87 protein-coding genes (1 of these 87 running past the window's edge) are annotated in these 115343 nt (G+C 72.4%); 52 read left to right on the top strand and 35 right to left on the bottom strand.

Features of this window, described 5'->3' with window-relative positions:
* Both AC3AGO_RS05680 and AC3AGO_RS05675 read left to right on the top strand, forming a co-directional pair.
* On the top strand, positions 1–814 hold the 3' portion of the coding sequence (locus AC3AGO_RS05680) for a DUF6986 family protein (RefSeq protein ID WP_487819009.1). Its footprint begins 467 nt before the window's first position; the window shows 814 of its 1281 coding nt (coding positions 468–1281); its start codon lies off the left edge, out of view; the stop codon is at positions 812–814.
* 215 nt (positions 815–1029) lie between these two features.
* Positions 1030–2589 (top strand): serine/threonine-protein kinase, encoded by a 1560-nt coding sequence (locus AC3AGO_RS05675; protein ID WP_487819008.1) that lies wholly within the window; start codon positions 1030–1032, stop codon positions 2587–2589.
* A gap of 117 nt (positions 2590–2706) precedes the next feature.
* On the opposite strand, the gene AC3AGO_RS05670 is transcribed toward AC3AGO_RS05675, so the two are convergent.
* Both AC3AGO_RS05670 and AC3AGO_RS05665 read right to left on the bottom strand, forming a co-directional pair.
* Positions 2707–3360, bottom strand: coding sequence for a hypothetical protein (locus AC3AGO_RS05670; protein ID WP_487819007.1), 654 nt, complete (start codon positions 3358–3360; stop codon positions 2707–2709).
* 304 nt (positions 3361–3664) lie between these two features.
* Positions 3665–4651: a LacI family DNA-binding transcriptional regulator gene (locus AC3AGO_RS05665; RefSeq protein ID WP_487824546.1), complete on the bottom strand. Its 987-nt coding sequence runs from the start codon at positions 4649–4651 to the stop codon at positions 3665–3667.
* A gap of 247 nt (positions 4652–4898) precedes the next feature.
* Between AC3AGO_RS05665 and AC3AGO_RS05660 the strand changes: the two genes are divergently transcribed.
* Both AC3AGO_RS05660 and AC3AGO_RS05655 read left to right on the top strand, forming a co-directional pair.
* The gene (locus tag AC3AGO_RS05660) at positions 4899–5828 is read left to right on the top strand and encodes an ROK family protein (protein ID WP_487819006.1); all 930 of its coding nucleotides are present in this window, start codon (positions 4899–4901) and stop codon (positions 5826–5828) included.
* 347 nt (positions 5829–6175) lie between these two features.
* Complete coding sequence (locus AC3AGO_RS05655; protein ID WP_487819005.1) at positions 6176–7195, top strand: NUDIX hydrolase; 1020 nt, start codon at positions 6176–6178, stop codon at positions 7193–7195.
* 61 nt (positions 7196–7256) lie between these two features.
* Here AC3AGO_RS05655 and AC3AGO_RS05650 read toward each other — a convergent pair whose 3' ends face one another.
* Positions 7257–8615, bottom strand: coding sequence for a M20/M25/M40 family metallo-hydrolase (locus AC3AGO_RS05650; RefSeq protein ID WP_487819004.1), 1359 nt, complete (start codon positions 8613–8615; stop codon positions 7257–7259).
* Between the two features lie 179 nt (positions 8616–8794).
* Here AC3AGO_RS05650 and AC3AGO_RS05645 point away from each other — a divergent pair, with 179 nt between their 5' ends.
* Positions 8795–10060 (top strand): geranylgeranyl reductase family protein, encoded by a 1266-nt coding sequence (locus tag AC3AGO_RS05645; protein WP_487819003.1) that lies wholly within the window; start codon positions 8795–8797, stop codon positions 10058–10060.
* 91 nt (positions 10061–10151) lie between these two features.
* Here AC3AGO_RS05645 and AC3AGO_RS05640 read toward each other — a convergent pair whose 3' ends face one another.
* Positions 10152–10619, bottom strand: coding sequence for a nitroreductase family deazaflavin-dependent oxidoreductase (locus AC3AGO_RS05640; RefSeq protein WP_487819002.1), 468 nt, complete (start codon positions 10617–10619; stop codon positions 10152–10154).
* A gap of 183 nt (positions 10620–10802) precedes the next feature.
* Here AC3AGO_RS05640 and AC3AGO_RS05635 point away from each other — a divergent pair, with 183 nt between their 5' ends.
* The 3 genes from AC3AGO_RS05635 to AC3AGO_RS05625 all read left to right on the top strand — a co-directional run bounded on the left by AC3AGO_RS05635 (position 10803) and on the right by AC3AGO_RS05625 (position 13661).
* Positions 10803–11543, top strand: a complete 741-nt coding sequence (locus AC3AGO_RS05635; protein ID WP_487819001.1) for a TetR/AcrR family transcriptional regulator — start codon at positions 10803–10805, stop codon at positions 11541–11543.
* A gap of 130 nt (positions 11544–11673) precedes the next feature.
* Entirely contained in the window at positions 11674–12999 is a 1326-nt protein-coding gene (locus AC3AGO_RS05630; RefSeq protein ID WP_487819000.1) for a sensor histidine kinase, read from the top strand.
* Positions 12996–13661 carry a response regulator gene (locus AC3AGO_RS05625; protein ID WP_487818999.1) on the top strand — a complete coding sequence of 222 codons (666 nt, stop codon included), beginning with the start codon at positions 12996–12998 and terminating at the stop codon, positions 13659–13661. The genes AC3AGO_RS05630 and AC3AGO_RS05625 overlap by 4 nt, the downstream gene beginning before the upstream one ends.
* Here AC3AGO_RS05625 and AC3AGO_RS05620 read toward each other — a convergent pair.
* Positions 13622–13891 carry a DUF6332 family protein gene (locus AC3AGO_RS05620; protein WP_487818998.1) on the bottom strand — a complete coding sequence of 90 codons (270 nt, stop codon included), beginning with the start codon at positions 13889–13891 and terminating at the stop codon, positions 13622–13624. The genes AC3AGO_RS05625 and AC3AGO_RS05620 overlap by 40 nt on opposite strands.
* Positions 13892–14340: 449 nt before the next feature.
* On the opposite strand from AC3AGO_RS05620, the gene bglX reads away from it, so the two are divergent.
* Positions 14341–16464 (top strand): beta-glucosidase BglX, encoded by a 2124-nt coding sequence (bglX, locus tag AC3AGO_RS05615; RefSeq protein WP_487824545.1) that lies wholly within the window; start codon positions 14341–14343, stop codon positions 16462–16464.
* Positions 16465–16575: 111 nt separating this feature from the next.
* Here the strand turns inward: bglX and AC3AGO_RS05610 are convergent, their stop codons facing one another.
* Both AC3AGO_RS05610 and AC3AGO_RS05605 read right to left on the bottom strand, forming a co-directional pair.
* Complete coding sequence (locus AC3AGO_RS05610; RefSeq protein ID WP_487818997.1) at positions 16576–17325, bottom strand: maleylpyruvate isomerase family mycothiol-dependent enzyme; 750 nt, start codon at positions 17323–17325, stop codon at positions 16576–16578.
* 100 nt (positions 17326–17425) lie between these two features.
* Positions 17426–18685 (bottom strand): MFS transporter, encoded by a 1260-nt coding sequence (locus AC3AGO_RS05605; RefSeq protein WP_487818996.1) that lies wholly within the window; start codon positions 18683–18685, stop codon positions 17426–17428.
* A 17-nt stretch (positions 18686–18702) separates the two neighbouring features.
* On the opposite strand from AC3AGO_RS05605, the gene AC3AGO_RS05600 reads away from it, so the two are divergent.
* From AC3AGO_RS05600 to AC3AGO_RS05575, 6 genes are all read left to right on the top strand, one after another.
* A complete protein-coding gene (locus AC3AGO_RS05600; protein WP_487818995.1) occupies positions 18703–19935 on the top strand; it encodes an ROK family protein in 1233 nt (410 codons plus the stop codon).
* A 5-nt stretch (positions 19936–19940) separates the two neighbouring features.
* The gene (locus AC3AGO_RS05595) at positions 19941–20507 is read left to right on the top strand and encodes a GNAT family N-acetyltransferase (RefSeq protein ID WP_487818994.1); all 567 of its coding nucleotides are present in this window, start codon (positions 19941–19943) and stop codon (positions 20505–20507) included.
* Between the two features lie 242 nt (positions 20508–20749).
* The gene (locus AC3AGO_RS05590) at positions 20750–21079 is read left to right on the top strand and encodes an SHOCT domain-containing protein (RefSeq protein ID WP_487818993.1); all 330 of its coding nucleotides are present in this window, start codon (positions 20750–20752) and stop codon (positions 21077–21079) included.
* A complete protein-coding gene (locus AC3AGO_RS05585; RefSeq protein WP_487818992.1) occupies positions 21076–21897 on the top strand; it encodes an ABC transporter ATP-binding protein in 822 nt (273 codons plus the stop codon). The genes AC3AGO_RS05590 and AC3AGO_RS05585 overlap by 4 nt, the downstream gene beginning before the upstream one ends.
* Complete coding sequence (locus AC3AGO_RS05580; RefSeq protein WP_487818991.1) at positions 21894–24458, top strand: ABC transporter permease; 2565 nt, start codon at positions 21894–21896, stop codon at positions 24456–24458. The genes AC3AGO_RS05585 and AC3AGO_RS05580 overlap by 4 nt, the downstream gene beginning before the upstream one ends.
* A 47-nt stretch (positions 24459–24505) precedes the next feature.
* Positions 24506–24883: a PPOX class F420-dependent oxidoreductase gene (locus AC3AGO_RS05575; protein WP_487818990.1), complete on the top strand. Its 378-nt coding sequence runs from the start codon at positions 24506–24508 to the stop codon at positions 24881–24883.
* A gap of 17 nt (positions 24884–24900) precedes the next feature.
* Here AC3AGO_RS05575 and AC3AGO_RS05570 read toward each other — a convergent pair whose 3' ends face one another.
* Together AC3AGO_RS05570 and AC3AGO_RS05565 are read right to left on the bottom strand one after the other, a co-directional pair.
* Positions 24901–25440, bottom strand: a complete 540-nt coding sequence (locus tag AC3AGO_RS05570; protein WP_487818989.1) for an ATP-binding protein — start codon at positions 25438–25440, stop codon at positions 24901–24903.
* 148 nt (positions 25441–25588) lie between these two features.
* Positions 25589–25900, bottom strand: coding sequence for a hypothetical protein (locus AC3AGO_RS05565; protein ID WP_487818988.1), 312 nt, complete (start codon positions 25898–25900; stop codon positions 25589–25591).
* 191 nt (positions 25901–26091) lie between these two features.
* Here AC3AGO_RS05565 and AC3AGO_RS05560 point away from each other — a divergent pair, with 191 nt between their 5' ends.
* Positions 26092–27222, top strand: a complete 1131-nt coding sequence (locus tag AC3AGO_RS05560) for a PLP-dependent cysteine synthase family protein (RefSeq protein WP_487824544.1) — start codon at positions 26092–26094, stop codon at positions 27220–27222.
* Between the two features lie 54 nt (positions 27223–27276).
* On the opposite strand, the gene AC3AGO_RS05555 is transcribed toward AC3AGO_RS05560, so the two are convergent.
* Positions 27277–27765: an SRPBCC family protein gene (locus AC3AGO_RS05555; RefSeq protein WP_487818987.1), complete on the bottom strand. Its 489-nt coding sequence runs from the start codon at positions 27763–27765 to the stop codon at positions 27277–27279.
* A gap of 70 nt (positions 27766–27835) precedes the next feature.
* Positions 27836–28687, bottom strand: a complete 852-nt coding sequence (locus tag AC3AGO_RS05550) for a DeoR/GlpR family DNA-binding transcription regulator (protein ID WP_487818986.1) — start codon at positions 28685–28687, stop codon at positions 27836–27838.
* Between the two features lie 172 nt (positions 28688–28859).
* Here AC3AGO_RS05550 and AC3AGO_RS05545 point away from each other — a divergent pair, with 172 nt between their 5' ends.
* On the top strand, positions 28860–31481 hold the full coding sequence (locus AC3AGO_RS05545) for a hypothetical protein (RefSeq protein ID WP_487818985.1): 2622 nt from the start codon (positions 28860–28862) through the stop codon (positions 31479–31481).
* Here AC3AGO_RS05545 and AC3AGO_RS05540 read toward each other — a convergent pair.
* Together AC3AGO_RS05540 and AC3AGO_RS05535 are read right to left on the bottom strand one after the other, a co-directional pair.
* Positions 31451–33916 (bottom strand): right-handed parallel beta-helix repeat-containing protein, encoded by a 2466-nt coding sequence (locus AC3AGO_RS05540; RefSeq protein ID WP_487818984.1) that lies wholly within the window; start codon positions 33914–33916, stop codon positions 31451–31453. The genes AC3AGO_RS05545 and AC3AGO_RS05540 overlap by 31 nt on opposite strands.
* 148 nt (positions 33917–34064) lie before the next feature.
* Positions 34065–34667, bottom strand: a complete 603-nt coding sequence (locus AC3AGO_RS05535) for an Rv1733c family protein (protein ID WP_487818983.1) — start codon at positions 34665–34667, stop codon at positions 34065–34067.
* A gap of 490 nt (positions 34668–35157) precedes the next feature.
* Between AC3AGO_RS05535 and AC3AGO_RS05530 the strand changes: the two genes are divergently transcribed.
* Together AC3AGO_RS05530 and AC3AGO_RS05525 are read left to right on the top strand one after the other, a co-directional pair.
* Positions 35158–36573, top strand: a complete 1416-nt coding sequence (locus AC3AGO_RS05530) for a family 2B encapsulin nanocompartment shell protein (RefSeq protein ID WP_487818982.1) — start codon at positions 35158–35160, stop codon at positions 36571–36573.
* 90 nt (positions 36574–36663) lie between these two features.
* Positions 36664–38058: a family 2B encapsulin nanocompartment shell protein gene (locus AC3AGO_RS05525; protein WP_487818981.1), complete on the top strand. Its 1395-nt coding sequence runs from the start codon at positions 36664–36666 to the stop codon at positions 38056–38058.
* Positions 38059–38100: 42 nt separating this feature from the next.
* On the opposite strand, the gene AC3AGO_RS05520 is transcribed toward AC3AGO_RS05525, so the two are convergent.
* The gene (locus AC3AGO_RS05520) at positions 38101–40488 is read right to left on the bottom strand and encodes a phosphoketolase family protein (protein WP_487818980.1); all 2388 of its coding nucleotides are present in this window, start codon (positions 40486–40488) and stop codon (positions 38101–38103) included.
* Positions 40489–40573: 85 nt separating this feature from the next.
* On the opposite strand from AC3AGO_RS05520, the gene AC3AGO_RS05515 reads away from it, so the two are divergent.
* From AC3AGO_RS05515 to AC3AGO_RS05505, 3 genes are all read left to right on the top strand, one after another.
* Complete coding sequence (locus AC3AGO_RS05515) at positions 40574–41917, top strand: helix-turn-helix domain-containing protein (RefSeq protein ID WP_487818979.1); 1344 nt, start codon at positions 40574–40576, stop codon at positions 41915–41917.
* A gap of 68 nt (positions 41918–41985) precedes the next feature.
* Positions 41986–43509 carry an acetaldehyde dehydrogenase ExaC gene (exaC, locus tag AC3AGO_RS05510; protein ID WP_487818978.1) on the top strand — a complete coding sequence of 508 codons (1524 nt, stop codon included), beginning with the start codon at positions 41986–41988 and terminating at the stop codon, positions 43507–43509.
* Positions 43509–43910 carry a DUF779 domain-containing protein gene (locus AC3AGO_RS05505; RefSeq protein ID WP_487818977.1) on the top strand — a complete coding sequence of 134 codons (402 nt, stop codon included), beginning with the start codon at positions 43509–43511 and terminating at the stop codon, positions 43908–43910. Before exaC ends, AC3AGO_RS05505 begins: the two co-directional genes overlap by 1 nt.
* A 55-nt stretch (positions 43911–43965) precedes the next feature.
* Here AC3AGO_RS05505 and AC3AGO_RS05500 read toward each other — a convergent pair whose 3' ends face one another.
* From AC3AGO_RS05500 to AC3AGO_RS05490, 3 genes are all read right to left on the bottom strand, one after another.
* Entirely contained in the window at positions 43966–44793 is an 828-nt protein-coding gene (locus AC3AGO_RS05500; protein ID WP_487818976.1) for an MOSC domain-containing protein, read from the bottom strand.
* Between the two features lie 80 nt (positions 44794–44873).
* A complete protein-coding gene (locus tag AC3AGO_RS05495; protein WP_487818975.1) occupies positions 44874–45371 on the bottom strand; it encodes a DUF6643 family protein in 498 nt (165 codons plus the stop codon).
* A 278-nt stretch (positions 45372–45649) separates the two neighbouring features.
* Positions 45650–46786: a glycosyltransferase gene (locus tag AC3AGO_RS05490; protein WP_487818974.1), complete on the bottom strand. Its 1137-nt coding sequence runs from the start codon at positions 46784–46786 to the stop codon at positions 45650–45652.
* 127 nt (positions 46787–46913) lie between these two features.
* Here AC3AGO_RS05490 and AC3AGO_RS05485 point away from each other — a divergent pair, with 127 nt between their 5' ends.
* From AC3AGO_RS05485 to AC3AGO_RS05475, 3 genes are read left to right on the top strand one after another with little or no spacing between them, the layout of a single operon-like run.
* On the top strand, positions 46914–47705 hold the full coding sequence (locus AC3AGO_RS05485) for a glutamate racemase (protein ID WP_487818973.1): 792 nt from the start codon (positions 46914–46916) through the stop codon (positions 47703–47705).
* A 45-nt stretch (positions 47706–47750) separates the two neighbouring features.
* Entirely contained in the window at positions 47751–48236 is a 486-nt protein-coding gene (locus AC3AGO_RS05480) for an NUDIX hydrolase (protein WP_487818972.1), read from the top strand.
* Between the two features lie 9 nt (positions 48237–48245).
* The gene (locus tag AC3AGO_RS05475; RefSeq protein ID WP_487818971.1) at positions 48246–49571 is read left to right on the top strand and encodes a deoxyguanosinetriphosphate triphosphohydrolase family protein; all 1326 of its coding nucleotides are present in this window, start codon (positions 48246–48248) and stop codon (positions 49569–49571) included.
* 107 nt (positions 49572–49678) lie between these two features.
* On the opposite strand, the gene AC3AGO_RS05470 is transcribed toward AC3AGO_RS05475, so the two are convergent.
* From AC3AGO_RS05470 to dhaK, 3 genes are read right to left on the bottom strand one after another with little or no spacing between them, the layout of a single operon-like run.
* A complete protein-coding gene (locus AC3AGO_RS05470; protein ID WP_487818970.1) occupies positions 49679–50116 on the bottom strand; it encodes a PTS-dependent dihydroxyacetone kinase phosphotransferase subunit DhaM in 438 nt (145 codons plus the stop codon).
* Positions 50109–50753 (bottom strand): dihydroxyacetone kinase subunit DhaL, encoded by a 645-nt coding sequence (gene dhaL / locus AC3AGO_RS05465; RefSeq protein WP_487818969.1) that lies wholly within the window; start codon positions 50751–50753, stop codon positions 50109–50111. The genes AC3AGO_RS05470 and dhaL overlap by 8 nt, the downstream gene beginning before the upstream one ends.
* Before the next feature lie 31 nt (positions 50754–50784).
* Positions 50785–51777 carry a dihydroxyacetone kinase subunit DhaK gene (dhaK, locus tag AC3AGO_RS05460; RefSeq protein ID WP_487818968.1) on the bottom strand — a complete coding sequence of 331 codons (993 nt, stop codon included), beginning with the start codon at positions 51775–51777 and terminating at the stop codon, positions 50785–50787.
* A 196-nt stretch (positions 51778–51973) separates the two neighbouring features.
* Here dhaK and AC3AGO_RS05455 point away from each other — a divergent pair, with 196 nt between their 5' ends.
* The 7 genes from AC3AGO_RS05455 to AC3AGO_RS05425 all read left to right on the top strand — a co-directional run bounded on the left by AC3AGO_RS05455 (position 51974) and on the right by AC3AGO_RS05425 (position 61615).
* Positions 51974–53164, top strand: a complete 1191-nt coding sequence (locus AC3AGO_RS05455; protein WP_487818967.1) for an acyl-CoA dehydrogenase family protein — start codon at positions 51974–51976, stop codon at positions 53162–53164.
* A gap of 218 nt (positions 53165–53382) precedes the next feature.
* Positions 53383–55764: a serine/threonine-protein kinase gene (locus tag AC3AGO_RS05450; protein ID WP_487818966.1), complete on the top strand. Its 2382-nt coding sequence runs from the start codon at positions 53383–53385 to the stop codon at positions 55762–55764.
* Between the two features lie 106 nt (positions 55765–55870).
* On the top strand, positions 55871–57010 hold the full coding sequence (locus tag AC3AGO_RS05445) for an NAD(P)H-dependent flavin oxidoreductase (RefSeq protein ID WP_487818965.1): 1140 nt from the start codon (positions 55871–55873) through the stop codon (positions 57008–57010).
* A gap of 14 nt (positions 57011–57024) precedes the next feature.
* Positions 57025–58575: an acyl-CoA synthetase gene (locus AC3AGO_RS05440; protein WP_487818964.1), complete on the top strand. Its 1551-nt coding sequence runs from the start codon at positions 57025–57027 to the stop codon at positions 58573–58575.
* Positions 58576–58721: 146 nt separating this feature from the next.
* Positions 58722–60164, top strand: a complete 1443-nt coding sequence (locus tag AC3AGO_RS05435) for an amino acid permease (protein WP_487818963.1) — start codon at positions 58722–58724, stop codon at positions 60162–60164.
* A gap of 63 nt (positions 60165–60227) precedes the next feature.
* Positions 60228–60935, top strand: coding sequence for an alpha/beta fold hydrolase (locus AC3AGO_RS05430; protein ID WP_487818962.1), 708 nt, complete (start codon positions 60228–60230; stop codon positions 60933–60935).
* A gap of 164 nt (positions 60936–61099) precedes the next feature.
* Positions 61100–61615, top strand: a complete 516-nt coding sequence (locus AC3AGO_RS05425) for a VOC family protein (protein ID WP_487818961.1) — start codon at positions 61100–61102, stop codon at positions 61613–61615.
* A 95-nt stretch (positions 61616–61710) separates the two neighbouring features.
* Here the strand turns inward: AC3AGO_RS05425 and AC3AGO_RS05420 are convergent, their stop codons facing one another.
* Entirely contained in the window at positions 61711–62529 is an 819-nt protein-coding gene (locus AC3AGO_RS05420; protein ID WP_487818960.1) for an SDR family oxidoreductase, read from the bottom strand.
* Between the two features lie 113 nt (positions 62530–62642).
* A complete protein-coding gene (locus AC3AGO_RS05415; RefSeq protein WP_487818959.1) occupies positions 62643–64274 on the bottom strand; it encodes an acyl-CoA synthetase in 1632 nt (543 codons plus the stop codon).
* A 233-nt stretch (positions 64275–64507) separates the two neighbouring features.
* On the opposite strand from AC3AGO_RS05415, the gene AC3AGO_RS05410 reads away from it, so the two are divergent.
* The 5 genes from AC3AGO_RS05410 to AC3AGO_RS05390 all read left to right on the top strand — a co-directional run bounded on the left by AC3AGO_RS05410 (position 64508) and on the right by AC3AGO_RS05390 (position 68934).
* A complete protein-coding gene (locus AC3AGO_RS05410; protein WP_487818958.1) occupies positions 64508–65317 on the top strand; it encodes a crotonase/enoyl-CoA hydratase family protein in 810 nt (269 codons plus the stop codon).
* A gap of 26 nt (positions 65318–65343) precedes the next feature.
* Positions 65344–66315, top strand: coding sequence for a Zn-ribbon domain-containing OB-fold protein (locus AC3AGO_RS05405; RefSeq protein ID WP_487818957.1), 972 nt, complete (start codon positions 65344–65346; stop codon positions 66313–66315).
* Positions 66315–67385 carry a thiolase domain-containing protein gene (locus AC3AGO_RS05400; protein ID WP_487818956.1) on the top strand — a complete coding sequence of 357 codons (1071 nt, stop codon included), beginning with the start codon at positions 66315–66317 and terminating at the stop codon, positions 67383–67385. The genes AC3AGO_RS05405 and AC3AGO_RS05400 overlap by 1 nt, the downstream gene beginning before the upstream one ends.
* Positions 67382–68569, top strand: coding sequence for a thiolase domain-containing protein (locus AC3AGO_RS05395; RefSeq protein ID WP_487818955.1), 1188 nt, complete (start codon positions 67382–67384; stop codon positions 68567–68569). Before AC3AGO_RS05400 ends, AC3AGO_RS05395 begins: the two co-directional genes overlap by 4 nt.
* A 149-nt stretch (positions 68570–68718) precedes the next feature.
* Positions 68719–68934 carry a DUF397 domain-containing protein gene (locus tag AC3AGO_RS05390; protein WP_487818954.1) on the top strand — a complete coding sequence of 72 codons (216 nt, stop codon included), beginning with the start codon at positions 68719–68721 and terminating at the stop codon, positions 68932–68934.
* Positions 68935–69009: 75 nt separating this feature from the next.
* On the opposite strand, the gene AC3AGO_RS05385 is transcribed toward AC3AGO_RS05390, so the two are convergent.
* Complete coding sequence (locus tag AC3AGO_RS05385; protein WP_487818953.1) at positions 69010–70119, bottom strand: terpene synthase family protein; 1110 nt, start codon at positions 70117–70119, stop codon at positions 69010–69012.
* A 211-nt stretch (positions 70120–70330) separates the two neighbouring features.
* Between AC3AGO_RS05385 and AC3AGO_RS05380 the strand changes: the two genes are divergently transcribed.
* Together AC3AGO_RS05380 and AC3AGO_RS05375 are read left to right on the top strand one after the other, a co-directional pair.
* Positions 70331–73264: an ATP-binding protein gene (locus AC3AGO_RS05380; RefSeq protein ID WP_487818952.1), complete on the top strand. Its 2934-nt coding sequence runs from the start codon at positions 70331–70333 to the stop codon at positions 73262–73264.
* Positions 73265–73293: 29 nt separating this feature from the next.
* Positions 73294–73791 (top strand): hypothetical protein, encoded by a 498-nt coding sequence (locus AC3AGO_RS05375; protein ID WP_487818951.1) that lies wholly within the window; start codon positions 73294–73296, stop codon positions 73789–73791.
* 99 nt (positions 73792–73890) lie between these two features.
* Here the strand turns inward: AC3AGO_RS05375 and AC3AGO_RS05370 are convergent, their stop codons facing one another.
* Together AC3AGO_RS05370 and AC3AGO_RS05365 are read right to left on the bottom strand one after the other, a co-directional pair.
* Positions 73891–75882: an N-acetylmuramoyl-L-alanine amidase gene (locus tag AC3AGO_RS05370; protein WP_487818950.1), complete on the bottom strand. Its 1992-nt coding sequence runs from the start codon at positions 75880–75882 to the stop codon at positions 73891–73893.
* Positions 75883–76255: 373 nt separating this feature from the next.
* Positions 76256–77425 (bottom strand): aminoglycoside phosphotransferase family protein, encoded by a 1170-nt coding sequence (locus AC3AGO_RS05365; protein ID WP_487818949.1) that lies wholly within the window; start codon positions 77423–77425, stop codon positions 76256–76258.
* 311 nt (positions 77426–77736) lie between these two features.
* Between AC3AGO_RS05365 and AC3AGO_RS05360 the strand changes: the two genes are divergently transcribed.
* Positions 77737–79236: a DNA-binding protein NsdB gene (locus AC3AGO_RS05360; RefSeq protein ID WP_487818948.1), complete on the top strand. Its 1500-nt coding sequence runs from the start codon at positions 77737–77739 to the stop codon at positions 79234–79236.
* An 82-nt stretch (positions 79237–79318) separates the two neighbouring features.
* Here the strand turns inward: AC3AGO_RS05360 and AC3AGO_RS05355 are convergent, their stop codons facing one another.
* On the bottom strand, positions 79319–80803 hold the full coding sequence (locus AC3AGO_RS05355) for a PP2C family protein-serine/threonine phosphatase (RefSeq protein ID WP_487818947.1): 1485 nt from the start codon (positions 80801–80803) through the stop codon (positions 79319–79321).
* 302 nt (positions 80804–81105) lie between these two features.
* Here AC3AGO_RS05355 and AC3AGO_RS05350 point away from each other — a divergent pair, with 302 nt between their 5' ends.
* The 10 genes from AC3AGO_RS05350 (at position 81106) to AC3AGO_RS05305 (ending at position 100159) form a co-directional block, all read left to right on the top strand.
* Positions 81106–82563, top strand: coding sequence for a HEAT repeat domain-containing protein (locus tag AC3AGO_RS05350; protein ID WP_487818946.1), 1458 nt, complete (start codon positions 81106–81108; stop codon positions 82561–82563).
* Between the two features lie 276 nt (positions 82564–82839).
* Positions 82840–84255, top strand: a complete 1416-nt coding sequence (locus AC3AGO_RS05345; RefSeq protein ID WP_487818945.1) for a GntP family permease — start codon at positions 82840–82842, stop codon at positions 84253–84255.
* A 52-nt stretch (positions 84256–84307) separates the two neighbouring features.
* Entirely contained in the window at positions 84308–87892 is a 3585-nt protein-coding gene (locus AC3AGO_RS05340; RefSeq protein WP_487818944.1) for a hydantoinase B/oxoprolinase family protein, read from the top strand.
* Positions 87893–88030: 138 nt separating this feature from the next.
* A complete protein-coding gene (locus tag AC3AGO_RS05335; protein WP_487818943.1) occupies positions 88031–89509 on the top strand; it encodes a hypothetical protein in 1479 nt (492 codons plus the stop codon).
* 79 nt (positions 89510–89588) lie between these two features.
* Positions 89589–90485, top strand: a complete 897-nt coding sequence (locus AC3AGO_RS05330; RefSeq protein WP_487824543.1) for a hypothetical protein — start codon at positions 89589–89591, stop codon at positions 90483–90485.
* A 51-nt stretch (positions 90486–90536) separates the two neighbouring features.
* Positions 90537–95357 carry a coiled-coil domain-containing protein gene (locus AC3AGO_RS05325; RefSeq protein ID WP_487818942.1) on the top strand — a complete coding sequence of 1607 codons (4821 nt, stop codon included), beginning with the start codon at positions 90537–90539 and terminating at the stop codon, positions 95355–95357.
* A 558-nt stretch (positions 95358–95915) separates the two neighbouring features.
* Positions 95916–98678, top strand: coding sequence for a sensor histidine kinase (locus AC3AGO_RS05320; protein WP_487818941.1), 2763 nt, complete (start codon positions 95916–95918; stop codon positions 98676–98678).
* On the top strand, positions 98675–99112 hold the full coding sequence (locus tag AC3AGO_RS05315; protein ID WP_487818940.1) for a roadblock/LC7 domain-containing protein: 438 nt from the start codon (positions 98675–98677) through the stop codon (positions 99110–99112). The genes AC3AGO_RS05320 and AC3AGO_RS05315 overlap by 4 nt, the downstream gene beginning before the upstream one ends.
* The gene (locus AC3AGO_RS05310) at positions 99109–99552 is read left to right on the top strand and encodes a DUF742 domain-containing protein (RefSeq protein ID WP_487818939.1); all 444 of its coding nucleotides are present in this window, start codon (positions 99109–99111) and stop codon (positions 99550–99552) included. Before AC3AGO_RS05315 ends, AC3AGO_RS05310 begins: the two co-directional genes overlap by 4 nt.
* Positions 99533–100159 (top strand): GTP-binding protein, encoded by a 627-nt coding sequence (locus tag AC3AGO_RS05305; RefSeq protein ID WP_487818938.1) that lies wholly within the window; start codon positions 99533–99535, stop codon positions 100157–100159. Before AC3AGO_RS05310 ends, AC3AGO_RS05305 begins: the two co-directional genes overlap by 20 nt.
* Positions 100160–100178: 19 nt before the next feature.
* Here AC3AGO_RS05305 and glpK read toward each other — a convergent pair whose 3' ends face one another.
* The 7 genes from glpK to AC3AGO_RS05270 form a co-directional block, all read right to left on the bottom strand.
* On the bottom strand, positions 100179–101690 hold the full coding sequence (gene glpK, locus AC3AGO_RS05300) for a glycerol kinase GlpK (protein ID WP_487818937.1): 1512 nt from the start codon (positions 101688–101690) through the stop codon (positions 100179–100181).
* A 118-nt stretch (positions 101691–101808) separates the two neighbouring features.
* Positions 101809–102543: an MIP/aquaporin family protein gene (locus AC3AGO_RS05295; protein ID WP_487818936.1), complete on the bottom strand. Its 735-nt coding sequence runs from the start codon at positions 102541–102543 to the stop codon at positions 101809–101811.
* Between the two features lie 151 nt (positions 102544–102694).
* Entirely contained in the window at positions 102695–104389 is a 1695-nt protein-coding gene (locus AC3AGO_RS05290; protein ID WP_487818935.1) for a bifunctional diguanylate cyclase/phosphodiesterase, read from the bottom strand.
* Positions 104390–104491: 102 nt separating this feature from the next.
* On the bottom strand, positions 104492–105691 hold the full coding sequence (locus AC3AGO_RS05285) for a lipid-transfer protein (RefSeq protein ID WP_487818934.1): 1200 nt from the start codon (positions 105689–105691) through the stop codon (positions 104492–104494).
* Complete coding sequence (locus AC3AGO_RS05280) at positions 105688–106173, bottom strand: Zn-ribbon domain-containing OB-fold protein (protein WP_487818933.1); 486 nt, start codon at positions 106171–106173, stop codon at positions 105688–105690. Before AC3AGO_RS05280 ends, AC3AGO_RS05285 begins: the two co-directional genes overlap by 4 nt.
* A gap of 226 nt (positions 106174–106399) precedes the next feature.
* Positions 106400–107218 (bottom strand): M15 family metallopeptidase, encoded by an 819-nt coding sequence (locus tag AC3AGO_RS05275; RefSeq protein WP_487818932.1) that lies wholly within the window; start codon positions 107216–107218, stop codon positions 106400–106402.
* A 14-nt stretch (positions 107219–107232) separates the two neighbouring features.
* Complete coding sequence (locus tag AC3AGO_RS05270) at positions 107233–109587, bottom strand: glycoside hydrolase family 31 protein (protein WP_487818931.1); 2355 nt, start codon at positions 109585–109587, stop codon at positions 107233–107235.
* Positions 109588–109911: 324 nt separating this feature from the next.
* Here AC3AGO_RS05270 and AC3AGO_RS05265 point away from each other — a divergent pair, with 324 nt between their 5' ends.
* Positions 109912–111936, top strand: coding sequence for an acetoacetate--CoA ligase (locus tag AC3AGO_RS05265; protein WP_487818930.1), 2025 nt, complete (start codon positions 109912–109914; stop codon positions 111934–111936).
* 130 nt (positions 111937–112066) lie between these two features.
* A complete protein-coding gene (locus tag AC3AGO_RS05260; protein ID WP_487818929.1) occupies positions 112067–112966 on the top strand; it encodes a hypothetical protein in 900 nt (299 codons plus the stop codon).
* A gap of 94 nt (positions 112967–113060) precedes the next feature.
* Here the strand turns inward: AC3AGO_RS05260 and ptsP are convergent, their stop codons facing one another.
* Both ptsP and AC3AGO_RS05250 read right to left on the bottom strand, forming a co-directional pair.
* Complete coding sequence (gene ptsP / locus AC3AGO_RS05255) at positions 113061–114731, bottom strand: phosphoenolpyruvate--protein phosphotransferase (RefSeq protein WP_487818928.1); 1671 nt, start codon at positions 114729–114731, stop codon at positions 113061–113063.
* A gap of 123 nt (positions 114732–114854) precedes the next feature.
* Positions 114855–115304: a PTS sugar transporter subunit IIA gene (locus AC3AGO_RS05250; RefSeq protein WP_487818927.1), complete on the bottom strand. Its 450-nt coding sequence runs from the start codon at positions 115302–115304 to the stop codon at positions 114855–114857.
* Between the last annotated feature and the right edge of the window lie 39 nt (positions 115305–115343).

Here is a 115343-nt window from a genome sequence, read left to right as displayed (position 1 = left end):
CATGGAGGCCGCCGTCCGCGAGCGTGGCATCCGCACCCTCGACATCTTCCTCACCGGCCTGATGGAGGCCGGCGGACTGCCCGACGGGCTCACCCTGACCCTGCCCAAGGTGACCTATCCCGAGCAGGTCTCCGCGATGGTGCGGCTGTGCGAGGAGTTCGAGAAGGCGCGCGGCCTGGAGCCCGGCCGGATCGGCTTCGAGATCCAGGTCGAGACCACCCAGTCCATCCTCGGCTCCGACGGGCGCGCCACCGTCGCGCCGATGATCGAGGCCGCCGAGGGCCGCGCCACCTCGCTGCACTACGGCACCTTCGACTACAGCGCCTCCTGCGGCGTCAGCGCCGCCTACCAGGCGATGGACCACCCGGCGGCCGACTACGCGAAGGCCGTCATGCAGGTCGCCGCGGCCGGCACCGGCGTACGGCTCTCCGACGGCTCGACCAACGTGCTGCCCGTCGGCTCCCGCGAGAACGTCCACCGCGCCTGGAAGCTGCACCACGACCTCGTACGCCGCTCCCTGCGCCGCGCCTACTACCAGGGCTGGGACATGCACCCGGGCCACCTGCCCACCCGCTATGCCGCCGTGTACGCCTTCTACCGCGAGGGCTTCGAGAAGGCCGCGGCGCGGCTGGCCGCGTACGTGAACGCCTCCGGCGGCGACGTCATGGACGAGCCCGCCACCGCCAAGGCGCTCAGCAACTACCTGCTGCGCGGCATCGACTGCGGCGCGCTCACCGTCGGCGAGGTCGCCAAGCTCGCCGGTATGACCCGCGCCGACCTCGACAAGCTGGCGGGCCGCCCGGCCGCAGCCTGACGCCGTGACGGCCGCCCGGCGCCGCGCGTGCACGTGCGCAACGGCGCCGGACGGTCCGTACGTTCGGGGTGTGCGTGGGCCTGCGCGGCGGCGCCGGGCGTCCGTGAAGATGCCGCGCAGAACAGTGCCACCCCGCCTCCCTGTGGTCCCGCACGCCACTCCGGCGCCGTAGGCTGTGCCCCCTCGACAGGCACCGGCGACACAGGGAAGGCGCAGTGCAGACACCCGGGGAGCAGGAGCGGCAGGAGCCGTCCGACGGCGGTCCGGGCCGGGTGCTGGCCGGCCGCTACCGTGTGACCGCCCGGCTCGGGCGCGGCGGCATGGGCGTCGTCTGGCGGGCCGTCGACGAAGTGCTGGGCCGCGAGGTCGCGTTGAAGGAACTGCGCGCCTACGCGGACGCCGCCACGGCCGAACTGGCCGACCTGCGCACCAGAATGCAGCGCGAGGCGCGCGCCGCGGCCCGCGTCCGGCACTCCGGCGTGATCGCCGTACACGACGTGACACAGCACGAGGGCCGGCCCGTCATCGTGATGGAACTGGTCGACGGCACCTCCCTCGAGGACGTACTGCACAGCAACGGGCCCCTCGACCCGGTGTACGCCGCGTCCGTCGGCGCCCGTGTCCTGAACGCGCTCGCCGCGGCGCACGAGGCCGGAGTGCTGCACCGGGACGTGAAGCCCGGCAACATCCTGCTGGAACGGACCGGCCGGGTCGTCCTCACCGACTTCGGCATCGCCGCCATGGAGGACCCCGGCGACGGCTCCGCCACCCGGCTCACCGGCAGCGGCGAACTCGTCGGCTCCCTCGACTACTTGGCGCCCGAACGGGCCCGCGGCGAACAGCCGGGACCGGCCTCCGACGTGTGGTCCCTGGGCGCGACGCTGTACGCGGCGGTGGAGGGCGCCTCCCCGTTCCGGCGCACCTCGACGTGGTCGACGCTCGCCGCGATCGTCACGGACCCGCTGCCGGAGCCGCGCCGCGCCGGAGCGCTGGGCCCCGCCCTGGCCGAACTCCTGCACAAGGACCCGGCTCTGCGCGCCGACGCCCGGCGTGCCGCGGCCCTCCTCGACGCCGTGGCGGCCGGCGACCCCCTCCCGCCGCCCCCGCCCGGCACGGGCACCATGCGCCTCGGCCCGACGGCCGCCGCGCCTGCGCCGGGGGTCGGCGCCCCCACACCCCTCACCGGGAACGGGTCGGTTCCGCCCGGGAGTTCGGCCCCTGCACCGGCCGGCGGCGCGCCCGCGGGCGGCGGCGACAGTACGGTCAACACCCCCGGCCCCGGCGGCCGGCGCGGGCCGTCCGTGGTGCTCGCCGCCGTCGCGGCGCTCGTGCTGCTGGGCTCCGGGGTCGTGGCGTACTCCTTCCTCACCCCGGAGAGCCCGGAGAGCGCCGGCACGAAGCGGCCCTCCGACACCGCGCGGCAGGAAGGCTCCGGCGCCGGCCAGGACGACGCGGCGAAGCCGGGCCCCTCGCGGAGCGCCTCCGCGGCGCCGCAGGCCTGCAGCCCGGCCGGAGCCGGCAAGCACAACTGCGAGGTGTGGCAGTCCGTCACCACCTACGACGCCGCGCACAAGCCCGCCGGCACCCTCGAGAAGGGCGCCAACTACTTCTACTGCCAGCAGAAGACGCCCCACCGTGAGACCAGCGGAAACTGGACCAACATCTGGTGGGCGAAGACGGACGACGACAGCGGCAACAAGAACGTCTTCGTCAGCGACGTCTACCTCAAGGGCGGCGAGAACGACCAGCCCGTCCCCGGCCTCCCCCTCTGCTGACGCCCTCCGGGCCGGCGGGCAGCAGCACGCGAGGGCCGTCCGCGTACGGTCCGCGCCGCGAACCGGGGCCGGATCAGGGCCGGTTCGGCCGGACGCGCACCCTCGGCGAGCACCGGATCAGCCTGCCGCTCCGTCCAGCAGCCGGCTGTGCTTCAGCCGCAGTGCCCGCTCCGTGCTGGCCGCCGCGGTACCGAGCCCGATCATGGTGTTGAGCCATGCCGGCAGGTCGATGGGCGCGGTGAAGGCCCCGGTGTACCGGGAGATCTCGTCCGGCCGGGTGGCCTGTTCGATGACCTGCGGGATGACGAGAGCCAGAGCGATGACGAGCACGGTCACCGAGAGGGAAGCGAGCCGACGGCTCAGCGCGGGGTGCGCGCGGTCGAGGTGCGCGCGGCGTCCCTCGGCGGAGTCGCGGTCCGGGACGAGTTGGTGCTCGGCCCCCTCGTCGGTGACGTAGTGGCAGCGTTTGAGACCGAAACCGCTCTTCCTCACCTCCACGATGCCGCCCTGGACGGGGAAGGCGGCGGGGAGTCCGGACCGGGCGTGCTTCCTGCCATCGAGGTACAGCTGGGCCTCGACCTTGCCGGACGACGGATTCCCGCCATGCCTGACGTCGACGGAGTAGACCGCCTCACGGCCGTCGTCGTTCGTCAGCCGAAGATGGAACAGCGAGCGGGAAAACAGCTGCCACCAGCGGAAACGCTTCAACGGGCGCCCGTCTCCCGGCTTGACCCGCTGCGCAGCCCGACGCCGCTGCCACTCCTCGAACATGTCTCCACTCCCCGCTGCTTGCCCTGCGCCGCGGCGCCGACGCGGTCCGTGCCGGGCGCTGCCCGGTGTCAGGAACCGGATCGCCGCGTCGTTCGCGCACGCCGGAAACGCTTCGCGTACAGGGGAAAGACACAGCGCCCCGTACCGCCGTACGTCCGCAGGCACTCGGCCCCGGCTGTCGCATCAAGCGCACCATGCGCGCCAGGACCGGGACATCGGCGCGACGGACGACATGCAGGCCGGAGCAGTCCGCCGAACGATGCAGCGGCTCTCGTGCTCCGCCCGGTGGCCCGGACGGAACTGCCTATTCGTACGGGGGGAGTTCGCCCGACCCGCGGGCGATGAGACGTGCGGGGAGGGCCAGTCGGCGCGGGGCGTCGTCCGCGCCGTCGAGGCGGCGGAAGAGCAGGTCCGCCGCGCTGCGGCCGAGCCCGGCGGAGTCCTGCGCCACGACGGTGACCGGCGGCGACAGCAGGTCGGCGAGCTCGAAGTCGTCGAACCCGACGAGCGCGACGGGCTGTTCGCGGTCCGCGAGGACCCGTACGAGCGTGACCGTCACCCGGTTGTTGCCCGCGAAGAACGCGGTGACCGGCTCGGGCCCGGACAGCAGCCGCGCCGCGTCGGCACGTACGCGCTCCGGCTCCGTGGTCCCCTGCGCCACCCAGGAGGGGTGCACGGGCAGTCCCGCCTGCTCCATCGCGGCGCGGTAGCCGCGCAGCCGCTCGTTCGCGGTGTGGATGCCGCCGCGGTCGCCGATGAACCCGATCCTGCGGTGCCCGTGCGCGATCAGATGGGCCACGCCGTCGCGGGCGCCGGCGAAGCTGTCGGACAGTACGAGGTCCGCCTCGATCCGCTCCGGCGGCCGGTCGACGAAGACCGTGGCGACCCCGGCGGCGATCTCCGGCTCCAGATAGCGGTGGTCGTCGCCCGCGGGCACGACGATCAGCCCGTCGACCCGGCGCGCGCACAGGGCGAGCACCAACTCCCGCTCCCGCTCCGGGTCCTCCGCGCTGGAACCATTGATGAGCAGTGCGCCGTGCGCCCGCGCGACCTCCTCGACGGCGCGGCTGAGCGGCGCGTAGAACGGGTCGGCCAGGTCCTCCAGGACGAGCCCGATGCTCGCGGTGCGGCCCTTCCGCAGCACCCGCGCGCTGTCGTTGCGGCGGAACCCGAGCGCGGTGATGGCCTCCTGCACCCGCCGCTCCGTGTCCGGGGACACGCCCGCCTCGCCGTTGACGACACGGGAGACGGTCTTGAGACCGACACCGGCGCGTGCGGCGACGTCCTTCATGGTCGGCCGGGTACCGTAACGGTGCTCGGAGGTACGGGCGGTGACGGCGCGTGCGGTTTCGGCCACGGAGTCCAGTCCTTGTCGTACGTACGAGCGGGATGCGCGGCAACGGCCGGGCAGTTGTACGGGCCCCAGCAGCATAACGGGGACAGCCGGTGGCTGGACAACGTTGTCAGAAACGACCACACTGTCCTCGCGCCGTTCCCGCAGGGGGAGCGGCCGGCCCGTCACCAGGAGAGCCACGCCCATGCCTACCGACCTCGTCGCCGCCCTCGACATCGGCGGCACCAAGATCGCGGGTGCCCTGGTGGACGGCAGCGGCGAGCTGCTCGTACGGTCCCGGCGGCCCACCCCGCCGAAGGGTGACGGCGAGAGCGTGATGGCCGCGGCCGGCGAGGTGCTGGACGAGCTCACGGCGGCCGCCGAGTGGCCGCGCGTCCGGGCCGTCGGCATCGGCAGCGCCGGCCCCGTGGACGCCAAGGCCGGCACGGTGAACCCGGTCAACATCCCCGGCTGGGTGGACTATCCCCTCGTCGCGCGCGTCCGCGAGCACACCGGCGCGCTGCCGGTGACCCTCGTCGGCGACGGCGTCGCCATGACCGCGGCCGAGCACTGGCACGGCGCGGCGCGCGGCCGTACGGGAGCGCTGTGCATGGTCGTCTCCACCGGCGTCGGCGGCGGTCTGGTGCTGGCCGGCAAGCCGTACGCGGGCCCCACCGGCAACGCCGGGCACATCGGCCACATCAGCGTCGAGATGGACGGCGACCTCTGCCCCTGCGGCGGCCGCGGCTGCGTGGAGCGCATCGCCAGCGGCCCCAACATCGCCCGCCGGGCGCTGGACCACGGCTGGCGTCCCGGCCCGGACGGCGACACCAGCGCCGCGGCGGTGGCGGCAGCGGCGCGGGAGGGCGACCCCGTGGCGGTGGCCTCCTTCGAGCGGGCCGCGCGGGCGCTGGCCGCGGGGATCGCCGCGACCGCCACCCTCGTCGAGATCGAGATCGCCGTGATCGGCGGCGGTGTCGGGAACGCGGGCGAGGTGCTGTTCGCGCCGCTGCGGCGCGCGCTGGACGAGTACGCCACGCTCTCGTTCGTCCGCGGCCTCGAACTCGCCCCGGCCCAGACCGGCACCGACGCCGGCCTGGTCGGCGCGGCGGCGATCTGCCTCAGCGAACACTGACCGCCCCGGCGAAAGCCGCCCCCTCCGCGTCCCGTCTCTGCGGGAACCCGAGCCCCGCGCCCCGGCTGACGGACGAGCGCCCCCCGGCGGCCCGCTCAACGGGCGTCCGCGTGGCGGGGGATGAGGGCGTGGCGGATGGGGCTCTGGTGCGGTCGCGGACCGGAATCTGTGGGTCCGGGCCTCGGCGGTCTGCCCCTCGTCCCTTCTCCCTCCCGCCTTCTGCCGCCCCGTCACATCTGTGCGCTGCGCACCCTGTCGGATTGCGACGGAGCGGCCCCGGTGCGTTTCCGTGGCAGGGTGGAGCGGGCACGTGAACGGAGGCGACGGCGGAAGAGGGGGAACGGACCGTGATCGTGTGGCTCAACGGCGCCTTCGGGGCGGGCAAGACCACGGCGGCGAACGAACTCCTGGACCTGCTTCCGGGAAGCACACTCTTCGACCCGGAACTCATCGGCGTGGGCCTGCGGGCCATGCTGCCCAAGGAACGGCTCGCCCAGGTCGACGACTTCCAGGACCTGCCGTCCTGGCGGCGGCTGGTGGCCGACACGGCGGCCGCCCTGCTGACCGAGGTGCCGGGGCCGCTCGTGGCCCCGATGACGCTGCTCCGGCAGGACTACCGCGACGAGATCTTCGGCGCGCTCGCGGCCCGCAGGATCGAGGTCCGGCACCTCCTGCTGCACACAGATGAAACGATCCTGCGCGCACGCATAGAAGAATGCGCGGCCACTGACGGCGAGGCGGCCCGCACCTGGTGCCTGGGCCAACTGCCCGCGTACGAGGCGGCGCTCGGCTGGATCACCGCCGAGGCGCACACCGTGGACGCCTCGGACCTCACCCCGCGTCAGACCGCCGAGCGGCTGGCCGAGGCGGTGCGCGACGGGGCCGGAACGCTCGACATCGTGCAGACCCCGGAACCGACGTCCGAGACCGTCGCCTCCGGTGTCCTGCTCTTCGACGAACGCGACCGTGTGCTGCTCGTGGACCCCACGTACAAACCCGGCTGGGAGTTCCCCGGCGGCGTCGTCGAACCCGGCGAGGCCCCGGCGCGCGCCGGCGTACGGGAGGTCGCCGAGGAACTCGGCCTGCGCCTGGAGACCGAACCCCGGCTGCTGGTCACCGACTGGGAACCGCCCCAGCCGCCCGGCTACGGCGGCCTGCGGCTGCTGTTCGACGGCGGGCACCTCGGCTCCGCCGAGGCGGGTGAACTGCTGCTGCCCGGCGCGGAGTTGCGCGGCTGGCGGTTCGTCACCGAGGAGGAGGCGGCGCAACTGCTGCCGCCCGTACGGATGGAACGGCTGCGCCGCGCCCTGCACGCCCGCGGCGAGGGACGCCCGCGCTATCTGGAGGCAGGCGTCCCGGTGGGCTGACCCGCACCGGCGCCCACGCGGGGCGGTACGGGCCGCGGCTGTCGCCCGTACCGGCCGGCGCTCAGCCCATGCGGGCGTAGCCGCGGAGGAAGAGCGCCTCCGCGACGGACATCCGCTCCAGCTCCTGCGGGGACACGCTCTCGTTCACCGCGTGGATCTGCGCCTCCGGCTCGCTCAGCCCGGTCAGCAGGATCTCCGCGTGCGGGTACAGCGACGCCAGGGTGTTGCACAGCGGGATCGAGCCGCCCTGGCCCGCGATCTGCATCTCCTCGCCGTCGTACGCCTCGCGCAGCGCCTCGGCCATCGCCGCGTACGCGGGGCTGCTGGTGTCCGCGCGGAACGGCTGGCCCTGGCCGACCTTCTCCACCGAGATCCGCGCACCCCACGGCACGTGCGACTCCAGGTGCGAGGCCAGCAGTTCCGCGGCCTTCGCCGCCTCCACGCCCGGCGGCACCCGCAGGCTCACCAGCGCCCGCGCGCCCGCCTGCACGGAGGGGGTGGCGCCCACGACGGGCGGGCAGTCGATGCCGAGGACGGTGACGGAGGGCCGCGCCCAGATGCGGTCCGCGACGGTGCCGGAGCCGGTCAGCTCCACCCCGTCCAGGACCTTCGCGTCCCGGCGGAAGTCCTCCTCCGTGTACTGGAGGCCCTCCCAGCGCGCGCTTGTCTCCAGGCCGTCGATCACGGTGCCGCCGTCCGGGCCGCGGACCGAGTCGAGCGTACGGATCAGCGCGGCCAGCGCGTCCGGTGCCGCACCGCCGAACTGGCCCGAGTGCAGGTTCCCTTCGAGGGTGTCCACGCTGACGCGGAGCATCGCCATGCCGCGCAGCGTCGCCGTCACCGTCGGCAGGCCGACCCGGAAGTTGCCCGCGTCGCCGATCACGATCGTGTCCGCGTCGAGCAGCTCCGGGTGCTCCTCCGCGTACTGCTCCAGACCGCTGGTGCCCTGCTCCTCGGAGCCCTCCGCGATGACCTTGACGCTCACCGGGATCCCGCCGCCGTCCGCCTTCAGCGCGCGCAGCGCCAGCAGATGCAGGATGAGGCCGCCCTTGCAGTCGGCGGCGCCGCGCCCGTACCAGCGGCCGTCCTCCCGCTCGGTCAGCGTGAACGGCGGGGTGGCCCAGGCGCTCTCGTCGAGCGGCGGCTGCACGTCGTAGTGCGCGTACAGCAGCACCGTCGGGGCGCCCTCGGGGCCGGGCAGATGACCGTAGACGGACTGTGTGCCGTCCGGGGTGTCGAGCAGCGCGACGTCCTCGAAGCCCTCCGCGCGCAGCGCGTCCGCGACCCACTCCGCCGCGGCCTCGCACTCGCTGCGCGGGAACTGCGCCTCGTCGGCCACGGACCGGAAGGCGACCAGTTCGGCCAGCTCCTCCCGGGCGCGGGGCATCAGCGCGGAGACGGCCTCGGCGACGGTCGGCATGGGAACGCTCCTGGAAGACGTGTCGTTGGAATTGTCGTGCCACGTACGTTCTGCGCAGGGCAGACAGACACGTACGAAGGGCGCCGTCGATCCTCCCACAGCAGGTCGGCGCGCAAGCGCGCCGTAGGATGCGGACGGCTTATTCATCAGCAGCGGGATTGCGGGAGCGGAACCACATCGTGAGCAGCGAACACGCAGCCGGGGGAGAGGACCGCGGCACGGAGCGGAACGCGGCGGAGGCGTCCTCCGGCAGCGGCGGAGAGCCGGCGGTCTGGGACGTGGTCGTGGTCGGCGCCGGTCCCGCCGGCGCCTCCGCGGCGCACGCAGCGGCCGCCGCCGGGCGCCGTGTCCTGCTGCTGGAGAAGGCGGAGCTGCCCCGGTACAAGACCTGCGGCGGCGGCATCATCGGGCCCTCCCGCGACGCGCTGCCGCCCGGCTTCGACCTGCCGCTGCGCGACCGCGTGCACGCCGTCACCTTCTCGCTGAACGGGCGCTTCACGCGCACCCGCAAGTCCCGCCGGATGCTCTTCGGGCTCATCAACCGGCCGGAGTTCGACCAGCAGCTGGTCGAGTCGGCCGAGAAGGCCGGCGCGGAGGTCCGTACGGGCGTCACCGTCTCCCGCGTCGAACAGCACGGCCCCTCCGTGCCCGACCGGCGTACGGCGGCCGTCGTGCTCATTGGCGGGGAGACCGTGCTCGCCCGCGCCGTGATCGGCGCCGACGGCAGCGCCAGCCGCATCGGCGCACACGTCGGGGTGAAACTCGACCAGGTCGACCTCGGCCTCGAAGCCGAGATCCCGGTGCCGCAGAGCGTCGCCGACGACTGGGCGGGCCGCGTCCTCATCGACTGGGGCCCGCTGCCCGGCAGTTACGGCTGGGTCTTCCCGAAGGGCGACACCCTGACCGTCGGCGTCATATCGGCCAAGGGCGACGGCGCCGCCACCAAGCGGTATCTGGAGGACTTCATCGGCCGGCTCGGCCTGGCCGGCTTCGAACCGAGCGTCTCCTCCGGGCACTTGACGCGCTGCCGCACCGAGGACTCCCCGCTCTCCCGCGGCCGCGTGCTGGTCTGCGGCGACGCGGCCGGCCTTCTGGAGCCGTGGACCCGCGAGGGCATCTCCTTCGCGCTGCGCTCGGGACGGCTGGCCGGCGAGTGGGCGGTGCGCGTCGCCGAGGCCAACGACGCGGTGGACGCCCGCCGGCAGGCGCTCAACTACGCCTTCGCCATCAAGGCGGGACTCGGCGTGGAGATGGGCGTCGGACGGCGGCTGCTGCGGGTCTTCTCGCGGCGGCCCGGCATGATGCACGCCGCGGTCAGCGGCCTCCGCCCCGCGTGGAACGCCTTCGCGGACTTCACCCGGGGCGCCACGTCCATGGCGGACCTCGTCCGCACCAGCCCGATGGCACGCCGCGCCCTGGACACCCTGGACCGTACGGGGAGTTGAGGCGCGGGCGGCCTGCTTGTGCGGCGCTGCTCCGTTGTTCCGCTGCTCGGCGGGGCGGTTGCTCGGCCGCGCGGCTGCGCGGCCGGGGCGGTCAGCCGGCCGGGCTGTCGTCGGGGGTGATCCGGAAGACGGGGTGCCGGGGCGCGGCGGCCGCCAGCTCCTCGCGGGAGGACTTGGCGCTCACCCCCTCGAAGAAGGCGCCCACCTCCCAGCCCCACTTGGCGAGATAGGCCCGCAGGATGTCGGCCTTCTCCTCGTCCGGCACCTCCACGGCGGTGAAGGGCTTCCCGCGCTTCCCGCGGTGCAGTTCGCCGCCGCCCGCCGCGCGCATGTTGTGCGTCCACTGCACGTGGCCGCGGGCGGAGACCAGATACTGCGCGCCGTCGTGCGGCAGCGGATTGACGGGCGTACGGCGCCACTCGCCGCTCTTGCGGCCGCGCACCCACAGCTCGCGGGAACCGGCGAGTGAGACGCCGCGCCGGGAGAGCCAACTGACCGTCCGGTTGAGGACGTTGTGCGTGAACCAGCCGGGCTTCATGACGTGCTGTTCGGTGGCCATGAGTAGTTCCTTCCGGGAGCGTGGGATCTGGGCGTGAGGGATCCGTATGGGGCGTGGGCGAGCGGTGATCCATTGCGAGAGCACTGCTCTCACTGGTGAGCATCGTTCCAGGAGCGGGCGTCAAAAACAAGAGCAGTGCTCTCGGTATTGGTCGCTGCTCTGAAAACTGGCAGACTGCTCTGCATGAGCAAGATCGAGCAGCCCCGGCTCCAGGGAGCCAGGGAACGCGCCAGGGGCGAGGTCACCGCAGCCATCAAGGACGAGGCGCGGCGCCGGCTCGCCGAGGGCGGCGCCTCCAAACTGTCCCTGCGCGCGGTCGCCCGTGAGCTCGGCATGGTGTCCTCCGCGCTCTACCGCTACTTCCCCAGCCGCGACGAGCTGCTCACCGCCCTGATCATCGACGCGTACGACGCGGTGGGCGCCGCGGCGGAGAAGGCCCTCGCGCGCGCCGAGTCCGAGGGCGACTCGCATCTCGCCCGCTGGCAGGCCGTCTGTCACGCCGTCCGCGGCTGGGCGCTGAAGCACCCGCACGAGTACGCGCTGATCTACGGCTCGCCCGTGCCCGGCTACTCGGCACCGCAGTCGACGACCGGTCCCGCCGCGCGGGTGGGGCTCGCGCTGTTCGCCGTGGCCCGGGACGCGCACGCCGCGGGGGCGCTGCGTCCGCCCGGGGACGGGGCGCACGCTCCCGCGCCGGAGTCCGTGCTCGCCGACGCCCGCCGTCTTCTGGACCGGCTCGACGTGGAGCTGCCCGAGCCGGCCGCCGCCGAGCTGATCGCCGCGTGGGCGCAGCTGTTCGGGCTGGTGAGCTTCGAGCTCTTCGGACAGTTCGCGAATGTCACCGAGGCCCGGGACGCGTTCTTCGAGCACGCCGTGACCCGTCTCGCCGACGGGGTCGGTCTCGTGCCGGCCGCGCCCCGCTGAGCCCGCGGCCGGGCGTCCGCCGACGGCACCGTGGCCGGTTGCCGGCCGCTGCCGTACTCCCGGGGGAGTACGTGTGATCGCAGCGCTCGGCTGACGCCGGATGCCCCGGTCCGGGGCTAGCGTGACGGGTATGAACTCCGGCCCCACGCCCCGCCGTCGCGGCGGTCCCCCCTGGCGCCGTGGCCTGGCCGCCACGGGGGCCGCCTCGAAGAGCGGGCCGCCGTTCCCGTACGGGCCGCCGTGGCGGCGCTGGCTGCAGGATCCGCGCCCCGCGCGCAGGCTGCCGTTGCTCTCCTCGCTGGTGGTGCTGGTCTTCCAGCAGGTGGGCAGCAACGCGGCCGCCGGGGGACAGGTCGGGGAGCGCCTACCGCTCGACACGTTCGCGCGGGTGCTGCTGGCCCTGGGCCCGCTGCTGCTGGTGCTGCGGCACCGCTGTCCGCGAACTGTCGCCTTCGGTACCGCAGTTGTCGCCACGGTGTATTTGGGCGCCGGTTACCCGTACGGGCCGGTGCTCGTGAGTGTCGCCGTCGCCTGTTTCGCCGCGCTCGTCGCCGGCTACCGGTACGCGGCGTGGGCGGCGGTGGTTCTGCTGTGGGCGGGACACATGGCGGCGGGGCACTGGCTGTACCGGTGGCTGCCGCCGTCCGGTGACGGACCGCAGGGCTGGGGGTCCGAACTGTTCGTCGCCGCCTGGGTGGTGGCCATCGTCGCCGCTGCCGAACTCGTCAGGACGCGCCGTCAGGAGTGGGCGCGCCGTCTGGCGGAGGAGGAGGCGGAGGAGCGCCGCCGGGCGGATGAGGAGCGGCTGCGCATCGCCCGCGAGCTGCACGACGTGCTGGCGCACAGCATCTCCGTCATCAATGTGCAGGCCGGTGTCGGGCTCGCCCTCCTCGACTCCGACCCGGACCAGGCCCGTACGGCGCTCACCACCATCAAGGCCGCCAGCAAGGAAGTCCTCGGCGAGGTACGGCAGGTGCTCGACTCGCTGCGGGCGCCCGGCGACGCGCCGCGCGCGCCGGCGCCCGGGCTCGACAGCCTCCCCGAACTCACCGCGCAGGCCGCCGACGCGGGACTGCGGGTGACGACCGGGACCGAGGGGACTCCCGCCGCGCTGCCGCCGGGTGCGGATCTCGCCGCGTTCCGGATCGTCCAGGAGGCGCTGACCAACGTCGTACGCCACTCGGCCGCGCGCACCGCGCGGGTGCGGCTGCGGTACGGTCCCGCCGTACTGGAGCTCGTCGTGGACGACGACGGTCCCGCACACGGCAGCGGCCTGACGACGGGCGGCAACGGGCTGGTCGGCATGCGCGAGCGTGCCACGGCGCTCGGCGGTTCCGTCGAGGCGGGGCCGCGCGGCGACGGCGGGTTCCGCGTACGGGCCCGGATCCCGGTCGCCCCGCCCGGCACAGGACAGGACCCGGCCACCCCGCAGCCCCCGGAAAGGGAGTCATCGTGATCCGAGTTCTGCTCGCCGACGACCAGTTGCTGGTCCGTGCCGGATTCCGGGCGCTGCTGGACGCGCAGCCCGACATCGAGGTGGCCGGCGAGGCGGCGGACGGCGAGGAGACCCTCGCCCTGGTCCGTGAACTGGCCCCCGATCTGGTGCTGATGGACATCCGGATGCCGCTGCTCGACGGGCTGGAGGCCACCCGCAGGATCACCGGGGACGCGGCGCTGGACGCGGTGAAGGTCGTCATGCTGACCACGTTCGAGCTGGACGAGTACGTCTTCGAGGCGCTGCGGTCCGGCGCCTCGGGTTTCCTCGTCAAGGACACGGAACCCGATGAACTGGTGCGCGCCGTACGGGCGGTGGTCGGCGGGGACGCGCTGCTGTCGCCCGGGGTCACGCGCCGGCTCATCGCCGAGTTCGCGGCCCGTTCCAAGGAGCCGGCGTCAGTGCGGGGGCTGGACCAGCTGACGGAGCGGGAGCGGGAGGTGATGGCGCTGGCCGGCATCGGCCTGTCCAACGAGGAGATCGCCCGGCGGCTGGTGGTCTCCCCGCTCACGGCCAAGACGCACGTGAGCCGCACCATGGTGAAGCTGGGTGCCCGCGACCGCGCCCAACTGGTCGTCCTCGCCTACGAGTCGGGCCTGGTCCGGCCCGGCTGGCTGGGCTGACGCTCCCCGGGGTGCCGGCGCCAGCGGAGCAGGACGTAGGCGACACGGGCCACGAACACCGCGCCCACCGCGTACTTGGCGATGAGCATCCGCGTTCCCGCGTCCAGCGGCAGCGCGAGGACGGCGAGGAAGACGAGACCCGCCAGGGCGAGCCCGGTGACGACGGCGAACCCCGTCTCCACGGTGGTGGCGTCCCGTTCGGCCTGCGTCCTCGGACCCGCACGGGTCATGACGCTCTCCCTCCGCCCGCGGGCGCGCCGGGGCGGCCCGCACCCCCTGTCTCCCCGGCGCGGGGGCGGCGCACACCTGCGCCGAGGTACGACTCCCGCGGTTCACGAGGTGAACTCGTGACACCTCGTCAACGTCCTGAGAGCGATTGCATGTTCACCTCTTGACCCCACTTGCGCCTCAGGTTTGACTGCGAGCACTCAAGGTGCCTCAGGCACCGTTCGGTGCGCGTCAGTCAAAGGAGACTTCAGTGGCCGGGAACGTCAGCCGTCGCAGCGTGTTCAAGGCATCGGCGGGGGCGGCCGTACTCGCCTCGTCCGCCACCGCCCTGCCCCTGGCGGGCACCGCGGCCGCGGCCCCCGTACGGCCGGCGCAGGGTCTGCACGCCGCGGCCCGCGCGGCCCGGCGCGACCCGAAGACCGAGCGCAAGGTGCGGAGTCTGCTGGGCCGGATGACGGTGGCGGAGAAGTTCGGGCAGCTGCAGCAGATGACCTGGAATCCCGACACCGGTCCCGGCGAGGGCCAGAACGCGGCGGCCAGGAAGGCGGCGAAGGAGGGCAGACTCGGCTCCGTCCTCAACATCGCGGGCGCCAAGGCCTGCAACGACCTCCAGCGCATCGCCGTGGAGGAGTCCCGGCTCGGCGTTCCGCTGATCTTCGGGCTCGACGTCATCCACGGGTTCCTCACCAACTTCCCCGTGCCGCTGGCCCAGGGCGCGAGTTTCGACCCGGGCGTGGTGACGGCGGACGCCGAGGTGAGCGCGCGCGAGGCGCGCTCCTGGGGCGTGCACTGGACGTTCGCGCCGATGGCCGACGTCAGCAGGGAGCCGCGCTGGGGCCGGGTCGCCGAGGGCAACGGCGAGGACCCGTATCTGACGGCCAGGCTCGCGGCCGCCAAGGTCCGTGGCTACCAGGGCGGGGACTACAGCGCGAAGGACCGGATAGCCGCCTGCGCCAAGCACTTCGTCGGCTACGGCTTCCCCGAGGGCGGCCGCGACTACAACACCGTCGACATCTCGGAGCGGCGGCTGCGCGATGTGGCGCTGCCGCCGTTCAAGGCCGCCGTGGACGCCGGCGTCGCGACTGTGATGGCGTCCTTCAACACGGTCAACGGCGTTCCCGCGCACGCCAACAAGCACACCCTGACGGAGATCCTGCAGGGCGAGCTGGGCTTCGACGGCTTCGTGGTCGGCGACTACAACGGCGTGCAGGAGCTCATCCCGCACGGCGTCGCAGCGGACGGCGCGGACGCGGCGCGGCTCGCGCTGGGCGCGGGTGTCGACATGGAGATGGTCAGCACCACCTACGCCGAGCACGGTGAAAAGCTGCTGAAGCAGGGGAAGATCGACCGCGAGCGGCTCGACGACGCCGTGTCCCGGATCCTGCGGATCAAGGTACGGCTGGGCCTGTTCGAGGAGCCGTACGCGGAGGAGAAGGAGCAGATCGCCGAGCCGACGGCGGCCGCGCGCAAGAGTGCGCGGGAGGCGGCGGCGCGTACGGCGGTGCTGCTCAAGAACGACAAGGGCGTGCTGCCGCTGAGTTCCGGGGTGCGTTCCGTCGCGGTGGTCGGCCCGCTCGGCGACGACACCCAGGAGCTGCACGGCACCTGGTCGTTGCCGATGGCGAAGAAGATCCCGGCGGTCTCCGTCGTCGACGGTGTGAAGAAGGCGGCGCCGGACGCGAAGGTGACCTTCGCACGCGGCTGTGAGGTCACAGGCGAGGACACCTCCGGCATCGACAAGGCGGTCGCGGCGGCGAAGAGCGCCGAGGTGACGGTCGTCGTGGTGGGCGAGAAGGCGGAGCAGAGCGGTGAGGCCGCGGCCCGCAGCGACATCACGCTGCCCGGCGTACAGGCCGAGCTGATCCGGCGCATCGCGCAGACCGGCAAGCCGTTCGTGGTGGTCGTGCTCGCCGGGCGGCCGCTGGTGCTGTCGAACGTGGTCGAGCACGCCCCGGCCCTGCTGAACGGCTGGCACCCCGGCCTGGAGGGCGGAAACGCCCTGGCCGACGTGCTGTTCGGCAAGGTGAACCCGGGCGGGAAACTGCCGTCGACGTTCCCGCGCGCGGTGGGACAGCTGCCGCTCTACTACGCGCACGAGAACACCGGCCGTCCGTACAAGAAGGACGAGAAGTACACGTCCAAGTACCTGGACCTGCCGCACGGTCCGCTCTTCCCGTTCGGCTACGGGCTGAGCTACACCACCTTCGGGATCTCGGACCTGAAGCTCAGCCGCGAGAGCGCCCCGGCGGACGGCGTACGGGAAGGAAAGGTGCGCGTCACGGCGTCCGTTCAGGTGGAGAACACCGGACGCAGGGCGGGCGACGAAGTGGTCCAGCTGTACGTGCGCGACAAGGTAGCCAGCATCGCGCAGCCGGTGCGCACTCTGCGGGGCTTCGAGCGGGTCACGCTGAAGCCGGGCGAGAAGCGCACGCTGCGCTTCGTCCTGGGCCGGGACGACTTCGGGTTCCACACCGCCGACACCAAGGGTGAACTGCTGGTTGAGCCGGGCGAGTTCGAGATCTTCGCGGGGAACAGCGCGGAGGCCGAACTGTCCAGGGGGCTCACGCTCACCTGAAGGTGAACGCCCCCACGGAGAGGGACCGCGCGACCGCCGGCCGGCCGCGCGGTCCCTCTTCTTGCGTACGTCGAGCAGCTCGGCTTGCGTACGTGGAGCAGCTCCGCGCGGTCAGCCGATGCCCGCCGTCTCCTCCCACAGCCGGGCCAGGGAGGTGTCGCCCTCGGTGGGCAGGCTGCTCAGCTCCCGGCGGTTCCACAGGGCGAGGTAGAGCTGTTCGGCCGTGCCGCTGACCTCGCAGTCGTACGGGCCCGTCGCGTCCCGTACGGCCCGCAGCGGTTCCTCGGTGATCCGCAGCGTCCACACGGTGTCCGGCAGATCAGTGACCCGCAGCCGCAGTGTGCGCGGCACGGTACTGTGTACGCGGCTGCGCGAGCGCGCGTGGAAGCCCGTCACCAGTTCGTCCACGCCGTCCGCCGCCGTCTGTGCCGCGATCGGCGTGAGCCCAGACGGGCCCTTGCCCGCGGCGAGTTCGGCGTCGGCGCGGTGCACCGTCGTCTCGTGCGTCTGGCGCCGCGCCCAGAACGCCCGTGCCGACAGCGACCCTGGGAGGAACGTGAAGCACTCCAGGTCCTCGGGTGCCTCGCGGAGCGTGCTGAGCAGCTTCCGGTGTCCCTCGCGCAGCCAGCCGGACAGCTCCTCGTCCGGTACGGGCTCCGTGCCCATGGCAACGCGCTCCCGGACCGGCCCGGCGAGGAACCCTGTCGCCCAGCGGTGCACGTGCCCCTGATGCGTCACCAGGTCCCGTACGCGCCAGCCGGGGCAGGAGAGCACCTCCGCGTCGGGGCCGGCCTGTTCGGCCGCGGCGATGAACAGTTCGCCCTCCGTGGCGAGGGCGCTGAGGAAGTCCGAGGTCTGCATGCGCCCGATCCTCGCCGCGGAACGCCTCCGTGACCACCCTGTTTTCCGGGGGCGGACGTACGGGGAGCCGCGTCAGGTCCGCGCCTCTGGCAGACGTATCTCATGTCCGCGCATCCGGCAGGATCGCCCGCCGGGTGGCGGCGGCGACCAGCGACGCGACCGCGGCGAGCAGCGCGACGGTGGTCAGGGCCACGGTGAGGGAGAACCACTCGGCGAGGAAGCCGATCGCGACGGGCCCGAGCAGCATGCCGCCGTAGCCGAGGGTGGAGGCCGCGGCGACGCCGCTCGGCCCGGCGAGGACGCCCGCGCGGGCGATGGCGACGGGGAAGATGTTGGCGAGTCCCAGGCCCGTGATGACGAATCCGGTGAGCACCAGCCACACCTGGGACCCGAGCGCGCCGAGCAGCATGCCCACCGTGGCCGTCGCCCCGCCCGCGATCAACGCGCGGGACTGGCCGAGGCGTTCGAGGAGCGCGGTCCCCGAGAGCCGGCCGACGGTCATGGCGAAGGCGAACACGGAGTAGCCCGCCGCCGCGACCCCGGCGCTCGCGCCGAGGTCGTCCGTGAGATGCAGGGCGCTCCAGTCCGCGAGCGCACCCTCGCCGTACGCCGTGCACAGCGCGATCAGCCCGAGGACCACCACCAGCGTGCGGGCGCGCCCGGTGAGGGTGCGGTCGCTCGGAGCCTCCTTCGTGCGCCGTTCCGCCTCCGGTACGCCGGCGGGCGGAGTGCGGTGCCGGAGCAGGGTCGGCGTCGCGAGCGCCGTGAGCAGCAGCCCGAACGCGGCCAGCAGTACGAGGTGCTGAGTGGGCGTCAGCGGCCCGGCCAGGAGCCCGCCGAGGCCGGCGCCCAGCATCCCGCCGAGGCTGAACGCGGCGTGGAAGCCCGGCATCACGGGCCGGCGCAGCGCGGCGACGACGTCGACGGCGGCCGCGTTCATGGCCACGTTGAGGGAGCCGTACGCGGCGCCGAAGACGAGCAGCACCAGGCCGAGCGCGAGTGCCGAGTGGGTCAGCGGGGGCAGCACGATGCCGAGCGACATGAGGATGCCGGAGACGACGGTCACGGGATGGTTGCCGAAGCGGTGACAGAGCCGTCCGGTGAGCATCATGGTGACGAGCCCGCCCGCGGACACGCCGAGCAGTGCGAGCCCGAGCGCGGCGGGGGAGGCCCCGGTCTGCGCCTTGATGGCCGGGATGCGGACCACCCAGCCGGCGAAGAGGAAGCCGTCGAGAGCGAAGAATGCGGTGAGCGCGATGCGGAGACGGCGCAGTACCGGGTCGGGAGAGGGCAGTTGAGTGTGCTCGCCGCGCCTCATCGCACCGGCCAGCGCCGACCGTATTTTGTTCAGTGTCGGCACAAAGCGATAGTAGAGGGGTGACCCACACGCGTACAACAAGGCTGGAGAGAGGCCGAACCGCTCTCGGTCCGGCACTCGAACTCATTCACACCGGAAGGGCGCCGACCCGGGCCGTGCTCACCGCCGAGCTCGGCGTGACCCGGGCGACGGCCGGCGCCGTCGCGGCCGAGCTGGAGACGCTCGGGCTGATCACCGTGGACTCCCGGCCCACGGCGGCGCTCGGCGCGCAGGGCCGCCCCTCGCACGGGCTCGCCATACGGGAGGACGGGCCCGTGGTGCTGGCCGCGCAGGTGCACGCCGACGGGTTCCGTGCCGCGCTGGTCGGGCTCGGCGGGAAGATCGTCGCGACAGCGCCCGGCTGCGGCACCGTGCCCCCCGACCCGGCCGGTGTACTGGGCGAACTCGTCGAGGAGGGCGCGGGACTGCTGCGCGAGACGGGCCGCCGGTGTGTGGGCGCCGGGCTCGCCGTGCCCTCCGCGGTCGCCGAGCCGGAGGGCACCGCGCTCAAGCCGATCCACCTCGCGTGGCAGGAGGGCGAGCCCGTACGGGACATCTTCACGCGCTGCCTGGCCGAGGCCCGCATCCCGGGCCCCGACGGGGAGACCCCGGCCATCGGCTACACCGCCAACGACTTCAACCTCGCCGCGCTCGCCGAGCACCGGCACGGCGCCGGCCGCGGAGCCCGGCACCTGCTCGTCGTCGGTACCGGACACCGGGGCGTGGGCGGCGCGTTGGTGCTCGACGGGCGGCTGCACACCGGCAGTTCGGGTCTCGCCCTGGAGGTCGGCCACCTCACCGTCGACCCGGCGGGACGGGCCTGCCACTGCGGCAGCAGCGGCTGCCTGGACGTGGAGACCGACCCGTACGCCTTCCTGGAGGCGGTGGGGGAGAAGCCGGGTCCCGAGGGCTCGCTCCTCGACCAGGCGTGCGGCCTCATCCGGTCCGGCTATCCGCACGACCCCGCCGTACGCGCCGCCGTCGAGACCCTCATCGGCAAACTCGGCCAGGGGCTCGCCGGACTCGTCAACATCCTCAACCCCGACCGGATCGTGCTCGGCGGACTGCACCGCGCCCTCGTGGAGGCCGACGGTGAACTGCTGCGCTCCGTCGTCGGCGACCGCAGCCTGTGGGGACGCAGCGGCAGCGTGCCGGTGATGGGCGCGGAACTCGACCACAACGGACTGGTCGGCGCGGCCGAACTGGCCTGGCAGCCCGTGCTCGACGACCCGCTCGGGGCGCTGGGAGGATAGCCGCCATGCACATCAGACGGGGGACGGCAGCGGACTTCGGCGTACTGCGCGAGACCGAGCGGGCGGCGGGCGAGCTCTTCCGTCCCCTCGGCATGGACGCCGTCGCGGACGACGACCCGCCGCCTCCCGAATTCCTGCGCGCCTACGAGGAGTCGGACGGCCTGTGGGTGCTCGCGGAGGACGGTGCGCCGGGCGTACGGGAGTACGCGGAGGGCGCACCGGCCGGCGTGAGCGCAGGCCGTCCGGTCGCCTACGCCCTGCTCGAACCGCTCGACGGAGCAGTGCACATCGAGCAGATCACCGTTCACCCGGAGTACGCCCGCCGCCGTCTCGGACGTGCCCTCATCGAGCACGCCGCGGCCCGCGCCGTGCAGGACAGTGCGAGGGCGCTCACGCTGACCACCTTCGCCGATGTCCCCTGGAACGCGCCCTACTATCTGCGCTGCGGCTTCCGCGTACTGGAAGAGCACGAACTCACCGCCGGACTGCGGAAGATCCGCGCACACGAGGCGGAGGCCGGACTCGACCGCTGGCCGCGCGTCTGCATGCGGCGCGAACTGCCGGGGTCCTGAGAGCAGTCCGGCGAGACGGTGCTCCACGACGTCTCCCCGGCGCTCCGATGACAGTCTGACGCCGTCCCGACGGCGGCCGTTCCGCGCGGGCGGCACTCCCGCGGCCGCAGCCGCACAGGCCCGCCGTACTCCCGGGGAAGCAGCCGGGGAGCCGCTGGCCGTACGACGACGCGGACCCCCTCCCGCGGCGACTCTCGGTAGCACAAGGCACCACCGGCCTCCTACCGAGGAGCTGAACTCCCATGAACACCCTGGCGCACTGGAACGACGGCGGCGGGCCCGGCCCCTGGATCCTCTTCTTCCCGCTCATCTGGGTGCTGGTCATCGGCGGCGCGGTCTACGTGCTGCGCCGCACCGTGTGGCGCGGCGGGCGCGGCGGGCGGGGCGGACGCGGCGCACCCTTCGGCCCCGCCGGATGGCAGGGCGGCCCGCGCACCGCACCGCGCGAGGACACGGCGCTCGGTCTGCTCGACCGCCGGTTCGCCTCCGGCGAGATCGACGAGGACGAGTACTGGCGCCGGTTCTCCGTACTGAACGAGAGCGGCAACGACCGCAAGGACGGCGGGTCATGACCACCGCGTCCGGCGCACCCGCCGGCAGCGGCACGGGCGGCGGCGACGCCGCCCGCGTCGTGGACGCGGTCAAGGTGTACGGCAGCGGCGAGGCCGAAGTGCGGGCGCTGGACGGTGTGACGCTGAGCTTCGCCGCGGGCCGGTTCACCGCCATCATGGGGCCCTCGGGCTCCGGCAAGTCCACCCTGATGCACTGCGCGGCAGGGCTGGACACGCTCACCTCGGGCGAGGCGCACATCGGCGGGACCGAACTGGGCGCGCTGAGCGACAAACGGCTCACCCTGCTGCGCCGTGAGCGGGTCGGTTTCGTCTTCCAGGCGTTCAACCTGCTGCCGATGCTGACCGTCGGCGAGAACATCACACTGCCGCAGGACCTGTCGGGCACACGGCCCGACCGCGAGTGGACCGACGCACTCGTCGACGTGGTCGGACTGCGCGACCGGCTGCACCACAGGCCGGCCGAACTGTCCGGCGGACAGCAGCAACGCGTCGCCGTGGCACGTGCCTTCGCCGGCCGCCCCGACGTGGTCTTCGCCGACGAGCCGACCGGCAATCTGGACTCCCGTTCCGGCGAGGAGGTGCTGCGGCTGCTCGGCCGCGCCGTACGACAGACAGCCCGCACCGTCGTGATGGTCACCCACGACCCGGTGGCCGCCGCACACGCCGACGACGTGGTGTTCCTCGCGGACGGCCGGCTGGTCGACCGGATGTCCGCGCCGACCGCCGAACGCGTCCTCGACCGGCTCAAGTCCCTCGACGGCGCCGGCCGTCCCGCCGCGCACGCGGCCCCGAACGGCGGGGCGGGGGTGGCCACATGAGCACCGCACGCGCGTCGCTGCGGATCAGCCTCGCCTCCCTCCGTACGCACAAACGGCGCTTCGTGGGGACGTTCAGCGCCGTCCTGCTGGGCGTCGCCTTCCTCGCCGGCACGCTGGTGATGGGCGACACGCTGCGCAACAGCTTCGACTCGATGTTCGGCAACGCGACCAGCGGCACGGACGCCGTCGTCCGCAGCGACAGCGTCATCACCACCTCCGACAACGCCATGGGCACCCGCGAACCCATCGGTACGGACGTGGTGAAGACCGTGGCGAAGGTTCCGGGCGTCGCCGCCGCCGAGGCCGACATCCAGGGCGCCGGGCAGCTCATCGGCTCCGACGGCAAGCCGCTGGGCGGCGAGGGACCGCCCACCGTCGCGGGGAACTGGATGTCCGACACGCGGCTCAACCCGTACGAACTCGCCCAGGGGCGCGCCCCGGTGAAGTCCGGCGAGGCCGTCATCAACAAGGGCGCCGCGAAGGACGGCGGGCTGCGGATCGGCGACACCACCACCCTGCGCACACCCGACCCGGTGCAGATCCGGATCGTCGGGCTCGCCACCTTCGGCGGCGAGGACGGCATGGCCCAGGTGACGTACACCGGGCTGACCCGCGCCGACGCCGAGAAGCATCTGATGCCCGCACCCGGCAAGGCCACGAACATCATGGTGCGCGCGGGACCCGGCACCTCCCAGGAGCAGCTCGCCGGCGCGCTGCGCGCCGAACTGCCGCAGGGCGCCGAGGCGGTGACGGGACAGCAGGCCGCCGAGGAGAACCTCGACAACCTCTCCGGGCAGTTCCTGACCCTGTTCACCAGCCTGCTGCTGGTCTTCTCCGGCATCGCGCTGCTCGTCGCGATCTTCTCGATCAACAACACGTTCGCCATCGTCGTCGCCCAACGCACCCGCGAGAACGCCCTGTTGCGCGCCCTGGGCGCCTCCCGCCGTCAGGTGCTGGGCTCCACCCTCACCGAAGCGGCCGTCGTCGGCACCGTCGCCTCCGCGGCGGGACTGGCCGGGGGCATCGGCATCGCCGCCGGACTGCGGGCACTGTTCCCCGCGATCGGCTTCCCCTTCCCCGACGGCGGTCTTGTCGTCGGCGGACTGTCCATGCTGCTGCCGCTCGCCGTCGGCATCGTGGTCTGCCTGTGCTCCGCACTGCTGCCCGCCGTACGGGCCGGACGGACCGCACCCCTGGCCGCACTGCGCGAAACGGAGGCGGAGAACACCCACATCTCCCGCACGCGAGCCGTGTCCGGCGCGCTGGTGGGCGTCGTGGGGATCGCGCTCACCGCGTTCGGGGCCGCGGCCGGACCCTCTATCATGCTGACCGCGACCGGAGCGGTGCTCGTGCTGGCCGCCTTCATCGTGCTCGGTCCCGTCGCCGCCTCGGTGGCCGTCCGTGTGCTGGGCGGGCCACTGGCCCGGACGCGCGGACTGACCGGGGCACTGGCCCAGCGGAACGCGCTGCGCAGCCCGAAGCGCACAGCGACCACCGCGAGCGCGCTGATGATCGGCGTCGCCGTGGTCGCGCTGTTCACGGTCTTCGCGTCGTCGCTGAAGGCCACCATGGACGCGACGGTCGACCGCTCCTTCGCGGGCGATCTCGCCGTCAGCACCCCGGGGTTCGGCGGGGGCGGCAGCGGGCTCAGCCCCCGGCTCGGCCCGGCCGTCGAGCGGCTGCCCGAGGTGGACACGGCACTCGGCCTCGGCCAGGGCGTCGCGAAGGTCGACGGCACGGGGAGCGAACTGACCGTCACCGACCCGGGGAAACTCGGCCGCGTCCTCGACCTGGGCACCGTGCGCGGCTCCCTGGCCGGGCTCGGCACCGGCGGCATCGCCGTCTCCGAGAGGGAGGCCGACAAGCACGGCTGGCAGCCGGGATCCCGCACGCAGCTCACCTTCACCGACGGCCAGAAACAGAGCTTCACCGTCCGCGCCGTGTACGAACAGGCCGAACTGCCCGGCAACTACCTCGTCACCCGCGAGGCATGGGCACCGCACCGGACGCAGGACACCGACAGGCTCATCGCCGTCACGCTGGCCGACGGTGTGTCACCCGGCGCGGGCAAGGCGGCCGTTGAGAAGGAGGCCGACGCGTACGGCGGACCGGACGTCCAGACCCGTGAGGAGTATGCGCAGTCCGCGGCCGGCGGCATCGACATGATGCTGACCCTGGTCTACGCCCTTCTCGCACTCGCCGTCCTCATCGCGCTGCTCGGCATCGCCAACACGCTGACCCTCGCACTGCACGAACGCACCCGTGAACTCGGGCTGTTGCGTGCGGTCGGTCAGACGCGGGCCCAACTGCGCGCCATGGTGCGCTGGGAGTCCCTCGTCGTCGCCGCCTTCGGCACAGCGGGCGGACTGGGCCTCGGCGCGTTCCTGGGCTGGGCTCTGGTCAAGGCCTCGGACAGTCTGGGCACCAGCGTGCTGGACCTGCCGCCGCTGCGCCTGGGCGCCGTCGCCCTGGTGGGCCTGGCCGCCGGCCTCGTCGCCGGCTGGCGCCCGGCACGCAGGGCGGCCCGGCTGGACGTACTGCGGGCCATCGCCACGGAATGACCGGTCAGAACGCATGTACCGGCTGCCGGCGGACGTAGTCTCTGGGCATGGTTCCCCAGGACATCGCCGGCAGCCGTTACGTCAGCCTCGCCACGTTCCGGAAGAGCGGCACACCCGTCGCCACCCCGGTCTGGGCGGTGGAGGAGGACGGCAAGCTCCTCGTGTGGACACGGGCCGACAGCGGCAAGGTCAAACGGCTGCGGAACGACGGCCACGTCACCGTCACCCCGTGCGACGCCCGCGGCCGTACCGAGGACGGCGCCGAGGCGGCCGAGGGCAGGGCCCGCCTGGCGGACGGCGAACTCGCGCGCGTACGGCGGGCGATGGCCCGCAAGTACGGCTGGCAGTTCCGCCTCGTCGACTCCGGCGGCGCGCTCCTGCGGGCAGGCAAGCGCCCGCACATCGGCGTGGAGATCACCTTCTGACGGCCGGGCGCCGGCCGTCAGAGAGAAGCAGCACGTGGCTGCCGCCCCGAGGGGGCGGCAGCCACGGCGTCCCCGGACCCGTTCGCGTTCTGCGGGGCCGTCTGCGCGGCCGCGGGGGAGGGTGCCGGGTGGTGGCGGAGCGCGGCCACCGGGATCGCGGGAAGGGTGAACCAGACGACCTTGCCCGAACCGTCGTGGTGCGCGTGCATCCCCCAGCTGGCACTGACAGCGGCGACCAGGGCGAGTCCCCGTCCGCTGCTCGACAGCGTGCCGGCCGACCGTACGCGGGGCAGCCGCGGATCGTGGTCCCGCACCGAGATCGTCAGCCGCTCCCACAGATAGACCAGCTCGACGGTGCAGTGCTTGTCGGGCCCGGTGTGCCGGTGCACGTTCGCGAGCAGCTCACCCAGGCCGAGCACGGCGGGGTCGATGAGCGGGTCGAGCCGCCAGTAGCGCAACTGCGCAGTGACGATCCTTCTGACCTGTCCGATACGGGACGGCAGTGCCTCGAACTCCACGGCACAGTGCCGGGTCGGGTGAAACGAACGACCGGTCACGTCGGCTCCCTGAGCAAGGCCCGGAGGCGGGAAACGCACAGCTTGTGACATGGGTCACGGATCCCAGAATGGGGTGGACCCCATGGCCGTGCAAACGGGAGGACGGCAGACGAACGCCCGCGGCCCCGGCCCGCTCCCGGCCGGGAGCTCAGTGTCCGAGAGCCCCGCGGTCGGCCGCCGACTTGGCACGAGCCGTACGCACCGCGCTCAGCAGACCCTCGCGGCGGCCGAGCCCGAACTGCAGCAGATAGCGCGTCCCGCCGAGCCGTGCCATGGCCGTGTCGCGCGCGCCGTAGCCGCTGATCCGCACCTGGTCCAGAGGGGCACTGTCGATCTCGCTGCCATAGCTGGTCATCAGGACCAGCCGGCCGTCCCGGACCAGCACGTGTCCGCCTCGCGTGAGCGAGCGGAGCATCCGTCGTATCCGTACCCCGGCCGCGTCGAAATCCGCTTCCGCCACGGTTGACCTCCCGCCTGCACATCGCAGCCGAAGTACCCCCGTGCGGCTGCCCTACTCCCTGATGGCAGTGTGCCTGGACGGCGCGCCGTCCACCAGAGGGCCTCACGTGCGGAACCCGCGCTTCCGCGGCTGTCTATGATCGCTGCGTGAGCACCCCGCACGGCACCTCAGACAGCACTGCCCAGCCCGAGATCAGCCAGGCGGTCACCTCTCCCGCCTCGGCAGTCCCCACACTCGACGTGGACCGCAGCGACCCCGCCTACCGCGCGTGGCTGAAGGACGCGGTCCGCAAGGTCCAGGCCGACAGCAACCGCAGCGCCGACACCCATCTGCTCAACTTCCCGCTGCCCGAACAGTGGGGAATCGACCTGTATCTGAAGGACGAGTCCACCCATCCGACCGGCAGCCTCAAGCACAGGCTGGCCCGCTCGTTGTTCCTGTACGGCCTGTGCAACGGCTGGATCCGGCCGGGCAAGCCGGTCATCGAGGCGTCCTCCGGGTCGACGGCCGTCAGCGAGGCGTACTTCGCGAAACTGGTCGGCGTGCCGTTCATCGCGGTGATGCCGCGGACCACCAGCCACGAGAAGACCCGGCTGATCGAGTTCCACGGCGGGCGCTGCCATCTCGTGGACGATCCGCGGACGGTGTACGCGGTGGCGGCGGCCCTGGCCGCCGAGTCCGGCGGCCACTACATGGACCAGTTCACCTACGCGGAGCGGGCGACGGACTGGCGCGGCAACAACAACATCGCCGAGTCCGTATATGACCAATTGCGCCTCGAACGCTTCCCGGAGCCCGCGTGGATCGTCGCCACCGCGGGCACCGGCGGCACCTCCGCCACCCTCGCCCGCTACACGCACTACATGCAGTACGACACCCTGATCTGCGTCGCCGATCCGGAGAACTCCTGCTTCTTCGACGGCTGGGTGCACGGCGATCCCGACGCGAGCAGCGACTGCGGCTCCCGCATCGAGGGCATCGGCCGGCCCCGCATGGAGCCGAGCTTCATCCCCGGCGCCGTCGACCGGATGATGAAGGTGCCGGACGCGGCGAGCATCGCGGCCGTCCGGGCGCTGGAACAGGCCATCGGACGGAAGGCGGGAGGCTCCACCGGTACGGGGCTGTGGAGCGCGCTGAAGATCGTCGGCGAGATGGTCGAGCGGGGAGAGACCGGCAGCGTCGTCACCCTGATCTGCGACCCCGGCGACCGCTACCTCGACAAGTACTACTCCGACGACTGGGTGGCCGCCCAGGGCCTCGACATCGGACCGTATGCGCACGCCATCGAGACGTTCCTCGCGACCGGACGGTGGCCCGGCTGACGGGTCCTCAGCCGCGGTGCACGCAGGGGCCGTCAGGCTGCGTGCACTGTCCTTTCAGCTGTGCTTCGCGCCGGCCGTCAGCCGGCGGTCGAGCGCGAGCATGGCGTCCCGGAACGCGCGGCCCACGCCCGGTTTCGCCAGCCGCAGCAGAGCCCGTACGGGAAATCCGCCGTCCACCGCCATCGTCCAGCGCACCCGTGTGCCGCCTGCGTTGTCCGGCGTCAGCCGCCAGTCCTCCAGCATCGCGGTGACGCCGGGCGCGGTGGACGTGTCGATGCGGTACGCGTACCGCTCCGCCGCATCGGCAGCCATGACCGTCTCGGTGAACCGGATGCCACCCCGCAGACGCACCTCGCGGCCCCGGCCGCCGTCGGTCGACTTCACCGACGTGATGGCGGAGAACCACTGCGGCATCTCCCCGACGTCCTCCGCCAGCGCCGCGTACACCGCCTCGGGATGCGCGCGCAGATCCGCCGAGAACGTCAGCCGTACCGGCGCACTGTCACTGAACTCCAGCTCAACGGGACGCAGTCGGCGTGCCATCGGACCTCCACCCCAGGGACGCGGTCATACCGGCGCGAACTGTAGCCGCTGCGCCCGCAGATGTCTGTGCTCAGGCGTCCGGCTCCGCTCCCGCGGCCTCCGGCTCGCCCGCCACCACCAGGCCCGGCAGCACATCCTCGATCTCCGCGCGGGCCCCGTCCGGCAGGCCGCCGTCCGTCACCAGCGTGTCCACGTCCTCCAGCGTCGCGAACGAACTGAGGCCCACCGTGCCCCACTTCGTGTGGTCCGCGACCACCACGACCCGGCGGGCGGAGCCGACGAAGTGTCTGTTCGTCTCCGCCTCCGCCAGGTTGGGTGTCGACAGGCCGGCCTCCGCCGAGATGCCGTGCACGCCGAGGAACAGCACATCGAAGTGCAGTGAGCGGATCGCCGCGTCCGCGACGGGCCCCACCAGTGAGTCGGACGGCGTCCGCACCCCGCCCGTCAGCACCACCGTCGCCGCGCCCTGGCGCGGCGAGCGGGAGCCGCCGCCGGCGCGCTGCGCCGCGTGGAACACGTCCGCCACCCGCACCGAGTTGGTGACCACCGTCAGGTCCGGCACGTCGGTCAGGTGCTGCGCCAGCGCATACGTCGTCGTACCGCCCGACAGCGCGATCGCACTGCCCGGCTGGGCCATCGCGGCGGCAGCGCGCGCGATGTCCTCCTTCGCCGTCAGCTCCAGCGAGGACTTCGCCTCGAAACCCGGCTCGTGCGTGCTCGCCTCGGCGACCGGAACCGCCCCGCCGTGCACCTTCTCCAGGGCGCCCTGCCGGGCCAGCGCGTCCAGGTCCCGGCGCACCGTCATGTCCGAGACCTTCAGCTTGCGGGTCAGCTCATTGACCCGGGCGCCGCCGCGCCGTCGCACCTCGTCCAGGATGAGGGCGCGCCGCTGCTCCGCGAGGAGATTCTGGTTGTCGCCCACCGCGGTGTCGTCCTTTCTCGCGGCCCGTGCAGGTCGTGTTCATCCTCGCATGCGCCACGGACAGTGCCGTCCGTCACGATCCGCAGCGCATCGGGGGCCGCGGGATGCGTCGGGGCCGCCCCAACGGGGATGCTGGGAACGATCGCTGGACCGGCACCGGGGGAGCAGCAGCATGCCGCAAGAACACGTACACACAGCACCGCACGCGCAGGAATCGGACTCCGGAGCCGGACTCCCGCCGGGGCTCAACCTCGAACTCCTCGTGCACGGCGTCGGGGGCACCACACCCGCCGAGATGCTCGACGACCCGTTCCCGCAGCGCGTCACCGGTGACGACACCGCCGCCGTGTACCGGCGCACCGAGGACGTGGACGCGGAGGAACGGCCGCAGGACTACCGGGACAAGCCCATCCCCGAGGCGTACTCCTGGTGCAACCTCACCTCCGGCAACGGCTCGCGCGCGTTGTGGCTGATCCTGCTGCCGTTCATGGTCGCCAACCTGGCGCACTGGATGCGTCCCGCCGCCGACGGGCGTCAACTCCTCGTGCGGGCGCACGGGGTGGCCGTACGGCTGGTCGCGCTCAGTCTGACCGTGCTGCTGGTGGCCGCCTGCTGCGAGGTCGCCCTGGACCTGGTCGCCTGGCAGTGCGCGGGGAACACCGGATGCGTCGCCGAGCACAGCTGGCTCGGCTTCATGGGCGCCGACTCCGCGGGGCACGGCGGCTGGTGGAGCCAGCCGGGCCGCCGGCTCACCCTCGCCGCGGTGCTGCCCGCCGCGCTGACCGTGCTGCTGTGGTGGCTCTCGCACCGCACGTGGAGCGCGTACGAGTCGCAGCCGCCGCTGCAGCGGCCGGTCGACGAGGACGACGCCGCGGCAGCCCGCAGGCCCGCCCTGTCGCTGCCCGGATTCTGGTACGGCAAGCGGCTGGTGGCCCGGCTGCGGGCCGCGCACACCGCCGCCGGATTCCTCACCGTCGCCGCCGCGCTGGCGGCCGCCACTACCCGCAACGACCGCAAGCCGGGCGGCAGTACGGCCCTCGACGTGTTCGGCTGGGGCGTGGAGATCCTGACCGTCGCCGGCGCCTGCTGTGTGCTGTACGTGGTGTGCCGGCGGGGCCGCAAGGAGAGCGAATCGGACGACGCCGTCGACAAGTTGGCCGTCCGCGCCCTGCCCGGGGCTGCCGCCGGTGTGCTGGTGCTCGCCGCGCTGCACGCCCTGTGGGACCGGCCCGGGTGGGCCTCGCACGGCGGTGAACTGCCCGGCGACGAGACCTTCGGCGTGCTCGCCACGGGGCAGGGCGTGCTGGTCGCCGTGCTCGCCGTGCTGGGCGTCGTGCTGTACCGCCAACGGCCCGTGCCCCGCACCGCGTTGCACGGGCTGGGCTCCGCCGCGGTGGCGATGCTCGCCTGCGCGCTGGGCGGCGTCATGTCGGGCGGTGTGGCGCAGCGTGTCGGCGACTGGCTGGACGGGCCCGGCACACCAGGAGCGGACGGCGCGCTCCTCGACGGACCGCCCACCATTCTGACGTGGCAGGCCAGCATCATCCCCGTGCTGCTGGGCGTGCTCCTCGTGCTGCTGTGCGCCTTCGCCTGGCACCTGATGCGCCGCAGCCGGGAGTTGGCCGACGACGTCGAGCGCGGCTACCCCGGTACGCTGCCGGACCCCAGCCGTACCCGCCGGATCGCGTCCACCATCGCGCGCGCGGGGTTCACCGACTCGGCACCCTGGCTGGCGGGTGTCATCGCCCTGACCACCCTGCTGCTGGGCGGTGTCGCTGTGCTCGGCACCTGGCTGACGGGAGAGGTGCCCGGCAGGGCCGCCGACGGCCTGCCGGCGCTGATCGACGGGTTCGCCGAGACCGTACAGGCGCTGGGTTCCTGGCTGATCGGGGTCGGCTTCGTGCTGATGCTCGCCTCGGGCCGCCGCGCCTACAAGGACCCCTCCGCCCGCCGCACCATCGGCATCCTGTGGGACGTGGGCACCTTCTGGCCGCGCGCGGCGCACCCGTTCTCGCCGCCCTGCTACGCCGAGCGTGCCGTGCCCGACCTGGCCTGGCGGATCGCCACCTGGACCGAACAGACCGGCGGGCGCCTCGTGTTGTCCGGGCACTCGCAGGGCAGCGTGCTCTCGGCCGCCGCCATCTGGCAGCTCGACCCGCAGACACGCCAGCAGGTCGCCCTGCTCACCTACGGATCGCCCCTGGAGCGGCTGTACGGACGCTGGTTCCCCGCCTACTTCGGCCCGGAACAACTGCACGATCTGCACGGCGAACTGGAATGCTGGCGCAACCTGTGGCGGCTCACCGACCCCATCGGCGGCCCCGTACGGCTCGCGGGAGACGCCCTCGACGGTGCGCAGAGTATGGAGGGTGCGTCCGGCACGGCCGACGAGAAGGGGCCCGGCGTCGACAGGGGTCCGCTGCTCGACCCGCTCGCCTACGGCCGCACGCTCGAACACCCGCTGCCCGCCCCGATCCTGGGGCACAGCGACTACCAGGCCGACCCCGCGTTCTGCGAGGAACGCGACCGGCTGCTGGACCGGCTGCGCGCCCTGCCGCCGCGCAGCCCCGGCCCGGTCGGCACGCGGGGCCTCGGCGGCGTACCGCGGCAGTCCAGTACGCAGGCACAGTCCGGCACGCACGACGGTGACACACGGACCGGCACGCAGGACTGCGACGCACTGTCCGGCACGCAGTCCGGCGCACAGGACGGTGCTGCGCAGAACAGCGCACAGTCCGGCGCGAACGGCCAACAGGCCGGCACTCAGACCGACTCGGGGAGGTCCTCCGGGTAGAGCAGCGTCAGCGCGTCGGTGTCCGGGTCGGGCAATTGCGCGACCCGGCCCGCGTGCCGTTCCACCATGGCCTCGAACGTCTGCCGTGCGGCACGGCCGTTGCCGAACGAGGGGCCCTTGGGCAGCGCGGTGAAGAACTTCAGCAGCGCTTCGGACGCCCCCTCGCCGATGCGGTACTCGTGCTCCTCCGCCTGCTGACCGACGATCTCCAGCAGTTCCTCCGGGGTGTAGTCGCCGAAGGTGATGGTGCGTGAGAAGCGGGACGCGACACCGGGGTTGACCGCCAGGAAGCGCTCCATCTCGGCCGTGTAGCCGGCGGCGATGACGACCACTTCGTCGCGGTGGTCCTCCATCAGCTTCACCAGCGTGTCGATGGCCTCCCGGCCGAAGTCCCGCCCGGAGTCCTCCGGGGAGAGCGCGTACGCCTCGTCGATGAACAGCAGCCCGCCGCGCGCCTTGTCGAAGGCCTCCTGGGTGCGGATGGCCGTGGAGCCGATGTGCTCGCCGACCAGATCGACACGGGAGACCTCCACCAAGTGGCCGCGCTGCAGCACCCCGAGGGAGTGCAGGACCTCTCCGTACAGCCGCGCCACCGTCGTCTTTCCGGTGCCGGGGGAGCCGGTGAAGACCAGATGGCGGCGTGCCGACGCGGCCTTGAGGCCCGCCTGCTGGCGCCTGCGGCCCACCTCGATCATGTCGGTGAGCGCCCGGACCTCCTTCTTGACGCTCTCCAGGCCGACCAGGGTGTCGAGTTCACTCAGGACCTGGTGTGCGGGCCGGGCCTCTTCGGCGGCGGACGCCGCGGGTGCGAGCGCGGCCTGTTCGGGCCGGCCCGCGAGAGCGGGCCGCTGCGGTACGGGTACGGACGCCTGCGCGGTGAGCAGACCGGCCGTCCCCGGAGCGGGGCTGCTCCCCGCGGCGGGCGCGGCCGGAGCGGGGGAGGGGGCCGCGGGCTGCGGTACGGCGGCGCTCTGGTCGCTGGTGCAGTCCTCCACGAGCGGACCGTCCTCCGCGAACTCGAATCCGCCCCGTGCGCAGCGCTCCGTACGGCAGCGCCGGAGCGTCGTACGGCAGCCGTCGATGACATGGAAGCCGTATCCGCGGGAGCCGGTCACCCGGCAGCCGTGGAACGTGCCCCGGCCCTCCGCCGACACGTAGAAGCCCGCCTCCTCCGGGGAGCTGACGGTGCACCGTTCGATGGTGGGGTCGGCGCCCTTGGTGACGATGAAGCCCGTCGCGGCGCCGTCCACCGTGCAGTTGGCGAGAGTGCCGCCCGTTCCGTGGTCGCGGAACCACGCGCCGGTGGCCACTTCCCTGATGCGGCAGTCGTCCAGCTGGACGGTCGCGCCGTCGCTGACCGAGACGGCGGTGCCGCGCACCTGTGACAGGTCGGTGTCGACCACGTCGGCGCGGGAGCCGCGGTCGAGGACGAACAGTGCGTCGGGAACGCTGTGCACGCGGCAGGACTCCAGCACGGCTGTCGCACCGTCGCTCACCCAGACCGCAGGATAGTCGCCCGTACTCTCCTGGATCTCACAGCCGTTGGCGTCCACGCGGGTGCCCGGGTCCCACACCGACAGCCCGTTGCGCCCGAACTTGCGCACAGTCGAGCGGGTCAGCGTGAGCACGGCGCGCGAGCGCAGATCGACCGCGTTCTCCGGGATGCTGTGGATGTCGCAGTCGGCGAGCGTGAGCACCGCGTCGGTGTCGAGGGTGATGCCGTCGGCCGAGGTCCTGTGCACCTGACAGCCGGTCAACTGGCCGCCGGCGCGGGCCGTGACACGTACGCCGCTGCCGCGGATCTCGTACACCTCACAGCCCAGCGCCTCCACCGCGCTGCCCTCCCCGTGCACGGACAGCCCCGCGTCGGAGGCGTGGTGCACCCGGCAGCGCTCCAGGCGGGGGTGCGCGCCGTCGCGTATGGCGATGCCCGACTGGCCGGCCGACACGACCTCGCACTCCTCGTAGACGCCGCCCGCGGCGCCGGTCACGCTGATGCCGATGCCCGCCGGATTGTCGACCACGCAGCGGCGCACCGTGGGGCGCGCGCCCCCGCGCACCTCGATGCCGGCGGCCGAACGGGTCATCACCCGCAGCCCGTTGAGCTCCGGAGCGCAGTCCTCGACCAGGACGGCGGGGGAGGCCGCGTCCTGGCCCTCCAGTTGCAGATCCTCCACCAGCACGGAGGCGCGCACGGTCAGTGCGACGCCGTCGGCGGGCGCGATGCGCACCGAACCCGCGGCCGCGCGCTCGGGGCCGCGCACGGTGACCGTACGGTCGATGACCACGTTCTCGCGGTAGGTGCCGGGCGCGACGGTGAGGACGTCGCCGTCCGTCGCGGCGGCCAGGGCGGCAGTGAGGGTGGCGTACTCACCTGAGCGCCGCCGCCACCGCGACGTGCCGGCGTGCGTCACCTGGACCGAGCCCTGTGCCATGGAGTGTCGTGCCCCAACCTCGTACGTACGAAAAGGCGCGTCGCCGCGCGGACTGGATGCACCACCGTAGCGTGCGCGAGCGGTCCGTCTGACGCGGACTTCCGGTGTACCGGGCCGGTACGGGACCCGTACCGGCGTACGGGCACGGCTAGTTGCTGGTGCCGGTGCGTCCCCAGTCCGGGCCGATGCGCTGCCATTCCGCGTCCCAGCGCGCGTACCGGCGGCGCAACGTCCGCTGCACCGCGATCCGGCGTCCGGCCTCCAGCAGTCCGACCGCGCCGGCGCCGAAGGCCAGTCCCGCGAGCAGCGCGTGCGAGGACGCCGCCTGCTCCGTCATGGGACGTGTGGTGACCTCTCCGCGGCTGTCGGTCCACAGCCGGAAATGGTCGCCCGGCTGCACACTGCGGACGGCTTCGACGGGTCCCGAATGGCTGCTGCCGTCCGGTCCCGTCCACTGCGCGACGATCTGGCGGCGTCCTTCGGGATGTGCTGCCGACTCGGGATCCCTGTCCACCGGCGGACGGTTGACGACTCCTTGAGCGCTGGCCCACACCTGCACCCGGTCCTGCTGCTGACGGGCCGCGGTCCGCTGCAGCGTTTCGTACGCCGCGGTACCGCCGAACCAGCCGGCGAGCGGAGCGCCCACGGCTATCAGCAGCGCGACGCACAGTGCGAGCCATGCTTCGCTGCGATCGGTGCGGCGGCAGAGCGGGTTGTCGCGCCAGCGCCACAATCCGACGATCGAACGCACGGGTACTCACCCCCTTCTCCCCGTCCGTCAGTACCTCGATCATCGCGGTACATGCGCGCGCGGGGCGCCAAGAGAGCAAAATCACCCGGCCGTGACCAACATGACCAACACGGTCAACTTGGCCAACAGCCGCTGTTCCGCCCGTGGTTCCCCCCGCGTGACACGTCGACTTTACGCGCCGTCCACCCGCGCTACGGCGCCGGGGGTACGTGCTCCAGCCGTGCGCCCGTGCTTCCTGTGCGCTCCCCCCGCGCACTGCACGAGGTGGGCCTCACACAGGGTGAGAGGAGCGGGCCCGTGATCACCGTGTGTGGTGGATTCCGGGTGAAAGCAGCGCCGATGGCGCGGGTTACCCGGCAGTGCGCCGCGCAATCCCCCGACCGGGGACTCTTTTGTGTGATTGCCGTTGATCGTAACGGCCGGATAACTTCGGTCGCGGTGTCCGCGAATTCCCCGCGGCTGCACGGAGATTGAATGATGGGCGGTATCCATGACGACTGCGACGGATCCGAATTCCGGTGACGGGGCCCAGGAGGAACAGGCGCTCCTGAGCCTCGGCACCGCCGCCGCGCGGAATCTGACGACCACGACCAAGACGCCGCCGCAGATGCAGGGGATCACCTCCCGCTGGCTGCTGCGCGTCCTGCCGTGGGTGGAGGTGCCGGGGGGCACCTTCCGCGTGAACCGGCGGCTGTCGTACCAACTCGGCGACGGCCGGGTGGAGTTCGTGACCACAGGATCCGACGTGCGGGTGATCCCTCTGGAGCTGACGGAGGTTCAGCCGCTGAAGGGCTATCGCGACCAGGAGGTGCTGCAGGAGCTCGCGGACCGGTGCGAGCAGCGCGACTTCGGCCCCGGCGAGACCGTGGTCGAGGCCGGCGCCCCGGCCGACCGGCTGGTGCTCGTCGCGCACGGCAAACTGCGCAAGACCGGCCCGGGGCGGTACGACGAGGAGGCCGACCTCGGTGTGCTCGCCGACGGCGAGCACGTGGGTGCCGACCGGCTGACCGGCGACGCGTCGGTCTGGGACTTCACCCTCACCTCGCTCACCAGCGGCACCGTACTGACCCTGTCCCGGCAGGACCTGGAAGCGGTCTCGGCGCGTTCGGAGAGCCTGCGCGGCCACCTGGAGTCGCCGCCGAGCGGGACGGCGCAGCACACCACGGACGGCGAGCGCGAGATCGGCCTCACCTCGGGACACGCGGGCGAGCCGACCCTGCAGAGCACATTTGTCGACTATGAACTCGCACCGCGCGAATACGAGTTGAGCGTGGCGCAGACCGTGCTGCGGATTCATTCGCGCGTGGCCGATCTGTACAACCAGCCGATGAACCAGACCGAGGAGCAGCTGCGGCTGACCGTCGAGGCCCTGCGGGAGCGGCAGGAGCACGAGATGGTCAACAACCGCGAATTCGGCCTGCTGCACAATGCCGTGCCGAAACAGCGCGTGCACAGCAGGACGGGCCCGCCCACCCCCGACGACCTGGATGAACTCCTCGCCACCGTATGGAAGGAGCCGAGCGTCATCCTCGCCCATCCGCGGGCGATCGCCGCCATCGGCCGGGCCTCCACGGCCCGCGGGCTCTACCCGCAGAGCACCGACATCGAGGGGCACTCGGTCCCGGCGTGGCGCGGGGTGCCGATCCTGCCCTGCGACAAGATCCCGGTGCGGCCCGACGGCACCAGTTCGGTGCTCGCGATGCGGACGGGGGAGAAGGACAGGGGCGTGGTCGGGCTGCACCAGACGGGAATTCCCGACGAAATCCAGCCCGGTGTCTCCGTGCGCTTCATGGGAATCAACGAACAGGCCATCATCTCTTATCTGGTGAGCGCCTATTACTCAACGGCCGTCCTCGTTCCGGATGCCCTCGGAATTCTCGAGGACGTCGAGACCGGTCAGCGCTGAATGACTGCTCGGCAGTGAACTTCCACCCAGTAGCGAAATCTGCTCAGCGGCGAAAATCTGCTCAGTAGCGAAAGGAAAGGCCAACTTCCGATGACCACCGAACCGATGGCCGGTCCGCAGGACGACGCGGAGCCCCTGAGCCTGACCACGGGCGCCGCACGGCAGCTCACCACGACCACCAAGACGCCGCCGCAGATGCAGGGCATCTCCACGCGGTGGCTGCTGCGCGTCCTGCCCTGGACGGAGACCACCGGCGGCACCTTCCGCGTCAACCGGCGGCTCACCCACACCCTCGGCGACGGCCGGATCGAATTCGTCTCCACCGGCGCCGACGTCAGCGTCATCCCCGCCGAGCTGCGCGAAATCCCGCTGCTGCGCGGCCTGGAGGACCAGGCGGCCCTCTCGGAGCTCGCCGGGCGCTTCGAGCAGCGCGAGTACGCGGCGGGGGAGTCCGTCGTCTCGCGCGGCGCGCCCGCCGACGAACTCCTGCTGGTCGCGCACGGCAAGCTCAGCAAGACGGGTCCCGGGCGGTACGACGAGGAGGCCGACTTCGGCGTCCTCGCCGACGGCGACCACGCCGGCAGCCAGGCCCTCACGCCGGAGCCCGGCGAGTGGGAGGTGACCCTCCGGGCCGTGACCCGGTGCACCCTGCTGGCCCTGCCGGCCTCCGCGTTCCGGGAGGTCGCGGACCGCTCGGCGCCCCTGCGCGAACATCTGGAGAGCTTCCTCTCCCGCTCCGTCCCCTCGCAGAACAAGCGCGGCGAGGCCGACATCGCCCTCGCCTCGGGACACAGCGGCGAGCCGATGCTCCAGGGCACCTTCGTCGACTACGAACTCTCCCCGCGGGAGTACGAGCTGAGTGTCGCTCAGACGGTGCTGCGGGTGCACTCGCGTGTGGCCGACCTCTACAACGACCCGATGAACCAGACCGAGGAGCAGCTGCGGCTGACCGTCGAGGCCCTGCGGGAGCGGCAGGAGCACGAGATCGTCAACAACCGCGAGTTCGGCCTGCTGCACAACGCCGACCTCAAACAGCGCTTCCACACCAGGACCGGCCCGCCCACGCCCGACGACCTGGACGAGCTGATCTCCCGGCGGCGCAAGACCCGTTACCTGCTGGCGCATCCGCGCACGATCGCCGCCATCGGGCGGGAGTGCAACGCGCGAGGCATCTACCCCCCCGAGGGGGAGCTGGAAGGCAGCCGGGTGCGCACCTGGCGCGGTATCCCGCTGCTGCCCTGCAACAAGATCCCGATCACTGAGAACAACACCAGCAGCATCCTGGCCATGCGGACCGGCATGGAGGACCAGGGCGTCATCGGGCTGCGCCAGACCGGCATCCCGGACGAGCTCGAACCGGGCCTGAACGTCCGCTTCATGGGCATCGACGAGAAGGCGCTGATCTCCTACCTGGTCAGCACCTACTTCTCCGCCGCCGTGCTGGTGCCGGACGCGCTCGGCATCTTGGAGGACGTGGAGATCTAGGTCTGGAGGACGTGGAGATCCGGCCCTCGAAGGGCTGGGCGCTCAGCGTTCCTCCCACCGCCAGCCGGCGACCTCCGGCAGGTCTGTGCCGTGCTCCCGGATCCACGAGTGGTGCCGGGTGCGCACATCGGCCATGGCCTGCCGGAGGCCGGCCGCCCGTTCGGCCAGTCCCGGCGTGCGGTCGATGACGTCCATGACGAGCCGGTAGCGGTCCATGTCGTTGCGCACCACCATGTCGAACGGCGTGGTGGTGGAGCCCATTTCGCGGTAGCCGCGCACGTGGAGCGTGTCGTGCACCGCCCGCCGGTACGCGAGCCGGTGGATCAGCCACGGATAGCCGTGGTAGGCGAAGACGACGGGCCGGTCACGGGTGAAGACCGCGTCGAACTCCGCGTCCGGCAGCCCGTGCGGATGCGCGGACGGTGACATCAGCCGGGTCATGTCGACCACGTTGACCACGCGTACCGCCAGCTCCGGCAGGTGCTCGCGCAGCAGTTGCGCCGCGGCCATCGTCTCCTGGGTGGGCACGTCGCCCGCGCAGGCCAGCACGGCGTCAGGGCCCTGGCCGCGCTCCTCGGTGCCCGCCCACTCCCACACGCCGAGCCCCCGGGCGCAGTGCTCGCGTGCCTCCTGGAGGCTCAGCCAGTCCGGGCACGGGTGCTTTCCGCCGACCACGACGTTGACGTGGTCCCGGGTGCGCAGCACGTGATCGGCCGCGCACAGCAGGGTGTTGGTGTCCGGCGGCAGGTAGACCCGTACGACTTCGGGGCTCTTGTTGAGCACATGGTCGATGAATCCGGGGTCCTGGTGCGAGAAGCCGTTGTGGTCCTGCCGCCAGGCATGCGACGTGAGCAGGTAGTTGAGCGAGGCGACGGGGCGCCGCCACGGCACCTCGCGGGCGCTGTCCAGCCATTTGATGTGCTGGGCCGCCATGCTGTCCACGAGCTGCGCGAACGCCTCGTACGTACCGAACACGCCGTGCCGCCCGGTGAGTACGTAGCCCTCCAGCCAGCCCTGGCACAGGTGTTCCGAGAGCACCTCCAGTACGCGGCCGTGCCGGCCGAGGTTCTCGTCGGTGGGCAGCAGTTCGTCCTGCCAGCCGCGGGGCGATCCGCCGTAGGCGTCCTGGAGATGGTTGGAGTCCGTCTCGTCGGGGCCGAACAGCCGGAAGTCACGCCGGTCTTCGGTGCCGGTCAGCAGCTCGCCCAGCAGTCCGCCGAGGGCGCGCGTCGGCTCGTGGGAGTCCTGTCCGTGCCGCTCCACCGGGACGGCGTGCGGCTCCAGCGCGGGCAGCGGCAGTTCGCGCACCAGGCGCCCGGCGTTCGCGTGCGGGTTCGCGCCGAGCCGGCGCTCGCCCTCCGGTACGCACGCCAGCACCTCTTCCAGGGGCCGGCCGCCGTCGTCGAACAGTTCCTTCGGCGCGTACGACCGCAGCCAGTGCTCCAGTTCGCGCAGCCGGTCCGGATCCTCACGTACGCCGGAGAGCGGGATCTGATGGGCGCGCCAGGTGTTCTCGACCGGCTTGCCGTCCCACTCGGACGGGCCCGTCCAGCCCTTGGGCGTACGCAGCACGATCATCGGCCATGCGGGCCGCCCGGTGCGCGACTGTGTGCGGGCCTCGTCCTGGTGGAGCTCGATCCGGTCGGCCGCCGTGTCGACGGCCGCCGCCATCGCCCTGTGCACGTCCGCCGGGTCGCTGTCCGGCGTCGCGGTGACGTACAGGGGGTCGTGGCCGTACCCCCGCAGCAGGGCGTCCAGTTCGTCCTCCGGCAGCCGGGACAGCACCGTCGGGTTGGCGATCTTGTAGCCGTTCAGCTGCAGTACGGGCAGCACCGCGCCGTCGTGCACGGGGTCGAGGAACTTGTCGGAGTGCCAGGAGGCCGCGAGCGGTCCGGTCTCCGCCTCGCCGTCGCCGACCACCGCGCACACCAGCAGGTCCGGGTTGTCGAAGGCGGCACCGTAGGCGTGCGCGAGGGAGTAGCCCAGTTCGCCGCCCTCCTGGATGGACCCCGGCACCTCGGGCGCCGTGTGGCTGGGCAGCCCTCCCGGCTGGGAGAAGTCGCGGAACAGCCGCAGCATGCCGTCGGTGTCCCGCGGCGCGTCCGGGTTGAGCTCCCCGTAGGTGCCCTCCAGCCAGGCGCCGGCCAGCACGGCCGGCGCGCCGTGCCCCGGCCCCCATACGCACAGCGCGTCCCGGTCGCGGTTCCGGATGAGCCGGTTCAGATGTGTGTACACCAGGGCGAGTCCCGGGCAGGTGCCCCAGTGGCCGAGCAGCCGGGGTTTGATGTGCTCCGGCCGCAGCGGCTCGCTCAGCAGCGGGTTGTCCTGGAGATACAGCTGGCAGGCTGCCAGGTAGTTCAGCGCCCGCCAGTGGGCGTCGAGCTGCTGTGTCTCGTCGTCGGTGAGAGTGGTGCGCGTCGGGTTCCGCATGCGGCGACGGGTACCAGGCCGACCGGGAGCCGACACCCGTGCGCCGAGCGTTGTCCCCCGGCGACGTGAGGGGCACGATGACGGTGTGCTGAATCCATGGCTCGCCCTCGAAGCGGGCGCCGACCCGGGTGTGCGGGCCGGCGAACTGCGCCGCGCGCACGAGGAGTTCCTCGCTGGGCAGCCCATCGGGTCGCCCGTACGGAACGTGGTCGCCGACTCCTGGCGGCGTTCCGCGGGCGCCGCCGTCCAGCCGGACTGGTGCGCCAGTGTGGATCTCGCCGACGCCGACCTCGCCGACTGGCGCGACGGTCATCCGCTGGCCCGGGTGATGCCGCTGGTCCGCGACCTGCTGGGCACCATCGCGGAGGACGGCGCCCACCTGCTGTCCGTGTGCGACGAGCACGGCCGGCTGCTGTGGGTCGAGGGGCACCCCCAAGTCCTGCGCCGCGCCGAGGGGATGAACTTCGTGCCCGGCGCCCGGTGGGCCGAATGGCAGGCGGGCACCAACGCGCCCGGCACCGCCCTCGCCGTCGACCACGCGGTGCAGATCTTCGCCGCAGAGCACTACAGCCGTACCGTCCAGTCCTGGACGTGCGCCGCCGCGCCGCTGCACGACCCGCGCACCCACCGCGTCATCGGCGCCGTCGACATCACCGGCGGTGACCACCTAGCCGCACCGCAGAGCCTCGCGCTCGTGCAGGCCACGGCGCGGGCAGCGGAGGGACAGCTCGCCGAGCTGCTCACCGGACAGCGGGACGACAGCGCGTACGTCCTGGAGGTGCTCGGCAGGGACGAGGCCGTGCTGCACACCGGCGACGGGCCGCCGCTGCGTCTCGGCCGCCGGCACAGCGAGATCCTGCTGCTGCTCGCCGCCCACCCGGAGGGCTTCACCGGTGAGCGGCTCAGCTGTGAACTGTACGGCGAACGGGACGTCACACCGGTCACCCTGCGGGCCGAACTGTCCCGGCTGCGGCAGCTGTTGGGCCCCGCGCTGGAATCCCGCCCGTACCGGCTGCGGCAGCGGATGGCCAGCGACGCCGACACCGTCAACGAGGCCCTCGCCGCCTCCGACCTGGACACCGCCGTCGCCGCCTACCGGGGGCCGCTGCTGCCCTGCTCGGAGGCGCCGGGCGTGATCCGGCTGCGCAGGCTGCTGGAGGACCGGATGCGCCGCAGGCTGCTGGCGCGCCGCGACCCGGCGCTGCTGGAGCGCTGGGTGCGCACCCCGTGGGGAGAGGACGACCTGGAAGTCTGGGAGGCGCTGCTCGAGGCGCGCCCGGGCAACGATCCGCTGCGCGGCACGCTGGTGGCCCGCGTCGACCGGCTGCGCCGCGCCTACGGGCTGCCGGTGCACCATGGGAGGCCGCACGCGGGAGACGGCGGGGCGGCAACACGCTCCGCAACGTATCCGCAACGTTCCCGCGTCTAGCGTCCCTTTCGCAGTCCTGGCCCGCCTTACGGGCAGGCGGGCACCTGAGTCAGGGGAGGCCACACAAGATGAGCCGCTACGCCGCACCCGGAACCTCCGGCGCTGTCATGAACTACCAGTCGCGCTACGACCACTGGATCGGCGGCACCTATGTCGCCCCCAAGCAGGGCGGCTACTTCGAGAACCCCAGTCCGGTGAACGGGCAGACCTTCACCGAGATCGCCCGCGGCACCGCCGAGGACGTGGAACGCGCCATCGACGCGGCGCACGAGGCCGCCCCCGCCTGGGGCCGTACGTCCGCCGCCGAACGCGCCCAGGTGCTCAACCGCATCGCGGACCGGATGGAGGAGAACCTCGAGAAGCTCGCGGTCGCCGAGAGCTGGGAGAACGGCAAGCCGGTACGTGAGGCGCTCGCCGCCGACATCCCCCTCGCGATCGACCACTTCCGGTACTTCGCCGGTGCCATCCGCTCGCAGGAGGGCTCGCTCTCCGAGATCGACGAGGACACCGTCGCGTACCACTTCCACGAGCCGCTGGGCGTCGTCGCCCAGATCATCCCGTGGAACTTCCCCATCCTGATGGCCACTTGGAAGCTCGCGCCCGCGCTGGCCGGCGGCAACGCGGTGGTGCTGAAGCCGGCCGAGCAGACCCCGGCCTCCGTCCACTACTGGATGAGCCTGATCGCGGACCTGCTGCCGCCCGGCGTCGTGAACATCGTCAACGGCTTCGGCGCGGAGGCGGGCAAGCCGCTCGCCAGCAGCGCCCGTGTCGCGAAGGTCGCCTTCACCGGGGAGACCACCACCGGCCGGCTGATCATGCAGTACGCCTCGGAGAACCTGAAGCCCGTCACGCTGGAACTCGGCGGGAAGAGCCCCAACATCTTCTTCGACGACGTCTCCGCCGGGAACGACGACTTCTTCGACAAGGCCCTGGAGGGCTTCACCATGTTCGCCCTCAACCAGGGCGAAGTGTGCACCTGCCCCTCGCGGGCCCTCATCCAGCAGGGGCACTACCGCGACTTCCTGGACGCCGGGATCGAGCGGACCAGGCAGATCGTGCAGGGGCACCCGCTGGACACCGACACGATGCTCGGCGCGCAGGCCTCCAACGACCAGCTGGAGAAGATCCTTTCGTACCTGGACATCGGCCGGCAGGAGGGCGCCAAGGCGCTCACCGGCGGTGCCCGCGCCGAGCTCGGCGGCGAGCTGGAGGGCGGCTACTACGTGCAGCCCACCATCCTCGAGGGCGGCAACCAGATGCGGGTCTTCCAGGAGGAGATCTTCGGCCCGGTCGTCTCGGTGACCTCCTTCACCGACTTCGACGACGCCATCACCACCGCCAACGACACGCTGTACGGGCTGGGTGCCGGCGTGTGGACGCGGGACAGCGGCACCGCCTACCGCGCGGGCCGCGCGATCCAGGCCGGCCGGGTGTGGACGAACTGCTACCACGCCTACCCGGCGCACGCGGCGTTCGGCGGCTACAAGCAGTCGGGCATCGGCAGGGAGAACCACAAGATGATGCTCGACCACTACCAGCAGACCAAGAACCTGCTGGTGAGCTACTCGCCGAAGAAGCTGGGGCTGTTCTGATGGACGGCGCGGACAGCGGCGGGACAGCCGGCGGCACGGCCGCGGGCGGCACGACGGAACGCGTCGCGCTGACCGAGGCCGCGGCGGAGCTGCTGCGCGAACTGACCGCCAAGCACGGGCCGCTGATGTTCCATCAGTCCGGCGGTTGCTGCGACGGCAGCTCCCCGATGTGCTACGGGCTGGGCGAGTTCCGCACCGGCGCCTCCGACATCCTGCTCGGCGAGCTGGCCGTCGAAGGAGTCGCGGACCCCGTGCCGTTCTGGATGTCGTCGAGCCAGTTCGGCTACTGGAGCCACACCCATCTGACGGTGGACGTGGTGCCGGGCCGCGGCAGCGGCTTCTCGCTGGAGGCGCCGGAGGGCGTGCGCTTCCTGATCCGGTCGAGGCTGATGGAGAACTAGCCGGGGCAGGCGCGGCACCGGCCCCGCGGCCGGTGCCCGCAGGCCGGGCTGCCGGCTAGTCCAGCACCTCGAAAGAGTCTCCGCTGCGCACCCTGCCCGTATGCTCCGGGATCAGATTCTGGCCGAACACCAGCTGATCCCCGAAGCGACGGTGGCGGGCGAGGGTGCGCAGCGGTTCCTTGCCCCGCTCGGCCGAGATCTGGTCGGTGGTGGTCACCACGCACCGGCCGCACGGCTTGGCCACCCGGAAGGTCACCTCGCCGATCCGCACCCGCCGCCAGTCGTCCTCCGCCCACGGCGCCGTGCCCTCGATGACGACGCTGGGCCGGAAGCGGTTCATCGGCAGCGGACCCTCGTCGGCGTGATCGCCCTGCTCGATCAGGGAGTTGAGCGCGTTCAGCGAGGCGACCGTGGTCAGCAGCAGCGGAAAGCCGTCCGCGAAGGACACCGTCTCGCCGGGCCGGGCGTACTCCGCGCTGATGCCGCGCCGGTGCTCCGGGGCGTCCATGTGGACCAGCCGCACATCGGTGCCGAGATACTCCGAGAACCAGGCGCTCGCCGCGTCCGCAGCGGGCACCGCCTCCACCTTGTCGCGCCACACTCCGACGGTGACCGTGCCCCGGTCCGCACCGGGGACGGTGACCTCCAGCGGCTCCCTGCCGGGCGCCGCCACCCGGATCCCCCCGCCGGGCAGCGGCTCGGCCGAGGCCGGCGCGAGCTTCGGCTGCTCGCGCTGTGTCAGCTGCGCGCCGTCCGGATCCGCCAGCAGCCAGCGCCGGTCCGCTGCCAGTCCCCATGGCTCGACCCCGGCCTCGGCAGGGGCGGTGCCGCCCAGTGCCTTCACCGGATAGACGTGCAGGGCTGCCAGCTTCGGAGTCGTCATACGGTCATCCTGTCACCCCGTACCGACAGTTGGCGCTGCCGTTCCCCCTGCACGCTCCGCCCCCGTTCGCCTCCGGTGCTTCAGTACCCCCTGCCGGGGTACTGGTGGCCGCCGTACGGATCCTCGTACCCCGGACCGGGGCGCAGAGGTGCGGGCCGCGGGGCGGCGGGCCGGGGCGCGACCGGCTGCATCTGCGGCTGCTGCTGGGGCTGTTGCTGCTGCGGGTACTGCCGCGGATCCGGATAGCGCTGCGGTGCCGCCTGCTGCGGGATGTACGGCTGCGGCGCCTGCTGGAGCGGTGCCGGCTGCGGGGCCTGCGGCGCGGGCATGTACCCGCCGGGTCCCGCGTTCGGCGCCGCGTAACCGTGCGGAGGCCCCTGGTTCTGCTGGCCGTTGCCCGACGGAAGGGCGGGCAGCGCGGGCAAGTTGGACCCGGTCGGCTGGTATTCGGCCGGGACCCGGATGGGAGCGATCTGCGGCGTGCCCCGCTCGGCGACGAGCATGTCGTAGATCGGTGTGTCGGGGTAGTGCGGTGCTGTGTAGTAGCCGCCGCCGTAGCTACTGCGGGGGGAGGTCATGTCCATAAGTTAAGCCCAAAATGTGGCCGTTGGGGAGCCCGGTAAGTGGCTCAGTTCACGTGCTGGGAGTGACGGGGAGTCACCAATTCGGGTGAACGTAGGGAAATGGGTCGTGAACGTGCAGGGTGATCGTGTATGGATCGCCCCTTCAGCGGGTGACAGAGGGGGCCGGACCCGTCCTGTGTACGGGACACTTAGCCGCTGTGTCGACACGTGGGCGCAAGGTCCTGCACGGGTACACGAGCCAGCGTACGAAAAGGTTCCGCGCGCCCCTGACGCTACCCGTACGTGCGACCCTTCCACGCCGCCCCGTGTCCCCGGTGGTGCCGCCGCCCCGAGTCGAGGGTCATCAGCGCGTAGAGCGCGGCGGTGACCGGCAGGGTGGGGGCGAGCCACAGGGGCTGCCGGTAATAGCGCAGCATCGGCACGTATGTCAGCGCCATCACCAACCAGGCCGCGATGCCCGGCAGTTCACCGCACAACGCGGTCACCGGGGGTGCCAGGTAGACCAGTGCGAGACCCAGCACCGTGCCCGCCAGCAGCAGCGGACTGTGCCGCAGTTGCGCGTAGGCACTGCGGGTCACCATCCGCCACAGATCGGGCAGCCCGTCGTACGGACGCACACTGTGCACAGCGTCAGCAAGACCCAACCAGATCCGGCCATTTGCGCCGTGCTTGACGGCGTGCGCGAGTGTCACATCGTCGATCACCGCGCCCCGGATGCACGCCGGTACGCCGGCCCGCGCCGCCGTCTCCGTGCGCAGCAGCACACAGCCCCCGGCTGCGGCCGCGGTACGGGAGCCCGGACGGTTCACCCAGCGGAACGGGTACAGCTGGGCGAAGAAGTAGACGAAGGCCGGCACGATGATCCGTTCCCAGAAGCTCTCGACGCGCAGCCGTGCCATCAGGGACACCATGTCCAGCTGCGCGTCGTGCGCCGCGCTCACCAACTGCCGCAGTGAATCCGGCTCGTGGGCGATGTCCGCGTCCGTGAGCAGCAGATACTCGGCGTCCGTGCGCTCCCGCGCGCGGGTGATGCCGTGCTGTACGGCCCACAGTTTTCCCGTCCAGCCGGGCTCCGGCTCACCCGGCGACAGGACGGTCAGCGGGAGACCGCCGGGCCGTTCGCCCGCCAGCTGTCCGGCGAGTGCGCCGGTGCCGTCCTGGGAGCCGTCGTCCACGAGGAACACCTCGGCGCGCCCCGGGTACTCCTGCGCCAGCAGCGACGGCAGGCTCTCCGGCAGCACGGCCGCCTCGTCCCGGGCCGGCACCACGACCGCCACCGACGGCCAGTGCGCGGGCCCGTCGCCGTGCGGCGGCAGCCGGACGTCCGTACGCCAGAAGAAGCCCTGTCCCAGCAGCAGCCACAGCCAGCAGCACAGGGACGCGACGGCGATCCAGAAGAGCGCGCTCATCGCCGCAGTCTGCCGCACACACGTCCGTACTCCGCCGTACGCGCGCCGGTACGGAGCGGCGTCGGCGCACCCGCGCGCGGGCGGACACACGCGGGTCCGGACGCCCGATCGATTAGAGTGGCTCCCCGTGAAGATCGCGTGCGTGGACTCCGGAATCGGCCTTCTGGCAGCGGCGGCGGCAGTGCGGCGGGCGCGGCCCGACGCGGGGCTGGTGCTCTCCTCCAACCCCGACTCCATGCCCTGGGGGCCACGGACCGCCGACGACATCTCCGCACTCGCGCTGGACTGTGCCCGCGCCGCGGCCGAGCACCGGCCCGACGCGCTGATCGTCGCCTGCAACACGGCCACCGTGCACGCGCTGCCCGCGCTGCGGGCCGAGCTGGAGCCCGAACTGCCCGTGATCGGCACCGTTCCCGCGGTCAAACCGGCCGCCGCGACCGGCGGGCCCGTCGCCGTGTGGGCCACCCCGGCGACGACCGGCAGCCCCTATCAGCGGGCTCTCATCGAGGACTTCGGCAACGGCGCCGAGTTCACCGAGGTGCCCTGTCACGGACTCGCCGACGCCATCGAGCAGGCCGACGAGGACGCCGTGGACGCGGCGATCAGTGCTGCCGCAGCGCTCACCCCGCCCGGCGTCCGCACCGTCGTCCTCGGCTGCACCCACTACGAACTCGTCGGCGAACGCATCCGGGACGCCGTCGCGGCGCCCGGCACGCCCCGCCCCGTCCTGTTCGGCTCCGCCTCCGCCGTCGCCGCCCAGGCGCTGCGCCGCATCGGCGTGCCCGCCGACCCCGCGGCGCAGCCCGCCGGCCCGCTGACGGTGCTGCTCGCGGGCCGTCCCGGCGAGCTGCCCGCCGCCGCGCGCACCTACGCGGAGGGCCGGCTGCTGACCGCCGAGTCCGCCGTGCCGGGGATCTAGCCGGGACGCCGTACCCGGGGTCCGGCCGGCACGTAGGGTCGGTGCATGGCTACGCCCGACTTCATCCGCGATATCCGCGCCACCGCAGGCCACCAGCTGCTCTTCCTTCCCGGAGTGAGCGCTGTCGTCTTCGACGACGAGGGCAGGGTGCTGCTCGGCAGACGCGCGGACACCGGCCACTGGTCGATCGTCGGCGGCATCCCCGAGCCCGGTGAGCAGCCCGCCGACGCCGTGGTGCGCGAGGTGCTGGAGGAGACCGCCGTGCACTGCGAGGCGGAGCGGGTCGTGCTGACGCAGACGCTGGTGCCGCCGGTGACCTATCCCAACGGCGACATCTGCCAGTTCATGGACATCTGCTTCCGCTGCCGGGCCACCGGCGGCGTGGCGCGTGTGAACGACGACGAGTCGCTGGAGGTCGGCTGGTTCGAGCGGGACGCGCTGCCGCCGCTGGAGGAGTTCGCGCTGTTCCGCATCAAGCAGGCCGCGACCGAGGGACCCGCCTGGTTCGAGACGAGCGGTCAACGCGCGTAGCATCGGGCGATGCGACCGACGAACTATGGCGACGACGACCTGGAACAGCACTCGCTGCGCCGGCGGGTTTCCGACGACGGACAGCGCACCGGTTTCGAACACGACGTGGACCGGATCCTCTACTCGACCCAGTGGCGCGCCCTGGCCGGCAAGAGCCAGGTCGTCGCCAGCGGTGAACTGGGCGCCTATCACACGCGACTGACCCACTCCATGAAGGTCGCCCAGCTCGGGCGGCGGATGGCCGAGCGGCTGGAACGCCGGTACGGCGGGCCGAACCCGGCGCTCGTCGAGGCCGCGTGCATGGCGCACGACATCGGCCACCCGCCGTTCGGGCACGCGGGGGAGACGGCGCTGCGCACCACGATCGACGAACTGCGGTTCGCCGACGGGGTGCTGGACAGCTTCGAGGGCAACGCGCAGACCCTGCGCGTGCTCACCTTCCTCGCCGCGCACAAGTACACCGGGCACCGCGGACTGCACCTCACCCGCGCCTGCCTGGACGCCTCGGTGAAGTACCCCTGGGAGCGCGCGCCCCGTGAGCAGAACGCCGCGCGGCACAGCAAGTGGGGCGTGTACGTGGCCGACAGGGAGGCGTTCGCCTGGCTGCGCAACGGGCGCTCCGACGACGCCGTGCCGGTCGAGGAACAGGTGATGGACTGGGCGGACGACGTCACCTACGCCTGTCACGACGTGGAGGACTTCTACCGCACCGGGCTGATCCCGCTCCAGGCGCTGTTCCCGCCCGAGGGCGGCGCGGGCGCCGAGACGGAGCGCGAGACCGAGCGCTTCCTCGGCTACGTGGAGCGCAAGCGCGCGCGTGACGGCGTGCCCTTCGACCGGGCGACGGCGGAGGGACTGCTCGCGGAGATCGGCAAGACGATGGCCGTTCCGGGGCCGTACACGGGGCACCACGAGGACGCCGTCGCGGTCAATCTGCGCACCGCCAACCTCATCGCGTACTTCACGCGCGAGCTGCACCTGGAGGTCGGCGGTACGGCGGCGATCCGCTACGGCGCGCGGCTGGAGGTCCCCGCCGAGCGCCGTGCGGCCTGCGATCTGCTGAAGGAACTGGTGTGGTGCTACGTCATCGACCGGCCCGCGCTCGCCACCCAGCAGCACGGCAAGCGGCGCATCGTGAGCGAACTGCTGCGCTGGACCCATGAGTCGCCGCAGCTGCTGCCGCCGGAGCGTGCGGAGGAGCTCGCGCTGCACGGTGACCGGCTGCGCGCGGCCGCCGACCACGTGGCCTCGCTCACCGAGGACCAGGCGCTCGCCCTGCACCGCCGGATGTCGGGCACGGGACTCGGCTCGGTGAACGACAACGTGGCGTTCTGAACGGTTCTGACCACGTGGCGCTCTGAGCACGTGCGGCGCCCGCAACGGGCCATGAGGGCCGGTCCGTTGCGGGCGCCGCCGGTGTGCCAGGGGTCGGACCTCCGGGGTCAGACCTTGCGGTAGTCGTACGCCTCGGCGGCCGCCGCGGCGACCGCGTCCAGGTCGGCGCCGCCCGAGGCGGTGACGACCGCCGCCACGGCACCCTCGACCAGCGGGGCGTCCACCAGCCGGGTGTGCTCGGGCAGTTCGTCGCCCTCGGCCAGCAGCGCCTTGACCGTCAGGACGGCGCTGCCCAGGTCGACGAGTACGGCGACACCCGCACCGGAGTCGGCCAGATGCGCCGCCTTGGCGATCACGTCGGCGTTGGTGCCCAGACCGCCGTCGGGCCCGCCGCCCGCGCCGGTCGCCGGCGCGCTGTCGGGACCCGCGAGCCCCATCGCCAACTGCGCGACAGAGTCGGCCACCTGGCTGCTGTGCGAGACCAGGACGATGCCCACCCGGGGCTGCGCACCCGCCTGTTGGTTCCCGTTCGCGTTCTCACTCACCGGACATCACCTCCGCGAGCGCGCCGACCAGCAGCGCCGACGAGGTCGCGCCCGGGTCCTGGTGCCCTTCGCTGCGCTCGCCCAGATAGCTGGCCCGGCCCTTCCTGGCCCGCCACGGAACGGTGGCCAGCGCGCCCTCGTCCGCCGCGGTACGGGCCGCCGCGTACGCCTGCGCGCCGGACCCGCCCTCCAGGGCTTCGAGCGCCGGATACAGCGCGTCCAGCATCGTCTTGTCGCCCGGCGCGGCGCCGCCCAGCTGTGCGACGGCGTCGATCCCGGCGCGCAGCGCCGACGCGAACTCCGGTACGGCCGCCCCCTCCGTGTCGCCGAGGGCCTTGCCCGTACGCCGCAGCAGCGTGCCGTACAGCGGGCCCGAGGCGCCGCCGACGGTCGAGACGAGCTGGCGTCCCGCGAGCATGAGCGCGGCGCCGGGGGTGCCGGGCGGGTCCTTCTCCAGGGCCGCCGTGACGGCCTGGAAGCCGCGGCGCAGGTTGCTGCCGTGGTCGGCGTCGCCGATGGCGGAGTCCAGCTCGGTGAGCCGGTCGGCCTCCCTGTCGACCGCGCCGGCCGCCGTGGTCAGCCAGCGCACGGTCGCCGCGGCGTCCAGCGTGCCGTCGCCCTCGTTCTGTTCCTTCACTGCTGTCCTCTCGCACACATGTCGTTCGTGTTCACGCGCCCCAGCGCAGCCCGGGCGTCGCGACCGGGGCGTCCCACAGCCGCAGCATCTCCTCGTCGGCCTGGCAGAGCGTCACGGAGGCGCCCGCCATGTCGAGTGAGGTGACGTAGTTGCCGACGAGCGTGCGCGCGACCGGGACACGGCGTTCGTCCAGCACGCGCCGCACCTCGGCGCAGAATCCGTACAGCTCCAGCAGTGGTGTGGCACCCATGCCGTTGACCAGGGCGAGCACGGGGCCCTGCGGCTGGAGGTCCTCCAGCACGGCGTCGACGGCCGCGTCGGCGATCTCGCCGGAGGTCATCATGGGCCGCCGCTCCCGGCCCGGTTCGCCGTGGATGCCGATGCCCAGCTCCAGTTCGCCGGCCGGCAGGTCGAAGGTCGGGCTGCCCTTGGCGGGGGTGGTGCAGGGGCTCAGGGCTACGCCGAAGCTGCGGCAGGATTCGGACGTCTGACGGGCCATCGCCTCCACCCGCTCCAGCGGCGCGCCCTCGGCGGCCAGCGCCCCGGCCAGCTTCTCCACGAACAGCGTGCCGCCCGTGCCGCGGCGGCCCGCGGTGAACAGCGAGTCCGTGACCGCCACATCGTCCTGGACGAGCACCTTGGCGACCTGGACGCCCTCGTCCTCGGCGAGTTCGGCCGCCATGTCGAAGTTGAGCACGTCGCCCGTGTAGTTCTTCACGATGAACAGCACGCCGCCGCCGCTGTCCACGGCCGCCGCGGCGCGCACCATCTGGTCGGGCACCGGGGAGGTGAAGATCTCGCCGGGGCAGGCGGCGTCGAGCATGCCGGGGCCCACGAAACCGCCGTGCAGCGGTTCGTGGCCGCTGCCGCCGCCCGAGACGAGGCCGACCTTCCCGGCGACCGGCGCGTCGGCGCGCACCACGACGCGGTTCTCCGTGTCGACGGTCAGTTCGGGGTGCGCGGCTGCCATGCCGCGGAGCGCGTCGGTGACGACCCTCTCGGGGACGTTCATCAGCATCTTCAAGGAGTACCTCCGGCTGGCGTGACCTGCCCTGGTGGACACGTACAGCCTGCCGCAGCACACCGCTGCTGCCCAGGTCCGCGCGGCCCGCGTCACGGGAAAGCCGCCGGAAAACCTCCCGCCGTCCGCGGCATTCCCTATTAGTGGAACACGTTCTACGGTGTCGCCGCCGGAAGCAGGCCGAGCCCAGGAGGGGACCGTGCACCTCGCATACACACCGGAGCAGGAGCAGTTGCGCGCAGAACTGCGCGCGTACTTCGGGCAGCTGGTGCCCGAGAACGCCTACGCGCGCTTCGGCGACCCCGTGGCGCGGAAGCGGTTCTACCGCGAGACGGTCCGCAGGCTGGGTGCCGACGGCCGGCTGGGCGTCAGCTGGCCCGTCGAGTACGGCGGGCAAGGCATGAGCGCCATGGAGCAGTTCATCTTCTTCGACGAGGCGGCGCAGGCGGGCGTACCGCTGCCGCTGATGGCGCTGAACACCGTCGGTCCGACCCTCATGCAGAACGGCACGGATGAGCAGAAGGCGTACTTCCTGCCGCGCATCCTGTCCGGCGAGATCGACTTCGCCATCGGTTACAGCGAGCCCGAGGCCGGCACCGACCTGGCGGCGCTGAAGACCCGCGCCGTGCGCGAGGGCGACACGGAGACCGGCACCTACACGGTCAACGGGCAGAAGATCTGGACCACCAACGGCGACACGGCGGACTGGGTGTGGCTGGCCGTACGGACGGACCCCGACGCTCCGCCGCACAAGGGCATCACCATGCTGCTGGTGCCGACCGACGACCCGGGCTACTCGTGCACCGTCATCAACACCCTTGCCGGGCACGACACGACGGCCAGTTACTACGAGGACGTCCGCGTCCCCGCGTCCCGCCGTGTCGGCGAGGAGAACAAGGGCTGGCGGCTGATCACCACTCAGCTCAACCACGAGCGGGTCACCCTGGCCGCGCACGGCACGATGGCCATCCGCGCGCTGCAGGACGTACGTCAGTGGGCGGCCGACACCAAGCTGGCCGACGGCCGAAGGGTGGCCGATCTGGGCTGGGTGCGCTCCCGGCTCGCCCGCACGCACGCAAAACTGGACGCGATGAAGCTGCTCAACTGGCAGATGGTGGACGCCCTGGACAAGGGCACGCTCACTCCGCAGGACGCGTCGGCGGTCAAGGTGTACGGCTCGGAGGCGCGCCGGGACGCGTTCGCCTGGCTGATGGAGGTCACGGCGGCGGCGGGCCCGTTGCAGGAGGGGTCGGCGGGGGCCGTGCTGCACGGTGAACTGGAGCGTGGTTACCGCAGCGCCGTCATCTTCACCTTCGGCGGCGGCAACAACGAGATCCAGCGCGAGATCATCACGTGGATCGGCCTGGGCATGCCGCGCGTACGCCGCTGACCGCCGGCCGTACGTACGTCGCTGACCGGCGAATACAGCCGCCGGGACCGGGCATTCCGGCGTAGAGCGGGGCGTACGCCGTGTCGTACGGGTGGGCGTACGCCGCGTCGTACTGCCGGACGTACAGTGTCGACTTCGGGCATACCCAGGGCGGTTCGAGGAATCCATACTGGGCAGACAGGTGAGTCCCGGAGCGACGACGGGGGCGAATGCGCGCGATGCCGGACACCACACTGATCCAGGGCCGTTACCGGCTGCTCGAACTGATCGGGCGCGGCGGCATGGGCGAGGTGTGGGAGGCCCGCGACGAGTCGCTGGGCCGCCGGGTGGCCGTCAAGTGCCTCAAGCCCACGGGCAGTCCGGGCGACGCGACGTATCTGCGGGTGCTGCGGGAACGGTTCCGCCGTGAGGCGCGGGTCGCGGCCTCGCTGCAGCACCGGGGTGTCACCGTCGTGCACGACTTCGGCGAGTACGACGGGCTGCTCTATCTGGTCATGGAGCTGCTGGAGGGGCGCAATCTCAGCCAGCTGCTGGAGGACAACGGGCGGCACCCGCTGCCCGTGGCGGACCTGTTCGACGTGGCCTGCCAGGTCTCCGCCGCGCTGGCCTACACCCACGACCAGGGCATCGTGCACCGCGACCTGAAGCCCGCCAACGTGATGCGCACCACCGACGGCACGGTGAAGATCTGCGACTTCGGCATCGCCCGGCTGGGCCGCGAGATCGGGTTCACCGCGAAGCTCACCGGCGGCGGTGTCGCCATGGGGACACCGCACTACATGTCGCCCGAACAGATCGCGGGCAGCGTGGTCGACCACCGCAGCGACCTGTACTCGCTCGGCTGTGTGCTGTACGAACTGGCCACCGGGGTACCGCCCTTCGACCACGGGGACGCCTGGGCGGTGCTCGTGGGGCACCGGGACACGGAGCCCGAGCGGCCCCGTAGCCACCGCTCCGAACTGCCCCAGCCCCTGGACGAGGCGATCCTGCGGCTGCTCGCCAAGGACCCGGAGGACCGCCCGGGTACGGCTGCCGAACTGTGGCAGGCCCTGATCGCGGCGCACGGCGCGTACGGCGGCTCCGGCCTCCCCGGAGCTCCCGTCGTGGGGCCGGGGGCGTACGGGGCGATGTCCGCCGGAAACGGCGGACAGCCGAGCGTGCCGCGCCGGCTGCCGTCCTGGACCCGCGGGATGAGCGCGGGCACCACGGCTGCCGGGAGCGGAGAGCGGACTGTACTGCCGGCGGACTCCGGGGCGCATGCGGCGCTCACCGGGCAGTGGAACACCCCCGAAGGGCCCTCTCAGCCGCCGCTGGAGGGGCTGCCGCAGCAGCTTCACCGGGCCGGCCATGTGTCGCCCCAGCGGGGCCTGTCGGTGAACGGCGGCGCGGAGTCCCCGGCGGACCGTGCCACGCTGCCGGGTTCCGCGGCGGACGACACAGCGCCGGGTCCCGAGCTGCTCGCGGCGCTCGCCGGGCGCTACACCACCGCCATCGGCCTGGGCAGGCTGGGCCGTTGGGAAGAGGCGTACGACGTGCACCGGGAGGTGGCCGCGGGCCGCGAGCAGGCCCTGGGGCCCGAGCACCCGGACACGCTCACCAGCCGGTACGAGGTGGGCTTCACACTGTGCAGGCTGGGCCGGCACGCCGAGGCCCTGCGCGCGTACCGGCGGGTCGCCGCCGGCCGGGCCGACACGCTGGGCGCCGACCATCCCGACACGCTCGCGGCGCGGCAGGAATCGGCGTTCGTGCTAGGCCAGTTGGGCCGGCACGGCGAGGCCCACCAGGTCTACTCGACGGTGCTGGCGGCACGTGAGCGGATCATGGAGCCGGACCATCCCGACACCCTCCGCTGCCGCCACAACCTCGCCTTCAACCTCAGCAGGCTGGGCCGCGCCGAGGACTCCCACCGGATGTTCCACGAGGTCGCCGCGGCGCGGGCCCGGGTGCTGGGCGCGGAGCACCAGGACACGCTGGTGACCCGGTACGAAGTGGCGTACGCGCTGGGCCGGATGGACCGCTGGGAAGAGGCGCTGAACACGTATCTGGAGGTCGCGGGGATACGGGAGCGGGTGCTCGGCGAGGGCCATCCGGACACCCTCGCCGCGCGCTACGAGGCGGGTATCGCTCTGGGCAGGCTGGGCCGCTGCGAGGAGGCGCTGGAGCTCTATCGGGACCTCGCGGAGATCCGCACCCGCGCCCAGGGGCCGACTGACCCGGAGACCCTGCGCGCCCGGCACGGGCTCGGCGTCAACCTGGGGCGGCTGGGCCGCTGGGAGGAGGCGCTGACCACCGCCCGCGAGGTGTGCGGACTGCGGGTGCGCGCCCTCGGCGGCGAGCACCCCGACACGCTCGTCAGCCGTCGTGAAGTCGCCGTCGCGCTGGGCTGGCTGGGCCGCTGGGAGGAGGCGCTGGAGGTGTACGGGCAGGTCGCCGAGGCGCGCGCCAGGATCCTCGGGGACGGCCATCCGGACACGCTCATCAGCCGTACCGACGAGGCGCACTGTCTGGAGCGGCTGGGGCGCGCCGACGAGGCCGCCGAGGTGTACCGGGGCGTCGCGGCGATGCGGGGCGCACCGGCCGCGCAGGCCGACAGGATCTGACGGCCGCCCCTCCGCGAGCGCGCCAAGGGGCGCCCGCAGCACAGAATCTGACGCTGCATCAGAAAATCTCTTCCCTCCTCCGGGACGCTGCGGCATCCTGCCCCTCATGCGGACGGAGCTGAGCCAGCGGCTGGGAGTCGAGTACGCCCTCTTCGGATTCACGCCCTTCCCCGCGGTCGCGGCAGCGATCACCCGGGCGGGCGGTTTCGGCGTCCTCGGCGCGGTGCGCTACACGGACGGGGACGAACTGCGGCGCGATCTGGACTGGATGGAGGAGCACACCGACGGACTGCCCTACGGGCTCGACGTGGTCATGCCCGCCAAGAAGGTGGAGGGGGTGACCGAGGCCGACATCGAGGCCATGCTGCCGGAGGGGCACCGGCAGTACATCAAGGACATCCTCGACCGGTACGACGTGCCGGAGATGCCCGAGGGGGAGCGGGCCGGCTGGCGCATCACGGGCTGGATGGAGAACGTCGCCCGCAGCCAGCTCGACGTCGCCTTCGACTACCCCATCAAACTCCTGGCCAACGCGCTGGGTTCACCACCGGCCGACGTCGTCGAGCGCGCACACCGCGACAACATCCTGGTGGCGGCGCTCGCCGGCAGCGCACGGCACGCACAGCACCACAAGGACGCCGGGATCGACATCATCGTCGCCCAGGGGTACGAAGCCGGCGGGCACACAGGGGAGATCGGCTCCATGGTGCTCACGCCCGAGGCCGTACGGGCGGTCGACCCGCTGCCGGTGCTCGCCGCCGGCGGCATCGGCAGCGGTGAACAGATCGCCGCGGCCCTCGCCCTGGGCGCGCAGGGAGCCTGGCTGGGCTCCGTGTGGCTCACCACGCACGAGGCCGAGATGCACTCGCGGAAGCTCACCGAGAAGCTCCTCGCGGCCGGTTCGGGCGACACCGTGCGCTCCCGCGCGCTCACCGGGAAGCCGGCACGCCAGCTGCGCACCGACTGGACCGACGCCTGGGACGACCCGGAGGGGCCCGGCACGCTGCCCATGCCGCTGCAGGGGCTGCTCGTGGCCGAGGCCAACTCGCGGATCCAGCGGCACGAGGTCGAACCGCTTCTCGGCACGCCCGTCGGACAGATCGTCGGCTCCATGAACTCCGAACGCAGCGTGCAGGCAGTCGTCGACGACCTCACCCGCGGCTTCTCGCGCGCCGTCGAACGGCTCGGCCGTATCGCAGGCTCCGCCCACGACTCCGTCAATGACTCGGCCCACGGGCCGGCCTGAGGAGGACTCCCGCCATGTCACAGCCGCCCACCGGTTTCTGGGCACAGGCCGCACAGCAGCCCGACCGCGCCGTACTGGTCGACCCGGACGGCGTCGAGTGGACCGCCGGTGAACTGCACGCCGCGTGCAACCAGTTGGCCGCGGGACTGCGCGCCGCCGGACTGGAACCCGGCGACAGTTTCGCCGCCGTCCTGCCGAACGGCACCGCGTTCTTCACCGCCTACCTGGCGGCCTTCCAGGCCGGGTTCTACATGGTGCCCGTCAACCACCATCTGGTCGGCCCGGAGATCGCCTGGATCCTCTCCGACTCCGGCGCCAAAGTGCTCCTCGCCCACGAGCGCTTCGGCGACGCGGCCCGTGCGGCTGCCGACGACGCGGGACTGCCGGAGACCCACAGGTACGCGGTCGGCGAAGTGCCGGGCTTCCGTCCGTACGCCGACCTGCTCGCCGGACAGTCCGGCGAACCGCTGCCCGACCGTACGGCGGGCGCCGTCATGAACTACACGTCCGGTACGACGGGCAGGCCGCGCGGAATCCGCCGCCCGCTGTCCGGACGTCCACCCGAAGACGCCCCGCTCGGCGGGTTCCTGGGCATCTTCGGCATCCGCCCCTTCGAGGACAACGTCCATCTGGTGTGCTCGCCGCTGTACCACACGGCGGTGCTGCAGTTCGCCGGTGCGGCACTGCACATCGGACACCGCCTCGTGCTGATGGACAAATGGCAGCCCGAGGAAATGCTGCGGCTCATCGACGCGCACCGCTGCACCCACACCCACATGGTCCCCACACAGTTCCACCGGCTGCTGGCCCTGCCCGACGAGGTGCGCGCGGCGTACGACGTGTCGTCGATGCGGCACGCCATCCACGGCGCCGCGCCCTGCCCGGACCACGTCAAGCGCGGAATGATCGACTGGTGGGGGAACTGCGTCGAGGAGTACTACGCGGCCAGCGAGGGCGGCGGCGCCTTCGCCACGGCGGAGGACTGGCTGAAGAAGCCCGGCACCGTCGGCAAGGCCTGGCCCATCAGCGAACTGGCCGTCTTCGACGACGACGGCAACCAGCTGCCCGCGGGTGAACTGGGCACCGTCTACATGCAGATGAAGACCGGCGGCTTCACGTACCACAAGGATGAGGCCAAGACCCGGAAGAACCGGATCGGCGACTTCTTCACCGTCGGGGACCTCGGCTTCCTCGACGAGGACGGCTATCTCTTCCTCCGCGACCGCAAGATCGACATGATCATCTCGGGCGGCGTCAACATCTATCCCGCCGAGATCGAGGCCGCGCTGCTCACGCACCCCGCCGTCGGGGACGCCGCCGCCTTCGGCATCCCGGACGCCGACCGGGGCGAGGAGGTCAAGGCCGTCGTCGAACCTGCACCCGGACACGAGGGGAACGACGCGCTGGCCGAGACGCTCCTGGAGCACTGCGCAGGACAGCTCGCGGGCTACAAGCGGCCGCGGTCCGTCGACTTCGTCGCCGAGCTGCCCCGCGACCCCAACGGCAAGCTCTACAAGCGCCGGCTCCGTGCCCCGTACTGGGAGGGACACGAACGAGTGGTGTGAGCGCGTGAGTTGACACGGAAACCGGGTACGGCGTGCCCCAGTGAGTCGTCTTCCCCGGGCCGCTCCCGCGCGTCATGATGATCCGTCTCCCGGCGCCGCCAAGGCGGCACCGCGGCTACCGACAGCACCAAGGGAGAGGATCACCCATGGCCGGGCTCTGGAGCACTCAGGGTGCGTTGCGCCGCAAACCCATCGAACAGATCGAGGCGGGCCCCGGAGGAGGAGAGGGCGAGCAGCTGGACCGGGTCCTCGGCCTGGGACAGCTCACCGCGATCGGCGTCGGCGGGATCATCGGCGCCGGCATCTTCACCCTCGCGGGCACCGTCGCCAACGGCAAGGCGGGCCCCGCGGTCCTGGTCTCGTTCCTCATCGCGGGACTCGCGAGCGCCGCCGCGGCCCTGTCGTACGCCGAGTTCGCGGGTCTCATCCCGAAGGCCGGCTCGGCCTACACGTACGGCTACGCGGTGCTCGGCGAGATCGGCGGCTGGTTCATCGGCTGGGACCTGCTGCTGGAGTACACGGCGATCGTCTCCGTGGTGGCCATCGGGATCTCCGGATACTTCTCCTTCCTGGTCGAGGAGGCGGGCGGTGAGCTGCCCGCCTGGATGCTCGGCGCACCGGGCACCGGGGACGGCCATCGCGTCGACCTGTTCGCCGCGCTGCTGTGTCTGCTGGTGGCCTTCCTGCTGACCCGCGGCATCAAGAGCGCGGCGCGCTTCGAGACCATCGTCGTCGTGCTCAAGGTGCTGGTGGTCCTGCTGGTCATCGCGGTCGGCGTGTTCCACATCCGCACCGCCAACTGGGACCCCTTCTTCCCGTACGGCGTCAGCGGTGCCTTCACCGGCGCCGCCACGGTCTTCTTCGCCGTCTTCGGATACGACGCGATGAGCACGGCCGCCGAGGAGTCCAAGGACTCGCAGCGCCACATGCCGAAAGCCATCGTCTACTCGCTCGCCATCTCGATGGTGCTGTACGTGGCGGCCTGCCTGGTGCTGACCGGCATGCAGCACTACACCGACATCGACAAGGAGAGCGGGTTCTCCACCGCCTTCAAGTCCATCGGCCTGGACCGGATCGCGGACATCATCGCGGTCGGCGCGATCATCGGCATCCTCACCGTGATGTTCACCTTCATGCTCGGTGTCACCCGCGTGTGGTTCTCCATGAGCCGTGACGGGCTGCTGCCCAAATGGTTCGCCAAGACGCACCCCGTACGCCGCGTCCCCACCCGTGTCACCTGGATCGTCGGTATCGCCTCCGCACTGATCGCGGGCTTCCTGCCGATCGAGGAGGCCGCCGAACTGACCAACATCGGCATCCTGTTGGCCTTCGCCGTGGTCTGCACGGCGGTCATCGTGCTGCGCTACCGGCGACCCGAACTGCCCCGCACCTTCCGCTGCCCCGGCATGCCGTGGGTGCCCGCCCTCGGCGTCCTCTTCTCGCTGTGGCTCATCACCTTCCTGGCCTGGCAGACCTGGGTCCGGTTCGCCGTCTGGTTCCTGATCGGCCTCGTCATCTACTTCACCTACTCCTACCGCCGTTCGGCACTCGCCCGCGCCGGAGAGCCGCCGCAGGAGAAGCAGCCGTAATCGTGCGGGACACCCCGGGACACCTGGTCGCGAGCCGGCTGCCGTCCGTCGTACGGTCGCCGTATGGCTGTCGACGTGCGTACGGCGAAGACGAACGGCATCCGGCTCGCGTACCGGGCCTGGGGCGAGGACGCGGCGGAGGGCGTCCCGGTGGTGCTGCTGCACTGCCTGGGCGAGGACGGCGAGGACTGGCGCGGCCCGCTGGTCTCCCAACTCGGCGCCACCCACCCGATCTACGCGCCCGACCTGCGCGGGCACGGCAGCAGTGACTGGCCGGGCGAGTACGGCCTGGAGCAGGTCCGCGACGACGTGCGCGGACTGCTGGACGCGCTCGGCCTGGACCGGGTCATCCTCATCGGGCACTCCTACGGCTCGATCGTCGCCTACCTCTTCGCCGCCGCCCACCCGGAGCGCGTCGACCGCCTCGTCCTGGAGGAGACCGGCGCCCTGCTGCCGCAGGACCCGCCGCTGCCCCACCCCGAACCGCCTGCCGGCAGGCTGCTATTCGACTGGGACGTGAAGGTCCAGTTCGTACAGCAGCGGAACGCGCCCGAGCCGCACTGGTGGGACCGGCTCGACGCGATCACCGCGCCCACGCTGCTCGTCGGCGGCGGCGAGAGCAGCCATCTGCCGCAGCAGGACCTCGCCGCGATGGCCGAACGCATCCCCGACGCACGCCTGGTGACCATCGAGGACGGCGGTCATCTGGTGCACGAGGAGCGGCCCAAGGAGTTCGCCACGGCGGTGCTCACCTTCCTCACCGAGGGCTGACGGCCGCCCTTGCCCGGTGCCCGCGTGCAGGCGGGCCCCGGCCGTCTGTTGACGTGTACGCGACATCATCCGCGAACCTGCCGTCGCGCTGTGTCTCGCGACCTGCGAGGGGTACCCGTAAGCTAGATAGTTGAAGGTCGTACCAACTCGTGGAGGGAGCCGTCATGGCACAGCCGGACGGAGCCGAACTGGAAGCCGTGCGCGCCCGGCGGGAGGAACTGCGCGAGCGCTATCTCCGCCCGCCCGGGGACAGGCCGGCCGGCACCGCGCGCGGAGTGCACCACGTGGCGTTCATCTGCCGCGACGTCGAGGAGACGATCCGCTTCTACCAGGAGCTGCTCGGCTTCCCGCTCGTCGAGATCGTCGAGAACCGCGACTACCGCGGCTCCACCCACTTCTTCTTCGACATCGGCAACCGCAATCTGCTGGGCTTCTTCGACTTCCCCGGGCACGACCACCCGGAGTTCACGGAGACCCTCGGCGGGGTCCAGCACCTCGCCCTCTCCCTGGACGAGGAGCAGCACGCCGCGGCGCGCAAGGCCCTGGACGCGGCCGGCATCGGCTACGCGGGACCGGACCGCGGCGTGGAGGAGAGCCTCTACCTGCGCGACCCCAACGGCGTCCCGGTGGAGCTGTACTGCGAGAAGCTCGGCGTCTTCAACGGGCACGCCATCCTGTGACATGAGGGGCATCTGAACCGCCGCCGCCCGGGGCCGTGCCGCCACTTCCGCGAGGCCCGCTCCCGCCGCCCGTCCGCGGCGGGACCCGGGTCCTGTCACCGGGGTTCCGGCTGCCAGGCCGAGGGCCACTCCGTGCCGCGCAGCAGCGCCTCGGTGCCGCCGTCGGCCACGACGACGGACCCGGCGCAGAACGAGGCCGCGGGGGAGAGCAGGAACGCGACGAGCGCGGCGACCTCCTCCGGCCGCCCGGAGCGTCCGGCCGGGACCGGATACTGCCGTGCGCCCTCCGCCGTCAGCGGGTCGGTGCGTATGGCGTCCGTCATCGGGGTGTCGATGAGTCCCGGCGCGACGGCGTTGAGCCGGATCCCCGCTCCGGCCCACTCCGCGGTGACGGCCTGCTGCCGCACGTACCAGGCCAGCGCCGCCTTCGTCGCCGGATACGCGGCCACGGAGCCGCATTCGTCGGCCAGTGCGCGGGCCGCGTCCTCGTCGCCGCGCAGACAGGCCTCGGCGAGCTCCGCGGGCCAGCCGGGCTGGCACGTCACGGAATTGGAGGAGACCAGCACCGCCGACGGTGTCCGGCCGGCGGCGAGCAGCGGACGCAGCCCCTCCAACAGGCGGACCGCGCCGAAGTAGTTGACGGACACCAGGAGCGAGCCGGCCCGGCCGGTCGCCGCGGCCATCCCGGCGAAGGGGGCGAAGCCGTCCACCGCCCCGTCCGACAGTTCCGCGATCCGCTCCAGCGCCTCCGTACGGCCGTCCGCCGTACTCAAGTCGGCCTCCACAGCCACCGCCTGGCCGGTGCTTCCGGCGTGCCTGTCGACGCCGATGACACGCTCGCCGTTCCCGGCGAGCCGTTCGGCGGTGGCGGCACCCAGGCCGGAGGCCGCTCCGGTGACGACGACGGTGGCCATGCTGCTCCTCACGACGCGGACGGACAGTGTTCACGGTGCGGGGCGTCTCGGTCCACCGCCGTGGTGCGCCGGTCGCGCGGGGTCAGCGGGCCGCGCCGCGCCGGGCGAAAGGGTCACGCACCGGCGTTGCTCTCCGCCGCCACGGCCTTCGCCCACCGGTAGTCGGCCTTGCCGCTGGGGGAGCGCTGGAGCGCCTCGCGGAAGACGACCGTACGGGGAATCTTGTAGCCCGCGAGCCGGGTGCGGCAGTGCTCCTGCACGGCCTCGCCGGTCAACGTGTCCGCGCCGGCGCGCAGTTGGACCACGGCCGCGACACGGCTGCCCCACCGGTCGTCCGGTACGCCGGCCACGAGCGCGTCGTAGATGTCGGGGTGCGCCTTGAGGGCCTGTTCGACCTCTTCGGGGAACACCTTCTCGCCGCCGGTGTTGATGCACTGCGAACCGCGGCCGAGCACCGTGATGACGCCTTCCGCGTCGACGGTGCCCATGTCGCCGAGCAGCACCCAGCGGGCGCCCGCGTGCTCGAAGAAGGTCTCGGCGGTCTTCTTCGGGTCGTTGTAGTAGCCGAGCGGTACGTGGCCGCGCAGCGCGATGCGGCCGGTCTCGCCTGGGGCGACCGGGTTGCGCGTGGCCGGGTCGACCACCGCCGTACCGGAGTTGACGGTGATGCGGAAGCCGCGGTCGGGGCCGGAGTCGGGGGTGGCGGTGCCGTTGAAGCCCGACTCGGAGGAGCCGAAGTTGTTGATGAGCATCGCGTGCGGGACCAGCGTGGTGAACTGGGCGCGGACCGTCTCCGACAGCACGGCGCCGGAGCTGGAGACGGCGAACAGCGACGAGCAGTCGGTGCCCTTCAGCGGTCCGGAGAGTGCGTCGACCAGCGGGCGCAGCATGGCGTCGCCGACGAGGGAGAGGGCGGTGACCTTCTCGCGCTCGACGGTGCGCAGCACTTCCTCGGGGACGAACTTGCGGTGGATGACGACCTTCTGGCCGTAGTTGAGCCCGATGAAGAGCGTCAGGGTGGACGTGCCGTGCATCAGCGGCGGGGTAGGGAAGAAGGTCAGCCCGTCGCCGCCGGCCGCGACCCGTTCGGCCACCTCCTCGGGCCGGGAGACCGGTTCACCGGTCGGCGCTCCGCCGCCCAGGCCGGAGAAGAACAGGTCCTCCGCGCGCCACATGACACCCTTCGGCATGCCGGTCGTGCCGCCGGTGTAGATGATGAACTGGTCGTCGGCGGAGCGGTCCGGGAAACCGCGCTCCGCGGAGCCGGACGCCTCCGCCTCACCGAACGGCACGGGCGCGGGGGCCGGTTGGGGCGCGCCGGTGGGCGGGGTGCCCACCCGGACGGTGTGCCGCAGCTTCGGGGTGTGCGGCAGGGCCGCCGCCACCCGGCCGCCGAACTCCGCGTCGAAGACCAGCGCCACCAGGTCGGCGTCCCGGTACAGATGGATCAGCTCGTCCTCCACGTACCGGTAGTTGACGTTGACCGGCACGGCGCGGATCTTCAGACACGCGAGCAGCGTCTGCACGTACTCCACGCCGTTGTACAGGTGGAGACCCACATGGTCACCGGTCCGGATGCCGTGGGCGGACAGATGGTGCGCCAACTGGTTGGCCGCCCTGTCGAGCTGCCGGTACGTCAGGCGGCGCTCCGCGCCTGTGCCCGGATGCTCGACGTACACCAGCGCTTCGCGGTCCGGAACGGTGTCGGCAACCGACTCGAACAGGTCTGCAAGGTTGTACTCCACGTCGCTCCTCCTGGTCCGCGGTGGTGCCCGGGGGCCGGTCTGAACCGCCGTCGCGCGATGGCCCGGTGTGCTCGGTGCGCCGGTCATGACAGCACCGCGGAGTGGAGACGGGAAGAGGCCCGGCAGAATTATCTGACTGTCTGTCAGAAAACTCTTGAAGTCCCCTCCCGGCTACTGCAACCTGTTCCAGTCTGAAGCGGGGAAGCGGACGCACGCACCGGGAGGGCACTGCTGTGGGCGGTACGGAACATCTGCTGACGGAGCGCAGGGGAGCCACCCTCGTGCTGACGCTGAACAGGCCGGAGGCGAAGAACGCGCTCTCACTGCCCATGCTCGTCGGCCTGTACGACGGCTGGCTGGAGGCCGACGCGGACGAGAGCGTCCGCTCCGTCGTCCTCACCGGCGCGGAGGGCGCCTTCTGCGCCGGCATGGACCTCAAGGCGCTGGCCGGCGACGGCGGACTGAACGGCGACAACGACACGTACCGGGCCCGCATGAAGGCCGACCCGGACCTGCACTGGAAGGCGATGCTCCGGCACCACCGGCCGCGCAAACCGCTCATCGCCGCGGTCGAGGGGCCCTGTGTCGCGGGCGGCACCGAGATGCTCCAGGGCACCGACATCCGGATCGCCGGACAGGGCGCCACCTTCGGCCTGTTCGAGGTGCGTCGCGGACTGTTCCCCATCGGCGGCTCGACCGTACGGCTGCCCCGCCAGATCCCCCGCACCCACGCGCTGGAGATGCTGCTCACCGGCCGCCAGTACAGCGCGCAGGAGGCCGAACGCATCGGCCTGATCGGACACGTGGTGCCCGACGGCGGAGCCCTGGAGAAGGCGCTGGAGATCGCCGAACAGGTCAACGCCTGCGGGCCGCTGGCCGTCGAGGCGGTCAAGGCGTCCGTGTACGAGACCGCCGAGATGACGGAGGCGGACGGGCTGAAGTCCGAACTGGAGCGCGGCTGGCCCGTGTTCGCCACCGACGACGCCAAGGAGGGCTCCCGCGCGTTCGCGGAGAAGCGCACCCCCGTCTACCGCCGGGCCTGACAGGAGGCCCGGGAATGGAGACCCGCATGACGGCTTCGCCACCGGAGGTGCTGAGCGCGCCGCTGGTCGTCGAGTTCCCCTTCACCCGCTCTCTCGGACCCGTGCAGAGCGCGTTCCTCACAGGACTGCGGGAACGCACCCTGCTCGGCGTACGGACAGGCGACGGGAAGGTGCTGATGCCGCCCGTCGAGTACGACCCGGTCACCGCCGAGGAGATCCGCGACCTCGTCGAGGTGGCCCCGACCGGGACGGTCACCACCTGGGCGTGGAACCCCTCGCCCCGGCAACACCAGCCGATGGACCGCCCGTTCGCCTGGGTGCTGGTCAGACTGGACGGCGCCGACACCGCACTGCTGCACGTCCTGGACGCCCCCGGACCCGACGCCGTGCACACCGGCATGCGCGTCCGCGTCCGCTGGGCCGCCGAGCGCACGGGCGCCATCACCGACATCGCCTGCTTCGAACCGTACGCACCGGACGGCGGCGACGACGGGCCACAGCATGAACCGCGGGCTCACAGCGGCGAGTTCGACGATCCGGTCACCGGCATCACCGTGCCCGCGCGGCTCGACTACACGTACAGTCCCGGACGCGCACAGTCCCGCTATCTGGAATCGCTCACACAGCAGCGCACCGTGGGGGAGCGCTGCCCGGAGTGCGGCAAGGTGTACGTGCCGCCCCGCGGCGCCTGCCCCACCTGCGGCGTGCCCACGGGCGAACAGGTCGAGGTCGGCCCCAAGGGCACACTCACCTCCTTCTGCATCGTCAACATCAAGGCCAAGGGCCTCGACATCGAAGTGCCCTACGTCTACGGCCACATCGCCCTCGACGGAGCGGGCCTCGCCCTGCACGGACGCGTCGCCGGCATCCCGTACGACCAGGTGCGGATGGGCCTGCGCGTCGAACCCGTATGGACCGAAGGCAGGCGCTACCCCGACCACTACAGGCCGACGGGCGAACCTGACGCCGACTACGACAGCTACAAGGAGCTGCTGTGATGGACGCGCCCCGCGACGTAGCCGTCGTCGCCTTCGCACAGACCGACCACGTACGCACCTCGGCCGAACTGTCCGAGGTCGAGATGCTGATGCCCGTTCTGCAGGAAGCACTGGGGGCAACCGGCCTTCGTGCGGGAGACATCGGGTTCACCTGCTCCGGTTCGAGCGACTATCTGGCCGGACGCGCCTTCTCGTTCACCATGGCCCTCGACGGGGTGGGCGCCTGGCCGCCCATCTCCGAATCGCACGTCGAAATGGACGGGGCCTGGGCTCTCTACGAGGCGTGGGTCAAACTGCTCACCGGTGAGGCCGACACCGCGCTCGTCTACTCCTTCGGCAAGTCGTCGCCCGGCGACGTGCGCGACGTCCTCACCCGGCAGCTCGACCCGTACTACACCGCGCCCCTGTGGCCCGACTCCGTCGCCCTCGCCGCACTGCAGGCACGCACCCTCATCGACAACGGCGAGACCGACGAACGCGCACTGGCCGCCATCGCCGAACGCAGCCGCCGCGCCGCAGAGCACAACCCGCACGCCCAGCTGCGCGGATCCCCGCCGCCGGCACGGTTGTTGGAGAACGACTACCTCGTCCAGCCGCTGCGCGTGCACGACGTGCCGCCCATCGGCGACGGTGCTGCCGCCGTGGTCCTGGCCGCCGGTGACACCGCGCGCGAGCTCGCGGGGAACCCCGCCTGGATCCGCGGCATCGACCACCGCATCGAGGCACACAGCCTCGGCGTACGGGACCTCGCCGAGTCGCCCTCGACCCGGCTGGCCGCCGAACGCGCCGGACACTTCGACGCACCCTGCGACACGGCCGAACTGCACGCGCCCTTCAGCTCGCAGGAGGTCGTCCTGCGCAAGGCGCTGAAGCTGGACGACAGCGTCACCGTCAACCCCTCGGGCGGTGCGCTCGCCGCCAACCCCATGATGGCCGCCGGCCTCGTCCGGCTCGGCGAGGCCGCGGCCCGCATCTCCCGCGGCGAGTCCCGGCGCGCCCTCGCGCACGCGACCTCAGGCCCCTGCCTCCAGCAGAACCTCGTCGCGGTACTGGAAGGAGACCCCGTATGAGCGCCACGACCGCGCGCGCCGGGAAGGAGCCCGTGGCCGTCACCGGCATCGGCCAGACCCACCACGCCGCGGCCCGCCGGGACGTCTCCCTCGCCGGGCTCGTCCGCGAGGCGGCCCTGCGCGCCCTGGAAGACGCCCAGTTGACCTGGAGCGACATCGACGCCGTCGTCATCGGCAAGGCCCCCGACTTCTTCGAGGGCGTCATGATGCCGGAGCTCAGCCTCGCCGACGCGCTCGGCGCCGTCGGCAAACCCATCCTGCGCGTGCACACCGCCGGCTCCGTCGGCGGCTCCACGGCACTCGTCGCCGCCAACCTGATCGCCGCCCGCGTCCACGCGACCGTACTGACCCTCGCCTTCGAGAAACAGTCCGAATCGAACGCGATGTGGGGGCTGTCGCTGCCCGTACCGTTCCAGCAGCCGCTGCTCGCGGGCGCCGGCGGGTTCTTCGCCCCGCACGTGCGCGCGTACATGCGGCGCAGCGGCGCACCCGACGGCATCGGCTCCCTCGTCGCCTACAAGGACCGCCGCAACGCGCTCAACAACCCCTACGCGCACCTGCACGAGCACGACATCACCCTGGAGAAGGTCCAGTCGGCGCCCATGCTGTGGGACCCCATCCGCTACTCCGAGACCTGCCCGTCCTCCGACGGCGCGTGCGCGATGGTGCTCACCGGGCGTGAGGGCGCACGCCGTTCACCCGCGCCGCCCGCCTGGGTGCACGGCGGTGCGATGCGCAGCGAACCGACGCTCTTCGCCGGCAAGGACGCCGTCAGCCCGCGCGCGGGACGCGACTGCGCGGCCGACGTCTACCGGCAGGCCGGCATCACCGACCCGCGCCGCGAGATCGACGCGGTGGAGATGTACGTGCCGTTCTCCTGGTACGAGCCCATGTGGCTGGAGAACCTCGGCTTCGCAGAGGAGGGCGCGGGCTGGAAGCTCACCGAGTCCGGCGTCACCGAGCCGGGCGGCGACCTGCCCGTCAACCCGTCGGGGGGAGTGCTGTCCAGCAACCCCATCGGAGCGTCCGGCATGCTCCGCTTCGCCGAGGCGGCCCTCCAGGTGCGCGGCCGCGCCGGAGCACATCAGATCGACGGTGCCCGCAAAGCCCTCGGCCATGCCTACGGCGGCGGATCGCAGTTCTTCTCCATGTGGCTCGTCGGAGACCAGCCGCCCACAGGATGAGGCAGGTGGGCCGCAGGGGGCGGGCCCGTCCCGGACTGCTTCAGGAGCACCGTTCCGTGGCCTGTCCGCGGCGGGCACACCGTGGTTAGGCTGGCCGCCGGAGACGAACCGGGAGGAGCACGGACGTGGCCGAGCGCACCATCAGCCCCATGACAATGGCGTCGGGGAGGCCCGATCTCGACCTGAGCGGCGCCCAGTGGCAGTCGGGCAGCAGGGGAAGGGGTGACGTCGAGATCGCTTTCGTCGAGGGCTATATCGCCATGCGCAACGGCGGAACCCCAGATGTCCCCGCTGTCATCTTCACCCCGCGTGAGTGGAACGCCTTCGTCCTCGGCGCCAGGGACGGCCAGTTCGACCTCACTTGACGCCGCGGCCCATGCGGAGCCGGCCCGTGCGGAGCCGGCTCTCACGCGACCAGTCCGCGCGCGGTCGTGCGCGCCTCATGTGCAGTGCTCCTGCCGGGCCGGGCTCCGGACGCGGTCGAGTCCGGCCCACGGGCGGCTGCGTCCGTCGCTGACGGCGGCCACGCCGGAGGCGTCGTAGCGTGCCGTCTCCAGGGACCAGGCGAGATTGCCGCTCATCAGATGCCGCATGGTCCGCAGACAGCCGGCGGCGTCCCGCCGCACCTCGGGAGGTGCCTTCGCCCCGCCCAGCGAGCTCACGAACCCCGCCGCGACCCTGCGGAAGCGCGCCACCCGGCTGTTGGTGAGGCTGCTGATGTGGGCAGTGGCGTCCTCGAGCGTGCAGGAGGTACGGGAGCGCAGCAGCAGCACGCTGTTGCTGTGCACGTCGCCGACGGCCAACTCCTTGTCCAGGGACACCAGATCGTTGACGAAGATCACGACGTCCACGGTCAGATCGCGCAGCGTGTTGAGCGTAGGGGAGTCGTACAGCCCCTCGGGCAGCACACGGCCGTCGCAGCGCTCGGCGAAGTCCAGGCACGGGCGCACCCCGATGGTGTGCCGCCGGACCGTCAGGAAGCGCTCCAGCGAGGGCGCGTCCAGCGCCGTCCTGCCGACGGCCTCCCCACGGTGCGCCTCCAGATAGGCGCGCCAGTGGTCGCCGAAGCGGCGGCACCAGGCCGCGGGCATGCCGTCCGTGGTCCGTTCCCAGAGGTCGCGGAACGCCGCGACCAGCGGAGTCTCGGGGTCCGCCGTGTCACGCGCCGCGGCGCCCGGCCGGCCGGTTCCCTGCCCGGGCGCGGACGTGTGCGCCCGCAGGATGTCCACCAGGCACTCGACGAGCGGGGCCACCACGTCGGGCCGCCGTCCCGCGTGGCCGTCGAACTGATCGTCGAAGACGAAGAACCAGCCGTTCACGTCGCAGGCGAGACAGAGCTCGGCCGCGCTCGCGTCCGGGTAGAAGCGGGCCATCAGCCGCTCCAGGTGCAGTGCGTCGTACTCGCCGACGGCCTGCTCGCCGTGCAGCAGACCGAAACGCTGAAGCCAGCGGAGGGTGTGCCGACGTGCGGTGTCCACCGCGCTGTTGACCTCCGCGCGGAAGGGGATCTCCACAAGTGCGGTACGCCGTACCGCCGTTGTTCCGTTCATAGGAAAAGAGTGAAGCGGAGTGCTCCGTTCAGTACCAGGGAACAGAGTTCCGAACAGTTGCACGGGAGTCTGGGGAGGGCGTGAGAGGGGTGCGGGGCGCCGCTCCGGTGCAACGTGCCCGGTCAAGTCGGGCGGATGTCAACGGAGTCGGTGAGCCTGGCCCGGCTCAGGCGTACTGTCGGCGGCATCTGCCAGCTGAAGGAGCACCGAGATGCCGCAGAGCAGGGGTCCGGGCAGGGCGATGAGCCGCATGCTGCTGGAGAGGGAGCCCGAACTCGCCGCCGTCGACCGGCGGCTGGTCCAGTTGTGCAGGCCTGCTGACGGCGGTTCCGGAAGCCCCTCCGGCGGGGTCCTCGCCTTCGCCGGAGCGGCCGGAGCCGGCAAGACCACTCTCCTCGCCGAGGCCCGCATACGGTCCGCGGCCCAGGGGTGCACGGTCCTCCGTGCACGCGGCGGCGAGCCGGAACAGGAGTCCGCTTTCCACGTCGTCCGGCAGCTGATGCAGCCCGTCCTCGCCACCGCCGACGAGGAAGAGCACCGCCGCATCCTCGGCAGTTGGTACGACATCGTCGCGCCCGCCGTCGGCCTGGTGGCCCCCGGCAGCTCCGGAACACCGGATCCCCAGGGCGTGCGGGACGGCCTCGACTGGCTGGTCACCCGCTACGCGGTCAACCGGGCACCCGTCGCCCTCATCCTCGACGACGCGCACTGGGCCGACACCGAATCCCTGGCCTGGCTCACCGGCTTCGCGCCACGCCTCGCCGACCTGCCCATGCTGCTGCTGTGCGCCTACCGCCCCGAGGATCTGCCGTCGGACGCCACCGCCTTCCGCCGCCTCGTCGAACGGGACGACGCCGGCGCGCACGAACTCGCCGCGCTCTCCGCACACGCGGTGGCCCGCCTCGTACGCCAGAACCTCAGCCAGGACGCGGAGGAACCCTTCTGCCGGGAGATCTGGGCGGTCACCGGAGGCAACCCCTTCGAGGTCTCCGAACTGGTGGCCCGCTCCGGAGACCAGGACGTCAAACCGGTGCGCGCCAGCGTCCCGCAACTGCGCGAACTGGCCTCCGCCCTCAAGGGGAACGGCATCATCGAGCGCCTGGAACGCCTCGGTCTCACCTGCGTACGGCTGTGCTGGGCGGTCGCCGTGCTCGGCTCCGGCGCGACCACGCCGCTCGCCGCGTATGTGGCCGCGCTCGGCGAACGGGAGAGCGTGGACGCCGTGCTCCGCCTCAGGGAAGCGCGGCTGCTGCGCTCCGGGCCGCCGGGCGAGGAACGGCTGGAGTTCACCCACCCCCTCGTCGCCACCGCCGTCTACCGCGCCATCCCCGCCACCCTCCGCACCGCACTCCACGGCCAGGCCGCCGGCGCCGTCGTCGCCGCGGGCATGGACGTGACCACGGCCTCCCGGCACCTGATGGAGGTCCACCCGGACGGCGACCCCGAGGTCGTCGAAGGACTCCGCGCCGCGGCCCGCGCCTACATGCGGTCCGGCGCGCCCGACGCGGCGCACCGCTGTCTGACCCGCGCCCTGCGCGAACCCCCGCTCCTGGAGGACCGGCCGGCCGTCCTCTTCGAGCTCGGCTGCTCCGCGCTGCTCACCTCTCCCGCCGCCACCGTCAACCACCTGCGCGCCGCGCTGGAGGAGCCCGCCCTCGACCCCGCGATGCGCGAACAGGTCTGCTACCGGCTGGCGCAGGCCCTCGCCCACACCGGCCGGCTCGGGGAGGCGGCCCGCACCGTGGACGCCGAGGCCCGGGCCGCCGCCAGCCGGCAGACCCGCATCCGCATGCAGGCCGAACAGTTCCTCTACAACGCCTTCCGCGCAGACGAGGAGGACTCCCCGGCCCGCTCCCGCAAACTGGCCCGCATCGCCTCCCACCTGACCGGCCGCAGCCGCGCCGAGCGCTCCCTCCTCGGACTGCGCGGCTGGGACGCCATGGTGCGCGGCGAGCGCGCGTCCGAGGCGCTCCGGTACGCCGAGGAGGCCCTCGGCGACGGGCTCCCCTGGACCGACGAGCAGTGGGGCTTCGAGGTGCCGGTGCTGGTCGCGCTCACCTTCATGTACGCGGACCAGCCGGGCCGTGCCGAGGAGCTGTTCACCAACGGCATCGCGGAGTGCGAGCGCAAGGGCTGGCGCGGCGCCCACCTCTCCTTCGGCTTCACCCTCCTCGGGTACATCCGCTACCGCCGCGGACGCCTCGCCGAGGCCGAGGACCTGGTGCGCGGCGGGCTGCGGATCGCCGACCGGGTGGGCAGCGGAGTGCCGGCCCAGTGGTTCGCGATCGGCATCCTCATCGAGACCCTGCTCGCCCGCGGAAACACCGCCGAGGCCCAGGAACTCGCCCAGTCCTACAGCTACGGCCAGGTCACGCCCAACGCCGTCGTCTACCCCGACTCCCAGACAGTCCACGCCGAACTGCTCCTCGCCCGCGGCCTGCCCCGGGAGGCCGAGCAGCAGCTGACGGCGGTCGGTCTCCGCCTCGACCGGCGCGGCATGCGCAACCCCGCCTGGTGCCCCTGGCAGCTGCGCCTCGCCGAGGCGCTGGGCGGTACGGACCCGCAGCGCGCGGCGGCCTGCGCCGGCGAAGCGCTCGACCGGGCACGCCGGTTCGGCGCGCCCTCGGCCGTCGGACAGGCGCTGCACACCTCCGCCATGCTGAGCCGCGGCACCGAGCGGCTGGGTCGCCTCCGGGAGGCGGTCAGTTCGCTGGAGGCCTCCCCGTCGGCGTACGAACTGGCCCGCGCGCTCGTCGACCTGGGCGCCGAGCTGCGCCGCCGCGGTCTGGCGCAGGAGGCGGCCGACGGGCTCTACCGCGGGCTGGAAGGCGCGGTGAACTGCGGCGCGGTGGGGCTCGCCGCCCGTGCGCGCGAAGAGCTGGCCGACGCCGGCCTGCCGCCTCTCCAGCTCCGCGACACCGACGAGACCGACACGCTCACCGGCCGCGAACGCGCCGTGGCCGAACGCGCCGTCGGCGGGGCCGCCCCCGAACGGATCGCCGGGGAGACCGACTTGGAGGAGGTGGCGGTGCGGCGGCTGCTGTCCAGTGTGTACCGCAAGCTCGGCACCGACGCGGCGGGGCTTCCGCGGCTGCTGGAGCGGCGTCTGAGGGTGGTGGGCGAGCCGGTGGTGCCGGGACACTGAACGATCGGCCTGCCACGTACCATGGCCGCATGTCCTTCCTCCGCCGCCGAAGCGCTGCCGTGCCCACCGGACCGGACTTCGATGTCCTGGCCATGGACCCGAGTGACTGGCCGGGCAATCTGGGTGCGGGCCTGCTGCCCGCCCCGGACGGCACGTGCCAGGGGGTCTTCCTCCGCTACGACCTGTTCGGTGGCCGCGGCCCCGCGATGATCATCGGCAATCTGCCGGAGGGATCGCCGGTGCGGGACATCGCGGACGGCCAGGTGCCGTTCGAGGTGGCGCAGCTGCTGAACGCGCTGGAGAACGACGAGCCGGTCGAGGTGGTGAGCACCGAGGACGACCCGGTGATGCAGGGGGACAACCTGCTGATCGTGCGCCGCATCAAATGCTCCGAAGAGCGTGTCTCCTGTGTGCAGTTCGACCGGAGCGACGGCGTGCTGGTGACCATCGCCAGCTGGGACCGTCCCATCACCAACGACTTGTACGCCCTGCTGAAGCCGCTGCCCCCGGAGATGTTCCAGCAGTGACGCCGTGTGCCGGCTCCCGCGGCCGGCACGGGTAAGGGCCACGCACATTGTGCGTGGCCCTTACCTGTTCGTACTGCCGGGTCCGTTGTCCCCGTGCCGCTACGAGCCGGCGCGGGTCAGCTGTACGTCGTCGGCCTTCACGTAGGCCACGCGGTGCCCGAGCTGGATCTGGTAGTACGTCAGATCGCCGCGTACCACTGTGAACCGTTCGGCCTCGGGGTCGAACTCCGTGGCGTACAGATACTCACCCCGCTCCTTCGGACCGGCCGCGTACCGCTGGCCCGCCTTCACGGTGTACGGCAGCGGGGACAGTTTCTGCACCGGGATGTTCGCCGGATAGGCGGAGGTCTCCGGGTAGGCGCGGCCGTACACCGGGATCTCCTGCTTGCCGGCCTTCGGCGTGATCACGCTGCCCTGTGCCGTGACGGCTGTCGGACGGGAGGGCGGGTTGTGGAACCACGCCGTACCGCCCAGATACCAGATCGCCGTCCAGTCACCCTTGCGTCCCGCCACCGCGAACTGCTGGCCGGTGGAGGCACGGGCGCCCGTGTCGTTGACGCCGGTGGTGGAGGCGGAGCCGTCCGGACGCAGCCCGATGTCCTTGACCAGCGGTGAGCCGGCGTCCGGCGCGGTGTGCAGCCGGACCGCACCCGAGCCGTGCGGTGCACACGTCTCGCCGGCCTTCTTGCAGCCCGTGTAGACCGGTTGGTTGGTGGCGTACCGCGGGTTGACGGTGACCAGCTTGCCGCCCGGTGCGCCCTCCGGATGGAACGGCTTGCCCAGCAGCGCGAAGTAGTGCTGCCAGTCCCAGTACGGGCCGGGGTCGGTGTGCATGCCGGCGATGGCGGCGGGGGTCGTGCCCGGCACGTTGTCGTGGCCGATGATGTGCTGCCGGTCCAGCGGGATGTCGTACTTCTGCGACAGATGCCGCACGAGCCGCGCCGACGTGCGGTACATCGCCTCCGTGTACCAGGCGTCCGGGTCGGTCAGGAAACCCTCGTGCTCCAGGCCCACCGACTTGGAGTTGATGTACCAGTTTCCCGCGTGCCAGGCGACGTCCTTCAGCGGGACGTGCTGCGCGATGTGCCCGTCGGAGGAGCGCAGCGTGTACTGCCAGGACACGTACTTGGGATCCTTTATCAGCTTCAGCGCGCTCTCGTACGAGCCCTCCACGTCGTGCACGACGATGTAGTCGATCTTCTGCGAGGCGGGCCGCCGGGCCGTGTCGTGGTTCCCGTAGTCCTCCTCGCCCTGGTCGTTCTTGTACTTCTCGTACGGTGCGGGCACCCACTCGCACGACACGCTCTTCGGGCACTCCACAGGGCTGCCGGGCGCGGCGTCCTGTGCGCGGGACGGAGCGTTCGCGGGCCGAAGTCCCGGGCGGGCCCGCAGGGTGACGTACTGTCCGCTGTCCGTCGTTTGCTGCTCGCCCTTGCGCAGCACCGAGAAGACGTCGTCCGCGAAAGCGCGCGAGTCCGCCTTGCCGGCGCCGCCCGGATAGGCGGCCACCGCCCCGTACCAGTCCGCCGGGTCGGAGCTCAGCGGACGGCCCAGCCGCTTCTGCGCGTCGGCCAGCAGTGCCGCACCGCCGCGCACGTTGGCAGCCGGCGACGTGCGCAGCCGCTCGGGCGAGAGACCCGTCAACTGTGCCGCGCGCGCCAGTGTCCGCAGCCGGGCGGGCAGTTCACCGCTGCGGGCCTCCCGGAGCACCTTCTCGGCGCCGGCCGTACGGGCGGGCCGCGCGGTGTCGCCGCGCGCGTCCTCCGTGGCGTGATGACCCTCGCGGGCGGAGCGCTTGAGCGCGGTACGGGCGTCGGTGAGGTGCATCGGGCCGTAGCCGCCGGTCACACTCGGCGCACCGTCGTGCGCATCCCAGCGGGACTGCAGGTAGGAGACGCCGAGCAGCACGCTCTGCGGCACCTTGTAGTGCTGTGCCGCGGCGGTGAACTCCCGCTGCAGCGCGCGGTCCTCACGCTGGCCGGCGGTGGCGGACGGCACGGCGGAGACCAGTGGCAGCAGCAGTGCCGCGGCGGCCGCGGTGCCGAGCGCCGCCCGCCCCGTACGGCGGCGGGCTCCGGTGCCTGAACGCACAGGCGGGACGGCAGGTCTGCAGGGGTCGGACAGAGATCCGGGCAAGGCGTACCTCCTAGGACAGTGCGCCTCGGGCGTACGCCGTGGCGCGCGGGGCACGAGCTGACCTCAGAGGTATCGGTTGTCCGACGGTTCGTCAATCACCCGCCGCCGCACGGCGCGAGAGACCAACGCGGCACGTCAGCGGCCTGCACGGCGTCACAGGTGGAGACCCTTGGCAGGGGCACGCGACGACCCGCACACCGCCCGCCATGACTGGCGCGCGCAGGGCGACCACGGCGCGCGGGAGCGCACACGCTGATGGCGGCCCGCGATGCGGACCGCCATCAGTCTTCCTCCCCCTCGGGCCCCGGTCAGCCGCCCCTGCCGCGTCTCACCGGGTACCGACCGCGGCCCGCACGGCGCCGCGCGCGAGGGCGCAGTCGTCGTGCAGCCGCCGCAGCAGCAGCCGTTGTTCCTCACCGATCGCCATGGCCCCGGGCCGGTCCGGACCCGCCGGAGGCATGCCGGCCGTCAGCGGCTGCGCAGGCTCCCGCATGGTGCGCTGCACGGCCGTCTCGTACGTACGGATCTCGCGCGTGAGCACCAGCATCAGGTTGACCAGGAACGCGTCCCGGACAGCAGGCCCCGAGGACTGGGCCAGCTGACTGATGTGACGGCGCGCCATGGGTGCCTCGCCGAGCACCGACCACAGCGTCGCCAGGTCGTACCCGGGCAGATACCAGCCGGCGTGCTCCCAGTCGACCAGCGCCGGACCCGTCGGCGAGAGCAGTACGTTGGTCAGCAGGGCGTCACCGTGGCAGAACTGCCACGGCGCGCCCTGACTGCCCCCCGCATGGGCGATGCCGTGCAGCAGCTTCTGCAGGTCGCCCAGATCGCGGTCGGTCAGCAGACCGAGCTCGTGGTATCGCGCCAGCCGGGTCGGATAGTCGATCGGCCGCTCGAACGAAGAGGCCGGTGGCTGCCAGGAGTTGACCCGGCAGAACGTCCCGATCACGGCCCGCAGGTCGGCACGCGGCGGTGCCTCGAACGGGTGGCGCCGATTGGCCGCGGGGCGGCCCGGCAGACGCTCGATCACGAGCGTGCAGGCATCCGGATCGGCGGCGACGAGACGTGGCACCCGCACGGGCGGACGGTGGCGTACGAAGGTGCGGTAGGCCGCTATTTCGTGCGCGAACCGCTCGGCCCAGGCGGGCGAATGGTCCAGTAAACACTTGGCGACGACCTGATTGCGCCCCACCGTGCCGGCCAGCAGTACGCCGCCCCCGCGCCGGCGCAGCAGCCGCACCGGATGGAAATCCGGACAGACACGGTGCACGGACGCGATGGCTGCGCGCAGTTGGGCGCCCTGGGGACCCGAGAGATCGAGTCTGCCGCTGGGTGGCGGGGTGCCGGGGCCGTTCGCGCGCCGCGGTCGACCCTGACCGCCGTGGTTGATGCCCGTGTACGGCGGTTCTGCGGTCGTGGCCGGGCCCCTGGTGCCGTACGGCTGGGGTCGGCGCGGCCGGGGTGGCGCGGACACGGGGGACGTTGCTGGATACATGGGCGAGCAGGATCCCTTCGTGCGCCGACGGATTGCCGCGCTCCCGGCCCGGCCCCGGGCAACCTGTGCACCCTGGGGAATGCGGGTGGCCCATCCTCGGAAGAGCCGGGCGGAACGGAATCCGCACGGTGCCTGTCCGAAGTCCTCGGGAGGAGGACCGGGCCGGGAAGGCGCGTTCCTACAGGACACCCGCGCTCGGGTGGCACACCATCTGGCGCACCCTGGCGAACCCTGGCGAATATGCGCACCGCCGTGAGCGGCGGCTGCGCGGGCAGCTAGTGTCAACTCAGCCGAGAACCTGGGGGCTTGACGTGAACAAGGGACCCAACACCCGCCTGGCGGACCTCTTCGGCCTTGCCGGCTGGTCCAAGGGCGAACTCGCGCGACTCGTGAACCGGCAGGCGGCCGCGATGGGGCATCCGCAGCTGGCGACCGACACCTCGCGCGTGCGGCGTTGGATCGACGTGGGGGAGTCCCCGCGCGATCCGGTGCCGAAGGTGCTGGCCGCCCTGTTCACCGAGCGACTCGGTCGTGTCGTGACCATCGAGGACCTCGGGTTCAGCAAGCCAGGGCAAGCGGGGAAACGGCAGCGGTCCGGATCGGACGAGCTGCCGTGGGCGCCCGAACGCACTGCCGAGGTCCTCACCGAATTCACGGGAATGGACCTCATGCTCAACCGACGCGGCTTGGTGGGCGCGGGCGCCGCGCTCACCGCAGGATCGGCACTCAGCGGTGCCATGCACGACTGGCTCCGGGCGGACCCCGCACCGGCGGCCGGAGTCCTCCGCAGCAACGACCCCCAGTACATGGATCAGGCGTCCCTGGACCGCTACGAGGCGGCCCCGGTGGGCGCCCAGGAGATCGAGGCGCTGGAGCGCTCGGTCGAGGTGTTCCGCGCCTGGGACGCCTCCCGCGGCGGCGGGCTGCAGCGCAAGGCGGTGGTCGGCCAGCTCAACGAGGTGGGCGGCATGCTCGCGTACCACCATCCGGATCAGCTGCAGAAGCGGCTGTGGGGGGTGGCGGCCAACCTCGCGGTGCTCGCCGGCTGGATGTCGCACGACGTGGGCATGGAGCCCACCGCGCAGAAGTATTTCGTGATCGCCGCGCACGCGGCGCGCGAGGGCGGCGACCGCCCGCGCGCGGGCGAGGCGCTGTCCCGCGCGGCGCGCCAGATGGTGCATCTGGGACGGCCCGACGACGCGCTCGACCTGATGAAGCTGGCCAAGTCGGGCTCGGGTGAAGCGACACTGCCCCGTACGCGCGCCATGCTGCACACCATCGAGGCCTGGGCGCAGGCCTCGCTCGGGCACGGGCAGGCCATGCGGCGCACCCTGGGTGAGGCCGAGGACCTGTTCGCCTCGGACAACGGCGATGTGCCGCCGCCCAGTTGGATGCAGATGTTCGACGAGGCGGATCTGCACGGCATGCAGGCACTCGCGTTCCGTACGCTCGCCGAGCACGAGACGGCGGCGGCGGGCGCCGCCGAGCAGCACGCGCGCCGGGCGCTGGATCTGCGCAACAAGGGACGTCAGCGGTCGAAGATCTTCGACTACATCTCGATGGCCTCGGCCTGCTTCATCGCGGACGATCCGGAACAGGCCGACAGGTACGCCCGGTTGGCGCTGATGAGCATCGGCGAGAACTCCTCGCACCGCACCTGGGACCGGTTGCGCGAGATGTACCGGCTGACCGGCCAGTACGCGGGCTATCCGAAGATCGAGGACCTGCGGGAGGAGATCCAGCAGGCCCTGCCGAGGGCACCCAGGGCACCGCGCGAAAAGAGCGGCAAGGTCAAGAGCCGCCCCGTCTGAGCGGGCGGCTCCTGGCTGAACTGCCCTCTCCGCACAGCCCGTTCGTCCGGTGTCCCTGTCGTCCGGTGTCCCTGTCCGTCCGTCAGTCGCCGATGCGGGCGACGAGCACGCAGGCGTCGTCTTCGCGCTCCCTGTCGCCGAACTCCTCGACGACGGCGCGCACGCACTCCTGTGCCGTGCGGGCAGCAGTGAGCCGCGGCGCCAGCGCGAGCAGCCGGCCGGTGCCCGTCAGGGACTCCTCGTCCCCGTCGGACGGGTCCAACTGGGTGCTGCGCGGGGCGAGTCCGTCGGTGTGCAGGACGAGCACATCGCCGGGCCGCAGCTGCTCGCTGCGCTGCTCGTAGGCGGCACCGGTGGTGACGCCGAGCAGGACGCCCTCGGGCGGCTGGAGGGTCTGTCCCGTTCCGCCGCGGAACAGCAGCGGGGCCGGGTGGCCCGCCTGCGCCCAGGTGAGGGTCATGCCGCGCGGGTCGTAGCGGCAGCACAGGGCGCTGCCGAGCGCGGGCTGGGCCGCCGCGTCCAGCAGTTGGTTGAGATGGCCCATGAGGGCGCCGGGGCCCACTCCGGCGACGGCCATGCCGCGCACGGCGCCGAGCAGCATCGCCATGCCCGAGGTGGCGGTGACGCCGTGCCCGGTCAGGTCGCCGGCGGACAACAGGGTGCTGCCGTCGGGCAGTTCGAGCGCGTCGTACCAGTCGCCGCCGATCAGCGCGCTGGTGGCGGACGGCAGGTAGTGCGAGGCGAGGTCCAGGCCTCCGCCGCCGCCCGGCTGCGGGAACCGCAGGGAACCGCGCCACGGCGGCAGCACGGCCTCCTGCAGCTCGACCGCGACCCGGTGCTCGGTCTGTGCGAGGTGCTGTTCGCGCCTGAGCGAGTCACGGGTCTCACCCAGGGCGCGTTCACTGCGGCGCAGTTCACTGACGTCGCGCAGCACCGCCCACATGGACGCCGTACCGCCGGCGTCGTCGAGCAGCGGTTCGCCCACCATGTGCACGGTCCGCAGCGAGCCGTCCGGGCGGACCACACGGAATTCCTGGTCGATCGGCCTGCCGTCGATGAGGCAGTCGGTGACGCCCGCGGCGAGACCGGGCTGGTCCTCGTCGAGCACCCAGGAGGGCAACTCGTCGAGGGAGAGCGGCCCGTCGGCGGCGGTGCGCCCGAAGACCGTGTAGAGCGCCTCGGACCAGGAGACCTCGTCGGTCAGCAGATTCCACTCGGCGCTGCCGACCCGGGAGACGAGCGAGCCGGGGCCCTGGAGCGTGGCGGCCGTGCCGTACGCGGCGGCCGCGCCGCCGGCGGCGGGCTCCTCGGGCTCGGCGGGCACACCGTCGCGCAACTGGCCGAGATGGCCGTCCAGATCGTCGAGATGGTGCACCGCGAGATCGCACAGAGCGCGCTGCCAGCGCGACTTGGCGTCGTCGGTGCTGTCGTGGAACACGCTGCCGGTGCCGCGGCGCACGGCGTCGATCCCGCCGCGCAGCCTGTGCGTCTGTGTGATCAGGGCGTCCAGCATGGCGGGCTCGGGCGGCTCGGCGGCCGGCTGGTCCGCGTGCAGATGGGACGGCATAACAGTCTCCGCTGAAATGTGAGGGCCTTTATGACTCTTGCACAGGCGGCGCGGCACCGTAAGGGATTTGGCAAGACACGATCCGGTGGTGCTGTAGGCATATGTCATGGGCCAGTTGGTGCCGGGGCATGCGGCACGGGCCCCGGGCTCGGCGGAACGCCGGATTCCCGGTAGGCTCCGGCGCCGGTACGCACTGCCGTGGCAGCGCTGCCACCAGGAGTAGAACCGCAGGTACCGGCAAGACTGCCGGTCAGCGGAAATCCCGTTGCCAGTCGAACACCCCGCACCGGATGCTGAACCTTATGTTCGTCGATTCCGTCGATTCAGACATAGCGCCCAGCGGCACCCTGCTCGGTCTCCTCCAGCGAGGCCGCGGCGACGGGACGCTGCACGCTCTGGCTGCGCCGCGCACCGAAGCGCTCACCGCGCTCCGGCACTGCGTGCTGCACGATTCCCGGCGCGACTGGCACATCGAGCACCGTTCGCTCTATTACGCGCGCCTCCACATGGAGCTCGACGCCGGACTCGACGACATCGCGGAACACCTCTTCCACCCCGACGACCAGCTCGGTTCCCCCGAGCACGCCGAGGCCCGCACGGGGCTCGCGCTGGCGGTGCTCGGCCACCTCGCCTCGTACGGGGTGGAGGGCGCCCTTCCGCTGCTGCGCCGGTACGCGGCAGGCGGGGCCAACTGGCAGTGGGCCCTCGACGAGCTCGCCGTGCGCGACGACGACGAGGGGCTGCGCTCCCTCGGCCCCGCCGTCCTGGCCCGTTTCCCGCGCGACGAGGAGGGCGAGGCCGGGCTGACGGCCGCCGCGCGCGGCGCCTTCGAACCGCGCCCGTGGCGGCTGTGGGCCGAGGACCCGGCCCACCCCGAGCAGGCGGAACGGCTGCGCAGGGTGCACGAACAAGGCTCGTTCGACCGCTGGCAGCGCCAGGTGGACACCGGGGGACCGCGGCCCGGATGGAGCGTCCGCGAAGTGCTCGACTGGGCCCAGGAGGGCTGGGACCGGCACCCCCGCCGGCCGCTCGACGCGGCGGCCGCCCGCTGTCTCGCCGCCGTGGCGGGGCCCGGCGACCGGGACGAACTGCTCGCCGCGGCCTGCGGGCCGCGCGAGGGCGCACGGGCCGCCGCGCTCCGGCACCTCGCCGAACGCGAGGACGAGGACGTACTCGGCCTGATCGAGGCCGCGGCCGCCGAGCCCGACGAGGCCGTCGCCCGCGCGGCGCTCGCCTCCTTCGCGCGCATGCGCGGGGCACGTGCGCTGGCGCGCGCCCGGCAGTGGGCCACCGCGCCCGAGGACTCGCTGCCCGCCGGGCTGGGCGGCGTGGCGGCGGAGATGCTCGCCTGCCGCGGCGGCCCGCAGGACGCCGACGCCGTGCTGTCGGTGCTGCGCCGCACGGTGCGCCGTGAGGGGCCGGACAGTCCGGCGCTGTGGCCGCTGGTCGACGGTGCGGGACGGCTCGCCATCGCCTGCGCCGCGCCCCTGCTGCGGCACATCTACCGTGAGACGGCCTCCTCCCAGCTGCGCGGACGGACGGCCCGCGCGCTGGCCGTGACCGACCCGTCGTTCCCCGCGGGCTTCGCCGTCGAGTGCCTGTGGGACTGCGAGGAGAGCACGCGCGAAGTGGCGGCGCAGTACGCCGCCACGGGCGACGAGCGCGTCGTCGAACGCCTCCGCAGTCTCGCCGCCGACCCGGCGGAGGAAGAGGGCGTGCAGAGCGCCGTCCGCGGCCGCCTGAGCCCGGACCCCGGCTGACGGGCCGGCCGTCTGCCGGCTGACCGTACGTCAAGAGCCCGGTGCGCCCTGCCGGTTGGCGGACGTGCCGGGCGGACACCGGTGAACACCCCCTGCCCCCAAGATAAGTATGACTATCTGGGCGCAAGGGCTTGAATACGTCGTACAACTCGGCTTGAGTGTGCGCACGGCACGGACGACCGGTTCCGCACCTCCTGTCCCGCCCCTGCCGCCCCCTGAGCACGCGCACCGCTTCCCGTCACCCCCGAGGTCCGGAGAATCCCATGGAGTGTTCGCATGGAGGCGATTGAGCCGGCATACGGCACCGCCACGCTGCTGCTGATCGCCGCGGGCGCCGTCGCCCTGCTGCTGCTCCTGATCATGAAGGTGAAGCTGCACGCCTTCGTGTCCCTGGTGCTGGTGAGCGTGGTCACGGCGATCGCCGTCGGCCTGCCGCTCGCCAAGATCCCCGACGCCCTGATGTTCGGCTTCGCCGACACCATCGGATCCGTCGCACTGCTGGTCGCCTTCGGTGTGATGCTCGGGCGGCTGCTGGAGGTCACCGGCGGCGCGCAGGTCCTGGCCGACACACTGATCGGCAGGTTCGGCGAGAAACGGGCACCACTGGCGCTCGGGGTGGCGGCACTGCTCTTCGGGTTCCCGATCTTCTTCGACGCCGGCCTGGTCGTCTTCCTGCCGATCATCCTCACGGTGGCCCGCCGCTTCGGCGGCTCCCTGCTGCTCTACGCGCTGCCCGCCGCCGGGGCCTTCGCCGCCATGCACGCCATGGCGCCGCCGCACCCGGGCCCTGTCGCCGCCGCCGAGGCGCTGAGCGGCAACATCGGCGTAACCATGCTGGTGGGCATCCCCGTCGCCGTCGTCGCCTGGCTGGCCGGCGTCGTCCCCGTGGCCCGCTACATGGGGCTCCGCATCCATGTGCCCGTTCCCGAGGCGCTGTTCGGCGAGATGAAGGACGCGAACGGCAACGGCGCGGCGGAGGAGGGGGAGCCCTCCTCCGAGAGCCGGGCCCCGTCCTTCGGCACGGTGCTCCTCCTGCTGCTCGTGCCGCTGGTCCTGATCTCCTGCGACACGGTGCTGGACACGCTCGTCACCGCCGGCGTCCTCGACAAGGGCCAGGGCTGGGCCGAATTCCTCGGCCTCCTGGGCAACACCCCCGTGGCGCTGATGATCACCGTGCTCCTCGCGATCCTGCTCATCGGACGCACCCGGATGCCGTCGATGTCCCGGGTCAGCGACACGCTCGACGGCGCGCTCGGGCCGATCTGCTCCATCATCCTGATCACGGGTGCCGGCGGCATGTTCGGCGGCGTCCTCGAACTCAGCGGTATCGGCGCCGCCTTGAGCGGTTCCCTCTCCGACCTCGGCATCTCGCTGATCGTCCAGGCCTTCGTCATCGCCACCCTGCTCCGGGTCGCCCAGGGCTCCGCGACGGTGGCCCTGACCACGACCTCCGGGCTGATCGCCGGCGCGGTCTCCGAGGCGCAACTGGGCGACTATCAGATCGCCCTGCTGGTCGTCGCCATCGCGGCGGGCGCCACCGTGCTCTCCCACGTCAACGACTCGGGCTTCTGGCTGGTCAGCAGGTTCTTCGGGATGGACGAGAAGACCACGCTGAAGACGTGGACGGTGATGGAGACGACGCTCGGCGCCGCGGCGTTCCTGATCGCCCTCGCCCTGTGGGCCGTCGCCTGACGTACGGCGCGACGCCGTCCCCGCGGCCGGTCGTGGCTGGCACCATGGCCCCATGACCGGGCGCTGGGAATTCTGGATCGACCGTGGCGGCACTTTCACCGACGTGGTCGGCAAACAGCCCGACGGCTCCCTCGTGACGGAGAAGCTGCTGTCGCACGACCCCGGCCGTTACACCGACGCCGCCGTCGAGGGCATCCGGCGCATGCTGCGACTGGCCCCGGGGGAGCCCGTACCCGCGGACCGTGTGGACGCCGTCAAGATGGGCACCACCGTCGCCACCAACGCCCTGCTGGAGCGGAAGGGCGAGCCCACCGTCCTGGTCACCACGGCCGGCTTCCGTGACGCGCTGCGCATCGCGTACCAGAACCGCCCGCGGCTGTTCGACCGTCACATCGTGCTGCCGGAGGCGCTGTACGACCGTGTCATCGAGGTGCCCGAACGGCTCGCCGCCGACGGTACGGTCGTCCGCTCGCTCGACACGGAGGCCACCGCCGAAGCGCTGCGCGCCGCGTACGCCGACGGGTTCCGCAGTGCCGCGGTCGTCCTGCTGCACGCCTACCGGTACTCCGAGCACGAGAGCGAAGTCGCCCGCCTCGCCAGGGAAGCGGGCTTCCCGCAGGTCAGCAGCTCGCACGAGGTCAGCCCGCTGATCAAGCTGGTGCCGCGCGGCGACACCACCGTCGTCGACGCCTATCTGTCCCCCGTGCTGCGCCGTTACGTCGACCAGGTCGCGTCTGAACTGCGCGGCGTACGGCTGATGTTCATGCAGTCGAACGGTGGACTGCGCGAGGCCGGCCACTTCCGCGGCAAGGACGCCGTGCTGTCCGGTCCGGCGGGTGGCGTCGTCGGCATGGCCCGCTCGTGCGCGGAGGCCGGGCACGACAAGGTCATCGGGTTCGACATGGGCGGCACGTCGACCGATGTGTCGCACTACGCGGGCGAGTTGGAGCGCGTGTTCGGCACGCAGGTCGCCGGCGTGCGCATGCGCGCCCCCATGATGGACATCCACACTGTCGCCGCGGGCGGCGGTTCCGTACTGCACTACGACGGCGCCCGCTACCGCGTCGGCCCGGACTCGGCGGGCGCCGACCCGGGACCGGCCTGCTACCGGCGGGGCGGCCCGCTCACCGTCACGGACGCCAACGTGATGCTCGGCCGCATCCAGTCCGCCCACTTCCCCTCGGTGTTCGGCCCGCAGGGCGACCAGCCACTGGACGAGGAGTGCGTACGGGAGGGGTTCGCCCGGATCGCGGAGGAGACCGCCGACGGGCGCACCCCCGAGCAAGTCGCCGCGGGCTTCCTGGAGATCGCGGTCCTCAACATGGCGAACGCCGTCAAGAAGATCTCCGTGCAGCGCGGCCACGACGTGACCCGCTACGCGCTCGCCAGCTTCGGCGGCGCCGGCGGCCAGCACGCGTGCGCCGTGGCGGACGAACTCGGCGTCGACACTGTCATCGTTCCGCCGCTGGCGGGCGTGCTGTCCGCGTACGGCATCGGCGTCGCCGACGCCACCGCGCTGCGCGAACAGTCCGTCGAGGCCGAACTGGACGACGACTGCCTGGCGGACGTGCGGGAGCTGAGTGCTCGCCTGGAACAGCAGACCCGTGACGAACTGCGCTCCGACGACATCCCCGACGACGCCATCGAAACGACAGCACGCGTGCAGCTGCGCTACGCCGGGACCGACGCCTCGCTGACCGTTCCGCTGGACGAACGGGACGCCATGGCCGACCGGTTCGCGTCCCTGCACCGGGCCCGGTACGGCTTCACGATGGACAAGCCCCTCGTGGTGGCCACCGCCGTCGCCGAGGCCACAGGGGCCGCAGGACCGCACACCGCGCACACGGCGACAGCGGGGGAGCGGAAGGGGGCTCTGGAACCCGTCGCCACGGTCGGCATGTTCACCGGCGGCAAGCGGCAGCGCGTACCGCTGCACCGGCGGGACCGGATGCAGCCCGGTGACTCGGTCGACGGGCCGGCGATCGTCGCCGAGGACGACGCGACGACTGTCGTCGATCCCGGCTGGCGGGCCGCCGCGGGGTCGCGGGGCCATCTGCTGCTCACCCGCGTGCGGCCGCGCCCCGGAACGTCCGCCGTCGGCACGGAGGTCGACCCGGTCAAACTGGAGGTCTTCAACAACCTCTTCATGGCCATCGCCGAGCAGATGGGCGTGCGCCTGGAGAACACCGCGCACTCCGTCAACATCAAGGAGCGGCTGGACTTCTCCTGCGCCCTCTTCGACGACGAGGGCAACCTCATCGCGAACGCCCCGCACATCCCCGTGCACCTGGGCTCGATGGGGGAGTCGATCAAGGAGGTGCTGCGGCGCAACGAGGGCACCATGCGGCCCGGCGACGTGTACGCCATCAACGACCCGTACCACGGCGGCACCCACCTGCCCGATGTCACCGTCGTCACCCCCGTGTTCGACCGCGGGGGAGAGCGGCTGCTGTTCCTCGTCGCCTCCCGCGGACACCACGCGGAGATCGGCGGGCTGACTCCCGGCTCCATGCCGGCGTTCAGCCGCACCGTGCACGAGGAGGGCGTCCTCTTCGACAACTGGCCGCTGGTGCGCGACGGAGCATTGCGCGAGGAGGAGACACGCGCGCTCCTCGCCGGAGCGCAGTACCCCTCGCGCAGTCCGGACGCCAACCTCGCCGACCTGCGCGCCCAGATCGCCGCCAACGAGAAGGGCATCGCCGAACTGCACGCCATGATCGAGCAGTTCGGCCTGGACGTCGTACAGGGCTACATGCGGCACGTGCGGGACAACGCGGAGGAGTCCGTACGGCGCATCATCGCCGGACTGGACGACGGCTCCTACAGCTACGAGACGGACAGCGGCGCGGTCATCCGGGTGGCCGTCGCCGTCGACCGTGAACAGCGCACCGCCGTCCTCGACTTCGCCGGCACCTCGCCGCAGCGCGACGACAACCTGAACGCGCCCAGCTCGGTGGTGATGGCGGCCGTGCTGTACGTGTTTCGCACGCTGGTCGCCGACGACATCCCGCTCAACAGCGGCTGCCTGACGCCGCTCGACGTGCGCATCCCCGAGGGCTGCATGCTCGCGCCCGCCTACCCCGCGGCCACCGTCGCCGGGAACGTCGAGACCTCGCAGGCCGTCACCGGCGCCCTGTACGCCGCGCTCGGTGTGCAGGCCGAAGGGTCAGGCACGATGAACAACCTGACGTTCGGCAACGACCGCGCGCAGTACTACGAGACGGTCGCCAGCGGTTCGGGTGCTGGCGACGGCTTCGACGGCGCGGACGCCGTGCAGACGCACATGACCAACTCCCGTCTGACCGACCCCGAAGTGCTGGAGTTCCGCTATCCCGTACGGGTCGACGACTTCGCCGTGCGCGAGGGCAGCGGCGGCCCGGGCCACTGGCACGGCGGGGACGGCGTGGTCCGGCGCCTGCGGTTCCTGGAGCCCGTGACTCTCGCGCTGCTCACCGGCCACCGCAGGATCGCCCCGTACGGGATGGCGGGCGGCGGGAGCGGCGCGCTCGGTTCCAACGAGATCGAGCGCGCCGACGGGACGGTCGAGCAGCTGGAGGGCCGCGACGCGGCGGACGCCGGAGTGGACGACGTGCTGGTCCTGCGCACGCCGGGCGGGGGCGGGTACGGGCGGCCGTGAGGGCTTTGCGAGAATGGACGGTCGCGGGGCCGCCGGGGCGTAATCCGGCGTATTCCGCCGTACCTTGACGTACTCGGAAGAACCGACACAACTGTGCCGTTTCGTCCGTTGTCAGTGTGACGGCTTAGTGTGTCCGTCGTGACCGAACCCGTGCCGCCGACCAGCCCGTCCCCGGCCCCCGGCCCCGCAGCCGACGAGGGCCTGGCCCGGAGGCTGCGCGCGCTCGCCTGCACCGCGCCGCTGCACGACCTGGACGTGCGCAAGGCCAACCTCGCCGGCGAGTACAGCACGTACGCCATGGCCGAACTCGCGCTGGCCGCCATCGACAACGTCACGCTCCAGATGGACTTCGACACCGGCGCCGACCACGAGCAGATAGTCACCAGACTGATGCCGCGCGTCGCGGCCCAGGCGCCTGTACGGCAGGCCGCCGAGCACGAGCGCGTCGCCCGCTGGGTGCTGGAGAACCTCATCAACGTCGGCAGCGTGGACCGTGGATTCCGCGCGGTCTACGGCACGTTCGACACGGACGGCGCCTATGTCCGGCGGGACTACGACTTCAAGCTCATCGAGGAAGTGCCGGGCCCCGGCGGCAGCGTCTATCTGCGCACCACGGACGAAGCGGTCAATGTGCTGGTCGGCGCGCTCGACACCGACGTGACCAGCGCGCAGATCGCCGCCGAGGTGAAGCTCGAAGTCCTCATCAGCCGCGGCCGGCTGGCCGACGCGCAGCTCGCCGCCGAGCAGGCGCGCTACCGCACGGTTCAGTACGCGGAGACGCTGCGCCGCACCCTGGAGGCCACCCGGCGCAACGTGCGCGCGGTCGACTGGCTGCGCGCCGTGCCCGACATGATCACCGAGGCGCTCGACCACGTCGCCGACCGGTACCGCCACGAGAACGCGATTCTCACCAACATCCGCAAGGCGCGCGACGAGGCCGAGGGCGCCGATCACAAGCGGCGGGCCGCCGAGCTCGTCGACATCGTCAAGGACTGCATCCGCCGGCACACGCAGCTCCAGTCGCGGCTGCTGGAGGCCGGCCCGCTGTTCCGCGCCGAGCAGGACCGCCAGGCGTTCGCACCGGCAGCGGCACACGCCGGACTCGACCTGTACGGACAGCTGCTGGCGCCCCTGCTGCCGCTGCCCGTGGAGCAGGCGGCCCGGGTCACCGACGCCTTCTTCGCGCGCGGCGCAGGGCTGCGCACGCCCGGCGCCGTACGGCTCGGCGACCTCACCGAGCTGCTGCTCACGCCGCCCGCGCCGCGCGAGCACCTGGGTGCGGAGATGCCCGAGCCGGACCTGGTCGCCACCCCCGACGACAGCCGCTTCAGCGAGGAGCAGCTGGAGTCCGCCATGGAGGTCCTCGACGTGCCCGCCGACGTGCCGCGCCGGCTCTCCGGTCTGCTGGCCGACGCACGGCGCCGCGATCCCGAACTGCCCTATCTGGTCGCGCTGCTGGCGGTCCACTCGGCCAGCCCGCCGGTCGGCACGGCACACCGGCAGGGCGAGAGCCAGCTGCTGTTCGCCGTCGACGACGGCACGGAGCTGGACGACCCCGAATTCGGCGGAGCGGACCTGATCGTCGGCACGGCGCTGCTGGACGGGGAGGCCGCATGACGCCCGCCCCCGCACGTCCGCGCCCCACCTCACCACGCCAAGGAGCTGAACAGCCGTGACCGAACTCGGTGTTGACGCCGTGCCGGAGACGGCCGCGTACGCCCCGGCGGAGGCCCCCGCCGAGGAAACCCGCAAGGCCGTCACGCCCGCCGACGCCGCGGACGCCGCGCGCCTCGTGTCCTTCGGGCTGCATCCCAAGCTGCTGCCGGCCCGGGACGCCGAATACGGCGAACTGCTGCGCAGATACCGGGAGGAGACCGCCTTCGCCCGGCTCGCCGACGCCGTCGCCACAGGGCTCGGGCTGGTCGTGCTGGAGGTGTCGTCGCGCGCCGGCATGGCCCTCACCGCGGACGAGGACTCCGTCTTCTCCGTCCGCATGGGCGACTACGCGCGCCGTGCCACCGCCGACTCGGCCGACCGCTTCCTGCACGGGCTCGCCCATCTCGCCGTCGCCGCCATGGCGTTCCCCCGCCCCGAGGACCTCGCCGACGACGGCTACATCGGACGCATCACCGTCAACGGGGTGGACGCCTTCGTCCGGCAGGCCTGCCGCAAGCTGGAGGAGCGCGCCGAGGAGCAGGGGGAGAACACCGACCCCGCGACCGACGCGCCCGGTCTGGAGTCCGCTTGGCGGGTGTACGCGCGCCGCAGCTCCACCGGCGCCACCAAGGACGCCCGCCGGCTCGCCGGTTCGACGACGGGCATCATCGCCAAGGCCGTCGCCTTCCTCGCCGACTCCGGCTTCCTGCAGCGCACCGGCGACGACGCGGGCGGTACGTACCGCACGACGGCGCGCTATCAGCTCCAGGTGCGGGACATGGCGGGCAGCGCCGCCATGAGCGAGCTGCTGGAGCTGGGCGTGGTGCCGGTCAGCGACGGCACCGCCAGCCTCGTGCCGCCCGAGGAGAGCGAGGGCATCGAGCTGGCGCCCGACGCCGGCCTGCCCTTCCACGACAGCGCGCAGCCCGGGTCCTGACCCGCCCCGACACGACCTTCTCCCCGTACCCACCAACGAGAGCCCGCCGCCATGTACGAGCTGTCCCGGATCCGCCTCTACTCCATCGGGCCCGCCGGTGCGCGCTACGCCGACACCGTGCTGGACCTGCGCGGAGTCGGTGACCCGGTGCCCAGCCCCGCGCCCGCGCAGGCGGACTTCTTCGAGGACGAGCCCGCGGGACCGCCGCGCCGGCCGGCCCAGGCGGGGGTGCTGTTCCTGGAGAACGGCGGCGGCAAGTCCGTCCTGCTGAAGCTGATCTTCTCGGTGATGCTGCCCGGCCACCGGAACACGCTGGGCGGCGCCAGCTCCGGCGTGCTGCGCAAGTTCCTGCTCGCCGACGACTGCGGACACGTCGCGCTGGAGTGGCAGCACACGCGCACCGGCGAGAGCATCGTCGTCGGCAAGGTCAGCGAGTGGCGGGGGCGGCAAGTCTCCAACGACCCGCGGAAGTTCGCCGAGGCCTGGTATTCGTTCCGGCCAGGCCCCGGCATGAGCCTGGACTCCCTGCCGGTCGCCGAGACCACGGCGCTGCGCCCCTCCTCCGAGGGCGCCTCCGCGGCCCGCGGGCGCCGCCGCACGATGAAGGGCTTCCGCGACGTCCTGACCGAGACGGGCAAGGCGTACCCGAATCTCGACGTCGTGTGGGAAGAGATCCACGAGCGCTGGAACGAGCACCTGACCGGCCTCGGCCTCGACCCCGAACTCTTCCGCTACCAGCGGGAGATGAACGCCGACGAGGGCGAGGCGGCGGGCCTGTTCGCCGTCAAGAACGACTCGGACTTCACCGACCTGCTGCTGCGCGCCGTCACCGACACCCGGGACACCGACGGTCTCGCCGACCTGGTGCACGGCTTCGCGCACAAGCTGGGCCGGCGCGCCGAGCTCACCGCCGAGCGCGACTTCACCGCCGGCTCCCTGGAGCACCTCAACCGCATCGCGGAGACCGCCGAACAGCGCGACCGCGCCCGCGAGATCCACACGGCGGCCGAGCACCGTACCCGTACGCTCGCGCGCAGGCTGTCCGCCCGCGGTACGCAGGAGCGGGGCCGCGCCGCCGAGCTCGCCGAACAGGCGGAGCAGGCGAGGGAGGCCGTCACCGGCGCCGAGGACGCGCGCGGCCGCGCCTCCCGCGTCGCCGCCGAACTCGCCTACCGGCACGCGTCGTTGGCCCTCGCCGCGGCCGAGAAGGCGGCCGCCGCACAGCGCCGCGAGCTGACCGAGGCCCGTACGCTGCACTCCGCCTGGCAGGCCGCCGAGACCGTGCTGGCGCACCGTACGGCAGCCGACCGTTCCGCGCGGGTGGCCGCCGCCATCCAGGAGGCCGAGCGGGACGCGGCACCCGCGCTGGCGGCCCGCGCCCAGGCCGCGACGGGCCTGGTGCGGGCCCTGCACGCCGCGGCCGAGGACGGCGAACGGCGCGCCGGTGAGCACGAGGAGCGTTCCGCGGCGCTGCAGACCGAGAGCGAGGCGGCGCACCGGGACGCCACGGCCGCCGCCACCGAGGCACAGCGCGCCCGCAGTGAGACCGAGCACCTGCGCCAGCGGCTGACGGAGGTCGAGCAGGAGACCGCGGAGGCCGTGCGCGCCGGCTGGCTGGACGACGCCTCGCCGGACGCCGACCCGGCGCGTGCCGCGCTCGCCGCCAGCGACGCCGAGAAGGAGGCCGTCGCCGCCTGGGAGAGCGCCCGCGACGCGGCCCTGCGCAGTGCGGAGCAGGCCAAGGAGGCCGCGGCGGAGCACTCCCGTGCCGAACTGGCCGCCGCGCGTGCGGTGGACGCGGCCGACGCGGCGGAGTCCGCGTACTCCGCGGAGGCCCGCGCGGCCGAGTCCCTGGGTGCGGAGGAGCGCCTCGCCGACCTGCTGGGTCTGCCCCGGGGAGCACAGGCCGAGGACGGCCGGGGCGGGTTGAGCGCCGAGGAGCTGGACCGGAACGCCGAGGAGCTGCGGAAGCTGCTCGACGACTCCGTGTCGGCCTCCGAACGGCAGCTGTTCGACCTGCGGACGGCCGCCGCCGAGGACTCGCGGATGCTCGGAGCGCTGGGTGACGGCGGGCTGCTGCCGCCCGGCCCGGACGTCGTCGCGACGGTGGAGTTCCTCGGCGAGCACGGTGTGCCCGCGCTGCCCGGCTGGCGCTATCTCGCGCAGGCCGTGGACCCCGCCGACCACGCCGATGTGCTCGCGGCCCGTCCTGAGCTGGTCGACGGCGTCGTCATCACCGACCCCGACAGCCACGCCCGCGCGCGCGAAGTCCTCGCGGGTGCGGCCCTGTTGCCCCGTTCGGCGGTCGCCGTCGGTACGGCAGCGGCGCTGCTCGCGCCCACCCCCTCACGGCAGGCGGGCGAGGAGTCCGGCGTCTTCCTCGTCCCGCCGAACCCGGCGATGCACGACGAGAACGCCGCCGACGACGAGCGCACCCAGCTGCGCGAGCGCGCCGCAGGCCGGGACGAGGAGATCCGTACGCTCGCGGCCCGTCTCTCCGGCGACCGCACGCTCGCCGCGGCCCTCTCCTCCTGGCGCGCCGGCTGCCCGCAGGGCCGCCTCGCCGAACTCGCCGCGACAGCCGCCGAGTCGCGTGCTGCGGCGGACACCGCGCAGCAGCACCTCGTGGACGCCCGTACGGTGCGCGCCGAGGCCGACGAGACCGCGGCCGAGACGGCGCGCGTACGGGACGAGCAGCAGGAGCGCGCGCAGCGTGCCCGGCGCAGCGCCGACGCGCTGTCCGGCCTCGCCTTCCGGCTGCGCGAGCGGGCCAACTGGCAGGCCAGGCTGCGGGAGCTGGCCGACGAGGCGGCCGCCGCCGAGGAGCGCGCCGACGCCATCGTCGAGCGCGCCCGCACCGCGGACGAGGAGCGGCGCAGCGCCCAGCGCTCGGCAGACGACGCGCGCCGTACGGCCCGTGCGCTGCGTGCCGAGCGGGCCGAGATCGCCGGTGTGCCGGACGATGTGGACGAGACGGCGACCGCGGAGGCCCCCGCCGGTTCGCTGCCCGACCTGCGCGAGGCCTACCGCTCCGCGTCCCAGCTGTACGAAAAGGTCGGCGTCGGCGCCGACTTGCGCGCCGAGCAGGCCCGGGCCGAGGGCGACGAGTCGGCGGCCCTGGCCACCCTCGACCGGCTGACCAACAAGGTGCGCACCCGCGCCGCGCAGCTCCTCGAAGGCCCCGACGGCGCCGACGGCCCGTCCCGGCAGGCCGCGGCGGCCCTCGCCGAGGCCCGGGTGCAGAAGCTGGAGTCGCGGACGTCGGAGGCCAGCGAGCAGTTGGGCAGGCTGCGCGGCGAGGCCGAGCGGCTGGCCCCCCAGGACGCCGAGGCGCACGCCGAGCTGACGGAGGAACAGGCGCCCTCCGATGCCGAGCAGGCGCAGACGCTGCTGCGTTCGGCGAACGGCGAACTGGCCGTGCGCACCGAGGAGCTGGAGGCGGCGCGCACCTCGCACGCCGAGCTCGTGCGTGCGCACCGCACAGCGGAGGACGCGGCCGGCGGGTTCGACGAGCAGGCCGCCATGCTGCGTGATCTGCTGCGCGATCCGCACCTCGCGGCGCCCGACGAGGAGACCGCGCAGCCCGAGCCGTACGCGGGCTCGCCCGCCGAGGCCCGGCAGGCGGCCTCGGAGGCCCGCCGGTCACTGCGCGGCTGCGCCACCGATCTGTCGTCGGCCGAGCAGGCCGTGCGCGAGGCCAGCGATCTGCTCGTGCGGCACGCCAACTCCACCAAGTTCGAGCAGGTGCGCACCCCGGCGCGGCAGCAGATCAGGGAGCTGCCGGCGGCCGCGCTGCCGGAGCACGCGTCCGCGTGGGCCGAGGCGTTCGCGCCCCGGCTGCGGGTGCTCAGCGACGAGCTGCAGCAGCTGGAGCGGAACCGCGACAGCATCGTCGACCGGCTGCGCGGCCTCGTGGAGACGTCGCTGACGACGCTGCGCGCTGCGCAGCGGCTGTCCCGGCTGCCGGAGGGGCTGGGGGAGTGGTCGGGGCAGGAGTTCCTGCGCATCCGCTTCGACGACCCGGATCAGGCCACGCTCACCGAGCGGCTGGGCGAGGTCATCGACGAGGCCACCCGGTCCGCGGTGCGCAAGAACTCCGATCTGCGCCGGGACGGCATGTCGTTGCTGCTGCGCGGTGTGAGCGCGGCGCTGCAGCCGCGCGGGGTCTCGGTGGAGATCCTCAAGCCGGACTCGGTGCTGCGGGCCGAGCGTGTCCCCGTCGGGCAGATGGGCGACGTGTTCTCCGGCGGGCAGCTGCTCACCGCGGCCATCGCGCTGTACTGCACGATGGCGGCGCTGCGCAGCAACGACCGCGGGCACGACAAGCACCGGCACGCGGGCACGCTGTTCCTCGACAACCCCATCGGACGCGCCAACGCGACGTATCTGCTGGAGCTGCAGCGCGCGGTCGCCGACGCGCTGGGCGTCCAACTCCTCTACACGACCGGCCTGTTCGACACGACGGCGCTCGCCGAGTTCCCCCTCGTCGTACGGCTGCGGAACGACGCGGACCTGCGGGCCGGGCTGAAGTACATCAGCGTCGAGGAGCATCTGCGCTCCGGTCTGCCGCAGCAGGACCCGGAGGGCGAGACGGTGCACGGTGAGATCACCGCGACCCGGATGTTCCGCCGTCCTGACGGGGCAGAGGAGGAGCCGGCTGCTGACGCTCCGTCGGAGACCGTGGAGGCGGCGGCCCCTGACGGTGCGCCGGCTCCTGCGCCGGCTCCTGCACCGGATCGTGCGGGGGAGGCTCCGGCGGATCCGGAGCGCCCCGGAATCCCAGCGGCCCGGGCCCGTCAGGACGGGGAGCCGTCTGCCGCCGGTCCCGTCGCCGGTCCCGCCGCGGACGGCGGTCCCGAGACGGACGGCTAGCGGACTCCTCGGCGGCGCGGTACGGAGCGCGGGCGCGGGCCAGCGCCCGGTCCCGTGCCGCGCTGCTCGGCTCCGACACCACCCCGTTCCGCTGGATCCACACCTGCCGGGTGACCCAGACGTCGAGGACGCCCCACGTGGCCGTGACGATGCCGGCGATCGTGCACAGCACCAGCGGAAACGCCGCCCACACTTCCGCGAAGGAACACAGCACGGCGGCCATGGTGAGCACGAGGGTCACCGCGACGGCGATGACCGCGCGGACGGCTGCCGTCCGGACCGGATCAGGCAGCCGGGGTTTCGCGTACATGATTCCTTCACTCCCCCTTCACGGTCTCTCGTACGCACGCCATTCCCCGTTCGTGTGGCCTCGCGTGTCCTGCGCCACAATCCTGTGAGCGCTGTCGGGGCATCGACGGACAACTCAGGATGAGGCACCCTGGACGGCCGGTTGCGGCGTGCGGACTCCTCTACGAGCGGGGGGCGCGGCAGTAGTAGGCTCACGCCGTTTGCTGTCGAAACTCGCCCCCACGCGGAGGGGTTGACGTAGGGGAGGCCATGCGCTTTCGCGGGAAGTCCATCCGCCGGAAGATCGTGGTGCTGCTGTTGGTGCCGCTGGTGTCCCTGGTGTCGATCTGGGGGTTCGCGACGTACATCACCAGTCGTGAAGCGGTCCAACTCCTCGACGCGACCCAGGCGATGGACAGCGTGGGCAGCCCCACCGAGGACGCGGTGCGCGCGATCCAGCGCGAGCGGCGCCAGATACTTGTCTATCTGGCCGACCCCCGTCGTTCGGACGCGCTGTCGCAGCTGCACAAGCAGCAGCGTGCCACCGATGCGGCCGTGGAGCAGATCCGGATCAATGCCGGTGACTCGGAGCTCCGTTCGGGCCTGCAGCCCCGGGCACTCGGCAGCCTCGACGATCTGGTCGACAGTCTGGACTCGCTGCAGAAGGTCCGCAATCGCGTCAGTGAGAACACCATCACGCGCGGCGGCGCCTTCCAGGCGTACAACGAACTCGTCGACTCCTGCTACACGTTCGTCAGTTCGCTCAACGGCCTCAATGACGTCGAACTGGAGAAGCAGGGTCGCGCACTTGTCGTACTGACCCGCGCCCGCGAGTATCTCTCCCGCGAGGACGGACTGATGGCCGCGGCGCTCGCCTCGGGCCATATGACCAGCGGCGACCGGCGTGCGTTCTCCGACCGGGTCGCCGAGCGCAACCTCGCCTACGACACCAACCTGTCGGTGCTGCCCGCCGAGGACCGCGAGGCGTACGAGAAGTACTGGAAGGGCACCGACGGCCGCACACTGCGCAGTTACGAGGACGCCGTCATCGCCTCGGGCTCGCACGCCGCCGACGGCAGCGGCGGGCCCGTCACCGCGGAGCGCTGGGAGTCGGCGACCTCCACCGTCCTCACGGACCTGGAACGCATCGGCTACGAGTCGCAGCAGCGCTATCAGGAGCGCGTCGACCCGTCCGCGACGGAGGTCATCCTGCGGGCGGTCGCGGCCGGTGTGCTCGGCTGCGTGGCCGTTCTCGCCTCGCTCGTCATCTCCTTCCGTGTGGGCCGCGGTCTGGTGCGCGACCTCAACACGCTGCGCAAGGAGGCCAACGAGTCCGCGGGCGTCCGGCTGCCCAGCGTGATGCGCCGCCTCGCCACGGGCGAGGAGGTCGACGTGGAGACCGAGGCGCCCCGCCTGGTCTACCCCGAGGACGAGATGGGCCAGGTCGGCCAGGCGCTCAACACACTGCAGCGGTCCGCTGTCGAAGCCGCCGTGAAACAGGCCGACATGCGCCGCGGTGTGTCCGAGGTATTCGTCAACCTCGCCCGGCGCAACCAGGTGCTGCTGCACCGTCAGCTGACTCTGCTCGACACCATGGAGCGGCGCACCGAGGACGCCGACGAACTGGCCGACCTGTTCCGCCTCGACCATCTGACCACCCGTATGCGCCGGCATGCCGAAGGTCTGGTCATCCTGTCGGGCTCCGCGCCCTCGCGGCAGTGGCGCAAGCCGGTGCAGCTGATGGACGTCGTACGGGCCGCGGTCGCGGAGGTCGAGAACTACGAGCGCGTCGAGGTGCGCAGACTCCCGCGGCTTGCCGTGGACGGCGGCGCGGTCGCCGACCTCACCCACCTGATCGCCGAACTCCTGGAGAACGCCACGGTGTTCTCGCCGCCGCACACCGCGGTCCAGGTGCTCGGCGAACGGGTCGCCAACGGCTTCACCCTGGAGATCCACGACCGCGGCCTGGGCATGCCGGCCGAAGCACTGCTGGACGCCAACCTGCGGCTCGCCGAGACACCCGAGTTCGAACTGTCCGACACCGACCGGCTCGGCCTGTTCGTGGTCTCCCGGCTCGCCCAGCGACAGGGCGTACGGGTCTCCCTGCAGACCTCCCCGTACGGCGGCACCACCGCCGTCGTGCTCATCCCCGGCACCGTCCTCACCGACACTCCGGCACGGGACGGGTCCACGGGCGACACCCTCGGCGGCGGGATCAAGGACGGCGGGACCGGCGAACTGCCCACCGCGCGGGCGCGCCGCCTGGAGATCGGCGCCCGGCGGGGCGCCCTCGACGGACCCGTCGAGCTGGAGAGCCCGCTGGACGGTGCGGAGGGCGAGGACACGACCGTGTCCGCCGTACGGGAGACCCTGGCGGGCGGCAGCACGGAGGCCGTCCAGCACCAACAGGCCCGCGACGAGACGGAACAGGCCCGCCCGGAAGCGGCGCCGCCGCCCGCCCCGCAGACGGCCCGGCTCCCGCAGCCGGACGCGGACGAGGACCCGGACGGGCCGCCCAAGCCGCTGCCGCGCCGCCGGCCCGGACCCGGCACACCGGTCCTCGTCGCCGACAACGGCCGTACGGTCGGCGAGGCGGCCGGGCGGCTGCCGCGCCGCGAGAAGCGCGCCAAGCCGGACGGACAGGAGCAGGACCGGACGGCGGAACAGCCGACCGCACGGCAGGCACCGGTCACGGAGCGGGACGAGGCCCCCGGGCGGGAGCCGGCGCCGGCGCCGGAGGACGGCGGCACCGTCGGCGGGCTGCCCCGCCGCGTGCGCCAGGCCAACCTCGCCCCGCAGTTGAAGAAGGACAGCGAGTCCCGCAAGGCCGCCGGAGGCGCCGGGGAGGACGCCCCCTCCGCGGACGACGGCGGCTGGGAGCGCGACGCGGACGAGGTCCGCAGCAGGATGTCGTCGCTGCAGCGCGGCTGGCAGCGCGGACGCAAGGACAACGCCGCACGGAGCGGTGACGGTCCGGGCGACGGAGCGGGGGAGACAGCACCAGGAACGACACCGGAGGGGGACGGTCCATGACCTCACCAGAAGCCGCACCGCAGAACGCCGGAAAAGGCGGCGAACTCGACTGGCTCCTCGACGAGTTGGTGGAGCGGGTCGGCAGCATCCGGAAAGCCCTCGTGCTCTCCGGCGACGGCCTGCCCCGCGGCGCCTCCCGGGACCTCACCCGGGAGGACGGCGAACACCTGGCAGCGGTGGCCTCCGGGTTCCACAGTCTTGCCAAGGGTGTCGGCCACCATTTCGACGTCGGCACGGTCCGGCAGACAGTGGTCGAACTGGACGAGGCCTTCCTGTTCGTCACCGCCGCCGGTGACGGCAGCTGCCTCGCCGTGCTCGCCGACGCCGAGTCCGACGTCGGACTGGTCGCGTACGAAATGACGTTGCTGGTCAAGCGGGTCGGTGCACATCTGGGCACCGCGCCCCGCACCGGCCTGCCGGACTCAGGGACATGACGGACCGCTGGTTCGACGACGCTGCAGGACCCGTGGTGCGGCCGTACGCGATGACGCGCGGCCGCACCCGCGGCAGTGCCGACGACGCGCGCCTCGATCTGATCGCGCAGGTCGTCGCGGAGTCCCTGGACGACAGTCCGGGCGACGCTCCGGGCGAGGGGGCGGACGATGCCGCGGAGGCGGCGGCGTACGACAGTGCGCTGCACGCCGACGGCATGCTGGCACCCGAGCACATCGACATCGTCCTGCTGTGCCGCACGTCCCCCCTGTCGGTCGCCGAACTGGCAGCCGAACTCGACCTGCCTGTCGGGGTCGTGCGCGTCCTCGTCAGTGACCTCATCGACGCGGAGTGGGTCCGCGTCAGCCGCCCCGTTCCGCCGGCCGATCTGCCGGACGAGAGCATTCTCCGAGAGGTGATCGATGGCCTTCGGGCGCTCTAAGCGCGCATCCCAGAAGTCCGCGCCCGCGGCACCGGTGACACTCAAGATCCTGGTGGCCGGCGGGTTCGGGGTCGGCAAGACGACCCTCGTCGGGGCGGTGAGCGAGATCAAGCCGCTGCGCACCGAGGAGATGCTGACCGAGGCCGGCCGTCCCGTCGACAACACGCAGGGGGTGGAGGGGAAGTCCACCACGACCGTGGCCATGGACTTCGGCCGGATCACCCTGCGCGACGATCTCGTGCTGTATCTGTTCGGCACCCCCGGACAGGACCGGTTCTGGTTCCTGTGGGACGAGTTGGCGCAGGGCTCGCTCGGCGCCGTCGTCCTCGTGGACACCCGCCGGCTGGAGGAGAGCTTCGCCGCCGTCGACTACTTCGAGCGCCGCGGCATCCCGTTCACCGTGGGCGTCAACTGTTTCGAGGGCGCCCAGCAGTACGCCCCGGACACCATCCGGGACGCACTGGACCTGGACGCGTCCGTACCGGTTGTGCTGTGCGACGCGCGCGAACGGGAGTCCGCCCGCGACGTGTTGATCTCCGTGGTGGAGCACGCCATGCGGCGCGCCGCCCAGCGCGACGGGGAGCGGCAGCCCGCGCCCGCGCCGTGACCGCCGGGCGGCGCGGCACTCAGCCGGCGCCGTCCTGCTCCCAGCCGAAGCTGCGCTCCACGGCCTTGCGCCAGTTGCCGTACTCCCGCTCCCTTTCCTCCGCACCCATGCGCGGCGCCCATTCGGCGTCGCGCTTCCAGTGCGACCTGAGCTCGTCGAGGTCCTGCCAGACGCCGGTGGCGAGGCCCGCCGCGTACGCCGCGCCCAGACAGGTCGTCTCGGCCACCACCGGACGGATCACCGGCACGCCCAGCACGTCCGCCTGATGCTGCATCAGCAGCCCGTTGACGGTCATGCCGCCGTCCACCTTGAGGCTGGTGATCTGCACGCCGGAGTCCTGGTACATGGCGTCCACGACCTCCCGCGTCTGCCAGCTCGTCGCCTCCAGCACGGCCCGCGCCAGGTGCGCCTTGGTGACGTAGCGGGTCAGACCGGTGATCACACCGCGTGCGTCGGAACGCCAGTACGGCGCGAACAGCCCGGAGAACGCGGGCACGATGTACGCGCCCCCGTTGTCGTCCACGCTCGCGGCGAGCGACTCGATCTCATCCGACTCGCTGATGATGCCCAACTGGTCGCGGAACCACTGCACGAGCGCGCCCGTGATGGCGATCGAGCCCTCCAGACAGTAGACGGCGTCCTCGCCGCCCAGCTGGTAACCCATCGTCGTGAGCAGCCCGTTCTTGCTGGCCACCGGGCGGGTGCCGGTGTTGAGCAGCAGGAAGGAGCCGGTGCCGTAGGTGTTCTTGGCCTCGCCGACGTTGTAGCAGGTCTGCCCGAACACGGCCGCCTGCTGGTCACCGAGCGCCGACGCGACCGGTACGCCCGCCAGCTGGCCGACGGCCGTCCCGTACACCTCGGCCGAGGACTTGATCTCTGGCAGAACGGCGGCCGGTACGTCCATCGCGTCCAGGATGGACTGGTCCCACTGCAGGGTCTCCAGGTTCATCAGCATGGTGCGCCCGGCGTTGGTGACGTCGGTGACGTGCACGCCGCCGTCGGTACCGCCGGTGAGGTTCCAGATGAGCCAGGAGTCGATGGTGCCGAAGGCGATGTCACCGTTCGCGGCGCGCTGCCGCAGCCCGGGCACGTTGTCCAGCAGCCAGGCCGCCTTGGGCCCGGAGAAGTAGCTCGCCAGCGGCAGCCCCGTACGGTCGCGGAAGCGGTCCTGGCCGTCGGCGCCGCCCAGTTCGGCGCAGAGCGCCGAGGTACGGGTGTCCTGCCAGACGATCGCGTTGTGCACAGGTTTGCCGGTGGCGCGGTCCCACAGGACCGTCGTCTCCCGCTGGTTGGTGATGCCCACGGCGCTCAACTGGTCGGGGCGCAGGCCGGCCTTGGCGATGGCCCCGGCGACGACGGCCTGCACCTTGGCCCAGATCTCGGTGGCGTCGTGCTCCACCCAGCCGGGCTTCGGGAAGATCTGGCGGTGTTCGCGCTGGTCCACGGCGACGATCGCGCCGGCGTGGTTGAAGATGATGCAGCGGCTGGAGGTGGTGCCCTGGTCGATCGCGGCTACGAACTTGTCCGTCATGGAGTTATTCCCTCTCAGGAATGCGCGTGGCTCAGGAATACGCGTGGGGCGCGTCGGGTGCGCGCGGTCTGCGCGCGGAGTACGTGCCCGAGGTGCGGCACGGCGGGCCGGGTGCGGCTCAGAAGGCGAGGTTGAAGATGCCGGCGGCGATCGCACCTCCGGCGAGCGGACCCACGACCGGCACCCAGGCGTAACCCCAGTCGGAGGTGCCCTTGTTGGGGATCGGCAGCAGCTGGTGCGCGATGCGCGGGCCCAGGTCGCGGGCGGGGTTGATGGCGTAGCCCGTCGGCCCGCCGAGGGAGAGGCCGATGCCCGTCACCAGCAGGGCGACGACGAGCACCTGGGTGCCCGACTGGCCCAGCCCCTTGGTCATGCCGAACGCCAGGATGGGCAGCACCAGCGCCACCGTCGCGATGATCTCGGTGACGAGGTTCGCCGCGGGATTGCGGACCTCCGGGATGGTGGAGAAGTTCCCGAGGGTGGCCTGCGTGTCCTCCGGGTCGACGTTCGCCGCGAACTGCGCGTAGTACGTGGCCCAGGCCAGCACGGCACCGATGACGGCGCCCACCATCTGGCCCAGGATGTACACCGGCACCTTGCTCCACTCGCCGGTGTCGATGGCGATGCCCACGGTCACGGCCGGGTTGATGTGCCCGCCGGACAGCGGAGCGGCCGTGTACGCGCCGGCCAGCACGCCGAATCCCCAGCCGAAGGCGATGACGATCCAGCCGGAGTTTCTCGCCTTGGAGAAGCGCAGGTTGACGGCGCAGCAGACACCGGCGCCGAAGAGGATCAGGATCGCGGTCCCGATCACCTCTCCCGCGAAGATGTCCCCGCTCGAGAATTGGTCCATGACGGCTCCTTGTGCCCTCGGCCGGGGCTCCTGCCCCGGCGTCCCCTGTAGGGTGCGTGCGTCCGTGGCAACGGAGCCCGCACCGGGGCACTCAGCGAGGGATGGCCGCCCGCGCCCCGCCCGGCCTCCGCGACGAGCGTGACGGCAGTGTTCAACGCTGGTGAGGGACCGTCAAGGACATGGACGTGACGGACTGTCCGCGCCCGCCCCGCAGCACCTCGTGACCCGTCGTGCCGGGGCGCGCCAGCACCCAGCTCGCGCCCTCCAGATCCTTCGCGGCCTTCTTCAGCGGTGCCAGACAAGACGCGGCCTGCGGGTGCCCGGCCACACTGCCCGGTGCGCACACGACGGTCGCCAGCGACAGTGTGACCGGCGAACCCCCGGCGCTCCAGGGCACGTCGAGCACCGCGGCGGCCAGCGCGTCCAGTTCGGCGGGGGCGCACAGCAGCAGGAAGTCGTCGCCGCCGATGTGCCCCACCCGGCACTCCTCCCGGCCCGACGCGGCCCCGGCCAGCGTCCGCCCGATGTCCCGGATCAGCTCGTCGCCCGCCGCGAAGCCCGCTCCGTCGTTGACCGCCTTGAACCCGTCGACGTCCAGCCAGCTCAGCGCGAACGCCCTGCCCTGCCCGACGCGCCGTGCCACCTCAGCGCTGACCGCGTCCGAACCGGGCAGCCTGGTCAGCGGGTTGAGGGATGCCGCCTCCTCCACACGGGACTCCGCGAGCGCCCGCACGATGTCCGCCAGCCGTACGACGCCGACACAGCGCCCCGCGTCGTCGGTGACGGCCACGTCGTCGGCCGTACGGGAGCGTTCGTCCGCGGCGACCACGTCCAGCACCTCCCAGGCGGTCGCCCCGGTACGGACCGTACGGGCGGCGTCGGCGAGCCGGGCCGCGGGACGGTCGGCGTACAGGGCGTGTCCGTACCGGCCGGACAGGGAAAGCAGGAAGCGGTCCCTGTCGATCGCGCGGACCGGTACGCCCCTGTCGTCCGTCAGCAGCACACCGGACACCCCGTGCGCGCTGGTGAGCAGCGCCCGTACCTCCTCGGCCGAGGCGGACAGCGGCAACAGGGCGGCGGGGCGGAGGAATTCGGCGACGGACGGGCCGGACGGCTCCGTGGGTGCGGGTGTGCGTGCGGGCACGGGGGAGGCGGGTTCCTCCGGGAAGTGCACGACAGCGGCCGCACGGCGTGCGGGCGGTGCGAACAGGTACCCCTGCGCCAGTTGCGCACCTGCCGCACGTGCGGCGGCGTACTGCCGTTCCGTCTCCACTCCCTCGACCGCCAGAAGTGCGCCGATGCCCTCGCACAGCCGGCGCACCCCACGGACGGCGGCACGCCTGGCCCGGTCCTCGGGCAGCGCGGTGGTGAGGGAAGCGTCCAGTTTGACGATGTCGGGCGACAGATCGGCCAGCAGCGTCAGCGGGACGTCGCCGTCGCCCACACTGTCGGCGCTGATGCGGAACCCGTCCTCGCGCAGTTTCGCCACACCCTCCAGCAGTGCCTGACGCGGCACGTGAGTGAACGGTGCGCCGATGTCCACGGTCACCTCGCTGGGACGGCGGCCGACTTCGCGCACCGCCTTGCGCAGCTGGGCGAGGTCGCCGAGGTCGGCGAGCGTACCGGCGAACACGTTGACGTGCAGCGGCAGCAGCGTCTCCTGGCGGGAGGCGGAGTGCACGCCGAGCGCGGCGAGTTCACTGTCGACGTCGGGGGACCGCCGGGCCGAGGCGACCACGTCCCCCGTCTCGGGCCTGGCCAGTATCTCCAGCGCCGCCACGGATCCCGTCGCGAGGTTCACGACCGGCTGGAAGGCGAAGCGCGGAGGGTCGGTCCAGGAAGGCACGGGAGCATGATGGCGCGAACCGGCGGTCCCCGCCGCCGGGTTCACGCGGAGTTCACGAGAGATTCCGGAGCGTTCCGGCCCGTGCCTCGCCCAGTCGCGCAGTCACCGTACGGCGACCACGGCCGAGCCGTGCCCGAACAGGCCCTGGTTGGCGGTGATTCCGGCCCGCGCGCCCGGCACCTGACGCTGTCCGGCCTGTCCGCGCAGCTGCCAGGTCAGTTCGCAGACCTGGGCGATGGCCTGCGCGGGGACGGCCTCCCCGAAGGACGCCAGCCCGCCGCTGGTGTTGACGGGCAGCCGCCCGCCGAGCGCCGTGGCACCCTCGCGCAGCAGTGCGGCGCCCCCGCCGGGCGGTGCGAGCCCCAGGTCCTCGTACCACTCCAGCTCCAGCGCCGTGGACAGGTCGTACACCTCCGCGAGCGACAGTTCGTCCGGCCCGAGCCCCGCCTCCTCGTACGCGCGGTGCGCGATGGAGGCACGGTGGCCGCGCTCCGGCTCCGGGACGACGGCCGCCGAGTCCGTTGCCACATACGGCAGATCGAGCAGCGTGTTCGGGTAGGACGGTGTGCCGGTGGAGACGGCGCGCACGCGCACCGGATCCGCGACGCCGTGCCGGCGGGCGAAGTCGAGGCTGGTGAGGACCAGCGCGGCGCCTCCGTCGGAGGTGGCGCAGATGTCCAGCAGCCGCAGCGGGTCGGCGACCACGGGGGAGGCGGCGACGTCCCCGGCGCTCACTTCCTTGCGGTAGCGCGCGTTCGGATTGAGCGCGCCCGCCGCGGCGTTCTTCACCTTGACCCGGGCGAAGTCCTCCGGGGTGTCACCGTGCAGCGCCATCCGGCGGCGCGCGTACAGCGCGAAATAGGCGGGGTTGGTGGCGCCCAGCAGCCGGAAGCGCAGCCAGTCGGGGTCGTCGGGGCGGTCGCCGCCGGCCGGTTTGAAGAACCCCTTGGGAGCCGCGTCGGCGCCGACCACCAGGACGGCCTCCGCCATGCCCGAAAGTATCTGCGCCCGCGCGGTGTTGACGGCCTGCGCCCCGGAGGCGCAGGCGGCGTACACGCTGCTCGCCCGCGCGCCCTGCCAGCCGAGCGCCTGCGCGAAGGTGGATCCGGCGACGTAACCGGGGTAGCCGCCGCGCACGGTGTCGGCGCCGACGACGGAGTCGATGCGCGTCCATTCCACACCGGCGTCCGCCAGCGCGTCGCGTGCCGCCCGCACGCCGTACTCCGTGAAGGGGCGCCCCCATTTGCCCCAGGGGTGCATGCCGGCGCCGAGTACCGCGATGTCCTCCAGCTGCCCGCTCACAGTCCGGCCTCCCGCTCTGTGCCGGACTGTGCGTCAACCGGCCGTCCTGTCACCGGTTTCCAGTGCCAGGTCGTCCAGGTGTACCCGTCGTCCTCGTTCAGCACCCCCGGTACCAGTTCGACCTCCATGCCGACCGACAGTTCGTCGACCGTCACGCCCGGGGGAGCCTGGCCGAGGACCACCATCCGTTCCGCCTCCAGCTCGACGGCCAGCAGTGCGTACGGCTCCCACGCGCGGCTCTCGTCCGTGACGTACGGCGGGGGAGGCGGGTAGCGCCCGTCGGTGTAGGACCAGATGCGGCCGCGCCGGGAGAGGGGCACCTCGTCGAGTTCGGTGCCGTCGCAGTGCGGGTTGCGGCAGAAGGTGTCCTCGCGCGGGAAGAACACGGCGTAGCAGGCGCGGCACATCGTGCCCAGCAGCGTGAACTCCTCGTCCTCGCCGCCGAACCATCCCTCGATGACGGGTGTACGCGTGCGTGTCACGGTTCCTCCCGGGTTATCTGACGGGTCGTCAGGGAGTGTGACACGGGGGCGTCCCGAGTGTCACGGGGAGGTCACCGGATGAGAACACGGGTGTACGGCAGGCGACCCCGGCGAACCGGAGGACCGGAGCCGGCGTCAACATCGGGCAAGTGCGGCGGCACGGGGCCGACGGGGGTGGTCCCGAGCCGCCGCACTGTTCTGTCCGGCAGGTTTCCGCGGGCCGGTCTCAGTGCCTTTCGACGGAGCGGTGGTCGACGGGGAAGTCGAAGTAGGAGTCCGGGAACGGCTCCTTGTCGTAGGTGAAGTGCCACCATTCCTCGGGCAGATTGGTGAACCCCGCCCGTTCCATCGCACCCTTCAGCCACAGCCGGTGCTTGCGCTGCTCGGGTGTGGTGCGCGGGTCCATCGTGTGGCTGCGGGTGTCGAAACAGTCGAACCCGGTGCCCATGTCGACGGAGTTGTCCGGGAAGCGCTCCTGCTGCGGCGCGTAGCACTTCTTCAGCGGCTCACCCGGAACGTACGGACGGGTGGGCACCGCCGGCAGTCTGACCACCGTCAGATCGACCGTACTGCCGCGGCTGTGCCCGGACTTCTCGGCGATGTAGCCGTCCTGGAAGAGCCGCGACTTCTCGACGTGAGGGTAGAACTCCTCCTTCATGCGCTCGTCCTCCAGGTCCTTCGCCCAGCGCACGAAGTGGTTCACGGCCCGCTGCGGCCGGTAGCAGTCGTACACCTTCAGCGTGTACCCGCTCTTCAGCAGCCCGCGCTGCACCTTCTTCAGCGCCTTGGCCGCCGGCTTCGTCAGCAGACAGGCCGGCTCCCGGTAACCGTCGACAGGATCGCCGGTGAAATTGTGCGGGGTGACGTACCGGATTTCCTGCACGATGCTCGGGTCGACCCTGTCGAGCGCCACGAACTCCTTGGGCGCCGCGGGCTCCTGAGAGTGCGTCGGGTGCTGCTCCGCCTGCGCGGCGGGAGCGGCAGCGAGCAGACCTGCCGCCGCCAGCAGCACCGTACTGAGCGTGCCGAATCGTCTGAGTGCCATGCACCCTTCATCTATCAGGTACGCACCCGCACCCGGTAGCCCACACGGCCGCCGTCCTCCCGCTCGACGACAGTCTGTCCTCCGCGCAGCCGCACCTGGAACCGTTCGGCCTCGGCCCGCTCCCAGCCGTCCCCGGCGTGACCGATCACCAGCCCGCTGCCCGTACGGCCCGGAGCAGGGGCCCACACCTCCAGCTCCGTCTCCCCGTCCTCGCCCGCCACCGGCACCGCGGCGCCCGCCCGCGCCAGCACGGGGATCCGCGACAGCGGCGCCCCGACCAGCACCTCGCGCGGCCCCTCGTACGCCTCCCCGGTGGCCGTGTCGTACCACCGGCCGTGCGGCAGCCGTACGGTGCGCGACCGCGCCCCCTCCTCCAGCACCGGCGCCACCAGCAGCGCGTCGCCCAGCAAGAAGGCGTCGTCGCACTCGCGCAGCGCCCGGTCGGAGGGATGCTGCCACCACAGGGGGCGCACATACGGGGCGCCGGTGCGGTGCGCCAGATGGGCGAGTGTCACGAAGTACGGCAGCAGCCGCTCCCGTTGCGCCATCGCCGCCGCGCAGTGCTCCAGTACGTCGTGGCCGAAGTCCCACGGGGCCCGTCCCGCGCGCCGCGCACCGTTCGTACGGAACAGCGGCAGGAAGGCACCCAGTTGGAACCAGCGCAGATACAGTTCCGCCGCCGGCGTGCCGCCCCCTCCTCCGATGTCCGGACCTGCGTACGGGATGCCGCTCAGTCCCATGCCGAGCACCAGCGACAGGGAGGCCCGCAGCCCCGACCAGCCGGTCTCCGGCTCACCCGTCCACGTGCCGCCGTACCGCTGCACGCCCGCCCAGCCCGACCGCGACAGTACGAAGGGCCGTTCGTCCGGCCGCAGTTCGCACAGTCCCGCGTAGCCCGCCTCGGCCATCGTCAGCGCGTACACGTTGTGCGCTTCCCGGTGGTCGCCCCCACGGCCCTCCAGCGCGTGCCGTGCGGACAGCGGCAGCGTCGGATCACCGAAGGCGGTACGGGAGGTCGGTTCGTTCATGCTGTGCCACACCCCGGAGAAGCCCTGCGCCAGCCGCTCCGCATACAGACCGCTCCACCATTTGCGCACCCGCGGATCCGTGAAGTCGGGGAACACGGACTCGCCCCGGCCCAGCACCCCGCGCACCTCGCGCCCCCGGGCGTCCCGCACATACGCATCGGCCGCCGTGCCGCTGTCGTACACGGGGCTGCCCGGGTCCGCGCGCACCGCGGGGTCTATGGCGGAGACCAGCCGGACATCGCCCTCGGCGCGCAAGTCGGCCGCCAGGCCCGGCAGATCGGGGAACCGTCCGCGGTCCACGGTGAACACCCGGTGCCCGTCGAAATGGCCGGTGTCCAGATGCAGCGCGTGCAACGGAAGATTCCGCTCCCGGTACCCGGCAGCAATCCGGCGCACCTCCTGTTCGCCGCCCGCGCCGCACCGTACGTGCTGATGCCCGAGTGCCCAGCGCGGCGGCAGCGCCGGTGCCCCGGTGAGCGCGGCCCACCCGTACAGCACCCTGGACGGCGCACCCGCCAGCACCCAGTAGCGCAACGGGCCGCCGGTGAACCGCGCTTCGGAACGGCCCGGTCTGTCGTGGCCCGACCCCCTGCCCTCGACGCCCTCCCGCAGAGTGATCCGGCCGTCCCAGGAGTTGTCCAGGAAGACGAGATGCGTGCCGGCGTCGGCGACGGCGAGCTGCACCGGCACCGTCACATGCAGCGGATCCGTGTGCTGTCCGAACGCCCCCGGGTCGGTGTTCCACAGCCGGTAGGCGCCCTCCCGCAGCCGCGGCCCCGCGGCCCGGCCGCCCAGGCCGAAGAACCGCGCGTCCGCCGTCACTTCGGACCGCAGCAGCCAGCGCGCCCCCGGACCCTCCGTCACTTCGGCGCCCTGTGCGCCCGGTTCACCCCGGTCGTGCAGCTCCCACCAGCGCGGCGGCAGATCCCGGCGCAGCAGCGCACCGCCCGGCGTCCGCACGGACACCGCGCCGAACCGGGACACCGTCACCAGCAGCCGTTCGGACACCACCCGCCAGCCGCCGTCCTTGTCCGGCTCCAGCTGCACCCGCTCGTCGGCCGCGGGACAGGTGCCGGCCAGCGCGTACGAGGGCTCCGGTTCGGCGCCGTCCCACCCGAGGAACACCGCACCGCCCACGGCCACCCGCACCCACAGCGACGACCGCTCGAACCGCACCACGCCGCCCCCCGGCCGCGGCTCGGCCGTCAGCGCCCTCCCCGGAACCCTGGCGCGCTCACCGTTGGCGCTGGGGAGGCCGGCCGCGTCCGCACGCCGCCGTCGCCACGCGGCACGCATCGTCCCGCGTGTCCGCACCACTCGCACCAAGCCCCGCGCATCCATGCTGCTCAGCCTCCCATTAGCGGTACCCCCAAGTCACCGCTGTTCAGCTGCCGTTCACCCGGGTTCAGACCGGACGCAGCCGTCCGGCAGCGGCGGACCGGCGAACGCGCGCGGACCGTGGCGCCCACCGCGCTCCGGGCACCCCCGCGCCCCGTCCTCCGTACGCCCCGCGTCCTGCTCCCCGTACGCCGCGGCACGTACGTGCCCCCGCCACACTCCTCCCTCCCGCACCATGTGGCCCCGACCCTGGCGCGACAGATGATCACATGGCATTGTCCTGGTCAGCCGTCGTCGATGCAGCCGTCGCACCTCCCGGGAGCAGCCATGTCCACCTCGCACGACCCCGCACCGCCCCACCCCCTGTGGCAGCCCTCCCCGGACCGCGTCGACCAGGCACAGCTCACCCGCTTCCACCGCTGGGCGGCCGAGCACCACGGCGCCCCCGACCTCGTACCGGGCGACCCCGCGGCCAACTACGGCGCCCTGCACACCTGGTCCGTCGATGAACTGCCCGCCTTCTGGCAGGCCGTCGCCGAATGGTTCGACGTCCGCTTCTCCACCCCGTACGAAACGGTGCTCGCCGACCGCAGCATGCCCGGCGCCCAGTGGTTCCCCGGCGCCACCCTCAACTACGCCGAGCACGCCCTCCGTACCGCCGAGGACCCGGCACGCGCCGACGAGCCCGCCCTGCTGCACGTCGACGAGAGCCACGCGCCCACTCCCGTCAGCTGGACCGAGCTGCGCCGCCAGGTCGGCTCCCTCGCGGCGGAACTGCGCCGCCTGGGCGTGCGCCCCGGCGACCGCGTCAGCGGCTATCTGCCCAACATCCCCGAGGCCGCCGTCGCCCTGCTGGCCTCCGCCGCCGTGGGCGCCGTCTGGACCTCCTGCGCACCCGACTTCGGCGCCCGCAGTGTCCTGGACCGCTTCCAACAGGTCGAACCCACCGTCCTGTTCACCGTCGACGGCTACCGCTACGGCGGAAAGGAACACGACCGCAGCGACACCGTCGCCGAACTGCGCGCCGAACTGCCCACCCTGCGCGCAGTCGTGCACGTCCCGCTGCTGGGCACCCCGGCGCCCGAGGGCACGCTCTCCTGGTCAGACCTGACAGCGTCCGACACGGCGCCCGTCTTCGAACCGGTCCCCTTCGACCACCCGCTGTGGGTGCTCTACTCCTCCGGCACGACGGGCCTGCCCAAGGCCATCGTCCAGTCGCAGGGCGGCATCCTCCTGGAGCACCTGAAACAGCTCGGCCTGCACAACGACATCGGCCCCGGCGACCGCTTCTTCTGGTACACGTCGACCGGCTGGATGATGTGGAACCTGCTCGTCTCCGGCCTGCTCGCCGGCTGCACGGTCATCACGTACGACGGCAGCCCGGGCTACCCGTCGACCGACGCGCAGTGGCGCGTCGCGGCGGAAACCGGCGCGACTGTGTTCGGCACCTCGGCGGCGTACATCATGGCCTGCCGCAAGGCCGGCGTACGTCCCGGCAGCGACCTCGACCTCAGCCGCGTCAAGTGCGTCGCCACGACCGGTTCACCCCTTCCGCCCGACGGCTTCCGCTGGATTCACGACGAGGTCTCGGACGACATGTGGATCGCCTCCGTCAGCGGAGGCACCGACGTCTGCAGCTGCTTCGCCGGCGCCGTCCCCACCCTCCCGGTGCACACGGGCGAGCTCCAGGCACCCTCCCTCGGCACGGACCTGCAGGCCTGGGATCCGCACGGCAAACCCCTCACCGACGAGGTCGGCGAACTCATCGTCACCAATCCGATGCCGTCCATGCCGGTGTCGTTCTGGAACGACCCCGACGGCATCCGGTACCGCGAGAGCTACTTCGAGATGTTCCCCGGCGTATGGCGGCACGGCGACTGGATCACCCTGACGTCCCGCGGCTCCGTCGTCATCCACGGCCGCTCCGACTCCACCCTCAACCGGCAGGGCGTCCGGATGGGTTCGGCCGACATCTACGAGGTCGTCGAACGCCTCCCCGAGATCCGCGAATCCCTCGTCCTCGGCGTCGAACAGCCCGACGGCGGCTACTGGATGCCGCTCTTCGTCCATCTCGCCGAGGGCGCCGTCCTCGACGACGCGCTGCGCGCCCGCGTGAAGGCCGCCATCCGCGAGGAACTCTCCCCGCGGCACGTCCCGGACGAGATCACCGAGATCCCCGGCGTCCCGCACACCCTCACCGGCAAACGCCTCGAAGTACCCGTCAAACGCCTGCTCCAGGGCACCCCCCTGGACAAGGCCGTCAACCCCGGCTCCGTCGACGACGCCGGCCTGCTGCGCTTCTACGAGCGCCTGGCCCGCGACCGCGCCGGACAGTCCGGCACCGCCGGCTGACAGCCTCACACCCACCCCGCCACGGGCCCCGGACCGGCAACGCCCGCCGCTCCGGGGCCCGTTGTCAGACCCCTCGACTACCGTCTGTGAACACCTGAACCGCAGGAGTTCACAACACTGAGGGGGACCCATGCCCCACACCCGAGCCCGCAAGCGACGCGGACCCCACCGGGCCCTGCGCCGTGAAATGACCGGCACCGTCGGACTGCTGGTCAGGGAGCCCGACTTCGCGCTCATGCGCGGATACCGCTCCTTCACCTTCGACGACCACCGCAGCTATCTGCGGCAGATGGAAGGACTGCTGCGCTCCCTCAGCGGGGAGGGCATCCACACCCGCGTCGCCTTCTTCGACCCCGCGGACTACGGCCTGTTCTGCCGCGTCGAGCGGCTCGACCCGGACTCCCCGGCCAGCCGCACCCGGTACGTGGCGGAGGTCGCCGCCGTCGGCGCCACCGTGCCGTACGCGGGCCAGCCGATGGCACGCCTCATCCAGCACCTCACCGACGCGCGCGTGTGCGAGTCAGCGGGCGAGCGCGCCGCCGCGGTGCTCGACAGGACGGGAAAGTGCGCGCGCTGCGGCGCCGACATTCCGCACCGCGCCTTCGACCGGGCCGTGCGCGCCCTGTCCGGACTGATGGCCGCGGCGGGGGAAGGCCGGCACCATCTGGTGTGCAGCGTCGGCGTGCCCGGCACTCCGCTCGTCACCGCGCTGGAGGCCCGTACGGGTCCCGGAGGCCTTCCGCCCAGCGTCCGCGAGGCCGCGGCCCTCGCCCTCACCACCGCGCTCGCCGCCGGCTTCGCCACCGACAGCCCCGGCGGTCTGGTGCTGCGCACGGAGCGGGAGGGCGTACAGGACGCCGTGCGCGGCTGGAGCCTGGAAGGCGGCTGGCTGCGGGCGTTGACCGCGGGAGAGGTCTTCACCGCGTACTGCACCGACCCCGCCACCGGCGAGCCGGTGGCCCCCGAGCCCGGCGTCGACTATCTGCCCGGCCTCGACCTCCCCGGACCGGGAGGTGATCTGCACTGCTGAGCCACATAGACCCGGGCCCGCACAGACAGCGGCCCCGGCACTGTCCTCCAGTACCGGGGCCGTCCGTCACACCATGGGGCTCACACCCCCGTGATCACTCTCCGGAGAGCACACCCTGCGCGGCGACCCGCGCCTCCTCGGCGCTGTCCGCGGCACGCGCCGCGGCAGCCGCGCGCTCGCACTGCGCGAGCGTGTGCTTCGACAGTGTGGCGCGCACGTACGGGATCGAAGCGGCGCCCATGGACAGGCTGGTGACGCCCAGTCCGGTCAGCACGCACGCCAGCAGCGGGTCGGCCGCCGCCTCACCGCACACACCGCAGCTCTTGCCCTCGGCCTTCGCCGCGTCCGCGGACGCCGCCACCAGGTCGAGCAGCGCCGGCTGCCACGGGTCCTGCAGACGGGACACCGCACCGACCTGACGGTCGGCGGCAAAGGTGTACTGCGCCAGGTCGTTGGTGCCCAACGACAGGAACTCCACCTCCTGCAGCACGGAACGGGCGCGCAGAGCGGCAGAGGGAATCTCCACCATCGCGCCGAACTTCGCCTGCAGCCCCGCCTCACGGCACGCGTCCGCGAACGCCTTCGCGTCCGTTCGGTCCGCCACCATCGGGGCCATCACCTCGAGGTACACCGGCAGTCCCTCGGCGGCCTTCGCCAGCGCGGTCAACTGCCCGCGCAGCACGTCGGGATGGTCCAGCAGCGTCCGCAGACCGCGCACACCCAGAGCCGGGTTCGGCTCGTCGCCGGGCGTCAGGAAGTCCAGCGGCTTGTCGGCACCCGCGTCCAGCACGCGTACCACGACCCGGCCCTCAGGGAACGCCTCCAGCACCTGCCGGTACGCCTCGACCTGCTTCTCCTCCGACGGCGCCTTGGTGCTGTCGTCCAGGAACAGGAACTCGGTACGGAACAGCCCCACGCCCTCGGCACCCGCGTCGACCGCGGCCGGAACGTCCGCGGGACCGCCGATGTTCGCCAGCAGCGGCACCTTGTGCCCGTCGGATGTGGCGCCCGGACCCTTCGCGGCCTCCAGAGCGGCCTTGCGCTCCTCGGCGGCCTTGTTCAGCTCGGCACGCTCGTCCGCGTCCGGGTTCACGATCACATCGCCGGTGCTGCCGTCGACCGCGACCACGGTGCCCTCGCCCAGCTCACCCGCACCGGGCAGCGCCACCACGGCGGGAACTCCCAGCGCCCGCGCGAGAATCGCGCTGTGGCTGGTCGGCCCGCCCTCCTCGGTCACGAAGCCCAGCACCAGAGCCGGGTCCAGCAGAGCGGTGTCCGCCGGCGCCAGATCCCGCGCGATCAGTACGTACGGCTCGTCGCTGTCCGGCACGCCGGGCATCGGCACACCCAACAGCCGCGCCACGATGCGGTTCCGCACGTCGTCCAGGTCGGCCACCCGGCCGGCGAGGTACTCACCGGCGTTCGCCAGCAGCGCCCGGTAGGCGGCGAACGCGTCGTACACCGCGCGCTCCGCCGTGCTGCCCACGGTGATCCGCCGCTCGACGTCCGCCTGCAGCTCCGGGTCCTGGGCCATCATGGCCTGGGCCTCCAGCACCGCCTGCGCCTCACCGCCGGCCAGATTGCCGCGCGCGTTCAGGTCGTTGGCCACGGCCTCCACGGCCTGCCGGGCCCGCTGCTGTTCGCGGGGAGCCTCGTCCGGCTCGATCTGCTTGGCCGGGGGTTCCAGCACAGCGGTGCCCATGTGCCGTACCTCGCCGATGGCCACGCCGTGACTGACGCCGACGCCTCGAAGCCTTGTGTCCATCTCACCCGTCTCCGGTCGTCGCGAAGGCACCGGGCCTCCGCTGGTGGTTCTCGTTCTGTGCGGACGTCCTCGTGTCCGGACGCTCCGGCTCCGCGGGAAGTTCCACGCAGCCGGCGAAGGGTGTCACTCCCAGGTGAAGAGGGTGCCGCCGGCGGCGATGTCGCCGTCCTCGGCAACCGCGGCGAGCGAGTCGGCCGTCGCCTCCAGCGCGATCACCGGGGAGACGGGGGACTTGCCGGCCTCCTCCACGGCGGCCGGGTCCCAGCGCACGACGGACTGTCCGCGCTGAACGGTGTCGCCCTTTGAGGCCAGCAGCTCGAAGCCGTCACCGTTCAACTGCACGGTGTCGATGCCCAGATGAGTCAGCACGCCGTGCCCGTCCGCGTCGACGACGACGAACGCGTGCGGGTGCAGAGAGACGATGATGCCGTCAACAGGGGAGACGGCCTCCGTGCGCTCGCGCACGGGATCGATGGCGGTACCCGGCCCCACCATCGCGCCCGAGAACACCGGGTCGGGAACGGCGGAGAGGCCGATGGCGCGTCCGGCCAGTGGTGACGTCACGGTGGTCATGGCAAGCCTCCGAAGGGCGAGAAATCGATCAGCCGCCGT

This window comes from Streptomyces sp. BL1 (genome assembly GCF_057628045.1).
Note: the sequence above shows the minus strand (reverse complement) of the source record. Positions and strands in the feature narration are given on the sequence as shown.

Bases quoted from the DNA above. Each gene is read 5' to 3' on its own strand.
- AC3AGO_RS05670 (WP_487819007.1), bottom strand. From the start codon at position 3,360: ATGTTCGAGGAGTGGCAGCGGCGTCGGGCTGCGCAGCGGGTCAAGCCG.
- AC3AGO_RS05665 (WP_487824546.1), bottom strand. From the start codon at position 4,651: ATGAAGGACGTCGCCGCACGCGCCGGTGTCGGTCTCAAGACCGTCTCC.
- AC3AGO_RS05660 (WP_487819006.1), top strand. From the start codon at position 4,899: ATGCCTACCGACCTCGTCGCCGCCCTCGACATCGGCGGCACCAAGATC.
- AC3AGO_RS05650 (WP_487819004.1), bottom strand. From the start codon at position 8,615: ATGCCGACCGTCGCCGAGGCCGTCTCCGCGCTGATGCCCCGCGCCCGG.
- AC3AGO_RS05640 (WP_487819002.1), bottom strand. From the start codon at position 10,619: ATGGCCACCGAACAGCACGTCATGAAGCCCGGCTGGTTCACGCACAAC.
- AC3AGO_RS05635 (WP_487819001.1), top strand. From the start codon at position 10,803: ATGAGCAAGATCGAGCAGCCCCGGCTCCAGGGAGCCAGGGAACGCGCC.
- AC3AGO_RS05630 (WP_487819000.1), top strand. From the start codon at position 11,674: ATGAACTCCGGCCCCACGCCCCGCCGTCGCGGCGGTCCCCCCTGGCGC.
- AC3AGO_RS05620 (WP_487818998.1), bottom strand. From the start codon at position 13,891: ATGACCCGTGCGGGTCCGAGGACGCAGGCCGAACGGGACGCCACCACC.
- bglX (WP_487824545.1), top strand. From the start codon at position 14,341: ATGACGGTGGCGGAGAAGTTCGGGCAGCTGCAGCAGATGACCTGGAAT.
- AC3AGO_RS05610 (WP_487818997.1), bottom strand. From the start codon at position 17,325: ATGCAGACCTCGGACTTCCTCAGCGCCCTCGCCACGGAGGGCGAACTG.
- AC3AGO_RS05595 (WP_487818994.1), top strand. From the start codon at position 19,941: ATGCACATCAGACGGGGGACGGCAGCGGACTTCGGCGTACTGCGCGAG.
- AC3AGO_RS05590 (WP_487818993.1), top strand. From the start codon at position 20,750: ATGAACACCCTGGCGCACTGGAACGACGGCGGCGGGCCCGGCCCCTGG.
- AC3AGO_RS05585 (WP_487818992.1), top strand. From the start codon at position 21,076: ATGACCACCGCGTCCGGCGCACCCGCCGGCAGCGGCACGGGCGGCGGC.
- AC3AGO_RS05580 (WP_487818991.1), top strand. From the start codon at position 21,894: ATGAGCACCGCACGCGCGTCGCTGCGGATCAGCCTCGCCTCCCTCCGT.
- AC3AGO_RS05575 (WP_487818990.1), top strand. From the start codon at position 24,506: ATGGTTCCCCAGGACATCGCCGGCAGCCGTTACGTCAGCCTCGCCACG.
- AC3AGO_RS05555 (WP_487818987.1), bottom strand. From the start codon at position 27,765: ATGGCACGCCGACTGCGTCCCGTTGAGCTGGAGTTCAGTGACAGTGCG.
- AC3AGO_RS05545 (WP_487818985.1), top strand. From the start codon at position 28,860: ATGCCGCAAGAACACGTACACACAGCACCGCACGCGCAGGAATCGGAC.
- AC3AGO_RS05540 (WP_487818984.1), bottom strand. From the start codon at position 33,916: ATGGCACAGGGCTCGGTCCAGGTGACGCACGCCGGCACGTCGCGGTGG.
- AC3AGO_RS05530 (WP_487818982.1), top strand. From the start codon at position 35,158: ATGACGACTGCGACGGATCCGAATTCCGGTGACGGGGCCCAGGAGGAA.
- AC3AGO_RS05525 (WP_487818981.1), top strand. From the start codon at position 36,664: ATGACCACCGAACCGATGGCCGGTCCGCAGGACGACGCGGAGCCCCTG.
- AC3AGO_RS05520 (WP_487818980.1), bottom strand. From the start codon at position 40,488: ATGCGGAACCCGACGCGCACCACTCTCACCGACGACGAGACACAGCAG.
- exaC (WP_487818978.1), top strand. From the start codon at position 41,986: ATGAGCCGCTACGCCGCACCCGGAACCTCCGGCGCTGTCATGAACTAC.
- AC3AGO_RS05505 (WP_487818977.1), top strand. From the start codon at position 43,509: ATGGACGGCGCGGACAGCGGCGGGACAGCCGGCGGCACGGCCGCGGGC.
- AC3AGO_RS05500 (WP_487818976.1), bottom strand. From the start codon at position 44,793: ATGACGACTCCGAAGCTGGCAGCCCTGCACGTCTATCCGGTGAAGGCA.
- AC3AGO_RS05495 (WP_487818975.1), bottom strand. From the start codon at position 45,371: ATGACCTCCCCCCGCAGTAGCTACGGCGGCGGCTACTACACAGCACCG.
- AC3AGO_RS05490 (WP_487818974.1), bottom strand. From the start codon at position 46,786: ATGAGCGCGCTCTTCTGGATCGCCGTCGCGTCCCTGTGCTGCTGGCTG.
- AC3AGO_RS05480 (WP_487818972.1), top strand. From the start codon at position 47,751: ATGGCTACGCCCGACTTCATCCGCGATATCCGCGCCACCGCAGGCCAC.
- AC3AGO_RS05475 (WP_487818971.1), top strand. From the start codon at position 48,246: ATGCGACCGACGAACTATGGCGACGACGACCTGGAACAGCACTCGCTG.
- AC3AGO_RS05450 (WP_487818966.1), top strand. From the start codon at position 53,383: ATGCCGGACACCACACTGATCCAGGGCCGTTACCGGCTGCTCGAACTG.
- AC3AGO_RS05445 (WP_487818965.1), top strand. From the start codon at position 55,871: ATGCGGACGGAGCTGAGCCAGCGGCTGGGAGTCGAGTACGCCCTCTTC.
- AC3AGO_RS05440 (WP_487818964.1), top strand. From the start codon at position 57,025: ATGTCACAGCCGCCCACCGGTTTCTGGGCACAGGCCGCACAGCAGCCC.
- AC3AGO_RS05435 (WP_487818963.1), top strand. From the start codon at position 58,722: ATGGCCGGGCTCTGGAGCACTCAGGGTGCGTTGCGCCGCAAACCCATC.
- AC3AGO_RS05430 (WP_487818962.1), top strand. From the start codon at position 60,228: ATGGCTGTCGACGTGCGTACGGCGAAGACGAACGGCATCCGGCTCGCG.
- AC3AGO_RS05425 (WP_487818961.1), top strand. From the start codon at position 61,100: ATGGCACAGCCGGACGGAGCCGAACTGGAAGCCGTGCGCGCCCGGCGG.
- AC3AGO_RS05420 (WP_487818960.1), bottom strand. From the start codon at position 62,529: ATGGCCACCGTCGTCGTCACCGGAGCGGCCTCCGGCCTGGGTGCCGCC.
- AC3AGO_RS05405 (WP_487818957.1), top strand. From the start codon at position 65,344: ATGACGGCTTCGCCACCGGAGGTGCTGAGCGCGCCGCTGGTCGTCGAG.
- AC3AGO_RS05400 (WP_487818956.1), top strand. From the start codon at position 66,315: ATGGACGCGCCCCGCGACGTAGCCGTCGTCGCCTTCGCACAGACCGAC.
- AC3AGO_RS05395 (WP_487818955.1), top strand. From the start codon at position 67,382: ATGAGCGCCACGACCGCGCGCGCCGGGAAGGAGCCCGTGGCCGTCACC.
- AC3AGO_RS05390 (WP_487818954.1), top strand. From the start codon at position 68,719: ATGACAATGGCGTCGGGGAGGCCCGATCTCGACCTGAGCGGCGCCCAG.
- AC3AGO_RS05385 (WP_487818953.1), bottom strand. From the start codon at position 70,119: ATGAACGGAACAACGGCGGTACGGCGTACCGCACTTGTGGAGATCCCC.
- AC3AGO_RS05380 (WP_487818952.1), top strand. From the start codon at position 70,331: ATGCCGCAGAGCAGGGGTCCGGGCAGGGCGATGAGCCGCATGCTGCTG.
- AC3AGO_RS05375 (WP_487818951.1), top strand. From the start codon at position 73,294: ATGTCCTTCCTCCGCCGCCGAAGCGCTGCCGTGCCCACCGGACCGGAC.
- AC3AGO_RS05365 (WP_487818949.1), bottom strand. From the start codon at position 77,425: ATGTATCCAGCAACGTCCCCCGTGTCCGCGCCACCCCGGCCGCGCCGA.
- AC3AGO_RS05355 (WP_487818947.1), bottom strand. From the start codon at position 80,803: ATGCCGTCCCATCTGCACGCGGACCAGCCGGCCGCCGAGCCGCCCGAG.
- AC3AGO_RS05350 (WP_487818946.1), top strand. From the start codon at position 81,106: ATGTTCGTCGATTCCGTCGATTCAGACATAGCGCCCAGCGGCACCCTG.
- AC3AGO_RS05345 (WP_487818945.1), top strand. From the start codon at position 82,840: ATGGAGGCGATTGAGCCGGCATACGGCACCGCCACGCTGCTGCTGATC.
- AC3AGO_RS05340 (WP_487818944.1), top strand. From the start codon at position 84,308: ATGACCGGGCGCTGGGAATTCTGGATCGACCGTGGCGGCACTTTCACC.
- AC3AGO_RS05325 (WP_487818942.1), top strand. From the start codon at position 90,537: ATGTACGAGCTGTCCCGGATCCGCCTCTACTCCATCGGGCCCGCCGGT.
- AC3AGO_RS05320 (WP_487818941.1), top strand. From the start codon at position 95,916: ATGCGCTTTCGCGGGAAGTCCATCCGCCGGAAGATCGTGGTGCTGCTG.
- AC3AGO_RS05315 (WP_487818940.1), top strand. From the start codon at position 98,675: ATGACCTCACCAGAAGCCGCACCGCAGAACGCCGGAAAAGGCGGCGAA.
- AC3AGO_RS05310 (WP_487818939.1), top strand. From the start codon at position 99,109: ATGACGGACCGCTGGTTCGACGACGCTGCAGGACCCGTGGTGCGGCCG.
- AC3AGO_RS05305 (WP_487818938.1), top strand. From the start codon at position 99,533: ATGGCCTTCGGGCGCTCTAAGCGCGCATCCCAGAAGTCCGCGCCCGCG.
- glpK (WP_487818937.1), bottom strand. From the start codon at position 101,690: ATGACGGACAAGTTCGTAGCCGCGATCGACCAGGGCACCACCTCCAGC.
- AC3AGO_RS05295 (WP_487818936.1), bottom strand. From the start codon at position 102,543: ATGGACCAATTCTCGAGCGGGGACATCTTCGCGGGAGAGGTGATCGGG.
- AC3AGO_RS05275 (WP_487818932.1), bottom strand. From the start codon at position 107,218: ATGGCACTCAGACGATTCGGCACGCTCAGTACGGTGCTGCTGGCGGCG.
- AC3AGO_RS05270 (WP_487818931.1), bottom strand. From the start codon at position 109,587: ATGGATGCGCGGGGCTTGGTGCGAGTGGTGCGGACACGCGGGACGATG.
- AC3AGO_RS05265 (WP_487818930.1), top strand. From the start codon at position 109,912: ATGTCCACCTCGCACGACCCCGCACCGCCCCACCCCCTGTGGCAGCCC.
- AC3AGO_RS05260 (WP_487818929.1), top strand. From the start codon at position 112,067: ATGCCCCACACCCGAGCCCGCAAGCGACGCGGACCCCACCGGGCCCTG.
- ptsP (WP_487818928.1), bottom strand. From the start codon at position 114,731: ATGGACACAAGGCTTCGAGGCGTCGGCGTCAGTCACGGCGTGGCCATC.
- AC3AGO_RS05250 (WP_487818927.1), bottom strand. From the start codon at position 115,304: ATGACCACCGTGACGTCACCACTGGCCGGACGCGCCATCGGCCTCTCC.